Raw genomic sequence first — 104,337 nt, 5'->3', positions numbered from 1 at the left:
TGCAAACAAATTCCTGCCGCGGGGTGGAGCAGCCCGGTAGCTCGTCAGGCTCATAACCTGAAGGCCGCAGGTTCAAATCCTGCCCCCGCAACCAATTCTGTCATAAATCAATTACCGTCCTGATTTGACCATCAGGGCTTTTTTGCGTTTCTGACCACGGCGGCGGAAACTGGACCCTCTGCGAGGCCCCGTCCGCTGTCATCCTCTCGGATGCCACCGGCGAGGCGATGCGGGTTGGCGACACCCACTCACCCCGGTTTGAAAGCCGACGGTGCTTGATGCCGTCTATTCCCCGTTGCGCAGATTTTCGATCCGGATCGGCGACAATCTCACATCTGACATCACTACGCGCGTGCCCTCTCCGGTCGGGGATTGCGCCCCGAGACCGATGCGGACCGGCCTTTGCCGGATGCCTGGTAGGGTGAAGACGCGCAGGAAGTGCCAATACCGTCCGTTTTCGGAGAAGTGGGCAGCGACGATTTTCCCGTCGCAATAAAGGCGAAGCCAGACATGGTCCCCATGATAGCTCGGGCCATCGGCGTCATCCGACGTTCCTCGGGTCACGACGCTGACGATCGTCGGCTTGCGGTTGGCGGAATATTCAAAGGCAACCTTCGCCCAGTTTTCCTCGTCGCATTGGATGAAGAGTGCACCAGCGTCATAGGGCGAGGCAAAGTCGACGGAAATTCTGGCAGAAAGAGAGAAGGCCTCGTGGGCGACCTCTTGTGTCAAGCGGATGACATTCGACAGGCGCGAGCCGTCCGACGGGTTGAAGAACCAATCCGTTTTGCCATCGGCAATAAGCTCGACAGTATCGTGACTGATCTCGGTGCGGCCATGCTGGCTGCCTTCCAGAAGCAGTGTCTCGAGCTTCATGTGTTTGTTCCTTCATTCTTCATCTGAGAACTGTCTGGTTGATCCAGAATCAGCCGCTCCATCAGGATTTTCAGGTCCCGAGCGACGGCATAGCTGTTGTCCTGATGCTGGCGCCTGCAGAAGAGCTCGCAGCTCCACCAGCCCGTATATCCGGTGGCCTTAACTGCATCGACCCAGCTTTTTAGATCGAGAGTGCCGCTTCCTGTGGGGACATCGCGCAAAGCGGCTTCATTCGGGATGCCGCCCAGATAGGGCAGGGAATCGCATAGATGCACGCCGTAGATGAGATTCTTGTCCAGCCGGGCGATCCGATCAGGGGTGTCGCCTGCGGTATAGGCATGCCAGAAATCGACGACCAGGCGAACGTTGTCACGCCCGCATCTGTCGATGACGCGCAACTGCGCGTCCATGCTGTTCAGCGGGGTCCAGGATAGAGCCTCGAGATAGACGATGAGCCCATGGTCTGCGGCAATATCGGCGACAGCACCGAGGTTCGCGGCGGTCAGGGTCGTCTGTTCCTCTTCGGGCAAGTCGATGAGACCCCGGTAGAGCTGCGGATAGCACCTGGCCGCTCCAGGCTCGAAAGCGCGTAGATCCAGAGGACCGGTAATCGCCTCGATCCCTCTCGCTCCCGCAGAGACCGCCAATTGACAGAGTTCTTCTGCCTCGCGCAGCATGTCGCCCCGACGCTTGCCCTGTCGTTCCAGATCGATCAGGAAGCCGATGCCGGGCACGCAGAGATCCGCGAGACGGTCGCGCAGATCGGTTTTGCTGAAGCCGGCGTCGAGAAAGGCGGCAATCTTGGCTCCGGAGCTTTCGAGGCCATCGAAGCCGAGGCTGCGTGCGATATCGATGTCGATGGCCAGCGTATTCCACCGCGAAGCCATCGAATGAAAGATCAACTGATTGGGTTTGGTTTCCATGTCTTGGAGGTCTCGGCTGTTGCAGGTGTGGGGGGGACGCCTTCACATGGTGATGGTGCGGCGTTTTCTGTCCGACGCCGCAAGCGCTTCGACCGTTCGCAGGGCCATGATGCAATCCTCGCCGCGGCATAACCACGGCGTGGGCTTGTGGATCGATGCGACAAAGCCTTCGACGGTGGTGCAATGGGCGTCCCGGTCTCTAACGGGGATCAGCTCGTTGCGTGCACCAAGGCGCCGCACCAGCGTGCCCGATGCTTTGCCGTTAAGGGTGCCGTGGGCGATCAACGCGCCCTGATCGCCGGCGAGCATGACCATGCTATCGAACTCGGCCGTGGTGACGCTCTCATAAGCCTGGAAAACGACATCACCGGCTAGGCGCATCGCATAGGCCATCTGCTGCCGGCGGCCGTCGCCGGGCGTTGTCGGCAGGGCAGAAACCTCGATTGGGTCCCGGCCCGTCAGGAAGCGGGCGAGATCGACGTCCTGCACGGACATGTCGAGAAGCAGGTCGGCGGGTTCTTCCAATGCCTCGCTTCTGCGGTTCGGCGACTGAGACGGTGCGCCGCGCATGATCAGGAGCGAGCGCAAGGCACCGATCTCGCCCTCGATCACCAGTCTGCCCATGGTTTGATGGATGTTGGAGGCACGTAGCGGTTGGTTCATGGCGAGGGCCACGCCCGAATGCGCGCAGCGCTCGACGAGAGCCCGCACAACGCGGCTCGTATCGGCAAGCGGGCCGTCGCACAGAACGTGCTTACCGGCTGCCGCTGCGGCCGAAACATAGTGTCCTCGTCGGCTACGGGCCGCACTGACATAGACGAAGCTCACTGCCGGATCGCTCAGCGCCTGCTGCGCCTCGGTCGACGTTCTCGGAATGCCCAGGTCTTCCGAGAAGGACTTGGCATAATCGTTGTTCCGGCTGACGACCCACAATGGTTCATGGCCAACCGAGCGGATTGCCGAAACCATATGTTCGGTGGCGATCGTGCCGGTTCCCATCACAGACCAGCCCGCTATTTGCATTGAATTCACAGCCAGAACCTCTTTCAGCCCGCGGTCAGGAGAGAGTGGCGGGGTTCAGGCCGGACCACAATTTCGCAGGCCGTTGAAGTCATTCTCACTATGACGTAGAATCTGCGTCAGGTCGCGTCAGATTGGGAGAGCAAGTGGTGGAACATCTGGGCAGGGATGGCGGCGCTCTTGCAGCCAATCTGAGGACATTGTGCGACCGGCACGGGTCCGTGGCAGCCGTCTGCCGCAAGATCAATGTTAACCGGCAGCAATTCAATAAATATCTGTCGGGTGCGCATGTTCCTTCCGCCACCAATTTGCGCATCATCGCCAATTATTTCGGCCTGAGCGTAGCGATACTTTTCACGGATCCGGATGAATTCCGCACGCTTGTCGATGGAAACTTTTTCCATGCCATGGCCACGGCTCGCCAGCTGCCGGAGTTCTCCCGCTTCGTCTCCAGCATGATCGTCGAAAACAATGCCGATCATAACGATATTGTCGGTGTTTATGATCGCTATCAGTTTTCTTCGATCTATAAGGGCTTCGTCCTTAAATCCGCCTTCTGTATCTATAGAAACAAGGAATTTCTTCAACATTATTATGTGGAGAGGTTTCCGAGCTTCGACGATCCGTCCAAGATCGAATATGTCTTCAAATATTACGGTTTCTGCTTCCCAGTTGCCGACCGTCTGTTCACCGCCGATTTCGAAGGCATTCAGTCCAATGAAATGACGTTCGGCGTCTACGCCCAGGTGAAACGCAACTCGAAGAAGTTCATGTTCGGCATTGCGAGCGGCGTTGCGGCGAATGTCTTTCGCCAGCCTTATTCGACCAAGGTTGCGCTGCATTATCGCGGGCCCGGCCTGCTGCGCCGCGAGCATCTGAAGGCCCTTACCGTCATGGATCGCAATGATCCGGCGATTCCGCGTGAGGCGCTTCAATATCTCGGCGATGGATCGGACATGATCCAGATGAGTTGAAGTTGCCTATCGCCGTTCGACGCTCAGGGGTGGAGTTCGATGGCGAGCCAGATGCTGTCTGTCTCGGCGTAATAGCGATGCCACGGATAGGTCCATTGATTAGGGCCGGTGACGCGGCAGAACGGATCGTGCGAATAGCCGATCGGCATCACGACGTCCTCGTAGATCGTCGACGGATCACGCTCCTTGAATTTCTGCATACGGCCGATGCCGTGGATCTGCGTGTGGGTCTCGAGAAAGGGATGCTCGTTGTGGATGAAGCAGTCCGTATCGCCCGGTGACCACCACAGGTTCAGCTTCAAGGTGAAATCCTGTGCGACCTGTGCGGCCGCTAACTCGTTGGTGAAGACGCGGGGATCGACGGTTACGCGGCCGACCTCATCCTGTGCCGAGATGAAGAGCGGCGTGTCGCGCGGAAAACTGCGAATGCGGTTGCCGAGCCAGTCCCAGCCACGGAACATGCAGCCGCCCAGATTTGTCGGCCTGACCACCTTGATGAGAACAGCGCGGTTGGCCGACCGGATGCAGCCGCCCTTGAGCCAGGTCGACTTCCAGGCCGGCACGATGGCAGGGTGATCGTCCCCTGTCACCATGGCAGAAGGGCTGATATTGACGACGACGGCGTCCGAGACTTCGTAGTCGGCCACATTCTCCACCAGCTTGGCGATGATGAAATCATCGGCAAAGGCCAGGTCTCTCGTCTGGTTCTGCATGGCGCAGTCTCTCCTCGTCCATGACGTCTTGCCTTGCAGAAAGCCACACCGCGCGCGTGCACAAAATTGCGCGCATCGATTTTATTCGACGCATTATGAAGCAAACAGAGGTGCTTGTTGCGAAGGGAGAGGGCACGATCGAGGTACTTTTCGGCGGGGGCCGCCGCCATTGCTGGCGGGCAAGACAGGTGCCCGTCCTGGCAATGACGAGAGGGACCCCAGCCGCCATCACCATAAGCGAGCGACGCAAAGCGAACCCAGCTACGCGTCATCCTGCGTCAGTGAATCGTTGCCTGCGAACTTGTAAGCATTGCTGCTCCGCCAAAGAATAAGCCATCGTTGGAGGGCAGGGTGTTTGCAGACAACCCTCCAGCTCGAAATCACAACGAGCAGTGAGGGATGGTCCAATGAAGTTGACGGGCGGGCAGGTTGTTGCCAGGGCGCTGAAGGAGTATGGCGTAAGCTATGTGGCCGGTGTGCCCGGCCATGGTATCTGGTCCTTGTTCGACGCCTTTCTGGAGGAAGGTTCGCAGCTTCCCTTCATCCAGGTCATGCATGAGCAGAGTGCCGTCCACATGGCCGACGGTTATTTCCGGGCCAGCGGTCGCCCGATGGCATGCTCGACCTCGGTCGGCCCAGGTGCCGCCAACACCATCATCGGCCTGGCGACGGCCTATTGCGACTCCACCTCGCTGTTCTATGTCTCGGGTTCGCCGCAGACCTATATGCATGGTCATGGCACCATGCAGGAATTGGAGCGCCAGCAGGACAACGCCTTTGCCCGCATCACCGAGCAGGTCACCAAGCGCGCCTGGCAGGCCCATTCCGTTCAGGTGCTGCCGAGCATCATGCACCGCGCCTTCAATGCCATGCTGACCGGCCGGCCCGGTCCTGTCCATGTCGAAGTGCCGATGGACGTGCAGGTCGAAGCGGCCGAGGTGACCATCCATCCCTTGGACAAGCGCCTGCCGATCGGCATCGCCTATCCCGACCCCAAAGCGATCGAGGCTGCCGTCAAGCTGCTATTGACGGCCGAGCGGCCGGTGATCGTCGCCGGTGGCGGCGCCATTACCGCCAATGCGTCGGCTGAATTGACGCGCTTGGCCGAAAAGCTTGGCGCGGCCGTTTCCATCACCTGGAACGGCAAGGGCGCCATTTCGGAAGACCACGCTCTGTTCATCGGCGCCGTTGGCCAGACCGGCACGACCTGCGGCAACGCGATCACGGCCTCCGCCGACGTCGTCGTCTCCGTCGGCTGCCGCTTCACCGACTGGTCGGCCTCCTCCTATGCCAAGGGCGTGTCTTTTTCGATCCCGTCGGCAAAGCTGATCCATATCGATCTCGATCCGCGCGAGATCGGCAAGAATTACGAGACAGAAGTCGGGATCGTCGCCGATGCGAGGGTCACGCTCGAGGCGCTCCTGTCGCTGATCTCCGAGGCCGAGTCGTCCAGGATGCTGGCGCGCCGCGAAACATTCCTGGCCGATGTGCAGAAGGCCAAGGCCGACTGGGAGGCGCAGGTTGCTCCGCGCATCAACAGCCGCGAAACCCCCTTTACCTCCCAGCGTCCGCTGGCCGCCTTGCGCAAGGTTCTCGATCGCAACGGCGTCGTCGTGGTCGGTTCGGGTAATACGCAGGGCTCGGTCAAGCAGAGCTTCCCGGTCTATGAACCGCGCACGCATCTGACATCCGGATCGTATTCGCCGATGGGTTGGGCGGTACCGGCCGCACTCGGCGCCAAGCTCGCCTGTCCCGACCGCCAGGTCGTGGCGATCGTCGGCGATGGCGATTTCATGATGTCCCTGCCGGAAATGGGGACGGCGGTGATGAACGGTATCAACACTGTCTTCCTCGTGCTCAACAACAGTGGCTACATGTCGATCCGCGGCGGACAACGGAAATTCATGGGCCGCCATGTCGCCTCTGAATTCAATCACCATTCCGGCAATGGCGAGCCTTATTCCGCGGATATCGCCGCCTCGGCCCGCGCTTTCGGCCTGCAGGCCTGGAAGGTCGAGAAGGACGAAGATCTGGAAAGCAGCCTGAAGGCGGCGCTGGAATGCGGCGGACCGGCCCTGGTCGAGGTCATCGTGTCGCGCGATGCGGCGGGGCCCTTTGCCACGGGCTGGTGGGATTTTCCCTCGCCGGCCTATTACGAGAAAGAACAGGCCGCCTATGCCGAGATGCGTGCCCGTGAACAGCATCTCTAGATGACCCGGGGGGCGTAGCACCCCCGATTCCATCCTCTCTCATCCCTTTGCAGTGCGGAACGCCTCGTTTCCGCAAACCAAGGTTCATTGCCATGATACGGCACATCAAAACGGCGCAAGCCACCGTCGCCGGAGAGACCGACGGCGGCATCACAGAGGCCGTGCAGGCACTGCTTGCCCAGGTGGAAGCCGGCGGCGACGCGGCCGTCCGCGACCTTTCCATCCGGTTCGACAAGTTCGACCGAGTCTCCTACCGCCTTACCAAGACGGAAATCGACAGCTGCATCAATGCGCTGAGCCGGCGCGAACGCGAGGATCTCGATTTCGCGCAGGACCAGATCCGCACCTTTGCGCAGGCCCAGAAAGATGCCCTGAAGGACCTGGAAGTCGAGACGCTTCCGGGGGTTGTTCTCGGTCATCGCAACATACCGATCGAGAATGTCGGCTGTTATGTCCCGGGCGGCAAATATCCGCTGCTGGCCTCGGCGCATATGACGGTGCTGACTGCACGGGTTGCCGGCTGCGAACGGATCGTCACGTGTGCCCCTCCGTTCCAGGGCAAGATCTCCGCCAAGATCGTGGCAGCGCAGGCGCTGGCCGGCGCGGACGAAATCTACTGCCTCGGCGGCGTTCAGGCCATTGCGGCGATGGCCTATGGTACGGAGACGATCGACCGGGTCGATATGCTGGCCGGGCCCGGCAATGCCTATGTCGCCGAGGCAAAACGCCTGTTGTTCGGCAAGGTCGGGATCGACCTCTTCGCCGGTCCCACCGAGACCCTGGTCATCGCCGATGACAGTGTCGACGGCGAACTGGTGGCGACCGATCTCCTGGGCCAGGCCGAGCACGGCGTCAATTCGCCGGCTGTTCTGATCACCAATTCCGAAAATCTGGCGCGGGATACGCTGGCCGAGATCGAGCGCCTGCTGAAGATCCTGCCGACGGCGGCAATTGCCGCAAAGGCTTGGGAAGATTTCGGCGAGATCATCCTGTGCGACACGCTCGAGGAGATGGTCGCGCAGGCCGATTTCGTGGCGTCCGAACATGTCCAGGTCATGACCCGCGACTCCGAATACTTCCTGAACAATATGAAGAATTATGGTGCGCTGTTCCTCGGTGCCCGGACCAACGTTGCCTTCGGCGACAAGGTCATCGGCACCAATCACACGCTGCCGACCAACAAGGCCGCTCGCTATACAGGGGGCCTATGGGTTGGCAAGTTCCTGAAGACTTGCACCTATCAACGCATCGAAACCGATGAGGCGTCCGCTCTGATCGGCGCCTATGGCTCACGGCTGTGCCTGATGGAAGGTTTTGCCGGCCATGCCGAGCAGGCCAACATCCGTGTCCGCCGCTATGGCGGGCGCAACGTGCCTTACGCGGCCGCGGTCGAGCCGGCCGACATCTAGCCGAAGGCGGATCCGACAGACGCAGAAGCCAGCGGATCTGCCGACTTGTCTCGACTTTAAAAATGAAAAAAGGGGAACTGACATGAAATGGACCACGCTTCTCGCTGCTTCGATTTTGCTCATACCGGCCGCCGCCATGGCGCAGAGTAAGGGCACCGTCGAGGGCATTCATCATTGGGTGTCCGAGAGCGAGGTGAAGGCCCTCAAGGTCATCACCGACAAGCTCGCCTCCAAGGGATATCAGTGGCAGGACAGTGCTGTGGGAGGTCTGTCCGGGGCCAATGCCCTGCAGGCGCTTCGTACGCGCCTGGCCGCAGGCAATCCGCCGGCGACCATGCAGTTTCTCGGATATGAGGGGCTCGATTGGGCCAAGGAGGGCGTGCTCCGCTCGCTTAACGACCTCTATACCAAGAATGGCTGGGACAAGGCGCTCGCCCCTCAATTGCTGGCCTTCGTGAAGAGCGGAGACGACTATATTTCGCTGCCGATCAATATGCATCGCCAGAACTGGGTCTGGGCGAACAAGGCTGTCTTCGACAAGGCCGGCATCTCCGAACCCAAGAGCTGGGACGAACTGATCGGTTCCGGGGACAAGCTCAAGAAAGCGGGCGTGATACCGCTCGCCATCGGCGATGAGCCTTGGCAGATTCTCGAGGTGTTCGAAGCCATTCTCGTCGATGTCAACGGCCCCGATTTCTATAAGAAGGCCGTTATCGATCTCGATGAGGGAGCTCTTTCCAGCGACAAGATGGTCGACGCCTTCGATAAACTGCGCAAGGTTCGTGGGCTCGTCGATGACGGCTTTACCGGTCGGGACTGGGCCGTCGCTACCGGTATGGTCGCCAGCGGCAAGGCCGCGATGCAGGTCATGGGCGATTGGGCCAAGGGCGAGTTTCTGGCCAAGGGTATGAAGCCCGGCGTCGATTTCCTTTGCTTTCCGACACCGACCGCCACCCCAAACTACAAGTTCGTCATCGACGCGTTCGGTCTCTTCAAGATAAACGACGCCAAGACAACCGAAGGGCAGGACGCTTGGGCAGAGTCCATCATGGATCCCGAAGTTCAAAAGAACTTTAACAAAATCAAAGGTTCCATCCCGGCACGGTCTGATGTGTCGGTTGATGACTTCGATGCTTGCGCCCAGCGCAGCTTCGCCGATCGCAAAGCCTCCGTCGAGAACGGCACCATGCTCGGCGGTCTAACCGAAGGATTTGCCGCGCAGCCTCAGTTCACTGGTGTTTTCAGTGACGTCGTCAGCAAGTTTTTCGTCTCCGACATGTCATCGAAAGATGCCGTCCAGGCGCTCGTGTCCGGGATCAACAACGCGCGCTAACGCCAATCAATCCGCCGACAGCGGGCCTGTTGGCGGTTGTCAAATTGGCGTATTCGCGGGAACAGCGGGAGCGCGGACTTATGCGCAGCACGATTTCGTTGAAAGACCGATTTACTTTATGGCTCCCTAGGTTGGTACTTTCTCCCAGCCTGGTCGTCGTTTTCGTCGGGGTTTATCTCTTTATTGTGTGGACGGGCTGGATCTCTCTCTCCTCGTCCCAGATGGTCCCCCGATATGACTTTGTCGGCCTTGAGCAATATCTGCGCCTTTGGTCTACCCCGCGTTGGGAAACCGCGGTCGCCAATCTGTTCATCTTCACCATCTTGTTCCTGGCCATCACGATCGCTATCGGCCTGCTGATCGCCATCCTGCTCGATCAGAGTATCCGCGCCGAAGGGGTCTTGCGCGCCGTCTATCTCTATCCGATGGCACTGTCCTTCATCGTGACGGGGACGGCCTGGAAATGGATCCTCAATCCGGATCTGGGAATTCAGAAGGTCGTCAACGGGTTGGGTTGGACCAGCTTTGTCTTCGACTGGATCACGCGGCCCGAATACGCAATCTACTGCGTGGTTATCGCCGCTGTCTGGCAGTCGACCGGCTTTGCGATGGCGATCTTCCTCGCCGGCCTTCGCGGCATCGACAATTCGATCATCAAGGCCGCACAGATCGAAGGCGCAAGCCTGCCACGCACCTATGTGAGCATCATCATCCCGATGCTGCGGCCGGCCTTTCTGAGCGTGATCGTTCTGCTCAGCTACATCTCGATCAAGAGCTTCGACCTCGTGCTGGCTCTGACCAATGGCGGACCTGGAAGCGCGACGGAAATGCCGTCGACCTTCATGTTCTCGGCCACGTTTCGCCGCAACCAGATGGGCGTGGGCGCCGCCAGTGCCATGATGATGCTGATGACGGTCGCCGCCATCATCGTCCCTTACCTCTATTCGGAATTAAGGGAGAACCGCAATGAGCACTGAGGTTGCGGCAATGAGCACTGAAGCTGCATCGGCGCGCCGCTCGCACAGGCTTGGACGGCTGTTCATCTACGGATCCCTGCTGGCACTCGCGACCTTTTATCTGATGCCGCTGTGGGTCATGATCGTGACATCATTGAAGTCGCTGGACGAAATCTATGCCGGCTCCTTCATCGGTCCACCGCAGGTGCTGACCTTCGAGGCCTGGCAGAAGGCTTGGGGGCAGGCATGCATAGGCACAGCCTGCAACGGGCTACGCCCCTATTTCGTAAACTCACTGCTGATGGTGATCCCGGCGGTGGTCCTCTCGACGGGCATCGGGGCCATCAACGGCTATATCCTGACCAAATGGCGCTTCCGAGGATCGAATTTCGTCTTCGGCATGTTGCTGTTCGGCTGCTTCCTGCCGTTCCAGGCTGTCATCCTGCCCATGGCGCAGGTGCTCGGCAAATTGGGGTTGTCGGGCAGCATTCCAGGATTGGTTCTGGTCCATACCGTCTATGGCATCAGCTTCACGACCCTGTTCTTCCGGAATTATTTCATCACCATCCCGGATGAACTGACGCGAGCGGCGCAGATCGACGGCGCTGGCTTCTTCCGCATCTTCTTTTCAGTGATGCTGCCGACGGCGCTTCCCATCATGGTGGTGTCCTGTATCTGGCAGTTCACTCAGATCTGGAACGATTTCCTGTTCGGCGTGTCCTTCACCGCTGGGCAATCCTCCCCCATCACGGTGGCACTCAACAACATCGTCAACGTGACCATGGGGCGCAAGCAATACAATGTCGACATGGCCGCCGCCATGATCGCCGCCCTGCCAACCCTGATCGTCTATGTCGCCGCCGGACGCTTTTTCGTCCGCGGCTTGACCGCCGGCGCCGTGAAAGGCTGAGCCCATGTCCACGCTTGAAATCGACCGTGTCCGCAAGTCCTACAGCAACCTCGCCGTCCTGAAGGAGGTCTCGATCTCCATCGACACCGGAGACTTTCTCGTGCTGCTCGGTCCGTCCGGCTGCGGCAAGTCCACGCTCCTGAACATGATCGCGGGACTCGAAACCATCACGGGCGGCGAGATCCGGATCGCCGGGAAGGTCGTCAACGATCTCTCCCCCAAAGATCGCGACATCGCCATGGTGTTCCAGTCTTACGCGCTCTATCCGACGATGTCGGTGCGGCAGAACATCGAGTTCGGCATGAAGATCCGCGGCGTGGCGCCGGCCGAACGTGAGACCGCGGTCAAGGCTGCGGCCGATATGCTGCAGATCACCCATCTCCTCGAGCGCAAGCCCTCGCAGCTTTCCGGCGGCCAGCGCCAGCGCGTCGCCATGGGGCGCGCCATCGTGCGCCAGCCCAAGCTGTTCTTGTTTGACGAGCCGCTCTCCAATCTCGATGCCAAGCTGCGCGTCGACATGCGCACGGAGATCAAGCGCCTCCACGCGCGGCTCGGCACGACGATCGTCTATGTCACCCACGACCAGATCGAGGCCATGACCCTGGCGACCCGCGTGGCGGTCATGAAGGATGGCGTGGTGCAGCATCTCGACGAACCGCAGGCGGTCTATGACCGTCCGGCCAATGTCTATGTGGCGCGCTTCGTCGGGTCACCCGCCATGAACATCATTCCAGCCGTGCTCGAGATCCAGGGGGCGACTGCGAACGTCGTCTTCGAGATTGCCAACCGGCCGGCTGCCCGCATCTCGGGTATTGCCATCTCGGAAGAGGCGGCCCGGAAATATGGCGGCCGAAGAGTCCTTGTCGGCATCCGCCCGGAGAACTTTGCCGCCGCCGACGAGGCACGTGCGAACCTTGTGATCGATGTCGACGTCGTGGAACCAACCGGACCGGACACGCTGGTGGTGTTCCAGCTCGGCGGCGCCGAGGTCACCGCCCGCCTGCCACCGAAGCAGGCGTTCCCCGGACGCGAAGCCCATCTCAGCGTCGATACCTCACGCGTCGTCCTATTCGACGCCGATACCGAAACCCGCATCGACTGAGGCCGGCTTTCATGACAATTGCGGCAGATATCGTCATCGTTGGTTCGGGCATCGGAGGAGCATCGCTGGCTCACAGCCTCGCGCCCTCCGGCCTCCGTATCGTCATTCTCGAAAGAGGGGGCTATCTCAAGGACGCGCCGCAGGCGCGCGACGACATCGCGATTTTCCAGCAGGGTTACTATCGCTCATCGGAGGAATGGCTGGGTACGGATGGTCAGAGCTTCCTGCCAGGCAATTATTACTATGTCGGCGGCAATTCGAAGTTCTTCGGCGCGGTGATGTATCGCTATCGCCGCCAGGACTTCGCGCCGCGAGCGCATATGGGTGGCGCTTCGCCGGGCTGGCCCATCGCCTACGAAGACCTGGCGCCGTGGTATGACCGGGCCGAAGCGCTCTTCCGGGTGCGAGGCTCCGCCGAGCAGGATCCGACGGAGCCTCGGCATGCGCATGCCTATGGCTATCCACCGGTTCCAGACGAGCCGGCGATCGCAGCCATTCGCCGGCGGCTGGAAGGCGCAGGTGTGCATCCTTCTGCGCTTCCTCTTGCGATCGATCTCGATGCCTGGCTGGAGCGGGCGCGGACGGGCTGGGATGCCTTTCCCAATACCGGGCTGGGCAAGATCGACGCCGAGGTAGGCCCTCTGGCGAGCGCGCTAGCCCATCCCAGTGTCAGCCTGGTGACGGGCGCCAACGTCTCGCGCCTGGAGACGGACGAAAGCGGTCGCAAGGTCGTGGCTGCGGTCTATGTGAAGGATGGCGTCGAGCAGCGCCTTTCGGCCGGATCGTTCGCCATTGCTGCCGGCGCCGTGCAATCGGCGGCGCTGCTGTTACGTTCTGCCAACCAGGCGCATCCGAACGGGCTTGCCAATGGCTCGGACCAGCTCGGGCGCAACTTCATGAACCACAATACCACGGCGATGCTCGCCATCGATCCGTTCAAGCCGAATGACTGCGTCTATCAGAAGACCATCGCCTTCAATGATTTCTACAACGAGGACAATGAGTACGGTTTCCCGCTCGGCAACGTCCAGCTGCTCGGTCGCATCACCGGCAATATTCTGAAGGCCAATTTCCCGGGGCCGGCGCCGGGTTGGTTCACCAAGCTCCTCGCGCGTTATGCCTATGGCTGGTTCCTGACGAGCGAGGATCTTCCCAATCCCGAAAGCCGCGTCACGGTGCGTGACGGACGCATCGTCATGCATTGGGTGCGTTCGAACATGCCCGCTCACGAGGCACTGATCGCCAAGACCCGGGCGGTCATGCGCGAGGCGGGATTTCCGATCGTTCTCAGCCACACATTCGGCCGTAAGACGACGTCACACCAATGCGGTACGGCGCGCCTCGGCGACGATCCGCACACCTCCGTCGTCGATCCGGATTGCCGCAGCCATGATGTGAATAATCTTTACATTACAGATGCTTCCGTCCTGCCGACTTCGGCTGCCGTCAACCCTGCCTTGACCATTGCCGCACTGGCGCTCAAGGCGGGGGCATCCATTCTCGACAGACGCGATAGGATAGCTTGACATGGGATCGGCTCGCTTCGGCATCCTGGCATCTCAGTCGGCGGATGTCCGGACGTTCGACTATATCGTCGTCGGCGGCGGCTCCACCGGCTGCGTCGTCGCCTCCCGCCTGTCGGAAGACCCGGATGTGGACATCCTGCTTCTGGAAGAAGGGCCGCGCGACCGCAACCCGTACATCCATATTCCCGGTGCCTATTACAAGACGGCGCAAGGCTCGTTGCTCAAGCGGATCGCCTGGGAGCCGACATCGGAGCAGGGACAGCCGCAAAACCCGACCATGGTGCAGGCACGGGTGCTGGGCGGCGGCAGTTCCGTCAATGCCATGATCTATATCCGGGGTGTTCCGGGCGATTATGAGCAGTGGGCTGCCATGGGTGCGACGGGCTGGGGCTATGCCGACGTGCTGCCCTATTTCAAGCGCGCCGAGGACAACAACCGGTTCTGCAACCAGGTGCACGGTGTGGGTGGCCCGCTCGGTGTCTCCGACATCGACCATATCCATCCGCTGACGCGCGCCTGGCTCCAGGCTTGCCAGCAGGCGGGGCTCCCCTATAATCCCGACTTCAATTCGGGCGATCCGACGGGATGCGGATTTTATCAGATCACTGCCCGCAACGGACGGCGCAGTTCTGCCGCCACCGCCTATATCGGGCCCGCCCGCCGGCGTCGCAACCTTCAGATCCGGACGGAAACGGCCGTGACGCGCGTGATCATCGAGAGAGGCCGCGCGGTCGGTGTCGAATGCATCCAGGGCGCCACCCGATGCGTCTACAAGGCACGCCGGGAGGTCATCCTCTCAAGCGGTGCGATAGCCACGCCCAAGCTTCTGATGCTGTCGGGCATCGGTCCGGCCGCGCAGCTCTCGCGCCATGGCATCCACATTCATGCCGACCTGACGGGCGTTGGCCAAAATCTCCAGGACCACATCGAGATTTCGCTGATTTATCAGCTCAACGGTCCGCACAGCTATGACAAATACAAAAAACTGCACTGGAAGGCCCTGGCGGGCTTGAACTATGCCCTGTTCCGCCATGGACCGGCCGCTTCCAACCTCATTGAAGGCGGCGCCTTCTGGTGGGGCGACAAGAGCCAGGCGACGCCGGACATCCAATATTTCATGGTCGTCGGCGCCGGCATCGAGGAAGGCGTCGACGCGGTGCCCGGCGGCAATGGCTGCACCGTCAATCTCGGTCAGATCCGGCCTCGCTCGAGAGGGGAGGTGACGCTCGCCAGCGCCGATTTCGCCGACAACCCGCGGGTCACGCCGCGTTATTTCTCCGATCCCTATGATCTCGACGCCCTCACGGATGGGACGATGGCCGCTCTCGACATCATGTCACAACCGGCCATCGCGAAGTATCTGGCGGCCAGGCACACGCCGTCACGCCAATTGACGGCGCGGGCCGATATCAGAGCCTTCTGCCAGCAAGAGGCCCATGCGGCGCTCCATCCTGCGGGAACCTGCCGTATGGGCGGGGATGAAATGGCTGTCGTCGACCCGCAACTGCGGGTCCGAGGAATCGAGGGATTGCGGGTCGCCGACGCTTCAATCATGCCGACCTTGATATCCGGCAATCCGAATGCGGTTTGCATCATGATCGGCGAGCGCGCCGCTGATATTTTGCGCGATCAGCAGTAGACGTCGTCGCTGGGCCAGGCTCAGGATTGAGCGCTGATGGCACCCCAGCCCAAGTGCTAGCTTCCTACGATTCGGGAGGCGAAGGTGTCGCTCAAGATTGAAGGCCGGGAAGCTCAGCAAGAAAAGGTGTTCTTTGTCGAAATCGGCTGAAGCTTAATCGCCTCAATCGTAGTTTATCGAGCGAAATCGTGATTACTACCGCTGTGGCGTACTTGCGGCGTAAGAATTGGTTGCGGTTCCTGCAACCAATTCTGCCATAAATCAATAATCGTCCTGATCTGACCGTCAGGACGGTTTTTGCGTTTGCGCCGAAGCTGCCGTTGAATCCTTGAAAGCATCGTCAAAGCCCTGAAGTGGACACAGAGTACTCGAGCCAACGATAGTGCCTTATTCGGCGGCAATCGCTGCGTGCGAGCCTATTCGCTCGCCCGCGGAAGTCTGCGAATGGAAGTCAATCGCAGTCGGCTTGATCCGGAACCACGCAGCATAGAGCGCTGGGAGGAACAGCAAAATGAGCACCGTGCCCGCCGCCGTGCCGCCGATCAGCGTGAAGGCCATTGATCCCCAGAAGACGGAATGCGTGAGGGGAATGAACGCCAGCACGGCTGCGAGTGCGGTTAGGATCACTGGTCTTGTGCGCTGCACCGTGGCCTCGATAACAGCGTGATAATCGTCGAGGCCAGCTGCCCGGTTCTCTTTGATCTGCTCGGTCAGGATCAGCGTGTTGCGCATCAGGATGCCCGCCAGCCCTATCAGCCCCAGGATCGCATTGAATCCAAAAGGTTGATTGAACGCCAGCAACATAGGCACGACACCTACAAGCCCGAGCGGTGCGGTCAACAACACCATGGCCATCATCGAGAAGGATCGCACCTGCAGCATGATGACAATCAACGTGGCGGCGATCATGACCGGGAAGACCCTGCCCAAGGCAACATTGGCCTTGGCAGCTTCCTCGATCGATCCGCCCATCTCGATGCGGTAGCCCGCCGGGAGTGACGCGATCAGCGGTTGAAGGGCCGACATGATGTGCTTGGATACCTCCGGAGGCTGGGTCGCCTCATTGATGTCGCAACGGATCGTAATGAGAGGCGTACGGTCGCGGCGTTTCAGGATCGGCTCTTCCAGACGGATTTCAGAGTGTCCGATCTGGCCAAGCGGGATCTGCCGGCCGTCCCGGCTCATCAATGAGAAATCCTGAAGGCGTGTCGGATCCAGGCGCTCGCCGCCGGAGCTACGCGCCACAATAGGGACATTGCGTATATCCTCGCGAACCTGGGTAACGGGGATGCCGGTGAGGAGGAACTGCAACTGCTGGCTCACCTCCGCCGGCGAGAGACCAATGAGGTTCAGACGATCCTGATCGGGAACAAAGCGAAGCACGGGCGTGCGATTGCCCCAGTCACGGTTAGCCTGCCTGACGTCCGGCACACTGCGCATGATATCGAGGGCTTTCTGCGAGATGCCGTACAGTTGTGCAGGATCGGGTCCCGTCACCCGGAATTCGACCGGAAACGGGGTGTAAGGTCCGAAGACGAGCTGAGTGACACGCACATAGGCTTCGGGCGCCAGGCCTTGCGACAAGGCCGCTCGGAGCCGATGCTTCAAAACCTCACGCGCTTCAGCGTCTGGGGTCAGGACGACGATCTTTGCAAAGGCCGGGTCGGGCAGTTCGGGCGCCATCGCAAAGAAGAAACGCGGCGCGCCTTGCCCGACATAGCTTGTGACGATCTTGGCCTCGGGCTGGCTGTCCAGCCACTTCTCCAACTTTTTGACCGTGGCCGTCGTCGTCTCGATGCTCGTGCCTTCGGGCAGGCGTACCTCCACCAGCACTTCGGGACGATCGGATGTCGGGAAGAATTGCTGTTTGATGGCCCCCATGCCGACAACCGAGAGAGCGAAGGCAATACCAACGATGGCGCTGGTGACGAATTTGTGGCGCACGGCAAATGTGATGAGGCGCCGCAAGCGCCGATAGTTCGGCGTATCGTAGATCGCGTGATGTCCGCCTTCGATCGGCTTGAACGCCGGAAGCATCTTGACGCCGAGATAAGGGGTGAAGACGACGGCGATGATCCAGGAGACAATAAGGGCGAAGCCAACAACCCAGAAGATGTTGCCGGCGTATTCCCCCGCCGTGGATCGGGCAAATCCCACCGGCAGGAAACCAGCGATGGTCACCAGTGTCCCGGAGAGCATGGGTGCAGCAGTGTGGCTCCAGGCATAAGCCGCCGCCTTGATGCGATCCATGCCCTCTTCCATTTTCACCACCATGACTTCGATGGCGATGATCGCGTCGTCCACCAACAGGCCAAGTGCAAGGATCAGTGCGCCCAAGGTGATGCGGTCGAAGAACCGGCCGGTTTCCAGCATGATAAGGAAGACAACAGCAAGCGTGAGCGGCACGGCAGCCGCCACGACGATGCCAACGCGCCAGCCGAGGCTGAGCAGGCTCACCAGCAGCACCACGCCGAGGGCCATCGCGAACTTCAGCATGAATTCGTCAACTGCCGAGGAGATGTTGACAGCCTGGTCGGTAACCTTTTCAAGCGTCAGCCCAAGCGGCATCGCCTGGGCGATTGCTGCGGACTTCGCCTCGAGCGCCTTGCCGAGCTCTAGTCCGTTCCATCCCTCCTGCATGACTGCGGAGAGCATGATGGTGGGTTCGCCCTGACGTCGGATAATGTAGGTGGGTGGGTCTTCGTATCCGCGGCGGACGTCGGCGATGTCGGAAAGCTTCAACGTTCGCCCTGCAGCAACGATCGGTGTATCGGCAATCGTCTTGACGCTGTCGTAGGCCCCATTGACCCTAATGAAAACCTGCGGACCCTGGGTATCGATGGAGCCCGCTGGAGTGACAGTGTTCTGTCGCTGCAAGGCAGTGACGATATCTTGGGCCGATACACCCAGAGTTGCCAGTTTGGGATAGGAGAACTCGACAAATATCTGCTCGGGGCGCTCACCAATGATGTTGATCTTCTTCACGCCGGGAACATGCAGGAGTTCCTGGCGGATGGTCTCGGCCTGCCTGGCCAGTTCGCGCATCGGAAGGCCTTTGGCCTTGAGCGCATAAAGGGCGAAACTCACGTCCGAATATTCGTCGTTGACGAACGGGCCGAGGGCGCCGGGCGGCAGATTGCGAGCCTCGTCTCCCAACTTCTTGCGGGCCTGATAGAATTCCTCCTGCACGATGGACGGAGGTGTGCTGTCCTTCAGTGTTACCGTCATATAGGCATAGCCGGGCCGCGTCGTCGTCTCGACACGGTCGTACCAGGTCAATTCCTGAAGCCGCTTCTCCAGCGGTTCGGCGACGAGGTCCTGCATCTCGCGCGCCGTGGCGCCGGGCCATGCGGTCGTGACGGTCAGTGTCTTGATGGTGAAATTGGGATCCTCCGCCCGTCCGAGCATGACGAAGGCATATGCGCCCGCAGCCACCAGCAGGAGAATGAAGAACAGGGTAACAGCCCGTTCACGCACTGCGATCGCGGAAAGATTGAACGACATCACCGGCTCCCGCTCTCAGACACGGTCTTGACGCGTGCGCCTTCCTGGAGGAGATGAGCCCCGAGGGAGACAACGGAGTCTCCCTCGTTCAGCCCGGAGATCATGGCCGTTTCGCTGCTCATGCGAACAAGGTGTATAGGGCGGAAATGCACAGTCGAGGTGGCTGGATCGAGTATCCAGACGCCGGTCTTGCTGCCGTCATCAAGCACGGCTCCGAGAGGAATCTGGCGCTGCGGCTGGTCCGCTTGGCTTGTGACTCGAATGGTAACTGTTGCACCGAGCGGAGCTGTCGCGGCTTTGCCATCGAGCACATAGCGAGCCTCGTAAGTGCGGGTCTGCGGATCGGCAGAATCCGACAACTGGCGCAGATGCGCCGTGTAGGGATGTTCGTCGCTTCCAAAAAGAGTCGCCTCGGCTACAGAACCGATCGTAGGCCGCATCGTCTCGGGAAGGGCCACCACTGCTTCGCGAGGCCCGGCCACGGCAAGCCGAACGACAGGCTGGCCCGCGGAGACAACTTGACCTGGCTCCCCGAGTGTCTCGACGACCGTTCCATCTGCATCTGCGACCAGGACGGAATAGGTCGCCTCGTTTTCTGCAACCTTGGCATCCGCCTCGGCCGCGGCAACTTGTGCCTGGGCGGTATCGAGGGCCGCCTTGGCCTGGTCATAACGTTGCGGGGTCGCTGCCAGTCCGCTCTTCACCAATGTTGCATATCGCTTCTCGTCTGCGCTCGCCTGAACCAAGGCAGCCCGTGCTGCGGCAACAGCGTTGCGCCTTGCCGTCACTGCGAGGCGAAGATCCGTTTCGTCGATCCGCATCAACGGTTGGCCGCCCTTCACCTGTTCACCCGTATTAACCAGGCGTTCCAGGATTTTGCCGGGAACGCGAAAGCCGAGATTGCTCTGCACCCTGGCCCCGATGAGGCCGGTGAAGCTGCGCTCGTTTTCGACCGCGTTGCCTGCCCGTATCACTCTGACCAAAGGCGGTTCCTGTCTGGGGTCGCTTTCAGCCGAAGCTTCGTGGGGCCGCGCCAAAAGCACAACGAACCCGGCCACGCCCAATGCTGCGACCAGTGCACCTGCCCCAACCAGAACGGGCTTCAGTTTCATGTCCGTGGCCTCTTTGAAAGATAGATTGCGTTCGACCTCTATATCTGATATAGATTACGAATGCAATCTAAATACGAGGATCAGTGATGCGGGTAAGTCGCGTTCAGGCCGAGGAAAACCGCCAAGCCGTGATCAATGTGTCGGGCCGCCTTTTTCGCGAGCACGGCTTTGACGGCATCGGGCTCAAGGACTTGATGAAGGGAGCTGGCCTGACCCAGGGCGCCTTTTACAAGCAGTTTACGTCGAAGGAGGATCTGGCGGCGCAGGCCTCCAAACGAGCGATGGAAAGCGCTGGGCAAAGATGGGCCGCCGCAGTTGCGGCAAATCCTGACGATCCGCTTGGCGCAGTGCTGGGCTTCTATCTCAGCATGGAGCACAGCCAGGAGAAGATGGACGGCTGTCCGATTGCGGCGCTGGGCTCTGATGCAGCAAGACAGGGCACAAGCGTGAAGGACTCGTTCGAAGCCGGAATTAAGACGCATCTTGAGGCGCTCGGCAGCATGCTTCCCGGGCCGGACGGCGAGCCAACGAACGGCAAGGCAATGGCCATTCTTTCGACAATGCTTGGCGCATTGACGCTATCGCGCGTGGTGAACGACCCTGAGCTTGCGCAGAGTTTTCTGACTTCGGCTGCGCATCATATCCGTGAGACCGTCGCAACCTGAACTTGTGAGAACGTGTGGAATGTTGTCCCCTTGATGGGTGGTTATCGCGTTGAATCGTAGACCCTCTGATGTGCTTCGGGATGCCCCTTCCGATTAAGCGGAGGGGGCCGGGGATGACGGGCGTGGAGACGAGAGCGCGGATCCGTTTTGAGCATTTTCAAAACGGCAAGGGGATCAAGCGTATCGCCCGGGAGCTCGGGATCGCACGCGATACGGTGCGCAAGGTGTTGCATTCTGGCGCGACGTCATTCAGCTACAAACGAGAGGTGCAGCCGCAGCGCAAGCTTGGACTCTGGGTCGATGTGCTGAGAGGCATATTGGAAGCCGAGGCGAAGCTTCCGCGCCGTGAACGCCGCTCGACGATCCGGCTTTTCGAAGAACTGCGTGGCCGGGGTTATGAAGGCGCGCATGACAGCATCCATCGCTTTACAAAAGCCTGGCGGCTCGAACATGCGTCGACGCCAACGTCCGTTTAAGAAAGCCCGGCATCACGAGCCGTCAGTCGGCTTCCGGCCCCGAAGCGATCGGCCGCAGCCGCTCTCAGCTCAGATGCTGGATTTTCGATTGGCGGATGTTCCCAACGTCTGGGGAGGGACGGCACAGACTTATCCTCCCGGAATTGCCTTCGAAAGAAATAGACACTCCGTGTGCCTGTGAGCGCGCCGCCAGATCCTCGATCATCTCGGTTGCCATAGCCGCAGGTGCGCGAACAGGCACGATGCGCTCATGATAGTTCCGGGCTTCCAGCTTCTCGCCGCCGATCACGATGGGTTGGAGATCGATCGACCGGAGACGGGCGTTGGCGTCGAAACGGCATGTCGCGACGACGCTTTTCCAAACCTCCGGCGCGCTCCAGACCACCTCGCCTTCATTGAGGTGGAAGAGAAAATTGCCGAGCCCATAGAAGATCGGCGCACCCCGATGGATTTCGACGGGCTGCAGGACCGGAGCGCCGTGGCTGACGAACACGCCGGCACCCGCATCAACGCAGGCGCGGGCAAACGCCTGGACCCATTCCGGGACCTCGCGCCAACTCGGCTCCCAGTGATGATGATGGAGGTAGGCTATGACGAAGGCACCCTCTGCGGCCGCCTTGTGGATCGCCGACAAATGGATCGCCAGGCTGGCCGTGTCTACCACGATCCTGCGCTTGTTTTCGTTCGCCCTGCGAAAGATCGTGCCATAGAAATCGATGTCGTCGGCGGAGTGCAGCTGAGGTGGATCGTGGGGTTGGGCATAGTTGCTCCGTTCCATGGAACTGCTCTGGAACGCCTCCTGAATGCCGCTCAGTGTTTCAAAGCGCGGCGGGTCCACCTCGAATATTCTTGAAACCTCAAGTCCGTTGACACCGGGGCGTGCCGGTCGTTGGTCCGTTGCGTCAGCGGCATACATCGTCGCCGGCCCAGGCCCTGCATCCATTGCCACGAGTGCCACCGACCTCTTGCCGAAGGTCTTGAGGCCGGGCTGCCGCGCTTGCGACAAATCGGTGCCGATGCCGGCATGAAGGAAGTCCCTGGCCACAACCTCTTCGAGGGTGGACAGAATGCCGGGCGGGCCAAGGTCGAAGGCATGGTTGTTCGAAAGCGCCAGGGCATTGAAGCCGATGTCCTTCAAGGCGTCCAGGACCGTGGGCTCCGAACAACCAAAGTAGTTTCCCTTCATCGGCCATCCGCCATGACGACCGAACACCGTGGTCTCGAAGTTCGTGAAGGCGATGTCGGCCCGCTGGATCAACGCCTTGATCGCCGCAAACCCTTCGTCGGCAACCTGGCGAACATCATGATGAATCAGGGATTGCCCGGTGAGGACGAGCGTGAACGGCGAAGACATGATAGAGTTCCTTGGAAATGAATTCAGAAAATGGGGCAGGCCTGTCGGCGAGAGGGAGTCGTTACTTTCCGGTCTGCGGAGAAATATCGATCCCGAACCACTTCAGACTGATCCTGCCGAGCGACCCGTCCTTGGTGCTTGCCTCAATGGCTTTGTTGAAGGCCTGCGCGAGATCCGCGTCCTCCTTGCGAAGGCCGATCCCGACACCAGGACCCCAGGTGCCCCCGGAAAGCTGGGGCCCAAAGAAGTCGACGGCCTTTCCTTCCGGCGTTTCCAGGAACTGCTTCCAGACGAGATAGTCTCCCAAACCGCCGTCGATGCGCTCGGACGTGAGATCGAGCTTCAGATTTTCCTGGCTGTCATAGCTGCGCACCTGCGCGATATCGCCGAAGAGTTCCCGGACGACGGCCTCGGAATTCGAGGATCGAAGCACGCCGAGCGTCTTGCCCGTCAGGCTTTCCCTCAGCTTGTCGATGAGCGCCTTCTTTTTCGCGTCGATGTCCGTTAGATCAAGCTTGGCCTTGGTATCGCCGGGCGGCAGACCAAGGTCGCGGCGCATGACGATCTGGTTTGGCCCCACCGCATAGGGAACGGAGAAAGCGATCGATTTCTTGCGCTTTTCCGTGATCGACATGCCGGCGATGATCGCATCGTATTTCTTGACCAGAAGGCCGGGGATGATGCCGTCCCAATCCTGGGCGACGAAGGTGCATTGCAGTTTCATGCGGGCGCAGAGTTCATTGCCCACATCGATGTCGAACCCGACAAGCGCACCGTTCGCGTCAATATAGTCCCAGGGCGGCGAAGCGCCTTCCGAAGCGATGGTGACCGCCTTGCTTTCCTCGGCACGGACAACGCTGCTGGCGAGCAGGGTTGCCAGAACGGCCAAAGCCAGATGTCGTTTCATGGTATTCCCCTTCTTCTTGGTTCGGTTCTTGATTATTCGCTGAGGTGTATTCGCTGCAGGTTCTCGCGGAGGCCGCAGGCGGCGCCCGTTTCGTCCGTGTCCCAGGCGGATGCGAGGTCCTGCAGCGTGATGCGCTCGGCACCCGCGGCGCCGAGCAGGATCGCCTCATCCCCGAGCTCGGCTTCGGGAATATCGGTGACGTCCACGCGAAGGTGCTCGAGATGGACAGGGGGGATGACGGGAGCACGCCGTCCCCTGACCAGCACTGCGGCCTCGGCGCCGGGATGTCGCGGCACCCCGTGTCCCCAGCCGATGCCCAGCACCGCAAGGCGCATGGCTCCATGGTATCCTGGCAGGTCCGGCGGCGCGCCCATGCTGTGGTCGCTCGTCTTGAGGGCGACGATGCGGGCTTTGATCGCCGACAGGGCAGGACGAATTGGCAACGCTCGGCGACCCGCACAGGCGCCGGTCAGTCCGAAAAGGAGAGCGCCGGGATCGACCGCATCCATGTCGAATTCGGGATGGCGAAGCAGGCTTTCGCTGCTCGACACCATGACCTTAGCGGGACGCTGGCCTGTCGCCTCGAGCTCCTCGAGAAGAGGTGTGAGGCGCGCAACCTGCTCTTGCGCCGAGGCGCCAGCCTGGCCGAATTCGCTGAGATGGGCATAAAGACCCTCGACCACGATATTGGCCTGCGACGTGCACAGATCGATCAGGCGCCGAAGGCCCGAGGGAGCCACGCCTGCGCGCCAGAAACCCAGATCCACCTTCACGAAAATCTTCAGGGGCACGCCGGTCGACAGCCAACCACGCAGATCCTCCTCACCGGAAATCGAAATCGTCAGATCGAGCTCCCGGACAAGCTCGATGGCATCCGGGCCAATGCCCGGATACATCAGGATAGGCTTTCGCGGCGCCGCCTTTCGTACCGCCAGGGCATCGGCGATCGACACGACGCCGAAGGCATCGACGCCTGCTGCGGACAGGAGGCAGGCCACCTCTTCCGCCCCGCATCCATAGGCATCCTGCTTGAGACAGGCGATGATTTTCGTGTTCGGTCCGATCGCCGCCCGGATGGCGCGGTAGTTGGAGGCAATCGCCGACAGATCGATCTCGCGCCAGGCGGTCTCGCCGAGCTGAAGCGGACTTTGGTGAGACCTATTGTTCATGGGCCACCTGCGCGAGGGCGACCCGGCTTGGTTCGGACTTGGCCCGCGGTTCACCGTTCAATCGCGTTTCCAGCAGGTGGAAAGCACCGGTCAGCACGAATGTCAGGCCAAGATAGAGCAAGCCGGCGGCGATGAAGATCTCGTAGGGCGCGAAGGTCTCTGCAACCAGCTTTCGCGACAGCCCTGTGATTTCGAGGAGGGTTACCGTGCTGGCGAGCGAAGTCGCCTTTACCAGGCTGATGATTTCATTGGCGTAGGAGGGAAGCACGCTTCGGAAGGCGATCGGAAAGATGATCCGGCGCTTGATCTGCAAGGGCGACATGCCGATCGCTTGTGCCGCCTCGATCATGCCAGTGGCTACGGCCTGGATCCCGCCGCGAAAGATCTCCGTCGTGTAGGCGGCGCCATTGAGCGAGAAGGCAAGCAGGCAGCACCAGAAAGGATCGCGCAGCAGAACCCACAGGACGCTCGTGCGGATGAGGCCGATCTGGCCGAGGCCGTAATAGACGATGAAGAGTTGGACGAGCAGCGGCGTGCCACGAAAGACATAGGTGTAGGCAAGTACCGGCAGCGACAGCCAGCGCCGCGACGACGCGCGCATGAAGGCCAGGGGCACCGAGAGGATGAGGCCTGCCAGGAGCGACGCGAATGTCAGGAGAAGCGTCAGCGGAATGCCGCCGGCGAGCGTGACAGTGCTGGTGAGGAGGAGTGCGATATCCATGGTGGAACGCCTCACCGCCCGGAAACGGCGAAACGCCGTTCGAGCAGGTTGAAGATCACCAGTGCGAGGCTGGTGAGCGTGAGATAAAGGGCGGAAGCGGCCAGATAGAAGGTCAGCGGAGCCCGCAACGAGCCCGCGCCGATGGCGGCGACCCGCATGATATCCGTCAGCCCGACGATCGAGATCAGCGAGGTCTCCTTCACCAGGGAGATCCATTGGTTCGCAAGCGCCGGCAGGGCGATGCGCAGCATCTGCGGCAGGGTGACGAGCAGCCAGGTCTGCCAGGGATGCAACCCGAGCGAGCGGGCTGCCTCGATCTGTCCCTGCGGTATGCTGAGCACAGCGCCTCGGAAAATCTCCGCCGTGTAGGCGCCGAAGACGACGGTGAGGGAAACGACGCCCGCCAGGAACGCATTGACCTCGACATAGCGGCCGAAGAAGGCGCTGATGGCGACCGTACCCCCGAAATAGATCAACAGGATGATGATCAGTTCGGGCACGCCGCGGATGATGGTGGTGTAGAAGCCGATGGCGAGGCTCACGGCCTTCCACCGAGACAGGCGCCCGGCTGCGGCGAGCAAACCGAGCGCCATGCCGAGCACGCCGCTGACAAGCGCCAGCATTACGGTCGTCTTCAGCCCGTTGGCGAATTGCACGGCAAATCCGTCCATGCGCGAAACCCCTTTATCGATGGGAGGCAAGAAAGCTGCGAAGCCGGCTGGAAGCAGGTGTGGCGAAGAATTCCGACGGGGGGCGTTCTTCCTCGATCCGCCCCTGGTGCATGAAGGCGACCCGTGTTGAAATCTCTCTTGCGAAAGCGAGCTCGTGAGTGACGATCACCATCATGCGTCCTTCCTTCGCCAACGCCGTCATGACGCGAAGGACCTCGCCGACCAGCTCCGGATCGAGCGCCGAGGTCGGCTCATCGAAGAGCAATATGCTCGGCTCCATGGCGAGCGCGCGAGCGATCGCGACGCGTTGCTGCTGGCCGCCGGAGAGATGGCGGGGATAGGCATCCGCCTTGTCGGAAAGTCCGACCTTGGCGAGGTAATGATGCCCGCGATCGGCGGCCGCATCGCACTGGATCCCTTTGACGAGGACGGGACCTTCCGTGACATTCTCAAGCGCTGTCTTGTGGGGCCAGAGATTGAAGTTCTGAAACACCATGCCCATCGAGGCCCGAATGCGCCGGACCTGCCGATGGTCGGTGACGCAGGGGTGGCCGCCCTGCCGCGATGCAGCTCGGATCGCCAGCTTCTCGCCGTCGACCCAGATATCGCCCCGGTCGGGAACCGTCAGGAGATTGAGGCAGCGCAGAAGCGTGCTCTTGCCCGAGCCGCTGCTACCAAGGATCGAGAGAATTTCGCCGGGTCGAACGTCGAGATCAACACCACGGAGGACAGCGTGGCCGCCCAGCCGTTTTTCGATCCGCTCCGCACGGATGCCGTGCTGGATAGCCTGATGAAACATGGGACTGCTCCGCATCAGGCACTCCGCGCCGGAGCAGGCTGCTTGGTGTCGATACGGGCAACGGGGACTGTTGGACGCGGCGAGGCCTTTGCTGCGCGCATGGGAGCGGCACCACCCTTTCGATGTGTGTTGTCGATGCGTGGGGCGCTTTTTTGTTCCGATGGCGCCGAGTGCCTTCCGAACCGCGTCCTGACCCCAGAATTGCCTGCGCGCTCGCCGAGATCAATTTATAAGCCGAATTATTTTTCGATAAGCTCAGCTAATATGGCTTGCTGTCATCATAACGAGAATAGCCAATTGTAGGTCGTAATGGGCGGTCGATCTGGCGTGATCGGTATGATGATATAAGTTGAGCTTTATCCCGAAGGCGACAATCGGAAGCCTACGAAAGTTTCATTATGGTGGAAATCTCAAAGACGGGCGTCACGCTCCGCCAACTTCAGATCCTGCGCGAGGTTGTCAGATCGGGCTCGGAGCGCAGCGCCGCCAAGGCACTCGAAATCACCCAGCCTGCCGTCAGCCAGCAAGTTCGGATCCTGGAGAGCCTGCTCGGCGTGCAATTATTCGTGCGCGACAAAGGGCGGCTTGTTCCGACTGCCCATACGATGGCCCTTTTTCGCGATACCGACGCTACCTTCGTCCAGATCGAAAGGGTCGCTAAAACGGTTGCATCCTTGAAGGGCGTTGATAGCGACACGATCAGCATCGCGGCACCGCATATCTTCACGCTTCGTCTGCTTCCCGAGGCTTTCCGCAAGCTGCGCTCACGCCAGTCGATGGCGGGAATGGTGCTCAAATCGGGCACCTACCCTGAGGTGGCCGAGCATGTTCTGAAGGGACGGGCCGACCTTGGAATTGCTCGGCTGCCTTTGGACGGGAACGTCTTCGACTGGTGCCCGGCAACGACTGCGACCAATGTCTATATTTGCCCCCGCGGTCACCGGTTCACCCACAAGGACATCATCAGGCCTGAAGATCTCGTGGGGGAGCCGCTCGCGGATGTCGAACCAGGGATGCAGTCCCATCTCATGAATGAGAACGCCATGCGATATATGGGGGCGGAACCGCATCTGGCGATACAGGTCGACGTCATAGGCCAGGAGGTGAGTTTTGTTGCCGCAGGTCTTGCTATCTCGAGCAGCAATACCTTTGCCGCCAGCCAGTTCGCGTCCTTCCCGGTCGAAGTCCGCCCCTTCGAGCCGAGTGCCCTCTATCACTATGTCATATTCTGGCAAAAGGGGCGGAGACTCGGAACGCTGCTCCAAGACGCGATTAAGGTGCTGGTGGAGTGCGCGCAGGCCGATGTTGAGAATTGTGTTTAGATGGGGTATTCGGCTGTCTGGGCCCCTCGTTTTCCCCATTGAGGTGCTGCGCTTCGAGCTGATGATAATCGCGGTCTGTTTTGGAGCAGCCACAAGCATCAGGTGGAGAAGCGCAGCATGTCATATTATGTTGGCCTGGACGTCTCGGTCAAAGAGACCTCGGTTTGTATCGTGAACGAAGCCGGCAAGATTTGCCGTGAGACCAAGATTCCGAGCTATCCCGACGATTTGGTGCGGTTGCTCAATGATCCTGCGATGCCAGCGACTCGCATCGGACTTGAAGCAGGACCGCTGTCACAGTGGCTGTTCAGCGGGATGGCGGCAGCCGAGCTACCGGTGGTTTGCATCGAGACACGGCACACGAAGGCCTACCTGAAGGCACAGGTGAATAAGAGCGATCGCAACGACGCCCGTGGCATTGCCCAGATGATGCGGGTCAACTTGTTCCGGCCCGTGCATGTGAAGACGCTCACCAGCCAGAAACGCCGAGCTTTGCTGACCGCGCGCAAGCTGTTGCAGGAAAAGGCAGTGGCAATCGAGAACGATATTCGTGGGCTGCTGCGCAACTTCGGGCTTAAGGTCGGCATTGTGGGTGTAATCAAGTTCGGCGACCGAATCCGTGAACTTGTCGATGGCATCTCCGACTTGGCCGAGATCATGGAACCTCTGCTGGCAGCTCGTCAGAAACTGCGCGAACAGTTCATGGTTTTGCAGGGAAAATTATTGTCGCTTGTGAAGCATGACCCTGTTTGCAGACGATTGATGACCGTGCCTGGCGTGGGTCCCGTTGTTGCGTTGGCTTTCAAAGCCACGGTCGACATTCCGGCACGCTTCAGGAATTCGAAGGCTGTGGGTCCTTCCCTCGGTTTGACGCCACGGCTGCATCAATCAGGGGAAGACTATCGAGTCGGACGTGTTTCACTGTGCGGCGACGCCATGATGCGGACGCTGCTTTATGAGGCCGCACAAGTCTTGCTGACCGTCGTGAAGAAGTGGTCATGGTTGAAAGCGTGGGCGATGAATATTGCCAAACGCCGTGGCCGACAAAGGGCTACAGTCGCCCTTGCACGCAGATTGGCGGTCATCATGCACAGGATATGGATTGATGGCAGCGAGTTCCGTTGGGCTCGAGAAGATACGTCAGCGGTGATGTAGCTGATTCATCGACGAACAGAACGCAGCGACCAATAACGGAATCCGCCTTGGGGTGGATAGATGTCCTTCGCGGGACGGAGGATGGGGAAGAGCGTGCCGGGACTCGTGTCGACCATGGCAACATGGTGAGAACGCTGTTTAGATTGCTCCCTTCATTCCAACTGATCCCATCCTGGGATGGCCAAAAGCGCCGATCCCGAAGAGAAGCGAGGCCCCGCGAATGGCATCGAAACCCCTTGGATGAGGGAGCTCGAAAGCGCTTGACTTCAACACGCCGAATAGAGAAGTCCCGCCATCTGATGGAGCGGCGTGCACACGCTCGCAAATTTGGTTCGGCCGGATCAAATCGCCCGTGCGCGGGAGATGCGTGCAAAGGAGCTTATGGCGGCTGGCAAATTCCTTCGCCGCCGGATGCGCAAGCTCGGACTTTCTGGTGATGCGATCGTTGATGAAGGCGCACATCGACGATGCGATCGGGAAAGCGCTTGCGTGTGAGATCTGCATTCCCTCGCCTTCAGAGGCGGAGCGGCGGCGCTAATACAAGGCGAATCCGTTGAAATTCGAGAGCGGTCAACCTGCTCTCATGTTCGGCACATCCTGTTCCAACTGACACAGTCGGTGTGCGTCCTTGATGTCTGAGCGTGCCGAGCGGATATTGACATAATTGCCCCAGCGTCCGGGCGGCTTTCACATCGTAACCGCTGTCAGCGAATTCCGGCGCGGAAGACGCCCTTTGGGAGCGTGCACAAGTCAATTGCGCAACATCTCTCCGCGATGGTCGAGGAGAAAGCTGTTAATCAATATGTCTGCGTGCTCGCTGGACAGCCCGGAATTTGCACAGCGGGTCTGGATGGGACAATGTCGCCGCTCGCCGAGTAGGAATACTCGTCCGTCGAGGCAACGACTCTGAAGTCGATGCCGGACCGCTGATTTCCTACAATGAGCCAGCCGAGGTCGAAGCGCACATCACCAATGCAAACCGAGGGTGCTGGTGCAGCCTATGCCGTGTCGCCGATGGGCCGCAGGGCAAGCGCGCAAATCGCGGAAAATATGGCCATGAAAGCCATATAGGCTGCAATTGGAACTGTGGTGCCGGCATATTCCGCAAGCAGCATTGTCGCAATGAGCGGTGAAAGGCCGCCACCGAGGATCGGACCGATCTGCTGCACAAGGGAAAGACCACTGTAGCGGATACGAGCAGGAAACAGCTCGGAAAAGAATGCGCCCTGGGCCCCAAATACCGAGCCATGTCCGATAGCCAGGCCAAGAGCGATGGCCAGCCAGATCATGGTTGTGCTGGCGTTGTCGAGCATGGTGAAGAAGACGAAGGCCAGGGTAGCCTGAAACAAAAGGCCGGCTATGTAGACAGTGCGGCGGCCTACGCGATCGGAAAGTGCGCCGAACAGGGGTAGCGTCAGGCATTCGAGGGCACATCCTACGAGTACGCCATTGAGGATGGTCTGGCGAGGAAGGCCGAGCGTATTGACGCAATAGGTGATGGCGAACACGGCATAGATATTGAACAGGCCACTTTCGGCGATTTTGGCGCCGATGCCGAGGATTACATTGAAACGATAGTCGCGAACGGCCTCCACGACGGGGAGGGCGGCCGTCTCCCCCTGTTCCTGGATTCTCTTGAAAGCGGGCGTTTCGGAGATCTGAAAGCGGATGAAGAGGCCGAGGCCGACCAGGACGATGCTGAACAGGAACGGTAGGCGCCAGCCCCAGGAAAGGAAGCTTTCCTCGCTCATCTGCGTCGAGAGGACGCCGAGCAAGGCAATGGGAATCAGGAAGCCTGCGGGGACGCCGATATGGACCAGCGAACTGTAGAATCCGCGGCGCTCGGGCGGGGCATGTTCGACGGTCATGACCATGCCGCCCCCATACTCACCGCCGATCCCGATCCCCTGGGCCAGGCGCAGGACGAGCAGACTGATTGGAGCCCATATCCCGATGGTCTCGTAAGACGGGACCAGGCCGATCAGGAAAGTGCCGGCGCCCATGATGATCATCGTCAACAGGAGCGCCGTCTTGCGGCCGATGCGATCGCCGAAATGACCGAACAGGATGCCGCCGATCGGGCGCGCGCAATAACCGACGAAGAAGGTAGCAAAAGCCGCCAGCGTTCCAACCAAGGCGTTGTCGCTTGGGAAGAATATCTTGTTGAAGACAAGGGCGGTTGCGGTCGCGTAGAGCGTAAAATCGTAATACTCGATCGTATTGCCTACCGCGCTGGCCAGCGCGACCTTGCGCATGTCTCTCGCCTTGGTTGCGTGCGAAAAGGCCGCTTGGCCCTCGGCTCGAGAATAGTTCGTCGGGAGTGGTGTCGTCATTGCTTCCTCGCCATTGGTTTTTATTGTTTTGGCCGCGTCGGAGACCATCCCCGATAAGGAGCCTGTCACGCGTGCGGCCGGCCGCTGTGACAAAAGGGCGATTTCTCGGACCCGAATTGCGCACGGGAGCATCCCGGACCTGCAGCACGCGGTGGCATGGTGCAGATCCGGGACGGCCTTTCAAACGGACGCTCTTCTAATCTCGCGGTCGGAAAGCGGGCGCTACGCGCAGCGCCCGCCTTTGTTTAGGCTTCCTCGTAGCGAAGGACGTTCTGGAGCTCGCGCTTGATGTTCTCGAGCTGGGCCGGCGTGGTTTCTGGCATCGGCATGCGCGGCAATCCGGCCTCCGTGCCTTGCAAGGCGATCGAGGTCTTGATGTTGGCGGGTAGGTTGTCGGCGTAGATCGCGTTCCAGAAGCGCAGGAGCGCCTCGTGGATCTCGCGGGCACGGTTGTGCTCGCCGCGCTGGACGGCATTCCAGAGCGCGATGCATACACCGGGAACAGCGGCCGGATTGGCGGCGATCGTGCCATGACAGCCGAGCGCGAACGAAGGATAGAGCAGGGCGTCCACCGCGGTGTAGACCTTGCAGCCATCGGGGACGCCGATCATCAGGTCGGCCATCGCCTTGAGGTCCCCTGCGCTCTGCTTGACGGCTTGGACGCCCGGCAACTCCTTCATGAGGCGGATGAGCAGCGACGGACTCAGATAGTTCCACGGCACCACGTTGTAGATGATGACAGGCACATCCGTTGCCGAAGTCAGGGTCTTGAAATGCTCGAAGGTGGCGTTGTCATCCGGCTTGAAGACATAATGGACGGGTGTCACCTGCAGGCCCTGGATCGACAGGTGCGAAATGGCCTGGGCGCGGCGGACGGCCTCGCGGGTGGAATTGGCGATGATGCCGGCCAGGACCGGGATCTTCCCGTCGACTTCTTCCACCGTGATTTCCATCAGGCGGACGAATTCCTCGAAGGTGAGCGTATGGCCTTCACCGGAGCTGCCGCCGACGCAGACGCCATGGACCTTCTTCTTCAGATTGAATTTCACGATGTTGCGAAAAGCGGCTTCATCGATGTCACCGGATTTCGTGAAGGGGGTGACGATGGGAGGAATGATCCCCGTGACTTTGTCGAGATTCATAAGGTGAGTTCCTGTTTGACCAGAGGTTGGCCGTCGAACGGCCGATGCATCAGGGCGCACGCCAGGGATCGCTCCAGATGGAGGCGCCATGAAATTCGATTCAGTTGGGTGTTCGGGCAGGGCGCTTGCGCTGCCCGAAGTTTCACAGACTTGTGGCGAGCGCCTCCATCCAGATCGCGACAGCCGCCGCGCCACCATCCTGGGTTCCACGGGCTCGCTCGCCCAAATAGCTGGCACGCCCGAGCTTGGCCGTCATGTCCGCGGTCTTGCGGGCTCCGTCATTCGCCGCCCTGGCCGCCTCTCGCCAGACCTGCGCCGGCGAGACGCTGTCCCCAAGTGACTGGACCGTCTGGAGGGCGGGATAGAGCGCATCCAACATGGTCCGATCGCCCTGCCTTGCTCCGCCGATCTCGCTGATTGCGGCAATTGCAATCGCCAGGGCTTCTCGGAAATCATCGGGAGAGAATCGATTGGCCTGCGCCAGATGGCGGCCGGCCCGCGTCAGAGCAATCGCGTAGAAGGGGCCGGAACTTCCGGCGATGGCGCGGCGCAAGGTGTTGCCGATAGCGACCATCGCGTTGGCCGGATTGATCCAGGCGCCTTCCGGCAGTGCACGAATGGCTTGTGCGCCACGGACCATGCTTGCGCCCAGGTCGCCGTCGCCGGCCTTGCTGTCGAGATCCGTCAGGTGGGCTTCCTCCGCCTCGAGTGCATCGGCGACGGCCAAGCCGAGGCGACGCAGCTCTCGTGGGTCGAAGTGACCTGCCTCGCCCAAGGGAGCCTCTGCATCCGTGGAGGCGGGAGCGGCAATCAGATGAGGAAAACCCGTCGTCTCGCCACCGCGTGGCCAAGCCGTGGCAGCGGTGGTGGCATCCAGCCGCTCGACGTCGCCCGGGCGCATGTCGAGAAGCGAGATCGAGCAGCCCGGCATTTCTATGGCCGTGAGGAAATTGCCGGACCAGGCTCTTTCTATGCCGATGCCCCGAGACTGCAAAGTGGCGAGGGCTCGTCGGGTCATGATGGCCAGTTCCATGGGCGGCGTTGCGCCGAGGCCGTTGACAAGCAGGGCTACCCGAGCCCCTGCCTCGAGTGACATGTCGCGGACGAGCTGATTGACGATACGATCGGTGATGGCGTCGGCAGGCAGCAATCCGACGCGCTCGACGCCCTTTTCGCCGTGGATGCCAAGGCCGAGTTCGATCTCGTCCTCGCCCAGCGTAAAGCCGGCCTTGCCGGCGGCAGGAACGATGCATGATCCGAGCGCAACGCCCATCGTGCCGATGCGGGAGGCCGCCGACCGGGCGATATCGGCGACTTCCGCCAGGCCCTTGCCTTCGGCGGCGGCAGCGCCTGCGATCTTGTGGACCAGGACTGTGCCGGCGATGCCACGGCGGCGTTCACGGGCGACGATGTCGGACAGGGCAACATCGTCGGCGACCACGACGAGCTCCGTCGGGATGCCCTCGATGGCGGCAAGCTCGCCGGCAAGGCCGAAGTTCAGGCGGTCGCCGGTGTAGTTCTTCACGATAAGAAGGGCGCCGGCGGGGCCGGCCGTGGCGCGGATCGCAGCGAGGACCGCGTCGACGCTCGGGGAAGTGAAAACCTCGCCCGTCACCGCCGCCGTCAGCATGCCGGGCCCGACATAGCCGGCATGGGCTGGTTCATGCCCCGCACCCCCTCCCGATATCAGGGCCACCGGTCGACCGGCCGAAGCCGGCAGGTCGGCGCGGATCACGACATTCTCACTGTCCAGCAGGGCAAGGCCCGGTGAGAGGGCGACGATGCCTTCCAACATCTCCCTGACGACATCGGCCGGTCTGTTGATGAGCTTCTTCAAGATCGTTTCTCCTCGCTATTGGTCTTGAAGGAACCGCGCCAGCCTTTGTGCCCCCTCCTCGATGAGGGCAGGATCGACGGCAAAGCAGACTCGCAGGAAGGATTCTCCACCCGGACCGAAAGCGGATCCGGGAGCAACCCCGACACTCGCTTCCTTCAGGATCCGGCGTGCCATGTCGTAGCCGCTGTTCATCCCATGGACGGCAAAAAAGAAGTAAAATGTTCCTTCGGGCCAGAAGACGCGAACATTGGGAAGCTTATCGAGGATGGAGCAGATGATTTCCCGTCCCCTGGCCGATCGTTCGACCAAAGATTTGATGAAGTCATCCCCATCATCGAGGGCCGCGATGGCGGCATGCTGGCTGAAGGTCGAGACGCTGGTGGTGTTGTACTGGCTCAGATTGTCGAAAATCGTCGTCATGCCTTCTGGATAGACCAGCCAGCCAATCCGCCAGCCCGTCATGCACCAGTTCTTCGAAAAGGTATTGGTGACGATCAACCGATCGCTCGGCTCGGTGATCTGCAGGAAGGACGGAGCCAATCCGTCGCCATAGGTGAAATGGGCATAGACCTCGTCGGAAACGATCCAGAGGCCTCTGTCCCGCGCGAAATCACGGACAGCCAGCATCTGTTCGCGGGGCATGATCCAACCCGTCGGGTTGGAGGGGGAATTAATGGCGATTGCACGGGTCTTCGACGTTACCGCAGCGAAGAGATCGTCGAGCTCCAGTTTGAAGCCACCCCCTTCCACGGTGCGATAGGGCACCGGAACAACTTTTCCCCCCAGAATGCCGATGATCTCGATCAGGTTTGGCCAGGCTGGAACCGGAACGACCACCTCGTCACCCGGGCTCAAAATGGCCTGCATCGCCTGCATGATGGCCTGGACACCGCCGGCGGTGACGCTGAAGCGCCCCGCGCCGACATCGATCCCGAAGTGACGCTTGTGATAGCGATCGAGCGCTTCACGCAGCGCAGGCACGCCTGTTGAATAGGTGTATCGCGTGTGACCGGCGGCAAGGGCCGCAACAGCGGCTTCCCGGACAAACGCCGGCGTCGGAAGATCACCCTCACCAATCCACAGCTTGATGACGTTGGGATCCTCACGCGCGAGATCGGCGATATCGCAGATCTGGTTGAGCTCGATCCTGCTAATCCGTGTTGGGGTGCCCGATGCCGGCCATTCGGCCGCCCGATAGTTCATAACGTCTCTCCTTGAGCAGCGCTTGGGTACAGCTGCGCATTGCGCTCAGCTCGGTGCCGCGAGGCAGCCGGGGCCAATTTCAAAATCCTTTGTGGGTGCAGTGCGTCGATCGTCGCGACCTTGGGCGCTCAATCTTCACGGCTTCGCTGTATCGTCGGCGCCCTCCCACCCAGCGCGTGGTTTAATTTGTAATTCCGCATTGCGGAATATGATTTGAGTTCATCTTCACTTAAATAAATATATTATGATCAGTCAACATGCGTATTGAATTTTGTTTCATTTTATGTGGTTATCAGGTTGCAAACATATAATATTCCGCAATGCGGAACAAATGGAGCGGGAGCTGGAAATGAAGAAACTCGCCTTGATCGCGGCGGTCGCCATGTTGGCCGTAACAAGTCAGGCATCGGCGGCAGATGATCCCAAAGGCGCGATCGGGGCGATCCTCGAAGCAAAGAAAATCGTCATCATGAACGATCTGTCGGCGGCGCCCTGGCAGTTTCGTGACGCGAATGGGAATGCCGCCGGCTTCTCGATCGACCTTGACCGCATGATCGCCGCCAAGCTCGGCGTCGACCTGCAACTGAGAAACGTCGAGTGGGCGGGCTTGATCCCCGGTTTGCTGACGCGCAAATCAGACATTCTGGCGACCAGCATGACGGTGACGCCGAAGCGGGCCGAGCAGATTCTTTTCACCAAGGAGAGTTGGTATTCCACGGGGGTCGTCGCGATCGTACGGCCCGAGGCTGAAAATGTGTCCTGGGAGGATCTCAATCAGTCGGGCAAGAGGATCGCGGTCAAGGCCGGCACGAGTGCGGTCGACATCGCCAAGCAGTTCTTCGCCAAGGCCGAAATTCAAAGCTATCCCAACGACACCGACACGTATCAGGCTCTGAAGACTAACCGTGTCGATGCAGCGCTCAACGATCTCGCCGTATTAGGGGTCGTTCGTAAAGAGTATGGCTTCGTCTCCTCCAAAACGCCGCGCGAACTGATCAGCCAGGATAATTGGGCCTTTGCGGTTCGCCCGAAGGATGTCGCCACTCAGCAATATCTGGATGCCTTCCTGTCGGAGATTAAAAAGGACGGACGGCTCGAGGCACTGCGCGCTTATTGGGTCGATAGCGAGGCCTGGAAGAAGGACTTCCTGGAGAAGAACAGCAGCGTGTCCGAGGAGAGAAAGAAGCTCGTCGATAAACTCGGGATCGGCGCCTATGTGCCGGAAAGCGGCAGCGGCAACCGCATGACTCTCCAATAGGGCTCATCGTCGATCGGGCGCCCGTTAGCACGCAGGACGGGCGCCTGTCGCCGCTTTTCGATCAAGGAGGGAGAAAGCCGCCATGGCGTTTTTTGAGGCGCATGATGTCAATCTGCATTTCAAGAGCTTCCACGCACTGCGTGGCATCTCCGTCTCATTCGAGAAGTCTGATGTGCTGGTCATCTGCGGTCCATCGGGCTCCGGCAAGAGCACGTTCATTCGCGCCATCAACAAGTTGGCTGGACCGCTGTCGTCGGGCCGTTTCCTGCTGGAGGGCCAGGATCTTGGGAGCATGCCACGCCGCGATCTCTATCGCAGGGTCGGCATGGTGTTCCAGCGCTTCAACCTGTTTCAGCATCTGACCGTCCTGGACAATATCGCCCTGCCGCAGAGGCGCGTTCTCCGGCGCTCCCGCAAGGATGCCATCGAACGTGCCATGGGGCTCCTGAAGCGTGTCGGCCTGAGCGACAAGGCCGCTCGCTACCCCGCTCAACTGTCGGGTGGCCAGCAACAACGTGTCGCCATCTGCCGCGCGCTCGCGATGGAGCCCGAGTTGTTGCTGTTCGATGAGCCTACCTCCGCGCTCGATCCGGAAATGGTCGGCGAAGTGCTGCAGGTCATGAAAGACCTGGCGGCAGCGGGGATGACCATGGTCGTCGTGACCCACGAGATGGGGTTCGCCAAGGAACTCGCCACCGAGATCGTCTTTCTCGATGGCGGCCAGATGGTTGAGAAGGCCCCGCCCTCGGCGTTCTTCAGCCAACCTAGGCAGGAACGGACCCGCATGTTCCTCGACCAAATCCTTCGTCACTAGGCCGGGGTAAACATGATCTCCAACGCATATGACCTATTCTGGCAGTACCGTGATGTTTATCTGACCGGAATTCGCAACGCTCTTTCGGCTGCCGCATTCGGATTGGTGCTGGCGCTTGTAATAGGGGTGTTGGCCGGTATTGCCCGCTACAGCTCGCGCGGCCTGCTTCGGGGCGTGGTTGCCATCTATGTCTCGCTGGTGCGCAACACACCGCTGCTGGTGCAGGTCTACTTCATCTACTTCGGCTTGCCCGCAATTGGCATAACCCTGTCTGCTTTTTCTACGGGTGTTCTCGCCCTGACGTTCAATTCGGGCGCCTACATTGCCGAAATGGTACGCGGGGGGCTGAACGCCATTCCAAGAGGCCAAACGGAGGCCGCGCTCGCGCTTGGACTGCGCCGGCGCATAGTGCTGTACCGGGTCCTCCTGCCGCAGGCAGCGCCGACGATCCTGCCGGCGATCACGGGGCAATTCGTGCAACTGGTCAAGGATACCTCCCTGCTCTTCACGATCGCCGTTCTTGAAATCACGAAAGCGGCCGACGACGTCGGCAACGACAGCTATCAGTTCCTGCCGGCCTATCTCGTGAGCTGCGTGATCTATATCGCCCTGTGCGTCGTGCTGAACCTCCTGTCGGACGTCTACGAAAGCCGCGCCGGCTTCTCCAAGTACAAAAGGGCATGATTCATGAGCAATGTCCTTTCCGTTGCGCTCGATGCGTTTCAGCTCATCCTGACAGGGCTGCCGATCGTTCTGTTCCTGGCATTCGCCGCATTTTTACCGGCACTCGGCCTTGGCATTGCCGGAGGGCTCCTTGCCTCCTCCCCTCTCGCGATCGTGCGGTTTTTGATCGGCGTCTATGTCTACCTGTTCCGCAGCACGCCGTTCCTGATGTTCATTTTTCTGGTTTACTACGGGCTACCGGAATTCGGCCTCGATATTGGCCCTGTCACGACCGCCATTATCGCTCTTTCGTTGTCTCACGGTGCCTACATGACAGAGATCGTCCGAGGCGGTTTGCTGGGGTTGGACAAAGGCCAGAACGAAGCGTCGGTGGCTCTCGGGTTCAGTCTATTCCAGCGCCTGCGGGACATTACGCTGCCGCAGGCGCTGATGGCGATCATCCCCTCGCTCCTTGGCCAGATTATCCTGATCATCAAGGACACCTCGCTGGTCTCCGTCGTAGGGATCAGCGAGATTGCAAGGCTCGCCAAAGAGGTGGTCATCCGCACCAACCAGCCCTTCATCGTTTTTACCATTCTGGCTCTCACCTACTTCGTCGTCTGCTTCTCCCTGGAGTTCGTTGCACGAAAGTTGGAAGAAAAGGTAAGACGGATCACATCAGGGCATTAAAAGTGAGATAAAGACATGGATGTGCACGCAATATTCCAGGAAGCTCTCAGCCCCGAAACTTCAACGGCTTCGGAAAGCCGGGATGCGGGTGCCAAGTCGCTGCGCAAGATGGCTCTCGTCCTCGACGCCTTTTCCCGCAGTCGGCCGAGTATGACCATTGCTGACCTTTCGGAAGCCACCGGTCTGCCCAAGACCACGATCCACCGTATCGTCACCTCGCTCCGGGAGGTCGGTTTGCTCGATCAGGACGGGCGGCGCCAGGGATACCGGCTCGGCCTGAAGATGTTCCATTATGGCAGCAGTGTCCTGGCCAGCCTCGATACGCCCACGCGTGCCCATCCTCACATCGCCAAGCTTCAGCAACTGACCGGCGAGATCATTCACTTCCATATTTTCGACGGGCATCAGATGGTCTGCGTCGAGCGAGAACAGATGATCGCCTCGAGCATGACGACGCTGCAGGCCGCGCCGACCTATTGCACCAGCGTGGGCAAGGCGTTTCTGGCGTTTCAAGACGAAAGTCTCGTCAGGAAGATCGCCGGGGAGGGGCTGCACGGCTACACGGTTCGCACAATCACGCATCTCGACGATCTCCTGTCGGAATTGGCGCGCATCCGGGTGCAGGGCTTCGCCATCGACAACGAAGAAATCGAGGTGGGGGTGCGCTGCATCGGTGCCCCTGTTCGTGACTCCTCGGGCAGGGTGTTCGCGGCGGTCAGCGTCTCCGGTCCGGTCGATCGCATGCCGGATGGCCGTCTAGCAGGGTTGGCACCGGTGGTTATCCAAACTGCGAATGAGATTTCCCAAGCGCTTGCCGAGTAGCCCTGTGGAGGCGGCTAAGTAATATTCTGGGATCTCAACATTGGCAGGCCATTCCACTCGTCGGCGGTGACAGATCAGGCGTTGGCGAGAAGCGCCTCTACGAGCAATGGATCGCGAAGCGGCGAGGATGGGTATGATGCGCAGAAGTTGAAAGAGCATTTTGACTCTTGGATGAGTTCCCGCAGCACGCCGCCGTTGTAGAATTCCTGACTTCCACGGCGCACAACGACCTTGGTTTTCACCAGTCGCTGTGCATAGGCCCAGTCAACTCAGCTGTGAGGTGGGTGGTTCTAAGTCGTAGTATGTCGAGGGAAATCGCGTTTTCGGGCGCTGTGGCATGTCGCAGCGTCGGACTTGGTTGCGGGCCCCCGCAACCAATTCTGTCATAAGTCACTCGCCATCCAAGTCTAACGGCTCGGGTGGTGTTTTGCGTTCGGAATCTCCAACCCCGACGGAAGCATGCCCACATACGCAATGCCCCGTTGATGGTTCAGATAGTCTCGCTGGTTCGCTGTAAAGCGAGTTCCTCAGCCCAGCTATTCTCTCTCAAGGCTGAGGGCTATTTTTCTTGTGTCGTGGTCTCGTGGGCGTAGGTTCAAGTCCCAGTTCGATCAGCCGGCGTTCTGCCGCAAGAGAACAAATTGCTTTGAGGGCACTTGGATCCGTCAGGTGTGGGTCACGCAGTGCATGAAACGCAGCCTGGATGATCCGCTTGTTGTCCGATTTTGGATTCTTGTTGGCAACATAGGCAAAGAGTGGCGCGCTGTGCAGGCCGCTCGTGGCCCCGGCGACCAAGGCTTCATAGATCTTCTTCTTTGTTTCGCCCATGGTTTGACTCTCCACAATTGGCAGCCGTTTCAGTCGAACGATATCGTCGCTCCATGATAACTGAGCAACGTTGAATATCGCTGCTTGCAACAGCCGCCGCATTGATCCGCATCAATATAAAGTGGTGGAAGGCTAGATTCATTAGGAAAGCTGGAGGGGGTGATCAACCCCAAGGAATAAAGAGCGAAGCCAGATCGCGGGTCCGGAAACAAGCGTGAACGATGCTCTTCCGGCTTGCATCGATTTCACAGGCCCTACGCGGTCTTGTGGCAGGTAGTTCTTGTCGCCTTTGTCTGCTTGCTCGATTTGGTGTTCTATTTCGAAATTCGCCGAACTACTCTTTATCCAAAGTGTACGCTTTTTCTCTTGATGCCTGTCAATGCTCGGATCGGCGCTCAAGCTATATTAAGAGTTTGTCGGCAAGGAGCAAGGTTCGATGAGGTACTCGGCGGTCATGGTTTATGTCGATACTGGCGGCTACAATACTGCTCGCGTCGATCTTGCCTGCGAAGTCGCGCGACATTTCGAGGCCAGGCTTATCGGGGTGTCGGCAAGTGCCGCGCAACCGCGGGTCGTGCTACCCGAAAAGGGGCCGGCTACCATCAGCCTGGATATGAGCCCTTATCTCGACCACGCTGAAGCGGATCTGCGTTGCGCGAAGGACCTATTCCATCGTGTCGCGCAGGCCCATGAATGCCGCCTTGAATGGCGGAGCTCCATCGACAATCCAAACGATTTCGTGGCTAGCGAGGGGCGGGCCGCCGATATCATTCTGGCCGGTCGGATGGGGAACGACGTTTCGCCACATCATGCCATCGATCCTGCCAAGCTGATCGTCTACGCAGGACGCCCCGTGCTGGTGGTGCCGGCATCGGTCAAGACCAGTCTCCTCGGCTCGCATGCCGTGATTGCCTGGAAGGATTGCCGTGAGGCTCGCCGTGCCGTGCTCGATGCTTTACCCTTGTTGAGCAAATCGAAAAATGTGAGCGTCATCAATATCGTGGAAGGAGACCAACGTCTGACAGCACTGCAACAAACGAGCGACGTGGAGTGCTTTCTGGCGCATCACGGCATCATTTCTCGATCGGTGATCATTGAGGACGATGGGCGCTCAATTTCGAGGCGAATCACGGATTTTGCCAAGGCGCACCAAACCGGCCTCATCGTTATGGGGGCTCGGATTCATGCCCGCCTGCATGATTGGACGATAGGCGGGGAAACGCACGACATGCTTAAGAAATGCCCTATCTGCCTCTTGCTCAGCAATTGAAATTCTCTCCCGAAGTCCCTGGCCAATTCCGGTCGAATAGGGCTCGACCGCACTCCTCGAGTACCAGCGTGGTTCAGCCATACCGCTGCACCGGCTCCAGATGTGGCCAATACGGTCAACTCGCAAGAGGAGATATCAAAGCCCGAGTGACGATGCCCATGCTTTGCAGGCCGGTCCGGACCATCAGATTTTCCATACCCTCGAGCCGAAACGGCAGGATCACGTCCAACTTCCTCAGGGAATTCATCCCGATGAAGGAGACGGACGTGATCTTTCAGGAGGTCTAAGGCAAGATACTGGTATTGTGACTGTCGTCAGGCGACGCGCAGATTGTCTTCGACGCTGCGAACGCCGGCCGCTGACCACGCTGCGCGTTCGGCAACCTGCCGCTCATGCCACGCCTTGATCTTGCCGTCGAGGATCACCTTGTCGCCGATGACATTCACCTTGATCCCGTCGGCCTCGAACTCGGCATCCCGTTTGAGCGCGGCCAGGATCTTGGCCTCGACGTCTGGAACCTGCACGCGGGCCTTGACCTCAATGTTGTTGGTTATACCCAGTACACCGGAAAGCTTGCGAACTGCGCGATAGGCGGCTTCTCGCTGAAACTGCCAGTCGACGATGCCCGCGAGGGTGACCCAGCCCTTCTCGACCTTCACCTCGACGACGCCCTCGGGGACCATGGCGTCCCACGAGATGACAGAAACGGCCCTCGACGCGATCTGGTCGTCGGCTGTCTTCTTGTGATCCGGGTAGCGGACCTCGATTTCCTCGGCGATTGCACGAACGCCCTTGATGCGGCGCGCCAATGTTTCGGCCGCAATCTTCTCGGCGTAACTGCCGACATGGCCGCTTAGCGTGATGATACCGTTTTCGACTGCAACACCGATACGAGCTGCATCAATGCTTGGATCGAAGTCGAGGGCGTCGATGATCGATTGACGCAGGACCTTGTCATTCATCGTTTCTCTCCATTTTCATGTGTCGTGCGGAGTACCGGGGACAAGTGTACCGGAAGCCCGGGAAGCGGCGCCCACGCGGCGTTCTTGACTTCGATCGTCCGAGCGACGCTGGGTGAAGACCTGGACGCAGTCACTGGCAATGCGCGTTCGAGGATTTGGCCTCCATTGAACCTGGCGAGGTTGCCGGTACTTGAAGTTCATCACATGCTGGGAATGGGCACGTTGATTTCCATCAAGACGATTGGCACAGGAAGCAAATTCCGGTGCGAATACTTATTTGTTGATGCCTGCGAAGGTGTCCGGATTGCGGATATCGGCCCAGACTCCGCCTCGGATGTGAGTGTGCCGTCGAAGAAGGACCAGCCTCGACGACTTCCCGAAAGCAGGGAGCGGCAAACCTTAGTGGCTCAGCAGGCAGCATTTGGTTGAAGAATGCAGGAGGTCGCGGGTAACGCCGCCAAACATCCATTCCCTTGCCCGAGCATGGCCATAGCCTCCGGCAACGATCAAGTCGGCATGCTGCCGCTCGGCATGGACAAGAATGGTCTCGCAAACCGTGCCGTCGACCGTTTCGAGAACCTGTGCATGTGTTTCGACGTCGTGAAGCCTGAGGAACTCCGCGACGGCATCGACGCGCCGCGCAGCGTTGTCCCGGCCGCTTTCTTCCACGACTTCGACGATGCTGACACGCGATGCTTCCCGTAGAAATGGAAGGGCGTCAATGACAGCCCTGCGAGCCTCGCGCGTGTTGCTCCAGGCCACGAGGACATGGTCCGCCGCCAATTGCGACAGGCTGGGTGGCACGATCAGAACCGGTCGGCCGCAGCGCAACACGACCTCTGCCGGATCCAGCGCCAGGTGCGGCAGATTGGGCGGGTTGTGGCGGCGCTGTCCCACAACGATCAGATCGGCCCTGGCACTTTCATGATACAGCGCGTCGGCCGGAAACTGCATGCTGGTCTGCCATTCCAAGTCCTCGCGATTGGAAATCGCGGCATCCCTGAACCGAGGCTCCAGATCCTCGTCGCCATACCAAGGCAGGACCGGGCGGCTAATGGCGGGATCGTGGCCGAGAGAAACCGGCTTCACCTGTTCCCTCGCCGCAAGATCGATTGCGGGTACGCAACCAATGCCAATGAGTTTGGCGTTGAACCGCGAAGCCAGCGTTGCCGCGAGTTTGGTCCTTTCGTCACTTTCCTTGTTATCCTGCACATGGACCAGCATGCTGGTATAGGTCATGTTTCCGCTCCGCGTATGGGATGAAAAAGTCATTGTTGCCCAAAGGGATAGCGGATCCGTGGCAGATGTCGTTGATCTTGCGCAAAGGACCTATGAACCGATGGCGAAGAAGAGTACCGGGATCTTGCTCTATCGGTTGAAAGGCGACGACCGCGACATCGAAATTCTTCTCGTTCATCCCGGAGGGCCGTTCTGGGCGAAACGAGATGAACAGGCCTGGTCGATCCCCAAAGGGGAATACGATGTCGGCGAGGATGCTTACGGCGCTGCCTTGCGTGAGTTTGAGGAAGAACTCGGGATGCCATGCCCCCAGGCTGTGCCGATCGACTTGGGTGAAATCCATTACTCCAGCGGCAAGCGCATCGTTGCCTGGGCGGTGGCAGGTGATTTTGATCCCGGCGAACTGCGCAGCAATATGTTCGAGATGGAGTGGCCGCCTCGCAGTCGGCGCCTCATGCAGTTTCCCGAGGTGGACAAGGCGCAGTGGTTCGCGATGGCGGAGGGACGTAGCAAGATCCTGCCTGCTCAGCGGCCTTTCCTCGAACGATTGGCAGAGCAACTCGGGCATGACCGCCACTCTGCGCCGAGGTGACCGCGTTTTTTCAGATCGATGTCTCGAAGGAATGAATCGTCGAGACAGGTCTGTCAGGCCGGCCGGTTCATGGCCGGCGATGCCGGTCGCAAGGCCCGCAGAGCGTTGAGCACGACGGCGAGATCAATCGCCTCCTGAAGAAAGGCGCCAGCTACGGGATCGAGATACCCCAACGCAGCGCTTACCATGCCGACCAGCGAGAGCCCCATGCCGATCAGTACGCTCTGCAGGGCAATCCGACGCGTGCGGTGTGCGATGGCGAGGGCTTCTGCAACACGTTCGATCCTGTCGACCAGCACCACGACGTCGGCTGCCTGGGAGGCGGCGACGGCGCCTCTTGCCCCGAGCGCGGTGCCCACGTCGGCGGATGCGAGTGCGGGGGCATCGTTGATGCCATCTCCGATCATCATCGTGGGGGCGTGGCGCCTTTCCGCCGCTACGGCAGCCACCTTGTCCTGCGGCGTTGCGTCTGCGATGACATCGTCCAGCTTGAGCGACGTCGCCAGGGGTCGGGCGATGTCGGCGCGGTCGCCGGTCAGCAGGATGATGCGCTCGATTCCACTGGTACGAAATGCATCGAGGGTCGAATATGCATCGGGGCGCAGCTCGTCTTTGAACAGAACCCGGCCGACATAATGTCCGTTCGAGGAAACGTGGAGTGCAGCATGGCCCGTCGGCACCGATGAAGTCTTCTCGGCCCCAGCATCAGGCTCGACGAAATCCAGGCGTCCGATCCGGATGTGAGCTTCCTCGACAAATCCTTCCACGCCGTTTCCCGGGCTCTCATGGACTTCATCCGGTGGAATGAGGTCGATAGTGCGCCGGCGTGCTTCTTCGACCAGGGCCTGCGACATGACGTGATGAGAGGCCTGACCGACCGAGCCGGCCATGCGCAGGAGTTGCTCAACGCTCACGGATGGCTCGGGTTCGATCCGCGCGATCGACGGATAGCCGCGTGTCAACGTTCCTGTCTTGTCGAACAATACGGTGCGGATCCGGGCCAATGTCTCGAGTGTACCAGAGGTCTTGACCATTACGCCGCACTTGGCGCAGCGTGACATGCCGGCGACCAGGGCAACCGGCACGGCGAGGATGAGCGGACAAGGGGTGGCCACGACGAGGACTGCGAGTGCGCGGTGAGGAGAGTCCCAGATCCACCAAGCCAGCCCGGCCAACCCCAGGGTCAGAATGAGGAAACCGATGGCATAACGATCGGCCATCCGCGCCATGGGGGCCTTGGATTGACGGGCGCCCTCAACGAGGCGGAGGATTGTGGCGTATGTGCTCTCTCGTGCAGGCCTGGAAACCCGCAGATCGAAGGCGGCCCCCGCGTTCACGATTCCGCTCGAAAGGGCATCGCCGGCAAGCCGTCGCACCGGCATGGCTTCCCCGGTCAGGGCTGACTCGTCCAGGGTTGCATCAGGCCCGATGAGCAGGCCGTCGGTCGGCAGGACATCTCCGGGGCGCACCAGGATGCGATCGCCAGGCGATAGGGATTCGATCGGCACCGTTTGGAGACGATCACCTTGATAAAGCTGGGCGCTGCGAGCGACCCGGCTGAGCAGGGCCGTCATGGCCGAACTCGCGCGGCCCTGCGCGAATTGCTCCAGGGCCTGGCCGCCGGCAAACATCAAGGCGATGACGACGCCGGCCAGGGCTTCGCCGCCCCAGATGGCGCCCGCCATCGCCAGAGCCGCAATGATGTCCAGCCCGACATTCCCTCGCACCAGGCCGCGCAGGATGGTGATCGCAAGGACGATCAGAACCGGTACGGTGCCGGCCAGCCATAGGGTGTGCGCGACCTGCAAACGCTCCAGTAGGAAAGCAACCAATCCTGCTGGCAGCGCAGCCGCGGGAAGCGCCGCGAGCGCTGCGGAAGCCATCCGAGGCAGGTCGGGCTTTGTCGGCGGGGCAGACGCTTCCTTGGTATCTGCGGTGCGTCGTGCGGTTAAGGAGAGGTCGTGAACCATGGAGTGGCCTGCAGGCGAAGCCGGATCGAGGCATCGGAAAACAGCACCGGTTGCACTGAATGCCGGCTTTCGAATGTCTCCGTCAGTGAGCCATCAGGAGCGGAACATCGGTTTTCTCGACGAGTTCAACGGTTGTGCCGCCCATGATCCATTCTCTCAGGCGCGAATGCCCGTAAGCGCCGGCAACGATCAGATCCGCTGAGATGCGGTGCGCTTCCTGCAGGAGTGTACTCGTCACGTCCTCAGTAAGGGGAAGAACGTCCACCACCGTTTCCACACCATGCCGTACCAGATAGGTCGCAATATCCGCCAGACCCACATCCTCATCGAGGTCGGCTTTTTGCCTTTCCTCTTCGACGGTCACGACTTTGACAAGCGATGCCAGCCTGAGGAGCGGGAGCGCCTCCGCGACGGCCCTGCTGGCTTCCTTGGTATCGGTCCAGCCGATGAGCACGGTCCGGATCGGCTGCCTGGGTTGTTGTCCGGGCGGCGCCAGATAGACGCTCCGGCCACTTTCGAACAATATCGCTTCGATCAAATGCCTCCAATCGGTGTTTGCCTCGTCCTTGCGCGGGCAACTGCCGATGAACAGGTCGGTGGTTCGGACTTGCGTTGCCAGAAGGGAGGATAACCATCCCGCGGCATCCTCGATGCGCCGGATTTCGCTGGATACGGAAAGGCGCTCGAGGCGCGGTTGCAGCCGTTCGATCGCGGCAGTAGCGCGTTGCTGGATCTGGTCCACCATGTCCATGCTGACGCCCGTACCCATCTCGCCGGCATAAATTGAAATATCGGGCAAGAGGCTGGTGAAAAGGCCTGTGAGATGGCTGTCAAAAGTCGCTGCCAGCATTTCGGCATGGGAGAGGCGAACTTCGTCCTCCTCGCTGCCATCGAGGTGGACGGCAAGGGTCTTGTAATTGTCCGGGCGAACGGAGGCTTTGGCTTCCAGTGGCTGGGTCGAGGAAATGTCGGCTTTCATTGAACCCTCCTGATTACGGGAATCCACGCTCTCTGCGTGCCCCGAGCGGAATGATGCCAGCCTTGCTTCTTCGAGCTTTCATTGCGTTGATCTGGCTCAAGGGAAATATCCGGAGGTCAAATATCGCGGCTCGCAGCGCCAATCCGGTAGCTCCGGAAGCTGCAGAGCTTGCGCTGAATCAAAGCCGAGCCCGCGCTCCAGCCCTAAACAGGCAGGTGCACCAAGATTGACGCGTCTTGTCGATGTCGCTGGCGCCGATTGCTGGCCTTGGTCGGTGGTCCTCACGGGCTGTCAGGCCGACGGAGTCGTCGCACTCCGGGCGTTGTGGTTTGCGGTCGTCGAGGAAGAACCATGATCCAGTCCAAGCCGCAGGCCAAGGTCGCCATCAGGGTGCGCGATCTCGTGGTTGGTTTTGGGGACAGGATCGTTCTCGATCACGTCGACCTCGATATTTGTGAAGGCGAAATCATCGGTTTGATCGGGGCATCCGGCTCGGGCAAATCCGTCCTGTTGCGAAGCATCGTGGGGCTGGTGCCCAAGCGGGCCGGCAGCATTGAGATATTGGGACTCAATCTCGACGCGCTCGATGCCGAGGGGCGACGGGAGCTGGGCCTTCGATGCGGAATCATGTTTCAGCAGGGGGCCTTGTTCTCTTCCCTGACGGTGAGGGAGAACATCCAATTGCCGATGCGCGAGTTTCTCGATCTTTCCGACCACCTGATGGATGAACTCGCCATGTACAAATTGAAGATGGTGGGGTTGCCGGTGGATGCGGCCGACAAATACCCTGCTCAACTCTCCGGTGGTATGGCAAAGCGCGTCGCGCTGGCTCGAGCTCTGGCTCTCGATCCAGAAATCGTCTTTCTGGACGAGCCTACTTCGGGTCTCGATCCGATCGGAGCGGGCGATTTCGACGCATTGGTCTCCGTTCTGCATCACACCATGAAGCTGACGACCTTCATGGTAACCCATGACCTGGACAGCTTGCGCAATGTGTGCAGCCGGATTGTAGCGATGGCGAAGAGCAGGATTGTCGCCAGCGGCGGTTTGGAGGCGATGCTCCTCTCTCAAGATCCCTGGGTCAAAGCCTATTTTCATGGGGCGCGTGGCCAGGCGGCTTTTGGCTGACCTCTTGGCGCCAATGCCTGGACAGGCGAGAGGCCTTTCATCGAACGCCGCATCGTACTGCCGGTGACGGCCTATCAATCATCCGTGCAGGGGGCTCGCCTATGTCTGGTGCACATTTGCAGATGGAAAGCCCAGGCCATGCCGTTGAATCCGGCCGAGGCAACGTCGATGAGGACGGGGGTATGCCACGCAGTCTGTATCGCTTCATCTGGCAAGTGAGCGGTGCCCATCAGTTGTGGATCACGGTTCTGTCGATCCTTTTGTTCGTGGTCGGCACTTCCTCCCTCGAGGTGCAAAGGCGGGTCGTCAACGATGCGCTTCGCGGCGGGATCTATCGCCCTATCCTCATGCTGGCCGGCCTTTATTTGGGCATCAGCATCGCGGAAGGCTTGGTGAAGCTCTGCCTCAACATCTATAGGAACTGGGTGGGGGAGAGGGCTGTCCGGGCATTGCGCCAATCGGTGTTTGTGACGGGAGAGGGCGGTACGATCGCGCCGGTACCGGATCTGACCGAAGGCATTCAGCTTTCAATTGTTCTGGAGGAGGCGGATCCGCTCGGCGGATTCGTGGGGGAGGCCTTTTCCGAGCCCGTTTTGCAGGCTGGAGTCCTGATCTCCGTCGTTGGATATCTCCTCTATCTGCAGCCATTGATGGCGCTCCTCGTCGTGTTTGTTTTCTTTCCGCAGATCGGTTTCGTGCCGCTCATGCAGAACGCCATCAACCGGCGGGTGCAGACGAGGGTAGGTCTGCTGCGTGAAATGAGCGGCGAAATCGTGGGTGCCCGAGGGGCGATTGACGGCGACGGCCGTCAGCATACGCGCATCCATGCGGTATTCATGCAGAACATGGCCATCTACAAGCTCAAGTTCTCCATGAACTTTCTGATGAACCTGATGACCCAGCTCGGGGTGACGGCGATCCTGGCGCTGGGGGGCTATTTCGTCGTTGTCGGTAAAATCGAGATAGGCACTGTGGTCGCCTTCCTCTCGGGGCTGAGCAGGATCAACGATCCTTGGGGCGATCTGGTCACCTGGTATCGGGATCTGCAGGCGACGCGGGTCAAATATCGTCTCCTGTGCGAAGCCCAGCAGCTGGGAGCGATCGCGGGAGAGGTTGGGGAATGAAAGCTGCAGTGAGCCTGGCCGAACAGAGCAGCGGATCGCTTTCGCCGACCTGATGCGGTCCTGGCTTTCCTCACGCGTGCAGTGTTTCAGACCGGTGGCCCGACTGTGCGGTCGCAGTGTCTCACTGAGCCGCCAGGAGTGCCTTGCGAAAACGTATGCTCGCGACCAGAAAGAAAACGCTGCCGATTGCAGTCAACGCCGCAAGCTGGGGCCAGATGATGGAAAGGTCGGCGCCTCGATAGAGGATGGCCTGGGACAGGCTGACAAAGTGGGGTGAGGGCGTGAACTGCATGACCGTCTGGAGCCATTCGGGCATGCTCTCCATCGGCGTGGTACTCCCCGACAGGAGGTTCATGACGATGAGGATCGGCATTACCAGCAACCCGAATTGCGCCATCGAGGTGGAGACCGTGGAAATCAGGATACCCAGCGCGGTAACCGAGAACAGGTAGACAATGCTCGATCCCACGAACAGGCCAAGGGAACCTGCGACCGGAACGCCCAGAAGGCGCTCGACGACGATCAGAAGCGAAAGGCTGGCTGCGACGACGATGACAAGCCCGTTGGCCCAGATCTTGGCCATCATGATCTCGAAGGGGGTGACGGGCATCACGAGCAGGTGCTCGATCGTGCCGTGTTCCCTTTCGCGGATCAGCGCGGCGCCCGTGAGGATGACCGCCAGCATCGTGACATTGTTGATCACCTGCATCACGGCCGTGAACCAGGCCGATTGCAGGTTGGGATTGAACTTGGCTCGGACCACCAGGTCGATCGGGGTCGGATTGTCGGTGCCGGGGAGGGCCTTGCGTGCTTCCTCGTAGATGATGCTCTGAATGTAGGAGGCACCGTTCCCAGCCTGGGACATCGCCGTCGCGTCGATGTTGAGCTGGACCGACGGGTGACGCCCGGCGAGGGCATCCTGCTCGAAATTCGGGGGTATTTCGACGACGAAGACGAAGCGTCCGGCATTCATGGTGCGATCGACATCTTCGGCATTGATGAGAACCGGCTCTTCGAAGAAGGGCTTAAGCAGGGCATCGCGCAGACGAAAAGACAGCGAGGAGCGGTCTTCATCGACCACTGCGACCGAGGCATTCTTCACCTCGAAGGTCGCGCCGGTGGCAACCGTGTAGACGGCAAAGGTGAAGGTGTAGAGGATAAGGGCAACCAGGACGGGATCAGCCTTCAAGCTGAAGAGTTCCTTGATACCGAGCCGCCATATCGTGGTGAAACGGCCCATGTCAGGCTCCCCTTTTGCGTAGCGCGAGCACGGAGGCTGCGATGAAGGCCAAGCCGAAAAGCAAGAGGACGGCGAGATTGGGCCAGAGGTCTCCAAGGCCCAGTCCCTTGGCGAACACGCCGACACTGACGGGCTGGTACCAAGCGGCCGGAAAGGCAAGACCCATCAGGCGGCCCCCGCCGGACAGGGAGGAGACAGGCACGAGCAGGCCGGAGAAGTTGACGGCGGGAATGATCGCAATGATGGCGGTGGCGAAGATGGCTGCAACCTGGCTGCGCACGAAACTGGACACGAACAGGCCGAAGCCGGTGGTGGCCAGCACATAGGCAAAGGACGCCGCCAGCAAAGTGGGAAGCGACCCGCGCAGGGGGACCTGAAAGAGATGGACAGCCTGCAAGATCAAGGTCAGGCAGCTGATGAAGGCGATTGCGACATAGGGCAATTGCTTGCCCAGAAGGAATTCGAGCTTGGTGACGGGGGTCGACTGGAAATTGGCGATCGATCCGGTTTCTTTTTCCTTGACGATGCCCAAGGCCGTCATCACCGCGGGGATGAGCACCAGGATCAACACGATCACGCTCGGAACGATGGCATTGGCGCTCCGGAATGCCTGGTTGTAACGAAAACGCGTTTCGATCCCGATCGGGTAGGCAGGGGCCGCCCGCCCTCTTTGCCGCTTTGCGGCATCGGTGAGGTAGGTCGTTGCCAATCCCGTGACATAGCCGCGAGTGGTTTCTGCGCGGAAGGGCATGGCCCCATCCAGCCAGATACCGACTTGCGGGGTGAGCTGGCGCATCAGGTCCCTGCCGAATCCGGATGGGAGCTCGATCGCCAGCTTCAGCTCTCCGCTCTGCATCCGGGTTTCGAGTTCCTCGGCCGATCGGATGGTGGGCTGCTGGGCGAAGTAACGGGAACCTTCGAAGCTCTCGAGCAATTGCCGGCTCTGCGCGGACTGGTCCTGATCGAAAGCCGCATAGGGGATTTTCTCCACGTCGAAGGAAATGCCATATCCGAAAGTGAGCAGGAGCAGGACCGGGCCTATCAGGGCGAAGGCGAGGCGCAGAGGGTCGCGCACGATCTCCAGCGTCTCACGCCGGGCATAGGCCCATAGTCTACGCCCATCCAGCCGCCTTGGCCCGGCGGACGCCGCCTTGGCCGGAGCCACCGTCCGTGCCTTGCCGATCGAACTCGCCATGCCGGCCTGCTCTAGCACCTCGACGAAGGCGTCTTCCAGATTCGACTTGCCTCTGTCTGCCTTCAATTCCGACGGCGTTCCGACAGCAAGCACTTTGCCTTGATGCATGAAGGAGATGCGATCGCAGCGCTCGGCCTCGTTCATGAAATGCGTTGACAGGAAGATGGTGACGCCTTCCTCGCGCGAGAGCGACAGCAAGAAGCGCCAAAATCCATCACGCGCCACCGGATCCACCCCCGAGGTGGGCTCGTCCAAAATCAGGATTTCGGGGCGATGGATCACCGCCACGGCAAGTTGCAGGCGTTGGCGGATCCCGAGGGGCAGGCTTTCCGGACGGGTATCGGCGACGGTTTGCAGGTCGAAACGGGCCAGCATTTCGGCCACGCGTGGTTCGATGTCAGCACGCGCCAAGCCAAAGAGCTGCGCATGCAGGACGAGGTTCTGGCGAACCGTCAGTTCGCCATAAAGGGAGAAGGCCTGTGACATGTAGCCGACCCGGCGTCTGGTTTGCATGTCGCCGGCATCCAGAGGGTGACCGAACAGGCGCGCCTCGCCTTCGCTCGCGGGCAGAAGCCCGGTGAGCATCTTCATGGTGGTGCTTTTGCCGCTGCCATTCGAGCCCAGGAATCCGAAGATTTCGCCCTTTTCAATGCGGAAGCTGACATGATCGACGGCCGTAAAATCGCCGAAACGGCGTGTGAGGCCGGAAGCCTCGATCGCTGGCGGGCCGTCTGCCGGGCCAGCGGGGCGCGGGGGGATCGTCAGCTCGGCCTTGTCGCCGGCGTCGGGCAACAAAGCGACGAAGGCGGCCTCCAGGCTGGAAGCATTTGCCTGTCGCTTGATGTCGTTTGGCGAGCCTTGCGCGATCACACGCCCTTCATCCAGGGCCGCAAGCCAGTCGAAATGTTCGGCCTCGTCCATATAGGCGGTTGCCACCAGAACACTCAGATTGGGGCTGTCTTCCCGAAGGCGTTCGATCAGACGCCAGAACTGCCGCCGCGACAATGGATCGATCCCGGTCGTCGGCTCATCCAGGATGATCAGATCGGGGTCGTGGATCAGGGCGGAGCAAATACCGAGTTTCTGCTTCATGCCGCCGGATAGTTTGGCTGCCGGCCGGTCGCGAAATGCCGACAGGCCCGTCACCTCCAGCAATTGTGCAATGCGAGCAATGCGATCGTTCGAACTCTGGCCGAAAAGCCGGCCGAAGAAGTCGAGGTTCTCGGCCACGCTCAAGGTCGGGTAGAGGTTGCGGCCGAGGCCCTGGGGCATATAGGCAATGCGCGAGCGATTGAGGCGTAATTGTTCGGTGGAGCGAACATCGCCTCCCAGAACCAGGATCTCGCCTTGCTGGGGCCGCGTGACCCCCGCCACCAGGCCAAGCAGGGTCGATTTGCCGACCCCATCAGGACCAATCAGGCCGGCCATGCAGCCGGCAGGTATGGCCAGAGAAACGCGGCTGAGGGCGTCATGCCGCCCATAGCGATGGACGACATCGCGCAACTCGATGACAGGCTCGGTCATTGCGGCAGCTTCACCAGCAGCCGGTCCGGCCAAGCCGAGGTCTGGCTGGTCCGCACATAGGCGACGCCACGCACGCCCGTCTTAACCCGGGCTTCGTATTGCTTCAAAAGTGTCGGTGCGATCTTCAGCTTGACGCGGAACATCAGTTTTTCCCGTTCGTCGGCCGTTTCGACCGCCTTGGGGGTGAACTGAGCATCCGTGGCAACGAAACTCACGGTGGCCGGCACGACATAATCCGGGGCCGCGTCGAGGATGATGCGCGCTTCATCGCCCAGAGCCAGGCGTCCCGCGGCTCGCGAGGGCAGGAAGATAGTCATGTAGACGTCCGACAGGTCGAGGAGAGTGACGACCGGAGCTCCGGCTGCGACGACCTCTCCCGACTGGACGAGCTTGTATTCGATGCGGCCACGTCGTGGCGCGGTCAGGACGGCGTCGTCGACGAGCGAACTGACGCGGGCAACCTCTGCCCGGGCGGCATCTGCCGCCGCGTTGGCTTCGTCGAGATTGGCGATGCCGGCCTTCCTTGCTGCCTCCGCGACATTGAGCTGGCTGCGCCTCAGGTCCAATTGCTGCGTCGTGCCGTAGCCTCGCGCAGCAAGGGTGGAGGCGCGGTCGAGTTCCTGATGGGCGAGGACGAGCTCGCTTTCACGCTGTGCCAGTGCCGCTTCGGCTTCGGCGATGGTCTTTTCGGCTCGCCGGACCTGAGCCTGCGTGCCGGCAAGCTGTGCCTGCAGGTCGGAGACATCCATGCGGGCAACGACCGAACCTGCCTCGACGGTTTGTCCTTCCTCGACAAGGACCTGTGCCACGCGCCCAGCGAATTTGGCTGCGACCAATACGTGTTCGGCTTCGATGCGCCCGTTCGAGGAGGCGATGTCGGTGGGCAAGGCGGCCTTGCCAGTCCCGTTCCACAGGCTGCGCAGACGGTCGGCGATATTGGAGGTTTGGTCGGCAGCCGAGGACAGGCCGCTTATGGTGCATCCGGCGGCCACAACAGCGGCGAAAACACAAAGGCGAAGAGGCTGGCGCAACGAAGGTGCTCCCGAATGAATTGTGCGCCGGCGGGCGCCTATCCATCTTCGTTACCTTCAGTCGGGCGGCACCCGGTTGATGCAGATCAAACGCTGGTCGTTTGCATGCGAACTGCTCGGGCGGCCTTCCTTTTCGGCTCAGTGCAAGGATGTTTCCTCGTCATCGGAAGCCGGAGGCGAAACCGATCGGCAGGGATGGCCGCGCTCGGACGGCATCAAGGCACCAGGACCGCCGCGCCCTGAAAGCGCCCCGCCCGCAGATCCGCAAGTGCTTCGTTCGCCTGCTCCAAAGCGTAGGTGGTGACCGTTGTCTGGATGCCGACCTTCGGCACGATCTCCAGGAATGTCTCGGCGTCGGCCCGTGTCAGGTTGGCGACTGAAAGAAGCTGCCGCTCTTCCCACAGAATGCGATACGGAAATTGCGGTATGTCGCTCATATGAATGCCGCCGCAAACGACCTTACCGCCCTTGCGGACAGCGCGCAGCGCCTGAGGCACGAGCGCGCCGACAGGAGCAAAGATGATGGCAGCGTCCAGGGGCTGAGCCGGAAGCTCGTCGGATCCGCCGGCCCAGGCCACGCCTAGCGACAAGGCAAGCTTCTGGGCATTGTGGTCGCCCGGCTGCGTGAAGGCGAAAATGTCCCGGCCCTGCCAGCGGGCTACCTGGGCGAGGATATGGGCAGCAGCTCCGAAACCATAGAGGCCGAGGCGTTGAGCGTCGCCGGTCATACGCAGGCAACGCCAGCCGATCAGGCCAGCGCACATCAAGGGAGCCGTGGCTACAGGATCCTCACATCGGGGCAAAGGAAAGACGAAGGCCGCATCCGCCAGGACATGGGTGGCAAATCCCCCATCGCGCGAATAGCCGGTGAAGGCGGGCTCATCGCACAAATTCTCATGACCGGACATGCAATAGGGACAGTGGCCGCATGTATGTCCGAGCCAGGCAATGCCCACGCGTGTCCCGGCTTCCAGCCCTGTCACGCCCCTGCCGATACGGTCGATGGTTCCGACGATTTCGTGTCCGGGAACGATCGGCGTTCTCGGGTTGGGCAGTTCACCGTCGACCACATGCAGATCCGTCCTGCAGACGGCACAAGCCTCGACCTTCACCCGGATTTCGCCGAAGGAAGGCATCGGGTCGGGACGGACCTCCATTCGGAGCGGTTGTCCTGTCTGATGAAGCACCATGGCCTTCATGGCATCGTCCATGATCGCGTTGCCGGATATGTATCCGAGTGGAGACTTTGATCGGCGCCACCGAGCATGGGCAATCGGCTGCGGATTGCACGATGGTGTTGGCCGGTAGGCCATGGTCGCTGCTGCCCGGTTCCCCGAGCTTTATTCCAGATCATACTTGCCCTGCAGCGGCAGGATGGCGTTCAGCGCTTTCTGCCAGGTCGACACGCCTCCTGGATCAGGCTCGATATCCGCGACGGTCCATGGGTGTCGCGCGGAATGTTCACCAGGGCGCGTCGGTTTGATGGCCACCGATTGTGTCGCATGCAGACCGGCCACCTTGCGGATCTCCTGCAGGCACAGCTGCTCCAATCGCACTGCGGGCAACTTTTGCCGTGCCATGCTGGTTGCCTCTCCTGTTTCGGATGGATGCCATGTAGTCGCCCGGCTCATTCGGCCGCCGGCAATCCGATCGGCATGATGTCGGGTTCCCGTCGCATCCAATCATTCAATTGGGTGACCAGTTCGGCGTAGGGGATGCTGAGCGTCAGGCCGTGTCGTTCTCCGAACGAGACATAGGACGTCCCGTCGCCGTCGAGGCTGACATATTTCACCTGGTCGGGATTTATGGCGTATCGCCCCCCGTCGGATGTCACTTCGATCAAACCGCTACTCACCGCGCGCTCTCCGGAAATGCCTGTTCAAGCCTCTGTCGCGACATGGGAAGGCGGATGACGATATCCCGCTTGCCACTTTCCGACGGTCTCCCATGACCGGGGGCACAAAGGTAACCCTCGGATCTCGTTCACCATGGATGCCTTCGACGAAACCAGCGTTGATCTGCATCAAGTCGGCGCACCGAGGTGGCGTGTCGAGATAAAGACGCTTCCCGGCCTCGGTCAGCCCGGCTTGCTTTGATCTGCCGCAAGAAAAGTGTTCCGATGGAGGTCTAGGTTCCTCGGGTGTTTGAAAAACAGGGCAAGAGCGACATGTCGGAGGCTTCCTCCTCGGATCCGAAGAATTTTCCCCGCCTCAGCTTCTTCGGCGCCACACAGACCGTAACCGGGTCGTGCTTCCTCATCGAGACGCCCAAGGCCAAGATTTTGGTGGATTGCGGTCTGTTCCAAGGCTCCAAGACCGAGAAGGAACTCAATTATCGCCCGTTTCCCTTCGATGCCTCCAGCATTGGTGCGGTTCTTCTGACCCATGCCCACATCGATCATAGCGGCCTGTTGCCCAAGCTCATGCGAGAGGGCTTTACGGGGTCGATCTTCGCGACGGCGGCCACCTTCGACCTGTGCTCGGTCATGCTGCCGGATTCGGGCCATATCCAGGAGACGGAGGTCCAGCAACTCAATATGCGCAACCGGCGCCGTGGCCTGCCGACCGTTACCCCGATCTACACCGTGGAGGATGCCACTGCCACGCTGGCGCTCTTCAGGCCCGTTGCCTTCAAGACCTGGCTTCGCGTTGCCAGCGGGATTAGGGCTCGCTTCTGGAACGCCGGCCATTTGCTGGGCTCGGCTTCGATCGAGGTCGAGATCACCGATGACGTCGGCAAGCTCATGCGACTGCTGTTTTCCGGCGACCTTGGACCCGGCCATAAATTGTTGCAGGCCGATGCCGAAGCCCCCGCAGGTTTCGACTATGTCGTCTGCGAGTCGACCTATGGAGATACGGATCGCACCGATGCCTCGACAGAAAAACGACGGCACCTGCTGAGCCGCGAGGTCAAGGAGGCCGCGCGCTCGAACGGGGCCTTGCTGATTCCGTCCTTCGCCGTCGAACGAACGCAGGAACTGCTGGTCGATCTGGTCAGCTTGATGAATGCGAATGAAGTGCCGAGGGCACCGATCTTCATCGATTCACCCCTTGCGACCGTGGCCAGCGGCGTGTTCGCGAAATATGTCAGCCAGATGCCGAGTGGCGAGGCCCTGACGTCGGCCCTGCATGCCCCTAACGTTCATTTCACGGAGAGTGTGGAGCAGAGCAAGGCCATTTCCCGGTTCCGCAACTTCCACATCGTCATTGCCGCCAGTGGCATGTGCGAGGCGGGGCGCATCCGTCACCACCTCCGCAATTGGCTGTGGCGGGAAGAGGCGACGGTCCTGCTCGTGGGTTACCAGGCCCAGGGTACGCTCGGCCGCCTCCTTCTCGATGGCACCTCCCGCGTGCGGCTGATGGGCGAGGAGGTGGAGGTCCGCGCCCGCATCCGCTCCATCGACCTGTATTCCGGCCATGCCGATGCAGGAGAACTGCTGTCGTGGCTGTTGGCGCGGCTGCCTGTCGCGGGCAACGTCTTTCTGACCCATGGCGAGCGTGAGGCCATCGCCGCGTTCAAGAACAGCCTGGCGAGTACCCAGCCCGGCTTGTCCGTAGTGGTGCCATCGATCGATGAGGTCTTCTTGCTGGATGGCGGAATGGGGCAACGCCTCGACCGGCATTCCCCGCCACGCATCGCGCCGGAGAATGCCGGGCGGCTCGACTGGAACAACGAATTGTCCAAGCTCCTGTTGGACATCAGCCAGACCACGGCGCAGGCTGCGGACGAACGTGCCAGGCGCGTGATTATCCGCCGCTTGCGCAGGGCATTGGCAAATGAGGACGCCCCGTCTTAGGGCATCCTCGACCGTTTCAGCATCCAGCGGTTCAAGCCGGCCCAAGGTCCATGGAAACCAGGGCCAGCGTGGAATCGCCGGGCACCGGCGCGACGCTGAAGCCCATGTTGCGCTCCAGTTCAATGGCGTCGTAGTTGGCCCGGCTCTCGAGGGACTCGATCCGCCGCATGCCGCGGCGCCGCGCCTGCTCGGCCACGAAGCTCAGCAATTCCCAGCCAATTCCCCGATTTCGGTAGTCGGCGTGGACGCTGACGGCGACCTCGCCGCGCTGGCCATCGTCGCTGCGGACCAGCATTGCAGTGGCAACGGCCATATTGCTGGCCTGATCGAAGGCAAGAAAGGTCTCGACGTGATCGTGGTCGGCATTCGCCATCCTGCTTATCCATTCCGGGCCGACCTCGCTGATGGCCGAGAGAAAGCGGAACCGTAAATCTTCCTTGCGCAGGTGATGAAACAAGTCGCTTAGGACGGGGGCGTCGTCAGGCGTGACAGGCCTGACCCTGATGACAAGTCCCGTCCGCGTTTTCAGTTCCTTGATCGGTTCGTTCATGTCGGCCCTCCCTGGCGACAACTGAATAGTCCGCCATTCTTTTCTCAGTTCTCGCTCCGCCTGTCCTTGAGGACGATCAAATCGCGCGATGGATTCGAGCCCAGAAGCGGAGTTCGATCATCGAGGAAAAGGGGGCTGCGCCTTGCTTGCTGCGGCTGGCACGGGTCCCATGCGAATGGCAGGCTTCAGCGGCCTTCTGATCGCCAAGGGCTTCAGCAGTTCGACACAAACAAGATAGAGGATGACGATACCCGCCGTGGCCAGGAGCAAACCGGGAGGTGGTGCGACGAAGCCAAACCAGGGGCCTAGCGGCGTGAAGGGCACGATGAGCGCGACCAGCAGGGCGGACAGGGACGAAGCCGCCAGCACCGGACTTGGTCGATTGCGCCATGGGCATCCAGCGGTGCGGATCAGGAAGATCACCAGGATCTGCGTGGCCATCGATTCCAGGAACCAGATGGTCCGGAATTCGTCGGGGGCGGCATGGAAGATCGCCAGCAAGACAGCGAAGGTCAGAAAATCGAACAGGGAGGATAAGGGACCCATGATGGCGGCAAAACGCATCAGCCCGCCCATGTCCCAGATTTGGGGCTCGGCGATTGCCTCGCGGCGGACCTGGTCGAAGGGAATGCCGATTTCCGACAGGTCATAAAGCAGGTTGTTCAACAGAATTTGGGTCGGCAACATGGGAAGGAATGGGAGCAACATGGATGCCAGTGCCATGGAGAGCATGTTGCCGAAATTCGAACTGGCACCCATGCGAACATATTTGAGGATGTTCGCAAACGTTCGTCGTCCCTCTTCCACGCCGGCGGCGACAACCTCGAGATCGGAAGCCAGCAGGATCATGTCCGCGGCAGCCTGGGCGACTCCGGTGGCTCCCTCGACCGACAGGCCGATATCGGCGACTTTCAGGGCGGGCGCATCGTTTATGCCGTCGCCGAGATAGCCGACGACCGCCTGCGATTGTTGCAACGCCTTGATGATACGAGACTTTTGGTCGGGCGTCAGTCTAGCAAAGGCATCGACCGACCGAACTTGCACCGCCAGAGCCTGGTCGTCGAGTTTGGCAATATCGCTTCCGGATAGAACCGTCTGTCCTTTGAGGCCGACCAATCCGGCCAATCTTCGCACGACAAGCGGATCATCCCCGGAGAGGATCTTGAGGTGCACACCGATCTTCGCAAGATGGGCGATGGCGGGGCCGGCGGTCGGCTTGGGAGGATCGGCAAAAGCACAAAATCCTTCCAATGTCAGGTTCTGCTCATCCGTTTCGGTGATTTCCTGCCGTTGCTCCGACCAGGGCTGCGTGGCTACTGCGATGCTGCGCAGGCCCTCCTGCGCCATGCCATGCAAGATTTCCAGTGCCTTCGTCCGCACTTCCGTTGTCAGGGGCAGGGTCTGTGCCCCGTCTTTCATATGCGAACACAAGCCAAGGACAGCCTCCGGTGCGCCTTTGGCGATGAGCATCGGGCCATCCGGCCCTTTCGCAAGGACCGAACCCAGCCTGCGCGTATAGTCGAAGGGGCGACGCCCCATGAGAGTCCAGGAAACGGAGGGCTCTTGTTCGGCGGCGGTCAAGGCGGCATCGAGCGATCCTCGGTCGCCACCCAGATCTGCTGCGACCGCCGCCAGGCTGGCTGGACGCCCCGTCTGCAAGCCATGGACGTCGATGCTCCTGGCAAGCGTGATCTGGGCCGAGGTCAAGGTGCCCGTCTTGTCGGTGCACAGGACGGTCATGGCCCCGAGATCGTGAATGGCCGCAAGTCGCTTGACGATGACCTTGCGGCGCGCCATCCGGATCGCTCCGCGCGAAAGCGTCACCGTGGTGATCATCGGCAGCAATTCGGGAGTGAGCCCGACGGCGAGTGCGACGGCAAACAGAAGGGAATCGAGCGGCGGGCGGCCGAACAACACGCGAGCGGCCAAAACCAGCACGACCAGGGCCAAGGTCAAGCGAGCGATCACCAGGCCGAATTCGCGCAGGTCACGCTGGAAGGGAGAAGGGGCGCTCGCTTCCCCCAGCATGCTGGCGGCAGCGCCGAAGATGGTTGCTCTCCCGGTCGCGATCACCAGCGCAATCGCCTCGCCCGTTTGCGCAACGGCACCGCGAAACACTGCGTTCGAGGCATCCGCCGGATTGGCAGAACTGACCCTACCCGGGGACTTCTCGACCGGATAGGGCTCCCCGGTCAGCGCTGCCTCGGCCGCAGTGAAGGCCGTACTTTCCATGACGAGAGCATCGGCAGGAATGACATCGCCGGCGCGGATGCGGATGATGTCGCCGGGCACGACCCTCTCGACGGCAATCTGCCTGAAGCTGCCATCGCGCTTGACCTCGGCCTTGAGGGCGACGGAGCGGCGGAGGGCCTCGGCTGCCCGTGTCGCGTGCCCCTCCTGAAAAGTATCCAGCCCGATGGAGATTGCCAGGATTGCGACGATGATGGCCCCGCCAATGGCATCGCCGGTCGCGATGGAGACGAGACCGGCACCAAACAGAATGAGAGAAAGCGGTTCCAGCAGCCGGCGCAGGATCGCGTGCAGCGCCGTCTCGCGCTGGCCCCTCCTATCGGCATTGAGACCGAACCTCGCCAGCCTTTTTTCTGCCTCGCTCGAAGTCAGGCCGTAGTCGTTGCAACCCAGCGTTCGGAGCCAGTCATCCGGGGAGTGCTCCCAGAACACAGCGGCTTCGCCTTGTGAATGCTTGGCTTGCGAATGCTGGGGTGATGCTGTCGATGGCATGGCGCGGCTCCGTCAGGAAGAAGGCGTTCCAGTGACGGGCCCGCTTGCGGTTTCCCGGATAGGCAAGTCGGAAGAGGTCGCTTGCTCTGCGCTGATCCCGTGTACCTTTTCGTCGTCGGCCTCGATTTCGAGGCCGAGCCCGGCAGGATCCGTTCTTCGGCAGCCCGACCCGCTGGTGGAAAAGCCGGGATTGCTGGTGAGCAGCATGCCGATCATCGAGCGAACCTTCCCTTGGCCGCCAGTTTGGCGAGTGCGATCGAGGCGAGGCGGACGTCGACAGAGTCCGATCTGCTGGTGAGGATGATGGGAACGCGGGCGCCGAGAACGAGGCCTGCAGCGCCGGCTCCTCCGAGGTAGATGAACTGCTTGGCCAGCATGTTCCCCGCTTCGAGGTCGGGCGCGACCAGAATGTCCGCTTGTCCCGCGACCGGGGAGACGATGCCCTTCATGCGGGCTGCAGCGAGATCGACGGCGTTATCAAAGGCAAGCGGGCCGTCGACCTTGGCACCGGTGATCTGTCCCCGCGCCGCCATGACGCTGAGGGCTGCGGCGTCCAATGTCGCGGGCATGGCGGCATTCACCGTCTCGACCGCCGCGAGAACAGCCACCTTCGGTTCGTCGATGCCGAGCACATGCAACAGATCGATGGCATTCTGACAGATATCGCGCTTGTGCTCGAGGGTGGGAGCGATGTTGATGGCCGCGTTGGTGACAACCACCAGCCTGGCATAGGCCGGTATGTTCAAGACATACACGTGGCTGATGCGCCTCTGTGTGCGCAGGCCGGATTGAGGCGCGACCACGGCGGCCAGCAACTCGTCGGTATGGAGGCTACCCTTCATCAAGGCTGCGGCATGGCCGCTGGCGGCCAGGGCGACCGCTCGCTGGGCGGCGGCATGGCTGTGTTCGGTGGCCTCGATGCGTATGCCCTCCAGGCTCAAGCCAGCTTGTTCGGCCACGGCCCGGATCTTGGTGTCCGGGCCAACCAGAATGGGTTCGATCAGGCCTTCGGCGCGGGCTTCGAGTGCGGCCTGGATGGCCTCAGGCTGGCATGGATGAACCACGGCTGTGGTGAGTGGTGGCAAAGCGCGGGCTGCTCGCAGAAAGGGAGTGAACCGGTGTTTGCACTGGGATGGTGCCTTCGACAGCGGCGCGGATCGACCCGCCAGTCTTCCAGATGGTGCGATAACGATGGTGGTGCCGGCGAGCACTTCGCTGCCTGCCTGGTCGAGGCAACGCGTCTCGAAAGTGACGGAGCGGTCCGCGGGGTTTTTCGCCCGCACGGTTATGGTGGCCGTTATCGTGTCGCCCGCCGATATCGGGCGGCGGAACTCGAGCGTCTGGTTGCGGTAGAGCGTGCCGGGTCCGGGCAATTGGGTACCCAGGACTGCCGAGATCAGATTGGCTGCCCACATGCCGTGGGCGATAGAGGGGCCAAGGGCATCGCCAGCCGCACAGTCGGGATCGAGATCTCCCGGGCCGAGGTTGCCCGATGCCAGGGCGAGAAGCCCGATATCGTCATTGCTGACGGTCCGCGTAAGGCTGGCGGAGTTCCCGATTGCCAATTCGTCGAAGAGGTGGTTGACCAGCGGAGGCGTGGAAATGATCTCGTTCATGGTTGCAGCACATGGGTTCCAGGCACATCGTCGAGGGCCCGGAACCTGCCGATGAACCTGGCCGAGCGGTCGCGCCAGGATTGAGCTCCTGCGACCGGCAGGACGACTCTAATTGAGACTCCTCAGGGGGCCTTGATACGGATCAAGGAGGCGCCGCATGCCGGGGCACCGGTGCTGGCACGGTTAGGGCAGTGAGACCCAGTGGTCGCCTTCTTTGTGATATTTGGTTTTGACCGCTGCCCAGGCGACGCGGTGGGCCATTCCCTCACGGCGGCGCGCATTGCACCGACCATAGCCGTCCCAGGCATGGTTGAAAGCCGCGCGATAGATTTCTTGCGCGTGATGAGGCAGCCTTGCACGTAATATCGGTGGCAGATCGTCGATTGTCGGATAGGGCATGGTTCATTCCTGTCAATCAGGAGAGCGCTTTACCGCCGCCGCGAAGCCTTGTAGGCAACAAGGACGGTGAGGCACATTCCGAGCAGGAGCATCGCCAGCCATGCCAGCATTTTGAGATCATTGGTAAATTGGTCAACGAGGGCCTCGATCATATTGGCCTCCTGGCCTTGAGCGGTAGCTCTGTCGAACGCAGCATCCGGTTGACCTGGGTGCGCGAAGCCGGCTGTGTCGAGCCTATTGGCGATGATGCTACCTTGCTGGCGCAGGACTTTCCGCCAATGGACCCTGCGGGAACGTAGTAGTGGTGCGCGGCCACGCCAGCCTGAATATTCTCAACGATCGTTGTCACGCCTCTCTCCCGACAGATCTTCTCTGCACTTTGGAGGCTGTCGGAAGGGATGGCGTTGATCCATCGCAAATGAATATCTCCGTCCGCGCGGCCTTGGCATCCGCTTGCACCTGACCGAATTGTTCAAGGCTGTGCGGTGTGTCGCTCTCCGGGCCGTTCGGCTGTTCGCATGGTCGGTACGAGATGGAGGACTCTCGCGAACAGATGGTCGTGCCCTTCGCTACGGCCGATGTGGATGACACTGCTCTGTTTCAGGTCTTCGTGGAGAATTTGCAGGAAGCGCCGATGTGTTTCTCCCGTCACGGAGTCGAGCACCTCGTCCATGACGATCCAGGCCGGCCTGTGCAGAATAAGACGCGCGAAGGCGAGTGCCTGCTGTTCGTCTTCGTTGAGCTGGCGATCCCAGCGCCCTTGTTCGTCAAGCGCGATCGCGAGCCCTTTCAGACCGACCCTGTCGAGAGCCGTCTCATAGGACCTCGTCTCAAAAGATTGGGCCGGAACGGGGTAGGCGAGGGCTTCGCGCAAATTCCCGGGAGGCAGGTAGGGGGTACGAGGCATATACATGATCACCTCTCCCTTCGGACGCACGATCCTGCCCGATCCCCATGACCAAAGTCCCGCCAGGGCGCGGAAGAGCAGGGTCTTGCCGCTGCGCCGCTCTCCGATAATCGCCACCTTCTCGCCGGCCTCGATGGTCGCGCTTTCCTCCCGCAGTTGCGTGCTTCCGTCGGGAACGAAGACGCAGAGGCGATCCAGGCGGTAATGTCCCGGTTCGCCTTCGGCCAATTGAATCCGGTCGACGCCATCTCGCTCGCTGTCGTCTTGCGCTGCTGCCCGCCGAAAGGTTGAGACCCGCAGTAACGTCGCACGCCAATCCGCGATCACGCTGAAATTGTCGACAAACCAGCGTAGCGAGGATTGGACCTGGTTGAACGCGCCGACTGTCACCATCAGGCCACCGAATGACAGGGAGCCGGAAAAATACGCCGGTGCTGCCACCCCGACCGGGATGACCAGTGCAGTCCAGCCATAGCCGGCGGTGATCCAAGTGAGCTTCGTCTGCCTCCATGCCAATCTTCTCATGGCGGCTAGGACTTCGGCCAGATCGATCGTTATCCGGCGTTTCTCGTCGGGCTCGCCGTTAGCAAGGGTGATCGCATCGATGTGCTCGCTAACGCGCATCAGGCCATAGCGCAGATCCGCTTCTCGACTATAACGTTCGGCATTCAGGCCGACCAGCGGCCGCCCCACCAGATAGCTTAGCATGGAGGCCGAGCCGGCATAGAAAACCGCGGCCCATACGAGGTAGCCGGGCACGGCCAAGGTCGCCGCTCCCAGGTGGAAGACGAAGCCGTTCGACAATGCCCATAAAACGCTGACAAAGCTGGAAAGCAGCACAGAAGCCTGCAGCAAACCGATGCCCAGGTCTGTCGAGAGTTCCGTCAGGTGGCGCGCATCCTCATGCATGCGCTGGTCGGGGTTGATGCCGATCGGGCGCGTGGAGAGTCGAAAAGCACGTCCGGGGTTCAACCATTGCTCGACAAGGTCATGAACGAGGCCCTCGCGCAGCTTGATTTTTATCGATTGATTTAACCAGGCTTGCGCAACGTTCATCACAAGCAAAGCAATAGCAATTTGCGCAAAGCGAAAGAGCTGATTGACGAACTCCTGCCAGTCCTTTCGCGCCAGGGCATCATAGAAGGGCTGGTTCCACTCGTTGAGCTTGATCTGGCCATAGGTGGTCAGGGCGATGACCACCACAATCGCGAAAGTCAGTGCGGCAAAGTTTGTCCGGATCGGTGATACCCAGAATGCACGCAGCATCACGCCAAGCTCGGGCATCAAGGCTGCCTGCGCGTCGTCGACAGGCTTGAGGGCGGCTTCACCGGTTGCGACGGCCATGGGTAACACCTCCAGGACAGCCAGGAAATCGTCCGCTCACATTGTGCTGATCATGGGAACACGATTTTGGCGGGGCGTCCCTTGATCTTGCTCAAGGAAGGTGGCTGTCGCGACGACAATGTTGCAAACTCTTCAGATAGCGGTTTTCCGTCTGGAGCTGTCTTCACTTCTGGGAAGTGCACCATGTCGAAGGCCATCACTCCGAGTGCTCTGCGCTGCCGGTAATGGGAGCGGAAGTATCTGGCTAACCACCTGAGCCTGTGCAGCGTTTCAACCAACAAAAGCAGGAATTCTTAGAGCGGAATGCAGTCGACTTGCCGCCCATGTCGTAATCCGTCGTGTGAAATCGCGGTTTCGAGCAGTGTAGCGTACAATGGCGTACGCCTTGGTTGCGGTCCCCCGCAACCAATTCTGTCATAAATCACTAACCGTCCTGGTTTGATCACCTGGGCGGTTTTTGCGTTGGAAGTCCTGAATTTTAGGGACCGTAGTGAGCGGATTTCAGGAGCATACCCGGACTTGCCGGGCGCGTCACGGTTCCAAATACCGACATGACAGCGTTTTGTGCCCACCGTTGGCCAACTTGAAAGATGAGCGCTGGGGCCACCCAAAACGAGCGTTATGGCAGGTCACGCATTCGAAATTCGTCCAGCGCATCTCGATTGATCTCGATGCCGAGGCCATGGCCGTGCGGTATCGCGACGACTCCGTCCTTGTGCTCCAACGGAGTCGCGACGATAGCCTGCCTGAAAGGATTATGGGTCCGGTCGAACTCCAGGATCGGCTCCCGCGGCCTGCTGCGCATGGGGTCTGGCGTAAGGGCCGCCAGGAATTGCAACGCAGCTGCGATCTGGACCGCCGTGCCCCAGACATGGGGAACGACGCGCACGCCATAAAGGCTGGCGAGATCCATCACGCGGCGGGCTTCGCTGAAGCCACCGACGCCGCCAATATCCGGCTGAATGATGTCGACGGCATGGCTTTCGAGGGCTTCACGCATGCCCCATCTGGTGTGCCAGGTTTCGCCGGCAGCAACGGGGATGGACTGGCCGGTGCGAACTGCGCGGTAAGCGTCGAGTTGCTCGGGTGGTACGGGCTCTTCGAACCAATCGATATCGAAGGCTTTGGCTCGTTGCCCAAAGGAAATGGCATCGACGCTGTCGTAGCCATGATTGGCATCGACCATGAGCCGCATCCTGTCGCCGACCGTTTTCCGGACGGCCTCAATGACGCGAAGATCCTCCTCAAGATCGAAACCGATCTTGATCTTGGTCGCGTGGAAGCCTTCGCGCAGATAGTTCTCAACTTCCGCGCAATTGTCTTCGATCCGATCGACGCCGTCCCGTTTGAACGAGCCCGTCGCATAGGCCTTGACTTCGTCGCGAAAACGCCCGCCCAGCAGAATGGAGATGGGTTGGCGGAGAACCTTACCCTTGATGTCCCACAGGGCGACGTCGATGCCGGACAGGGCCGTTGCCGTGAGGCCGCGCTGTCCCTGATCGCGCAAGGCGTTGTAGAGCGTCGCCCATATCCTCTCGGTTTCCAGAGGATTCTGGCCGAGCAGCCAAGGTGTGTAGGCTTTGACGATGGCGGCATTCGGCAGGGCAGGGCCGAGGCATTCGCCCCATCCGGTGGTGCCGTCACTACAGATGATCTCAACGAGGAGATGCATTCTCCTGTCGAAACGCATCGAAGCGCTTTCGAACGCTGTCGGCAGCCGATAGTCGAGGAGGTGAGTCTTGACGCGCTCGACTTTCAGCATCTTTGCAGCTTTCCGATCAGGAATGTCGGCATGATATCGGCCAAGATCCGGCGACCAAGCAGGATGGTTCTAGAGAATAATATAGAAGCCATCCATAGGGTCCCCACCTCGATTTTCTTCGAGGTCCGTCGCATATTGGAGGATATATCGTATCGCGCTTTGAATGAGAAACATCGTTCAATACCTCGCATGGGATGAAGGGTTGCCAGATCTGTCTCGATTGTTTCGTAGCGTCTTGCTGAATACTCCAGTCGAATTGGAGCAAAGCTTATTAACCCCGCCGGGTGCTGTCAAATTGATGGGCTTGCCACGCCGCACATCCGGTTCAGCGCGAAGACCTGTGGGGGCTGTACCCCTGCAAGTCAGGAATGCCGCTATCTACAGAGTTACCTTGAGCTCCGGCAGGGCGGTGTAGAGATCCGCCACTAGGCCGTAGTCGGCGACCTGGAAGATCGGGGCCTCTTCGTCCTTGTTGATGGCGACTATGACCTTGCTGTCCTTCATGCCGGCCAGATGCTGGATGGCGCCGGAGATGCCGACGGCGATGTAGAGGTCGGGCGCAACCACCTTGCCGGTCTGGCCGACCTGCCAGTCGTTGGGGGCATAGCCCGCATCGACCGCGGCGCGCGAGGCCCCCATGGCGGCACCGAGCTTGTCGGCCACCGGTTCGATATAGGTGGCGAAGTTCTCGCGGTTGGCCATGGCCCGCCCGCCCGAGATGATGATCTTGGCCGAGGCCAGTTCCGGACGGTCGGACTTGGCCAGTTCCTCGCCCTTGAAGGTCGACAGGCCCGGATCGGCCGCGGCCGCGGCCGGTTCCACCACCGCCGAACCGCCTTCGCCGGTGGCGGCAAAGGAGGCGGTGCGCACGGTGATCACCTTCTTGGCGTCGGCCGAGGTCACGGTCTGGATGGCGTTGCCGGCATAGATCGGCCGCTCGAACGTATCGGGCGAGACGACCTTGACGATGTCGGAGATCTGCATGACGTCGAGCAAGGCGGCGACGCGCGGCAGCACGTTCTTCCAGGCCGCCGTCGAGGGCGCCACGATGGCGTCGTAGGAACCGGCCAGGCTGACGATCAGGGCCGCCGTCGGCTCGGCCAGGCGATGCTCATAGGCGGCATCGGCGACGAGCACCTTTTCGACGCCCTGGAGCTTGGCGGCGGACTCGGCGGCAGCCTGAGTGTTGGCGCCGGCCACCAGCACATGCACCGGGCCGCCGAGCTCGAGGGCCGCGGTGAGGGCACGGTTGGTGACGTCCTTGAGGCCGGTGGCGTCGATCTCGGCGATGAGAAGAGTGGTCATGATATCAATCCTCCTGCGCTCAGATGACGCCGGCTTCGTTCTTGAGCTTGTCGACCAGCTCGGCCACCGAGGCGACCTTCTTGCCGGCCTGGCGGGCCGGCGGCTCCACCGTCTTCACCACGGTCAGGCGCGGCGCGATGTCGACGCCCAGCGCCTCGGGGCTGGTCTCGTCGATCGGCTTCTTCTTGGCCTTCATGATGTTGGGCAGCGAAGCATAGCGCGGCTCGTTGAGGCGCAGATCCGTGGTGATGATTGCCGGCAGGTTGAGCGCAACCGTCTGCAGGCCGCCATCGACCTCTCTGACAACGTCGATCTTGTCGCCGCCGACCTCGAGCTTGGAGGCAAAGGTGCCCTGCGGCCAGCCCAGCAGCGCCGCCAGCATCTGGCCGGTGGCGTTCATGTCGTCGTCGATGGCCTGCTTGCCCAGGATGACCAGGCCCGGGTTCTCGTTACCGATCACCGCCTTGAGCAGCTTGGCCACCGCCAGAGGCTCGACGGTGGCGTCGGTCTTGACCAGGATGCCGCGGTCGGCGCCCATGGCCAGGCCCGAGCGCAGCGTCTCGGCCGCCTGGGCCGGACCGATCGAAACCACCACCACTTCGCTCGCCTTGCCGGCTTCCTTCAGACGCAGCGCTTCCTCCACGCCGATCTCGTCGAAGGGGTTCATCGACATCTTCACATTGTTGAGATCGACACCAGACCCATCGGCCTTCACGCGGATCTTCACATTGTAGTCGACCACCCGCTTCACGGGCACGAGAACTTTCATGGGGCTTCTCCTTCAGTGGCGGTGCCCTTTGCGGTCACCTGCCATCCTGCGACTTTGGAACGTCGGCGCCGTCAGATGACGGCTTCTTCGAGGAAGGGCTCATTGGCCGGAACGCGTTCGTAGCGGAACGGCGTCAGGTCCAGTGTCTGGAAGGCACCGTGAATGATCAGTTCCGACACGGCCCGCCCCACGGCCGGCGATTGTTGCAGGCCATGCCCCGAGAAGCCGTTGGCGAACATGAAATTCGAGATCTGAGGATGGAAGCCGACGATGCCGTTATGGTCGAGCGTGTTGTACTCGTAATGGCCCGTCCAGAATTGCTGCACCTTCAACGCGTCGAAGGCTGGTATCCGGTGGTAGAGCGCCGGCCAGATATAGTCGTCGAACTCCTCCATGTCGGTCTCGAAATCCTCGTAGTCCCTGGCGATTTCCTTTTGCGGCGTGTTGCCGGTGAGGAAGAGCTCGCCTTCCGGGCGCACGAAGGTGCCCGTGAGGTCGATGACATTGGGCATGCGGCCGGGGATCGGCGTGGCGCTGGCGAAGACGAAGCTGTAGCGCTTGCGGGGCTCCACCGGGATCGAGAGACCCGCCATTGCCGCGACCTGCTGGGCGCGCGGGCCGGCGGCATTCACCAACGTACCGCAGGAGACCGTCTCGCCGGTCGACAGTCGGACGGCTACGACACGATTGTCCTTGAGGTCCAGGCCGATCACGGCGTTGTCGATATATTCGACGCCGCTGCCCCGGGCCGCGCGGCGAAAGCCGTTCAGCAGTCCCATGGAATCGAACCAGCCCTCGTCGCGCGATCCCCAGGCGCCGCCGCCGAGATCCTCGACATTGAGCCAGGGAAAGCGGTCCTTCAGCGGGCCCGGTTCGAGGAAGACGGTGCCGGCGCCGAGGCTGCGCTGCAGCTCCACGCGCGCCTTGGCGGCTTCGACGCCTTCGGGGGTGCAGCAATAGAGATAGCCATGCTCCTTGAAGCCGAGATCCGGTGCCGGCTCGCCCTGGAAGAAGGGCGCCATACGCTGCGGGAAATCGCGAATGATCTCGATGCCGAACTGGCTGATCTTCACATTGATCGGATTGGAATATTGTTGGCGGATGGCACTGGTCGAAAGGGCTGTCGAGGAGAACTCGTAGCTGCTGTCGCGTTCCACCACCAGGATCGAGGCCGTCTCACCGAGGGTCTGGCTGAGCCAATAGGCCGTTGAGGAGCCGACGGCGGCGCCTCCCACGATGACGATGTCGTAGGAACGACGTGAAGGTGCCTTGTAGGGCGGGATGGCCATGGCGAATGTTCTCGTCAGGAGTTGAAGGAAGCGACCAGCGCATCGGAGCCGCGGGCGAGGAGGCCGAGGTCGGAGCCGACGGCGACCATGGTGAACCCGTCGGCCAGATAGCGGTCCGCATCAGCCTTGACGGGCGCCAGGATACCGCTGGCCTTTCCAGCCTTGCGGGCGGCCTGGTGAACTGAAGCGATCGCTTTCTGAACCTCCGGCGCATTCGGATTGCCCATGAAGCCCATATTGGTGGAGAGGTCGCCGGGGCCGACGAACAGCACGTCGACCCCCTCGATTGCGGCAATCTCCGCCGCATTGGCGACACCGGTCTCGCATTCGATCTGCACGGCGAGAAGCTGATGGGTCCGGGCGTTGGCGTGATAGTCCTTGATGCGTCCGAAAGCATTGGCGCGATGCCCGACCGAGAAGCCGCGATGGCCGCCCGGAGCGTAGGTCATCGCCGCGACGATCGCCTGGGCCTGCGTCGGTGTGCGTACATTGGGGATCATCAGGCTGCGGGCGCCGATATCCATGGCTTGCTTGATGAGATTGCTGTCGTCGGATGGCAGGCGGACAACGCCTTCGCAGGTAAAGCCGCCCAGCACCTGAAGCTGCGCCATCAGGCTGCGCAGATGGTTGGGGCTGTGCTCGCCATCGATGAGCAGCCAGCCGGCGCCCGAGCCCGCGACGATCTCGGTGGTCAAGGCGGAAGCCAGGGAGCACCACACGCCGATATGGGCCTTGTCAGCCTGGGCAGCCGCCTTCAAGGGGTTGGGACGTTCGAGCATGCAGCTAGCCTCCATCACGAAGAAGGTGTGTTGAAATTTGTATGATGTCATATATCATACGCTCAATCGACGCCGCAAGTCGCCTTCTGAAATTCGCAAGCCGCGTGAGGAAAACAGTGAAGATCGGTTTCATCGGATTGGGGGTCATGGGTGCCCCGATGGCACGCCATCTGGCCAAGGCCGGGCATGAGATAGTGACGGTGCTGAACCGTTCGCCGCTGCCGGCGGATCTCGCCGCGAAGGTCCTGGCGACGGCTTCGCAGGTGGCCGAGCAGTCGGACGTCGTCATAACGATGCTGCCCGATACGCCCGATGTCGAACGCGTGCTCCTCGGGCCGGACGGCGTTCTCGACGGCATCGCGCCGGGTGCCCTGGTGATCGATATGAGTTCGATCAGCCCCATCGCCACGGCGCGCTTTGCTGCCCGCTTCCGGGAAGCGGGCGCACATTATCTCGACGCGCCGGTCTCCGGCGGCGAGGTCGGCGCGAAGGCGGCCAGCCTGACGATCATGGTTGGCGGCCCCAGGCAGGATTTCGAACGGGCGCTGCCTCTGTTCGAGACGCTCGGCAAGAATATCACGCTGATCGGCGAGGCCAATGGCGCCGGCCAGACCTGCAAGATCGCCAACCAGATCATCGTCGCCCTCAATATCGAGGCTGTGGCCGAGGCCCTGGTTTTCGCCAGCAAGGCCGGCTGCGATCCGGTGCAGGTGCGCACGGCACTGTTGGGGGGCTTTGCCGCCTCGCGCGTCCTCGAAGTGCATGGAGAGCGCATGACGACGCGGGCCTTCGCGCCGGGTTTCCGCATCCGGCTCCACCAGAAGGATCTCGGGCTGGCGCTTGAAAGCGCCCGCTCCCTCGGTGTGTCGCTGCCCAACACGGCATCGACCCAGGAACTCATGAATGCCTGCACCGCCATGGAGGGCGGGGCGGAAGCCGATCATTCCTCACTGGTGCGGGCGCTTGAAATGCTCAGCGGCCACACCCTGACAAATTTGAAGGAAACCAATTGATGCGCGGAACCGGTAAAGCCGATGTCTTCGTCATGCTCGCCCACCCCGTCGGGCATGCCAAGAGCCCTGGCATCTTCAACGAGGTCTTCGAACAGAAGGGCCTCGACAGCCTGATGGCGCCGCTCACCTGCCGACCCGAGGATTTCGAGACCTTTTGGGCCGGCCTCACCGCCGCCGAGAATATCCGCGGCGTCATCATCTCGGTGCCCTACAAGGTCACCGTCTTCCATAAATGCGCGGCGGCGCATGACCGTGCCGCCCGCGTCCAGAGCGCCAATTCGGTGCGCCGCCAGGCGGATGGCAGCTGGTATGCGGATAATTTCGACGGCGTCGGCTTCATCGACGCCCTGGTCGCCGGCGGCCATCGCCTCGCCGGACGCCGTGTGCTCCAGGTCGGCGCCGGCGGCGCCGGGGCCTCGCTGGCTTATTGCCTTGCGGAAGCAGGGGCGGCGGAGATCCGCCTCAACGATGTCGATGCCAACCGGGCCGAACAGCTCGCCAGGCTCGTGGCGCAGAAATTCCCGGCCTGCCGCATCGCTGTCGGTGAAGCCGATCCGAGCGGCATGGATATGGCGGTCAACGCCACGCCGGTCGGCATGCACGAAGGCGATCCCCTGCCGCTCGACGTCAGCAAGCTGACCCCGGAGACGCTGGTGGTCGATATCATCATGGAACCGGCCGAGACGGCATTGCTGCGCGCGGCCCGCGAGCGCGGCTGTACCGTGCAGCCGGGCCGCCCGATGATGGATTTCCAGGTTCGCGCCATGTCCGAATTCTTCGACATTGATCGCAAGGAGCGCAGCAATGGCTGAGGTGAAGAGCGCCGTGGTCATCGGCGGTACCTCGGGCATCGGCCGCGCCATCGCGCTGCGCTTTGCCGAAGAAGGCTACAAGGTCGCCGTGGCAGGGCGCGACGAGGTGCGTGGCGCGGATACCGCCCGGGCCTGCGAGGCCGCCGGCTCTCCCGCCGCCCGCTTCCTGGCCGTCGATGTCGGCGATGCCGCCTCGGTCGATGCGCTGGCGCAAGCGGTCAGCGAGGCCTTCGGCGTGCCGCAGGTGGTGGTCAACTGCGCCGGCATCCTGCAGAGCGGCAAGCGCGTGCTCGACCAGGATCTCGAGGAGGACGAGAGGCTCTGGCGCATCAATTATCGCGGCACGTTGCTGGGTTGCCAGACCTTCGGCCGCCTGATGGCGCAGGCGGGCAGGGGGGCGATCCTGAATGTCGGCTCGCTCGCATCCTTCGCGCCGCTTTCGCTTCCCGCCTATACGCCCGGTAAGCATGCCATCCTCGCCCTGACGCAGATCCTGGCGGCGGAGCTGGGACCGAAGGGCATCCGGGTGAATGCCGTGGCGCCGGGCTACACCCTGTCGGACGGCCTGAAGGCCAAGATCGCCAATGGCGAGCGCAATCCCGAGGCGATCCAGGCGACGACGGCGCTGCGCCGTTTCGTCGAGCCGCGCGACGTAGCCGAAGCCGCGCTCTTCCTGTGTTCCGAGCGCGCCGCCTCGATCACGGGCGTGACCCTGCCGGTCGACGCCGGATGGCTCGTCCAGGCTCCCTATGCCCAATATCTGCAGGGCAATCCCATTCGCCAGCCCGCCGGCCAATCCTGAGGACATCATGAGCGCTATCAGCCGCTTCGACTTCGATACCCGCATCCATCATGGCGTGATCCACAACGGTACCCTCTACCTGACCGGGCAGGTGGCGCGGCCAGGCCAGTCCGCCGCCGACCAGATGCGCGAAGTACTGGACAAGATCGATACCCTCCTGGCGAAGGCGGGCACCGACAAGACCCGCATCCTGCATGTGCAGATGTGGCTGGACGACATCCGCGACTTCGACGAAGTCAATTCGGTGTGGGACGACTGGATGCCGAAGGAGCATGCGCCAGCCCGCTCCTCGGGCGAGGGACGAATGGCCAAGCCCGGCATGCTGGTGGAGCTCATCGTGACCGCGGCAGTCTGAAGCCCGTTCAAATGCATCATGCTCGCCGTGATCTGGACGGGTCGAAGCAGGGAGTTAGGGCCAATATGCGTTCAGTCACGAACGCACTTGCCCGAGAGCAAAGCGCGCTCGCACGCGACCGCTTGTTTGCTCTAACTCTTTGTTCCGACGTGTCTTTGCGATTCTCGGTGATTCCGAGAAATCACAAAACGCTTTAGGGTATTGCGGACGGGCATGGCATCGTTCATCTGGCAGGGATGGCACGAGAAGGCATGGAATGACGAAACGAAAACCGCTGTCGACCATTGTCGCTGATAGCCTGGTCGAGAAGATCCGGGCGGGGCAATTGCTGCCCGGCGCCCAATTGCCCACCGAGGCCGAGTTGTGCGCCGAATATGAGGTCAGCCGTACGGTGGTGCGGGAGGCGGTGGCGCGGTTGAGGTCGGAGGGGCTTCTCGTTCCCCATCAGGGACGCGGCATCTTCGTGGGAGAACAGCCGGCGGTCCGCAATTTCTCGATACCCGACGAGGCGTTGAAGACCTTGCCGGAGACCATCGCGCTTCTCGAATTGCGGCTGAGCGTGGAGGTGGAGGCGGCCGGTCTGTGCGCGGAGCGTTGCACACCTGCCGAGGCTGCGGAAATCCGCAGGCTCATGGAGGAATTCGACGCCCAGCAGGAAGATCCGGCGGCGATCAACATCCACTACGATTATGATTTTCACCTGGCCATCGCCAAGGCGACCAGGAACGAGCTCATGCATGCGTTCCTCATCTATCTGAAGCCGAAGATCGTCCCGCGCTACCAGCTCGGCTATGTCGTCGCGGCCTCGCTCAAGGATCGCTATTACGCCCGCATTCACAAGGAGCACAATGCCGTCGTCGAGGCGATCGAGCGGGGAGATGGCCGGGCAGCCCGCCGGGCCATGCGCAAGCATCTGCATGCCAGCCTCGAAAGGGTGCGGGAGCTCGCCTCCTCCTCCGGCGTCGGCGGCGAGCGCGAGGGAGGCGAGGGGGCAGCGGCGCTGCTGGCAGACGAATTCGGGCGGTCCCTCGCCACGGGCAAATGAGATTTGGCCGCCGTGTCGGTGGCCGCAGGAAACTCTCGATTGCGAAAGCGGGATTTTGGGCCGGTAGGCGTCGATCGGCGCTGCCAGCCCCCTGGATGAGGGAGCCATGCAGGGCGCCGCGTCCGATTTAGCGGCGACCATCATGGTTCGAGGGCATTCCATCTCGCCGGCACCAGATCGGGAAATAGAAAATTTATCTTTCCTATTTCCCGATTTTCTTGGTTTCCCCCGAAATCCTAAAGCGACAAACTCGCCTGACGGGAATGGGAACAAACCACGTGACCACAGCTCTCATCACAGGCGCGACAAGTGGAATCGGCAGGGCCATGGCCCTCGCCCTCAGCGAAGCCGGCTATGAAATCTATGCCCTGGGGCGGAACGAGGCGGCGCTGGAAAGCCTGCGGGCGGAACGCCCCGGCATCACGCCCATCGCCGTCGATGTCACGGACCGGGAAGCCATGGAAGCGGTCGTTTCCGGCCTCCATGTCGATGTCCTGATCAACAATGCCGGCATGATGCCGCCGCTCGGCAATTTCGCCGACATGAAGATGGCGGATATCGATACCGCGCTGGAAGTCAATCTGAGTGCCGCCATCGCGCTGACCCGCCTGGTCGTGCCGCAGATGCGCGAGAGAGGCGCGGGCCATATCCTCTTCACGGGTTCTTCTGCAGCGCACGCTGCTTTCGCCAATATCGCCGTCTATTCGGCTGCCAAAGCCGCCATTTCGGGCTTTGCCGCCTCGCTGCGCGTGGACCTCTCCCAATACGGCATCCGGGTGACCGAGATCGTGCCGGGCCGCGTGGAGACGCAGCTCTACAAGGACATCCTCGACGCCAAGGCGCGAGCCGCCATGTATGCGGGCAATGTCGCCGTTCAGCCCGAGGACGTGGCGAAGATGGTGGTTGCCCTTCTCTCGCTGCCGGCCTGGGCCGACGTCACCCGCTTCGACATCATGCCGACTCGGCCGACCTCGGCGAGCGGAAGCAAATAAGGAAATCGGTCATGAAAGATCTTTCCCTGGTCATCGTCGGTGGGGGTTCCGGCCTGGGGGCGTTGCTGGCCCGCATGGCCGTCGAGGCTGGCGTCGCCAAGGTCGGTATCATCGACATCAACCGCGAAGCCGCCGAGGCGGCGCTCGAGCCGGCCCGCGCCAAGGGACTGCCCACCGCCGTCGCCACCTGCGACATCCAGGTCGGGCCGGAATGCCACAAGGCTTTCGAGGCCATCGCCGCAAAGCTCGGTCGCATCGACACCCTGATCAATTGCGCGGCGATCTATCCCCGCCGGCCGCTGCTGGAGATCACCGATGCCGAATGGGATGCTTCCAACGGCATCAACATCAAGGGCACCTACCACATGATGGTAGCGGCCGTCGGCCACATGCAGGCCCAGGAGCCCGGGCAGGATCACGTTCGCGGCCGCATCGTGAACCTCACCTCCGTCGATGCCTTCAAGGCCCATCCCCAGAATGCCCATTATGCCGCCACCAAGGCGGCCGTGGTGAGCCTCACCCGCTCCTTCGCCCATCATGTCGCCAAGGACGGGATCCTGGTGAACTCGGTGGCGCCCGCCGGCATGGCGACCGAGCGCGCCAAAGCTCTCGGCTTCCTCGAGGAGCTGGCGAAGGCCAGCCCGCTCGGCCGCGGCGCGCTGCCTTCGGAAATCGCGGAATGGGTCCTGATGACCGCCGGTCCCAAGAACACCTACATGACCGGTGAAAACGTGATCGTTTCGGGCGGTTACATCTATGCCTGATCGGCGCCGGCAGAGGCGCCGGCGCTCCGTCGATGGCTCGATTTTTGCAGTCTCGATTCCTGCAGTGGAGTACCAACGATCCGGGAGAAGGCCTGACCATGAGTGAGAAGCTGCGCCTACCGCCGCTGAATGCCTTGCGGGTCTTTCACGCGGTCGTGCGGCACAAGAGCTTTCGACAGGCAGCGGACGAACTATTGGTGACGCCGCAGGCTGTCGGGCAGCAGATCAAGGTTCTGGAAGACACGTTGCAGGTCACCTTGTTCGAGCGCAAGGGGCGGGCAATCGAGCTTACGGAATCGGCAATCCTGCTTTCTCACTACGTCAAAGCCGGTTTTGAGGAATTCGCGGAAGGGGTTCGGCGCGTTACGAAGTCCACCTATCGCGATCGCATCAACCTCAATGCCAGTCCCTATTTCGCCACCCATTATCTTCTGCCGCGGCTTGCCTTGTTCCGGCAGATCCTGCCGGGTGCCGACCTCCGTTTGACGACCATGGTCGATCTGCCGGACTTCGGACGCGACGACATCGACATGACGGTGCAATGGGGCTACGGCGGCTGGCCTGATTTCGAGACGACCCTGCTGGTGCCCGACCCCAAGATCATCTGCTGCACGCCGGCGATCGGGCAGCAGATCAGCTCGGCGCAGGACCTGACCCGGTTCACGCTCCTCGACACCGTCAAGTCGAAGCGGCTGTGGCCCGATATCCTCAGGCATCTCAAGGTCGAGCAGACGGACAGCGACCGCAGCATCGGCTTCGACGATGCAGCGACGATGAGGCGGGCAACGCTGCAGGGCATCGGTGTGGGCCTGGTGTCGGTCATCGATGCCGCAGAAGATCTGCGCTCTGGCGCACTGGTGGCCCCGATGGGGCAGGACGCGCTGGAGGACATGCCTTCGGACGAGGTTCCGGGTTTCTATCTGGTCGTGCCGAAGGGGCATTTGCGCGCCAAGGCGGTGGCGGCGCTGCACCGTTGGCTCACGCAACAGGATTGGCTGAATGACCTGATGGCCTCGCCCCTGCCCAAGCCTATTCCGCTCTCCGATTGACGGGAGCCGAATGTTTCGGACCTCGCGCTCAGCAGGCGAGGCCCCAACAACAAGAAAAGTCAATCACCACAGGAGAACGAAGATGAAAGCAATGAAGCGGGGAGCCACGGCCGTGGCTCTCATGGGTATCCTTTTATCCGGCGCCGCCCACGCCGCCGGTGGCAAGACCCTGGATACCGTGAAGGCGAGGGGCGTTTTGCAATGTACCGGCCATGACGGTTCTTATCTCGGTTTTGCCGAGGTGGACGACAAGGGCAACTGGAAGGGTCTGGACATTGATCTTTGCCGGGCCCTGGCCACGGCCGTGTTCGGCGATCCGGCCAAGCTGAAGATCGTGCCGATCAGCTGGGCGCAGCGTTGGCCGTCGCTGCAATCGGGCGAGGTCGATATCGTCATCAAGGCATCGGGTGCCACCCTGAGCCGCAACACGGATCTGGGCCTGCAATTCACCAATTCCTACTATCTCGGCACCACCAAGGTCATGGCTCACAAGGAGCTCGGCCTGAAGTCCCTGAAGGACGCACAGGGCGGCACGATCTGCATTCCCGCCGGCACCACGCAGGAACAGCAGGTCGCGGCCTATACCGCCAAACTCGGCATCAAGCTGGAGCCTGTCCTGATCGAGAAGACCGAAGAGCTCGAGCAGGCCTATTTCTCCGGCCGCTGCGATCTCTATGCGCAGTGGGGACCGGTGCTCGCCATCGCGCGCGCCGCCAAGGGCAAGGTCGAGGATCACATCATCCTGCCGGACGAGCTCGCGGTCGAGCCCGAAGTGATGATCACCCGCCAGAACGACGACAACTGGACCAATATCGCGAACTGGATGCTCAGCGCTCTCGTCTTCGCCGAACAGGAAGGCATCACCTCCAAGAACGTCGACGACATCCGCGCCAAGCCGACCTCACCCCAGGTCGCGAAGTTCCTCGGCGTTGCCCCGGGTATGGGCAAGGGTCTCGGCCTCTCCGATGACTGGGCCTACAACGTCATCAAGAAAGTCGGCAACTACGGCGAGATCTTCGACCGCGACCTTGGCAAGGACTCGCCCTACAAGATGGACCGCGGCCTCACCAATCTGTGGAACAATGGCGGCGTCCTGTTCCCGATGGTGATCGACTGAACCTCGGCAGCCTCCGCCCGGCTTCGGTCGGGCGGCGCACGGCCCGTTTCATGAAAGGTTGGTCGATGGGTAGCCTCCTGCGAAATCAGAAGGTGCGTAACGCACTGTTGCAACTCCTGTTTGTCGGTTCCCTTGCCGTTGTCGTCGTTGCCGGCATACTGACGGCCTGGCAGAATTTGACTGCGCAAGGCCTGTCTTTCGGCTTCGACTTTCTGTTCAGGTCCACGGGTTGGGACCTCAACTTCTCGCTGCTTCCGGTGACGGCGAACGATCCCTATTGGTGGTATTTCCTGTGCGGCATCCTGAACACCCTGTTCCTTGGTGTCAGTGGCCTGATCCTGGCGACCATCGTCGGTGGGATCGTCGGATTCGCCCGGACTTCTTCGAACGAAACCGCTCAACTTCTCGGCCGCACCTATGTTGATATATTCCGCAATATCCCTCTGATTTTGCAGGTCTTTTTCTGGTATGCGATCATTACTCACCTACCGGTGCCGAGAAATGCCTATCGGGCAGGCGATGTCTTCCTGACCAGCCGTGGCCTCTATGTCCCGATACCCAATGTCGGTGGCGCGCTCCTCGCGGCGATCATCCTGGCGCTGGTGGCGGCATGCGTTCTGCCGATCTGGATCGGACGGACGAAATATCTTCGTCGTCCCCAGGGCTCCCGGCTCGATCTGCAATGGGCGGCCGCCGGTGCTGCCCTCCTGTGCGCGCTCGCCATCCTGCTCCTCGGCCGTCCCGCCGATGGGCCCGTGTTGAACTATCCCGTCCTGCAAGGCCTGAACCTGCGGGGCGGGCTGAGGATCTCTCCCGAATTCACCGCACTGGTCATCGCTATCGCGATCTATGGCGGGTCCTACATCGCGGAGATCGTCCGCGGTGGCTTCAAGGCGGTCGGAAAAGGGCAGGTCGAGGCCGCGCAGTCCCTGGGGCTGCGTCCGTGGCAGACCTTCTCCAGGGTCCGGTTCCCACTGGCCCTGCGGGCCATGCTGCCGATCCTCGCCAATCAGTATGTCTGGCTGATGAAGGCGACGACCATGGGGATCGCCGTGGGCTTCACCGATTTCTTCATGATCGTGGCTCTCGCCATCAACCACTCCGGCCGGACGCTGGAATCCATCGGAATACTCATGGCGGGCTTCCTGGCCATCAACCTTTCGCTGGCCGCCGTCTTCAACCGTATCAACCGCGCGATCGCCCTCAAGGGCAATCAGCTGAGGGGATAGGCATGACGACTCTCGATCTGCCTGCCCCCGGCAGGATCAACACCGCGCGCCGCCGGTTTTTCAGCACGCCTCTCCAGGCGATCGTCACGATCACTTGCCTCGCGCTGATGGCGCTGATCGTCTGGAAACTGTTGAACTGGGCGATCCTCTCCGCTGTCTTCGATGCCAGCCGCGGGCCCAAGGCCTGCCAGGCGGCGGCAGGTGCCTGCTGGTCCGTCATTGCGGCGCGCTGGCGCATCATTCTCTTCGGCCTCTATCCCTATGAGGAACAATGGCGCTCGGCCCTGGCTTGCGTCATCGTGGTGGTCATGACCGTCCTGAGCTGTCTGCCGTCCTGCTGGACGGGCAGGCGCATTGCCCTGATCTGGACGTTGGGAACAGCCCTTTTCTACGTGCTGATGAAAGGCGGCGTCTTCGGCCTACCCTATGAGGGCGAGGAGGTCTGGGGCGGACTCGCACTGACCCTCTTTATCTTCGTGACGACCTGCCTAATCGGCTTTCCGCTGGCGATGTGCTTGGCCCTGCTGCGTCGGTCGGAACTGCCTTGGATCTCGAGAACGACAGGGATCATCATCGACGCCGTGCGTTCGCTTCCCCTGATCTCCATCCTGTTCACATTCGCTGTCGTCCTGCCCTTCGCCTTGCCGGGCTGGCTTCAGGGAGACAAGCTCTACCGGGTCATCGTCGGTTCGGCGCTCTTCTTTTCGGCCTATCAGGCCGAGATCATCCGGGGTGGCATGCAGGGTGTGCCCAAGGGCCAGGAAGAGGCGGCAATGGCGCTTGGCCTGAATTATTGGCAGCGCATCAGCCGGATCGTCATGCCGCAGGCCATGCGCAACGCGCTGCCGGCCACGATCAACCAGTTCGTGATTTCATTCAAGGAAACCTCGCTGGTCGTCATCGTCGGCTTCTTCGAAGTGCTGGCCTCGGGCAACGCCGCCTACGGCACCGGCGATTGGCGCTTCGCCTATGTCGAAGTCTACGTCTTCATCGCCCTGATCTATTTCGTCTTCGTCTTCAGTCTGTCTCGCTATGGCGCCTATCTCGAGCGCCGGATGGCGATTGGCGAACGCTAGAGCAAAGTGCGATTTCTCCGAATTGCCCTTCCTCTCTAACTCTTTGTTTTGACGCGCTTTCTTAATCGAAAAGTCTATCAACTTTTCTGGAAAACGCTCTAGGGAGCTCCAAATGCCCGAATCCAATGCCACGTCCAGCACCGGCAGCGCCGTCGAGATCACGGGGATGAACAAGTTCTACGGCAATTTCCACGCTTTGAGGGACATCAACCTTACGGTTCGGCGCGGCGAGAAGATCGTCGTGTGTGGTCCCTCGGGGTCCGGAAAGTCGACGATGATCCGCTGCATCAATCGCCTGGAGCAGCACAATTCGGGCGATATCGTCGTCCTGGGCACCGAGTTGAACGACGATATCGGCAATATCGACGAGATCCGCCGCGAAGTCGGCATGGTGTTCCAGCACTTCAACCTGTTCCCGCATATGACCGTGCTCGAGAACTGCGTGCTCGCGCCGATGTTGGTGCGCAAGACCCCGCGCGCCGAGGCCGAAGCAACAGCGCTACGCTATCTCCAGAAGGTGCGGATCCCCGAACAGGCAAGCAAATATCCCGGACAGCTCTCGGGCGGGCAGCAGCAGCGCGTCGCGATCGCGCGTGCGCTCTGCATGCAACCCCAGATCATGCTGTTCGATGAGCCGACCTCGGCGCTCGATCCCGAGATGATCTCGGAAGTACTGGATGTCATGGTCACGCTGGCATCCGAAGGCATGACGATGATCTGTGTGACGCATGAGATGGGCTTTGCGCGCCGTGTCGCGGATCGGGTGATCTTCATGGATGCCGGGGAGATCGTCGAACAGGCACCCCCCGAGGAATTCTTCACCTCTTCGGGGAACGAGCGCACCCGCCAGTTCCTCTCCCAGGTCATCGGCCACTGAGTGGCTCGGCACGGGTGAAGCCCATCTCCTTATCCATTCGAGGCTCGACGCATGCTTGACCTCCATGACAGATTGTCGGGGCTGCTCGGCAGCAAAGGCTGGCTTTCGCAAGCCGATGCCGCTCCCTACCAGCGTGACTGGCTGGATCGCTTCGGCGTCGCGCCGCTCGGTGTTGCTCGGCCTGCCGACACGCAGGAGGTCGCCGAGGTCGTCAAGGCATGCCGCGCAGCCGGTGTCAGCATCGTGCCGCAGGGAGGCAATACCGGCCTTTGTGGAGGCGCCGTCGCCCATGGGCAGGACACCGTCATCCTGTCGCTGTCGCGCATGACTCATATCGAACCGCCCGAAGCGGAGAGCGGATCGATACGGGTCGGTGCCGGCGTGGTGCTGTCCGCACTGCACGAGGTGGTGGAACGCCACGGGTTGATCTTCCCACTGCATCTGGGCGCGGAAGGCAGCGCGAGAATCGGTGGACTGATCGGGACGAATGCCGGTGGCAGCCAGGCCTTTCGTTATGGCCTGATGCAGGATCTGGTTCTCGGCCTCGAAGTGGTGCTGCCGGATGGAGAAATCTGGAACGGCCTGCGCTCGGTCCTCAAGGACAATGCCGGCTATCAGCTCCGCAAGCTCTTCGCGGGGTCAGAGGGCACGCTCGGGGTGATCACGCGGGCGGTGCTCCGATTGTTTCCCGCCCCGCGGACCCGCGTGACCGCCTTGTTGGCGCTGCCGAGCCATGAGGCCGCGATGGCCTTCGGCGCCCTGGTGCGAAGAGAGGCGGCCGAATTCACCTCGGCGCTCGAATTCTTCTCGGATTTCGGCGTATCGCTGGCCCTGAAGCATGTCGCGGGACTGGCCTTTCCGCTGGAAAGCCGCGACGCTGCCTATGTGCTCGTCGAGCTGACGGCCGGGTCGGCGCTGGTACCGCTCGACGACATCCTGGCCTCTCTGCTGGAGCAGGGCATGGCCCAAGGGCTGGTCAGCGACGGCGCCCTGGCGATGTCGGAGGCGCAGCGGGCGCATTTCTGGCGGTTGCGGGAGGAGCAGCCCGAGGGCCAGCGCCTGGAAGGGCAGCAGGTCAAGAACGACATCTGCGTGCCGCCGGGCAAGATCGCAGCCTTTATCGCGGCCGGCGGCCAGATTTGTCAGGAGATTCTTCCGGGCGCCCGGGTGAACCCTTTCGGCCATCTCGCCGACGGCAATATCCACTACAACATTTCCCCTCCCGAAGGAGGGGAAATGGCGGCCGACAGCATCCCCGCGCTCGTGCAGGCGCTCGCCTCCCTGGCAACCGGCATGGACGGCAGCTTCGCGGCGGAGCATGGCCTCGGCCGTTCGAAAGTCGCCCTGGCGGACAATTCGAGGCATTCGACGGAACGCGCACTGATGCTTGCGCTGAAGCAGGCGCTCGACCCTGCCGGCATCATGAATCCGGGCGTGGTCGTGGCCTCCACTTGGCAAAGAAGAACTTTCCAAATGCCGGGCATTTCTTGATTTCGCTTCGGGCCGTCTGAAGGCACGGTCTTGGGACAGGACGTGGTCAGGGCGACGCGATACGGGCCCTCGGGGCGAGGCGACATCGTGGCACCCAACAGGCCATCCAGGAAAGGAAATTTGGATATGACGCGCAACGGGGGCGGGCTGCTGGTCGATTGCCTTGTGTCGCTGGGAGCGACCAAGAGCTTCGGCGTTCCCGGCGAAAGCTACCTGGCGGTTCTGGATGCGCTGCACGATCAGGTCGGCAAGTTCGATTATGTGCTGTGCCGCAACGAGGGCGGCGCCGCGTTCATGGCTGCCGCGTATGGCAAGCTGACCGGCACCCCCGGGATCTGCTTCGTCACCCGGGGCCCGGGCGCTACCAATGCCAGCATCGGTGTACATACCGCCATGCAGGACAGCGTGCCGATGATCCTGTTCGTCGGACAGGTTGGGCGGGATATGAAGGGCCGCGAGGCCTTCCAGGAACTCGACTATCGGGCCGTGTTCGGCACGCTTGCCAAATGGGCCGTCGAGATCGACGAGGTCTCGCGGATTCCGGAGGTTCTCGCGCGGGCATGGGCGACTGCGCTGACGGGACGGCCTGGTCCGGTGGTCATCGCGCTGCCTGAGGACATGCTGACCGCGCTGACGGATGCGCAGCCGATCAGCCGGCCTGTGCCGATCTTCGAGCCAACTCCCGATGCCACCGCTCTGGCAGCGACGCGCGCGCTCATCGCAGACTCGCGAAGGCCTCTGGTCCTGATCGGCGGCGCCAACTGGAATGCGGACGGCCGCGCGGCCCTACAGTCCTTCGCCGAGGCTTCGGACATCCCGGTCGTCTGCGCCTTCCGCTACCAGGACCAGTTCGACAACGGCTCTCCGGTGTTCGTGGGCGAGGCCGGCGTCGGCATGGCGCCCCACGTCAAGGAACTGATCCGCGACGCCGATGTCATCGTCGCTGTCAATGTGCGTTTCGGCGAGATGACGACGGATGGGTATTCGCTGCTGTCCGTGCCGAAGCCGGCCCAGAAGCTCGTGCATGTGCACGCCTCGGACCGCGAGATCGGCAAGATCTACATCCCCTCCATCGGCATTCAAGCCGGCCCCAATGCGTTCGTCCGAGCACTGAACCCGGTGAAGGGGGATTGGGGCGCATGGCGGGAACAAGCGCGCATGAAATATGAGGCGACCTTCGACGCCCCGCCGCAGCCCGGCCCTGTTGACATGGTCGAGGTGAGCGCCTGGCTGCGCGACAATCTGCCGGAGGATGTCATCCTCACAAATGGTGCCGGCAATTTCACCGTCTGGCCCAACAAATTCTTCAAGTTCGGTCCCAGGGCCCGCCTGCTGGCACCGCAATCGGGCGCGATGGGCTATGGCCTGCCGGCGGCGATTGCGGCCAAGGTGGCTGTTCCCTTCCGCACCGTCGTCTGCTTCGCCGGTGATGGCGACTTCCAGATGAACTGCCAGGAACTCGGCACAGCGATGCAGGCCGGGGCGCAGCCCATCGTCCTGATCGTCAACAATGGCATCTACGGCACCATTCGCGCCCATCAGGAGCGCACCTATCCGGCGCGCGTCTCAGGCACCACGCTCGAGAACCCTGATTTCGTCGAGCTGGCGAGGGCTTACGGTTTCCATGCCGAAAGGGTGAGTGCCACGCGCGACTTCCCGGCCGCCTTCGGCCGCGCCCTGAAATCGACGACCGGTGCGGTACTCGACATCGTGGTGTCGCCGGAAGCCCTGACGCCGCGCCAAACCCTCTCACAGATGCGCGCCGTCGCGCTCGCTTCGCAAAAGGTCAAAGCATGAATACGGCCAGGCAAGATATCCGTGTCGGCGCCGATATCGGTGGTACCTTCACCGACATCGCGCTCGACCTGCGAGGCAGGATTTTCTCCACCAAAGTCCTGACGAATTATGCGGCGCCCGAGCAGGCGATCCTCGACGGCATCGAGATCGTGACGCGGAACGCGGGCATTTCCGCATCCGAGATCGGCATCGTCATCCATGGCACGACCCTCGCGACCAACGCCCTGATCGAGCGGCGCGGCGCCAAGACGGCCCTGATCACGACCGAGGGATTCCGCGACGTGATCGAGATGCGTACGGAAAACCGCTTCGAGCAGTACGATCTCAATCTGCGCCTGCCGACGCCGCTGATCCCGCGCGAACATCGTTACGCCGTCAAGGGCCGCATCGGCGCTGAAGGGCAGGAACTGCAGCCCCTGGACGAGGTCGCCATGGAGGAGATCGCCGAAGCCATTGCCGGCGGCGGGTTCGGCGCGGTGGCGATTGGCTTCATTCATTCCTATGCGAACCCCTCGCATGAACGCCGCGCCCGCGAGATTCTCGCCGCCAAGCTCGACCTGCCGATCTCGATCAGCGCCGAGGTCTCGCCCCAGATGCGCGAGTTCGAGCGCTTCAACACGGTCTGTGCCAACGCCTATGTGCGGCCGCAGATGGCTGATTATCTCGCGCGCCTCCAGACCCGCTTGAAGGACATGGGCGCAAACTGCCCCGTCTTCATGATCCATTCCGGCGGCGGGCTGATTTCGGTCGAGACAGCCTCGGAGTTCCCGGTCCGCCTCGTCGAGTCGGGGCCTGCGGGTGGCGCGATCTTCGCAGCCGATATCGCCAGGCGCTTTGGCCTCAACCACGTCGTCTCCTACGACATGGGCGGCACGACCGCGAAGATCTGCCTCATCGAGGACTTCACGCCGCGTACCGCGCGCACCTTCGAAGTCGCGCGGACCTACCGCTTCTGCAAGGGCTCCGGCATGCCCATCTCGATCCCGGTGATCGAGATGATCGAGATCGGCGCCGGCGGCGGCTCAATCGCCTGGGTCGATGCGATGGGACGTATCCAGACCGGCCCGGAAAGCGCCGGCTCGGAACCGGGGCCGGCCTGCTACGGGCGCGGCGGCAAGCGTCCCGCCATCACCGATGCCGACTTGGTGCTGGGCAAGCTCGACCCCGACAATTTCGCCGGCGGCGCGATCAGGCTCGACATGGCGGCCTCGAAACAGGCGATCGCGCGGGATGTGGGGGAACGGCTCTCCCTTGAAGCGACCGCAGCGGCTTTCGGCATCTGCGAGGTCGTGGACGAGAACATGGCTAACGCCGCCCGCGTCCACGCGGTCGAGAACGGCAAGAACATTTCCGACAATTTGATGATCGCCTTCGGGGGGGCGGCACCGCTCCATACGGCCCGGCTGTGCGAGAAACTGAACATCGACCAGTGCCTGGTGCCGCAGGGGGCCGGCGTCGGCTCCGCCATAGGCTTCCTCAAAGCTCCGTTCGGCTATGAGGCACTGGCCTCCCGCCTGACGCGCCTTTCCCGCTTCGACGTGACGGAGGCCAACGCCCTTCTCGCCGAGCTCCGCAAATCCGCAGAAGGCTTCGTGCGGGCGGGGACCGACGGTAAGATCCTCTGCGAGGTCACGGCCTTCATGCGCTATGCGGGGCAGGGCTGGGAGATTCCGGTGCCGGTACCTGACACGCATCTCGGCAGCGATGCCGGACGCCTTCTAGAGAACCTGTTCCTCGACAACTACCAGCGCTTCTTCGGCCGTGCCATCGACGGATTGGATGGCCTCGAGATCGAGATCGTCACCTGGTCGGTCAAGGCGACCGACCAGCGGCCGGCGTCCCGGCAGCATACGCTGACCCTGGGCACCCGAAGCGTTGCACCGGCCGCGAAGCGCGAGGTCTTCGATCCTGCGGCCGGCGCACTGCAGACTTACGCCATCATCGAGCGGGAAACGCTTCAGGCCGGCGACCGCGTCAGCGGTCCTGCGGTCCTGGTCGAACGCGAGACCTCGACGGTCGTGACCTCACCTTTCGATGCCGTCATCCAGAGCGACGGTTCGATCCTTCTCGTTCGCAAAGGCAGTCAGCCATGAGCAACATTGCCGAGATCCGCATGCAGGTGATGTGGAACCGCTTGATCTCCGTCGTCGAGGAGCAGGCCCTGACACTCTTGCGTACGGCCTTTTCCACCTCGGTGCGTGAATCGGGAGACTTGTCGGCCGGTGTCTTCGACCCACGGGGCAAGATGCTGGCGCAGGCGGTCACGGGTACGCCGGGCCATGTCAACACCATGGCGGAAGCCGTGCTCCATTTCATGAACGAGATCCCTCGCGAGAACATGTTCGAGGGGGATACCTACGTCACCAACGATCCCTGGCTGGGCACCGGCCATCTGCATGACATCACCATGGTGTCGCCGTCCTTTCGCAATGGCGAACTCGTCGCCTTCTTCGCCTGCACGGCGCATGTGGTCGATGTCGGTGGCCGAGGCTTTGGTGCAGACGGCAAGTCCGTCTACGAAGAGGGCATCCAGATCCCGATCATGAAGTTCGCCGAGAAGGGCAAGGTCAACGCCGACCTCGTCAGGATCCTGCGTGTGAACGTGCGCGAACCGAACCAGGTCGTGGGCGATTTCTACTCGCTCGCGGCCTGCAATGAAGTCGGCCACCGCCGCCTCGTCGCCATGATGGACGAGATCGGCCTGCCCTCGCTCGACGCACTCGGCGATTTCATCTTCTCGCGTACGCGCAATGCCATGATGGAGCGCATCGAGGCGTTGCCGAAGGGGAGCTGGTCCAACGAACTGGTCACGGACGGCTATGACGAGCCGGTCAAGCTGGCGGCGACGGTTTCCGTGCGCGACGACCATGTCGATGTCGACTTCACCGGCACCGATGCGATGAGCCGGTGGGGGATCAACTGCCCGATCATCTACAGCAAGGCCTATGCCTGCTATGCGCTCAAATGCGTGGTGGCGCCGGACATCCCGAACAATGCGGCCTCGCTGGACTTCTTCACGGTAACCTCGCCGGTCAACATCCTGAACGCGGTGAGGCCGGCGCCAGTGGCGCTCAGGCACATCTTCGGCCATATGGTGCCGGATCTGGTACTGGGTGCCCTGGCCCAGGCTCTGCCCGGGAAGATCCTCGCCGAGGGAGCAGGCGCGCTCTGGAACATCCACATTTCCGTGCGCCCTGTCGTTCGTGGCGAGGGGCGCAAGGCCGAAGTGCTGATGTTCAATTCCGGCGGCATGGGCGCCCGGCCCGATCTCGACGGGCTGTCGGCGACCGCTTTCCCCTCGGGCGTGCACACCATGCCGATCGAGGCGACCGAGCACACCGGTCCCATCGTGATCTGGCGCAAGGAGCTGCGGCCCGGCTCGGGCGGCGACGGCGAGCTGCGTGGCGGGCTTGGCCAGATCATCGAGATCCAGGCCATCGACGGACACGAGTTCGATTTCTCCGCGATGTTCGATCGCGTTCGTCATCCGCCAAGGGGACGCAATGGCGGTGAGGACGGCAAGCCCGGCAGCGTGCGCCTCGATGACGGCACGGCACTGAAGCCGAAGGGCTGGCAGCATGTCCCGGCGGGCCGCCGGCTGATCCTGGAGCTGCCGGGGGGAGGGGGCTATGGAGATCCCTCCAGACGCAGCCCGGATGCCAGGGCGCAAGACAGATCCAAGGGATATGTGCTGGAGAGCGGCAAGTGAGCTACATTTCATCCCGATTGTCAGTCGTCAAACCCTCCGCCTCGATGGCGGCTTCGCAGGCCGCCAAGGCTCTCAGGGCAAAGGGGGTCGATGTCATCGACCTCGGTCTCGGCGAACCCGATTTTCCGACGCCGGCCCACATCATCGACGCCGCCTATGCCGCAGCCAGGGCAGGCCAGACCCTCTATACCGGGGCGAACGGCACGCCGGAGGTGCGGGCAGCGATTGCCGGCAAGTTCAAGCGCGAGAACGGGCTGGACTATGGTGCCGATGACATCGTCGTGGCCAATGGCGCCAAGCAGATCATCTTCAATGCGTTGATGGCGACGCTGGAGACGGGCGACGAGGCAATCCTGCCGGCGCCCTATTTCGTGTCCTATCCGGAGATGGTGAAGCTTCTCGGCGGCACGCCGGTCATCGTCGAGTGCCCGGAGACGACCGGCTTCCGGCTGACGCCGGAGCTGCTTGAGCGGGCGATCACCCCGAGGACCAAATGGTTGTTCCTGAACATGCCGGGAAATCCCTCCGGTGCGGTCTATTCGACGGACGAGCTCAGGGCGCTGGGGGCCGTGCTGGCCCGCTACCCGCAGGTGCTCGTCCTTTCCGACGAGATCTACGAGCACATCCTCTTCGATAATCGCCAATTCGTGTCTTTCGGCGTGGCCTGTCCCGAGCTCAGGGAGCGCAGCCTGATCGTCAATGGCGTGTCGAAGGCCTACGCCATGACCGGCTGGCGGGTCGGCTACGCGGCCGGTCCGGCACCGCTCGTCAAGGCGATGGGCACGATCCAGAGCCAGTCGGTGACGTCGGTCTGCTCGATTGCGCAGGCCGCCACGATCGCCGCACTGAATGGCCCGCAGGAAGAGGTCTCTCGTTTCCGCAAGGCCTTCGAAGCCCGGCGCAATCTGGTGGTCGAGGGCATCCGGCAGGTCAACGGCTTGTCGCTGTCCCCGCCCGAGGGCGCCTTCTACGCCTATATCGGCTGCGTGAGCCTGATCGGCCGCCGAACGCCGAAGGGCGAGGTCCTGGCCGACGATGCCGCGGTGGCCTCCTATCTCCTGAACGAGGGGCGCGTGGCCTCGGTGCCTGGCGCCGCCTACGGTCTGTCACCCTATTTTCGCATCTCCACCGCCACAAGCGAGGAAGTGCTGTCGGAAGCGATCGCGCGGATCAAAGCCGCCGTCGGTCAAGTGGAGTAAGTCATGCCCCCTTACAAGCGTATCCTGATCACCGGCGCTGCCGGCCGACTGGGGAGCCATTTGCGTACGGGTCTCGCGCCGCTGGCTGAGAAGATCCGGCTGGCGGGGCGTCATCCTTTCGAGAACCTGGCTCCGAACGAGGAAGAGGCAGTATTCGATCTGTCCGACATGGAAGCGACGATCGCCGCCACCGAGGACTGCGACGCGATCGTCCATTTCGGTGGTGCATCTCTCGAAAGTCCTTGGCAGACGATCCTGGATTCGAGTATTCGCGGCTCCTATCATATCTATGAAGGCGCCCGGAAACACGGCACCAGACGTGTGATCTACGCCTCATCCGTGCATGCGATCGGCTTTCACGAAATCGAATCCCACATCGGTGTCGACGCGCCTGTGCGGCCCGACAGCCTCTACGGCGTGTCGAAGAACTTCGTCGAAAGCCTCAGCCGGCTTTACTGGGACAAGTTCGGCATCGAGACGGCCTGCTTGCGGATCTTCTCGTCCTTTCCGGAACCGACGGACCGGCGCATGCTCTGGTCCTATCTCTCCTTCGCCGACTGCGTGCGCCTGGTGGAAGCGTCTTTGACCGCGCCGCGCGTTGGGCACACCATCTCGTTCGGGATTTCGGATAACACGGTCAAGATGGTCGACAACAGCGGCGCCGACCATCTCGGCTTCGTGCCGCTCGACAATTCCGAAAGCTTCCGCGCGAGTGTGGAGGCCAGGACTCCCGTCCCCGATCCGAAGGCGCCATCGGTCAAGTTTTTGGGGGGATGGTTCTGCGAACTCGGCCATCCCGACGACGAGAAGAAATAAGCTTCCCGCCAAAGCAGCCAAAGAGCGATGCCGCGAACGTCATGACATCGTTCTCTTTCTTGTGCTCTGAAGCGGCACGCGGCACCGGTGTCGATCCGTATTCGCAGTTCCCATGGTGGTTTTGAAGTGAGCCGTTTGGACAATCACCTACATCATAATCTCGCAGGAAACCGCGATTTCGGACACTATGGCGTGCCAGAGCGTAAAGCTTAGTTGCGTTCCCCCGCAACCAAATATAACCGAATACACAACAAGCCCCGCGTGTGCCTCGCTCCGCGGGGTCTTTGCTTGTAAAACACAAAACACGACCGCCGCAGCCCGGTGGCCTGAATAGTGGCTGCCACGGGAGAGGGCCTTCCATGCTGCACGCGCGAGCAAGCGCACACAATGGCGTTCTTGGGCTTGAAACATGGCATCCCCGTCCGGTATTGACTGCTACGGAGCTGAATTGGGGGTGCAATGAGTGTTGGCCTGATCGCCCTTCTCGACGATGTCGCGGCCTTGGCAAAAGTTGCCGCCGCCTCGCTGGACGACATCGCAGGCCAGGCGGCCAAGGCAGGTGCCAAGGCAGCCGGCGTCGTGATTGACGATGCGGCCGTCACGCCGCGCTACGTCACCGGCTTTGCGGCCAAGCGCGAGTTGCCGATCATCGGCAAGATCGCCGCCGGCTCGCTCAAGAACAAGCTTCTGATCCTGTTGCCGGCCTCGCTTGCGCTCAGCCTGTTTGCGCCGCAGGCGATCACGCCCCTGCTGATGATTGGCGGAGTCTATCTTTGCTATGAGGGCGTGGAGAAGATCTACGAACTTGTCGTGCCGCACGCAGCCCATCAGCATGAAGCGGAGCTCGCTTCGATCAATCCCAATGCGCAATCCTTCGAGGACCAGAAAGTCGCGAGCGCGATCAAGACGGATTTCATCCTGTCCGCCGAAATCATGGCCATCACGCTCGGCTCCGTTCCCGACAGTAGCTTCGTGGCGCAGGCCGTCATCCTGGCCGTGGTCGGTATCGGGATCACGGCCGCGGTTTATGGCGTGGTTGCCCTTATCGTGAAGGCCGATGATCTCGGTGTGGCGATGGCGAAGGCGACTTCTCCTTCGCCAATGGGCCGGCTGCTGCGCGGAATGGGTCGCGCTCTCGTCGTCGGCATGCCCCATTTCCTCAAGGTGCTGGGCCTGATCGGCATCGCGGCGATGATCTGGGTCGGTGGCGGCATCATCCTGCATGGCTTCGAGGCTTATGGCTTGGGTGCTGTCAGCCACTTCCTCCACGAGACCGCCGAAGCGGCGGCACACAGCCTGCCGGCGGCCGGCGGAGTGGTATCATGGCTGGTCCAGGCGGCGGGCTCCGGACTGGCAGGCATTGGCGTGGGATTGGTGACCATTCCGGTGATCAGCTATGTCGTCACGCCGATCTGGCGCCGGCTTAAGCCAAAGCCCCGCAGCGCCTGATCTCGAGGGTACATCCCGTCCACGCGACCTTTCAGATCTTTCCGATATTGTCCTGCCGGAGGGCGTTACAGGTGCTCGTCGATCGCCGGGGGGGCATAGAGCCCGTTCTTATGCAGGCGGGTGGCATTGCCCGAAAGGTCGTGATAGGTGAACGCGCCCTGCGCGAAGTAATGGCAGACCATTGCCTTGCGGGAAAGCTTGAGATCCTTGCGAGGCGAGCCGCCATGCAGCAGGTCGGCATGCCAGAACAAGACGTCCCCGGCCTTGGCGAGGAAGTATTTCGGCTCGAGGCCCAACATATCGATGTAGTGGCGGATGGTCGGTTCGTAGCGTGAGCTGTAGACGCCCATATTTTCCTTGAAGGCTCGGGGCGGGATGCCGAGTTCCCCGCTGAGCAGGGGAGGTACGAGCTTGTGGCTGCGCGGATAATATTCCAGAGGCCCGCAATCGGTGCCGACATCCTCGAATGCTATCCAGCTGGCCAGCATATAGCCGAGCGGATAGGTCGTCATGTGGATGGTGTCGGAATGTGGGCTCTGCCAGCTGCCCTTATGTCCCATGATGGTCTGGAACGGCAGGGTCTTGCGCCCGAACAGCACGTCGGAAATTCTCAATATCCCGGGGTGTTGCTGCAGCTCGCGCAGGATTGGCACCGGGATGTGAGGGTCAAGCGTACGGCCGGGATGGATATCCTCGGGGCCTCGGCTTTCGGCAGGGGCGGTTATCGTCCCCTCGGCGATCGCTTTTTCATAGGCCGTCCAGACGCGATCGAGGAGTTCCGCTTCGATCAGGCCGGGCGCGACGTAGTAACCCTCGAATATCCATTGCTTGCACATCGCGGCTTCGTCATCGCTGAGCTCGCCGGCGGCATGGCGACGTTCGACCTCCAGCAGCGCGTTGGGCCGGTCGAGCCAGCAGGCCGGACCGCTGATGGGGAAAGCATCGCCGCGAAACTCCTCGACGGCTTCGAGATCGACCGGCCTTTCCGCGATATAGGCTTCCCGGAATTTTCGCTCGAGCACCAGGGGACTTTCCTTTTGGCGCTCGTTCTTCTTCGCCTTGGTCTTGATGCCCCGACGGATGAAATTCGCTAGCCCCAACACGTTGTCTTACCTTTCAGCCTGCTGAACCGTTCGCCGGGCGAAGACGGAAAATGACGGACCGTTGACGTGCTGGGGATCGTCATGGGCAATGCGCAGGTCGTCGAACCCCAGAGCCCCGAGAACTACAAGAAGGTCTTCCTTCTCCATCCAGTAATGTCGATTGACCGGGCCGCCGCAATATGCCGATTTCTTCCAGGCGCCATAATAACTGCGCTCGTGCAATTTGACATTCCTGCCGTGAAACGCGACTTCGTGGCAAAGCTCTTTATAGGGGGGCTTCTGCGACTTGAACGGGACGCGCCTGAGATCTTCGGGTGGCATGGCTGTTTCGTCGAAATAATGCGTCCAGAAATATATCGCGTCGGTCCTTGCCGCCAGCAGTTCGAGCAATCGCAGCGGCTCTTCCATATGATAGAGGACGCCGCAGGCCACGATGAGGTCGTAGGGCGGGTCCTTTCGCTCCAGCCATTTGACGAAGTCGCCAAGGTGAAAACGGGCGCGTTGCAGACCGAAGATCTCCTTGGCGATCAGGCAGCGCAAGAACGCTTTCTTATTGGCTTCCACCGCGTCGAGGACCTCCGGCCCGTGCCTGTCCAGCATCATCGAATGGGACCCTTCCAGGGGACCCAATTCGAGAATGCGCCGGCCTGCGACGGGCCCGAATTGCTCAATGGCCCAATGGATCCTGCCGTCCTCATGCATATGGGCCGGCCCCGCCTGGATGCCCAATTCCGACGGGAAGGCGTGATTCCATCCCGGGATCAAGTCGACTGCATTCTGCGGCGAAGGCTCGGAGAAAACATATCCATCGGTCAAATGGAATTCTTCGATATCTTCTTTCGATTTTGCCGCTCGTACACGGCGAAAAATCTGCTGAAGTGGATTGGCCATTTCTTCCTACGCTATAGAAGCATTCCTTCCCAAGTTGTCCGTTTGGGTCTGGCTGTCAATCATATCCGCAGTAAATTTTACGTCGCTTATCCAGTCGGTTCAGTGAGTTATGCGGTTTCGCCAACTTGCATGGCCGAGAAAGCGATCTGTCCGTTGTATTTCAGGACACATCGGCATGGCGTGCCCATTTGTGCAGATGATCGACCAGCGCCCGCAGCTTCGCCGGCTGGCGCTGGCGTCGTGGGTAATAGAGATAGAAGCCGGCAAAGGGTGGCCCGAACGTTTCGAGCAGCGGCATCAGTTCGCCGCGATCGAGATAGCTGCGAAAAGTGTCGTAGACGCCGAAGGTGATGCCGGCACCGGCGCGGGCCAGCCGGATCATGGTGGCCATGTCGTTGGTCGTCACCTTGGGCTCGACGGCGATCTCGAAGTCACGGCCGTTCTCGGTGAATTCCCAGCGATAGGGGGCGAGGTCGGGTCGGGCGCGCCAGCCGATGCAGTCATGGGCCAGGAGGTCGCGCGGATGCTGCGGGGTGCCGCAGCGGGCAAGATAGTCGGGCGAGGCCACAGCCAATTGGCGCTGTTCGCCCGAAACGGGGATGGCGATCATATCCTGTTCGATCACCTCGCCCAGCCGCACCCCGGCATCGAAACCGGCCTGCACGATGTCGTCTTCCTCGTCCGTCACCGTGAGGTCGAGACGGATGCCGGGATGGGCCTGCAGGAACCCCGTCAGGGCGGCGCCGGACAGGAAGGTCTCGGCGATCGAGGAGACACTGATCCGGAGCGTGCCGGTTGGGCGTCCACGTTCGTCTTGAACTGCCCGCAGCGCCGTCTTCACCTCTGACAATGCCGGACTGACGGTCCGATAGAACTGTTCGCCCGCCTCGGTCAGGCGCACGCTGCGCGTGGTGCGCTGCACGAGCGCGACGCCGAGGCGATCCTCCAGGCGCTGCAGGCCCTGGCTGACGGCGGAGCGGGTGACGCCCAGTCGCTCGGCGGCGAGGCGGAAACTGCCGGCCTCCGCCACGGCGGCAAAGGTGGACATGCCTTCGAACACATCGGTCATTGGTTAGATAATCTAACCAAGTCATTTCAGATTGGCAACTCGATCGCGCCAATTCGTCGGTCTAGGGTGCGTTCCAGCGGGGCCGATGGTCGGCCCCGTGCGAAATGGGAACCGGACGCGAGGAGGATGGCCATGGTGCATTGCAATGTCGCCACGCAGATCGCGGCCCATGCGGTGGTCGTGACCCTGCTGACGGGAGCGAACCCGGCGCTGGCCTCGAATGCGCCGTCTCCCGGCCAGGATCAGATCATGACAAATGAGGCGAACATGGCTGAACACCCCTATGTGGGGATGTGGGTCACGGAAGACGGCCATATCCGGCAGGAATTGCTGGCGAACGGGCGCTATGACGAAGCGCGCGGCAGCCGCAGGAGTGCCTATCGCGGCCGCTACGAGGTCCGCGGCGCGCACATCGATTATTGGGACGACACCGGCTTCACCGCAGATGGCGAATTCGTCGACCGCGACACGCTGCATCACGGCGGCATGGTGTTTCGGCGCCGCTAAGCGGCTGCCGGGTTGGAACTCTGCGCTCCGGCCGAAAGAGAGGATACCGACATGACAAAGCAAACACCGGTCTGGTTCATCACGGGGGCCTCCTCAGGCCTCGGCCAGGCATTGGCACAGGCCGTTCTCGCCAGAGGATGGCGGGCGGTCCTGGCAGCGCGGCGGCTGGAAGCGCTGGCCGAACCTGCCGCCGCGCATGGCGAGCGCGCTCTCGCCGTCAAACTCGACGTGACGGATCCCGGCGCGGTGGAGAAGGCCGTGGCGGCGGCCGAGGCTCGCTTCGGGCGCATCGACGTCGCCGTCAACAATGCCGGCTATGGCTATCTGGCGGCGATCGAGGAGGGCGAGGACGCGGCAATCCGGGCCCAGTTCGAAACCAATGTCTTCGGGCTGATCGGCGTCACCAAGCGGATCTTGCCCGGCATGCGGGCGCGCCGGAGCGGGCATATCGTCAATATCTCGTCCCTGGGCGGCCTCGTGGCCTTTGCGGCGACCGGCTATTACCACGCCACCAAATTCGCGGTGGAAGCCCTGTCGGAATCGCTTGCCCAGGAGGTCGCGCCGCTCGGCATCAAGGTGACGATCGTCGAGCCCGGGGCCTTCCGCACCGATTGGGCTGGCCGCTCCATGGTGGAGGCGCCCACCGTCATCGCCGATTATGCCGAGACCGCCGGCAGGCGCCGCGGGCAGACCCGCGCCGTTTCCGGGCGGCAGCCCGGCGATCCCGCCCGCGCCGCGCTTGCCATCATCAAGGCGGTCGAAGCGCCGGAACCGCCGCTGCGCCTGCTGCTCGGGGCGCCGGCCTTGCGCATCGCCCGCCAAAGGCTGGAGGCGCTGAGCTTCAATTTCGAGACCTGGGCCGAGACCACGCTGAGCGCCGATTTTCCCGAGCCGGCGGAGGCCTGATGCCGCGCCTCGGCGCGAACACCTCAACAAGGAACATATGAGATGAGTGCAATTGCAGGAAAAGTCGTGGCCATCACCGGCGCGAGCAGCGGCATCGGCGAAGCCAGCGCCAGGGTGCTGGCGGTGGCGGGTGCCCGCGTGGTGATCGGCGCGCGCCGTACCGACAGGCTGGAGAGCCTCGCTGCGGCGATCACGGCCGCAGGCGGCGAGGTGAGGGTGCGCCCGCTCGACGTGACGTCGCAGGCCGAGGTCGCCGCCTTTGCCGGCTTCGCGCGCCAGGCTTTCGGACGGCTCGACGTGATGGTCAACAATGCCGGGGTGATGCCGCTCTCCCCGCTGGCGGCACTGCGCGTGGCGGAATGGGACCGCATGATCGACGTCAACATCAAGGGCGTGCTGTACGGTATCGCTGCGGCGCTGCCGATCATGGAGGAGCAGGGCAACGGGCAGATCGTCAATGTCTCCTCGATCGGTGGCCATCGCGTCTCGCCCACCGCCGCGGTCTATTGTGCCACCAAATTTGCCGTGCGCGCCATTTCGGACGGGCTGCGCCAGGAGACGGATCGCATCCGTGTCACGGTGATCTCGCCGGGCACCACCACCTCCGAGCTTGCCGACTCGATCGGCGATCCCACCGCGCGGGAGGCGATGAAGGCGTTCCGGGCCGTTACCATCAGCCCGGAGGCCGTGGCCGCTGCGCTGGCCTATGCCATCGGCCAGCCCGATGACGTCGATGTCAGCGAGATCGTGGTACGGCCGACGGCGAGCCCGCATTGAAGAAGTTTTTCATTTGCCGGCTATTGAACCTGGCTATTTTGCAGTCTTCACATAGCGCCGCAACTGCTCCAGGCTGAGTGCGCCGAAATAGACGTCATGGCCGATCACGAAGCCGGGCGTGCCCTGGAGTTGGAACAGGCGGGCGGCGACATCGTTTCTGGCCAGCATGGCGGCGATCTCGGGACCTCGCGCGGCAAGATCCTTGTCGAGCCTGATGAGATCGACGCCGGCCTTGCCGGCCGCCTCGCGCACGGCGTCCTTGTCCATGGTGCGCGGCAGGGCGAAGAGGGCGGCATGCACTGCGCCATATTTGCCCTGCCAATTGGCGGCGAGCGCCACCCTGGCGGCATAGACCGAGGCTTCCCCGAAGATCGGCCATTCCTTGATCACCAGCCGGATGTCCTTGTTTTCGCGCAGGAGGACGTCGAGACGCGACTGCATCACCCGGCAATAGGGACAGCGATAATCGGTGAACTCGATGATGGTGACCTTGCCCTTGGGATTGCCGAGCACGGGGGAAGAAGGATCGGTGATGATGTCGTTCACGTCGATATCGGCAGAGGCCGCGCGGGCGCCGCCCGGCGACGGAGCGAGGCTGAGGAGGCCGATGACGAGGAAGAGGAAGGCCGCGAGAAGCGGGGGCGAGATACGCCGAGATGCCATGATAAGTCCTTGCGATCGCAACGCGCGTCCATACGCGCCTTGCCTTGGCGGGCGCCATGCCCGGGCAGTCCGATTCGACGGACTGCCGGTACTGTCCATGCCACCAACCTCGCACGCAAATCACAGTTTCTAGTGGGGGAATCGCATTCGCGTGACAGCGGCTCTGTGCAAGATCCCCTTGGCACTGTGAACGGGCGGAGGACGCGCTATTCGAACCAAAGCTTGTGCATGGCCTGCAGGAACTCCCGGTCATTGACAGGGTAGCCGGATGCGGAGCCGATGAGGGAGTCGATGCCGCAGTAAGGGCAGAGCGCCGTTCCCTCCTCGTCGTCGATCCATTCCTCGATCTTGGCAACCGTGAAGGTTTGGCAGCAATAGAAACAGCCACAACTCGCGCTCTTTTCCAGCTCTTGCCGATGATTGGTTGTCTGACGGTGAGCTCGCTCGAGCATTTCTCTTGAATATGCCATCTTGGCATCTTCGTGGCGCAAGCCGTGATTGGCAACCTCTCCCCTCGATGAAACCGGCTGTACGGCCCATGCCACCAGCGTCGTGCGCAAATCACAAATGCACCAATGGGAATGGCATTTGCGTGAACCGGTGCCCACCTATGCTTCCCCGATCATGAAGCGCGACAATGCGGCAAAATCGTCCTCACCCCGGCCGGCCGCGAGCGCCCGCCGGAACAGGCTGTCCTGGCCGAGGACGACGCCGAGGTCGATCTTACGGGCCTGCATCACCACCAGCAAATGTTCGAAGGCGTGGTGATGGGTGGCGATCGAGGCGAAGCTCTGCTCGTCGCTGGCCAGGCGCCCGGTCTCATTGCGCTTGATCAGGTCGGCGACCTGGCCGTCGATCACCGGCACCAAGGTCTGCCAGAGCCGGCCCAGCATGCCGAGCGCCACCCCCTCGGCCTGGCACACGGCAATGGCGTTCAGCGTGCCGAACAGCGCACCCCACATCAGGCCGAGCAGGGCGCTGTCGAGTGCATTGGCGAGGCCGGCATCCTCCCCGACATGCTGGACATTGCCGCCGAGGGCGAGGAATACCGGCTTGTTCGCCTCGAAGGCCTGGCCGGAGCCGGCGAACAGGATGGTGCCGGCCTCGGTGCCGATGAAATCGGGCGTCGCCATGATGGCGCCGTCGAGATAGGCGGCGCCCTGCGCGGCGGCCCAGCCTCCCGCCTCGCGTGCGCCCTGGGGCGTGCCGGAGGTGAGTTCGACCACGAGCTTGCCGTCGAGGGCCCGGGCGACGCTTGCCTCGCGCAGCAGCGCGGCGGTGGCGTCATAATCGCTGACATTCACGATGACGACCGCCCCCGCCGCCACGGCTTCGGCCACGGAGGGCGCGACGACCGCACCGAGGGCGGCAAGCGGCCCGGTCTTGGCCGGGGTGCGGTTCCACACCGTCACCTCGTGGCCGGCGCCCAGCAGGGCGCGCGCCAATGCCGATCCCATGCGTCCCGTTCCCAGCACCGCGATTGCAAGCTTCATGTCGACACTCCATATCCACCGGCGCGGGCTGACGAATGCCTGCCGCGCCTCTCGTCGTCCTCGGGCAGATGGAGCTGGCGTGGCGGCGCTCAATACGCACGCCCACGTAAGTGGTTACGGGGTGGTAAGGGCTGGCGAAGGAGAGGGGCATGACGGATACGGCGAATGATTGCGGCTTTGCGGCGGCGATCCGCATGCTCGAAGGCAAATGGAAGCTCGACATCCTGTGCGAGCTCCACACCGGCGCCCGCCGCTTCGGCCGGCTGCGCCGGGCCATTCCGACGATCAGCGAGAAGATGCTGGCCCAAAAGCTGCGCGAATTGGAGGCCGACAGCCTCATCCACCGCAAGGTCTATGAGCAGATGCCGGCCAAGGTCGTCTATTCCCTGAGCGAGCGCGGCGCCGGCCTCATCGCCAGCAGCGCTGCCCTTTGCCGCTGGGGCGAGCAGCTTGGCCTCAGCGAGCCGGTGCCGGCTGCCTGCGCCGTGCCGTCGCTGCGAGCCTGATCCTTCGATTGGCCAGGCTCGCGATGACGAGCCTGGCTTTCTATCCTGAAAGCCTAGAGCATGTCCTGCGATCGATGAATCGATTGTGATGTGACAGGTGGCTTGTGAGCTGATTCAACATCTGCCTTGTGGGAGAGGTTGATGATGGGAAGAGCCCTGAGCGGAGATCTACGGTCACGGGTCCTGAAGGCCTCGGCAGAAGGCATGTCGGCGCGTCGGGCTGCAGCGCGGTTCGGTGTCGGCGTTTCGAGTGCGATCCGCTGGATAGCACGAGCGAAGGTAGGCGAGTTGGCGCCTCGACGGCCTGGCCGTAGCCGCTCCTCCAGCCTCGATGTGCATGAAGCCTTCATCGTCGGGCTGATCGAGGAACGTAAGGACATCACGCTCAACGAGATGGTGCGGCGGCTGGAGACCGAGCAATCGGTCGGGATCAGCCGCAGTGCCCTGAGCGCCTGGCTTCGTGGCCATGGCTGGACGTTCAAAAAAAGTCCGCACATGCACTGGAGCAGGATCGGCCCGACATCCTGAAACGCCGCCAGGCTTGGTTCGACGGTCAACTCGATCTCGATCCGGCAAGGCTCGTGTTCATCGATGAGACGGGGCTGTCGACGAAGATGGCGCGCTTGCGTGGAAGAGCGCCCCGTGGTGAGCGTTGCCGGGCGGGCGTTCCCCACGGTCATTGGAAAACGACCACTTTCACCGGCGCCCTGCGGTTGACCGGGATGACCGCGCCCTTCGTCTATGACGGCGCCATGAACGGCAACGCATTCCTTGCCTATGTCGAGCAGGTCCTGGTCCTGACCCTTGAGCCCGGCGACGTTGTCGTGATGGACAACCTGCCGGCCCACAAGACCGCCGGCGTGCGTAATGCGATCGAGACGGCAGGTGCGAGCCTGCTCTATCTGCCGCCCTACAGCCCCGACTTCAACCCAATTGAAAATGCGTTCTCCAAACTCAAGGCGCTGCTACGGGCAAAGGCCGAAAGGACCATCGATGCCCTATGGGAGGCAGTCGGCTCGATCATCCACCTCTTCAGCCCAGCCGAATGCGCGAACTACTTCCAGGCAGCGGGCTATGAACCAACTTAAACAAGATACGCTCTAGACGATGCGCGCCCGCCTCCGCCCATTGCCGCGCATGTCCGTCGGCTTTTGCGATCCGGGGTCGGATTCGGAACCCCGAAGGTCGGTACTAGGGCGGATTGCAAAGGTATATCGCGGCACTATGACGTAGGGGCGTGGCTATTGGGACTCGCGAACGTCGAAATCCCGGCTGGCAGACGATGAAGCGCCCGCTTCAACGGGGGAGGAACGATCGTTTTGTCGCGCGCAATGCTTCGTGGATCGGATTCCGGTGTCTTCTGGCCGGCGCTTATTATTGTCGTAGGCTTCGTATTATGGGGAACGCTCTTCCCCGCCAGCCTGACAAGTGTCGCCACGGCGACGCTCAACGGCATCATCCATGCCTTTGGCTGGAGCTTCGTCGTCTCGACGGCGTTCTTCCTGGTCTTCGCGGGCTTTCTGGCCTTCAGCCGTTTCGGCCGGATCAAGCTCGGCCATGACGACGAGAAGCCGGAATTCTCCACGGTCTCCTGGGTCTGCATGATGTTCAGCGTCGGCATGGGCATCGGCCTGATGTTCTGGGGCGTGGCCGAGCCCGTGTCGCATTTCGGCGCGCCGCCGCATGGGCTCGCCCAGCCGCAGTCGAAGGAAGCGGCGATCGTGGCGATGCAATATGCCTATTTCCATTGGGCCCTGCATCCCTGGGCGATCTATGCCGTCGTCGGGCTGGCGCTCGCCTATTTCAGCTATCGCCGCGATCTGCCGACGCTGATGTCCAGCGCCTTCCAGCCTTTGATCGGCGACAGGGTGCACGGGCCGATCGGCCGCACCATCGACGTGCTGGCGATCATCGCCACCCTGTTCGGTACTGCGACCTCGCTCGGCCTGGGCGCGCAGCAGATCAATTCCGGCATGAACTATCTGTGGGGCACCGGCGAATCCGCCGCCATCGCCCTCACCATCATCGCCGTGCTCTCGGTGCTCTTCATCCTCTCGGCGGTGTCCGGCGTCGGCAAGGGCATCCAGTTCCTCAGCAACATGAATATGGTGATCGCGGTGGTACTGCTGCTCTTCCTGGCAGCCTTCGGTCCCACCGTGTTCATTTTCGACACGCTGATCGAATCGCTCGGCTATTATCTCAGCGACCTCGTTTCGATGTCGTTCCGCACCGCCGCCTTCAGCGACGGCAAGTGGCTGGCCAACTGGACCATCTTCTACTGG

The 104,337-nt window shown here is 61.6% G+C and carries 94 protein-coding genes, 1 tRNA gene and 1 pseudogene (1 of these 96 only partly in view); 50 read left to right on the top strand and 46 right to left on the bottom strand.

The features are described 5' to 3' along the window. Window positions 1-17: 17 nt before the first annotated feature. Window positions 18-94, top strand: a tRNA-Met gene (locus ACIGJE_RS32855). 191 nt (window positions 95-285) lie between these two features. Here ACIGJE_RS32855 and ACIGJE_RS32850 read toward each other — a convergent pair. The 3 genes from ACIGJE_RS32850 to ACIGJE_RS32840 are packed head-to-tail and all read right to left on the bottom strand — an operon-like array spanning window position 286 to window position 2,798. Continuing rightward, window positions 286-876, bottom strand: a complete 591-nt coding sequence (locus ACIGJE_RS32850; RefSeq protein ID WP_440727768.1) for a DUF1349 domain-containing protein — start codon at window positions 874-876, stop codon at window positions 286-288. Beyond that, window positions 873-1,799 carry a sugar phosphate isomerase/epimerase family protein gene (locus ACIGJE_RS32845; RefSeq protein ID WP_367626397.1) on the bottom strand — a complete coding sequence of 309 codons (927 nt, stop codon included), beginning with the start codon at window positions 1,797-1,799 and terminating at the stop codon, window positions 873-875. The genes ACIGJE_RS32850 and ACIGJE_RS32845 overlap by 4 nt, the downstream gene beginning before the upstream one ends. A 42-nt stretch (window positions 1,800-1,841) precedes the next feature. Continuing rightward, the gene (locus tag ACIGJE_RS32840; protein WP_367626396.1) at window positions 1,842-2,798 is read right to left on the bottom strand and encodes a Gfo/Idh/MocA family protein; all 957 of its coding nucleotides are present in this window, start codon (window positions 2,796-2,798) and stop codon (window positions 1,842-1,844) included. 242 nt (window positions 2,799-3,040) lie between these two features. Between ACIGJE_RS32840 and ACIGJE_RS32835 the strand changes: the two genes are divergently transcribed. Further along, the gene (locus ACIGJE_RS32835) at window positions 3,041-3,793 is read left to right on the top strand and encodes a helix-turn-helix domain-containing protein (RefSeq protein WP_483680759.1); all 753 of its coding nucleotides are present in this window, start codon (window positions 3,041-3,043) and stop codon (window positions 3,791-3,793) included. A gap of 23 nt (window positions 3,794-3,816) precedes the next feature. On the opposite strand, the gene ACIGJE_RS32830 is transcribed toward ACIGJE_RS32835, so the two are convergent. After that, window positions 3,817-4,506, bottom strand: coding sequence for a hypothetical protein (locus ACIGJE_RS32830; RefSeq protein WP_367626394.1), 690 nt, complete (start codon window positions 4,504-4,506; stop codon window positions 3,817-3,819). A gap of 407 nt (window positions 4,507-4,913) precedes the next feature. Here ACIGJE_RS32830 and ACIGJE_RS32825 point away from each other — a divergent pair, with 407 nt between their 5' ends. The 8 genes from ACIGJE_RS32825 (at window position 4,914) to ACIGJE_RS32790 (ending at window position 15,591) form a co-directional block, all read left to right on the top strand. Then, window positions 4,914-6,716, top strand: coding sequence for a thiamine pyrophosphate-binding protein (locus ACIGJE_RS32825; protein WP_367626393.1), 1,803 nt, complete (start codon window positions 4,914-4,916; stop codon window positions 6,714-6,716). A gap of 92 nt (window positions 6,717-6,808) precedes the next feature. Continuing rightward, window positions 6,809-8,125, top strand: coding sequence for a histidinol dehydrogenase (gene hisD, locus ACIGJE_RS32820; RefSeq protein WP_367626392.1), 1,317 nt, complete (start codon window positions 6,809-6,811; stop codon window positions 8,123-8,125). 82 nt (window positions 8,126-8,207) lie between these two features. Further along, entirely contained in the window at window positions 8,208-9,458 is a 1,251-nt protein-coding gene (locus tag ACIGJE_RS32815) for an ABC transporter substrate-binding protein (protein ID WP_367626391.1), read from the top strand. A gap of 92 nt (window positions 9,459-9,550) precedes the next feature. Beyond that, window positions 9,551-10,435, top strand: a complete 885-nt coding sequence (locus tag ACIGJE_RS32810) for a carbohydrate ABC transporter permease (protein ID WP_483681218.1) — start codon at window positions 9,551-9,553, stop codon at window positions 10,433-10,435. A gap of 10 nt (window positions 10,436-10,445) precedes the next feature. Then, entirely contained in the window at window positions 10,446-11,324 is an 879-nt protein-coding gene (locus tag ACIGJE_RS32805; RefSeq protein WP_367626406.1) for a carbohydrate ABC transporter permease, read from the top strand. Window positions 11,325-11,328: 4 nt separating this feature from the next. After that, on the top strand, window positions 11,329-12,426 hold the full coding sequence (locus ACIGJE_RS32800; protein WP_149249142.1) for an ABC transporter ATP-binding protein: 1,098 nt from the start codon (window positions 11,329-11,331) through the stop codon (window positions 12,424-12,426). 11 nt (window positions 12,427-12,437) lie between these two features. Then, on the top strand, window positions 12,438-13,952 hold the full coding sequence (locus tag ACIGJE_RS32795; protein ID WP_483680757.1) for a GMC oxidoreductase: 1,515 nt from the start codon (window positions 12,438-12,440) through the stop codon (window positions 13,950-13,952). A gap of 1 nt (window position 13,953) precedes the next feature. Next, window positions 13,954-15,591, top strand: a complete 1,638-nt coding sequence (locus ACIGJE_RS32790) for a GMC family oxidoreductase (protein WP_367626388.1) — start codon at window positions 13,954-13,956, stop codon at window positions 15,589-15,591. A 387-nt stretch (window positions 15,592-15,978) separates the two neighbouring features. Here ACIGJE_RS32790 and ACIGJE_RS32785 read toward each other — a convergent pair whose 3' ends face one another. After that, window positions 15,979-19,095, bottom strand: coding sequence for an efflux RND transporter permease subunit (locus ACIGJE_RS32785; RefSeq protein WP_483680755.1), 3,117 nt, complete (start codon window positions 19,093-19,095; stop codon window positions 15,979-15,981). Then, window positions 19,095-20,207: an efflux RND transporter periplasmic adaptor subunit gene (locus tag ACIGJE_RS32780; protein ID WP_483680754.1), complete on the bottom strand. Its 1,113-nt coding sequence runs from the start codon at window positions 20,205-20,207 to the stop codon at window positions 19,095-19,097. The genes ACIGJE_RS32785 and ACIGJE_RS32780 overlap by 1 nt, the downstream gene beginning before the upstream one ends. Before the next feature lie 86 nt (window positions 20,208-20,293). On the opposite strand from ACIGJE_RS32780, the gene ACIGJE_RS32775 reads away from it, so the two are divergent. Together ACIGJE_RS32775 and ACIGJE_RS32770 are read left to right on the top strand one after the other, a co-directional pair. Beyond that, complete coding sequence (locus ACIGJE_RS32775) at window positions 20,294-20,872, top strand: TetR/AcrR family transcriptional regulator (RefSeq protein ID WP_367626385.1); 579 nt, start codon at window positions 20,294-20,296, stop codon at window positions 20,870-20,872. A 113-nt stretch (window positions 20,873-20,985) separates the two neighbouring features. Beyond that, a pseudogene (locus tag ACIGJE_RS32770) lies at window positions 20,986-21,336 on the top strand (IS21 family transposase); the annotation flags it as partial. A 76-nt stretch (window positions 21,337-21,412) separates the two neighbouring features. Here the strand turns inward: ACIGJE_RS32770 and ACIGJE_RS32765 are convergent. The 6 genes from ACIGJE_RS32765 to ACIGJE_RS32740 form a co-directional block, all read right to left on the bottom strand. After that, window positions 21,413-22,702 carry a CapA family protein gene (locus tag ACIGJE_RS32765; protein WP_483680752.1) on the bottom strand — a complete coding sequence of 430 codons (1,290 nt, stop codon included), beginning with the start codon at window positions 22,700-22,702 and terminating at the stop codon, window positions 21,413-21,415. Window positions 22,703-22,763: 61 nt separating this feature from the next. After that, on the bottom strand, window positions 22,764-23,609 hold the full coding sequence (locus ACIGJE_RS32760; protein ID WP_483680750.1) for a transporter substrate-binding domain-containing protein: 846 nt from the start codon (window positions 23,607-23,609) through the stop codon (window positions 22,764-22,766). A gap of 32 nt (window positions 23,610-23,641) precedes the next feature. Beyond that, window positions 23,642-24,778: an alanine racemase gene (gene alr / locus ACIGJE_RS32755; protein ID WP_483680748.1), complete on the bottom strand. Its 1,137-nt coding sequence runs from the start codon at window positions 24,776-24,778 to the stop codon at window positions 23,642-23,644. Then, window positions 24,768-25,499: an ABC transporter permease gene (locus ACIGJE_RS32750; RefSeq protein WP_367626381.1), complete on the bottom strand. Its 732-nt coding sequence runs from the start codon at window positions 25,497-25,499 to the stop codon at window positions 24,768-24,770. The genes alr and ACIGJE_RS32750 overlap by 11 nt, the downstream gene beginning before the upstream one ends. An 11-nt stretch (window positions 25,500-25,510) precedes the next feature. Beyond that, window positions 25,511-26,170 (bottom strand): ABC transporter permease, encoded by a 660-nt coding sequence (locus tag ACIGJE_RS32745; RefSeq protein WP_367626380.1) that lies wholly within the window; start codon window positions 26,168-26,170, stop codon window positions 25,511-25,513. A 13-nt stretch (window positions 26,171-26,183) separates the two neighbouring features. Further along, window positions 26,184-26,969, bottom strand: a complete 786-nt coding sequence (locus ACIGJE_RS32740; RefSeq protein ID WP_367626379.1) for an amino acid ABC transporter ATP-binding protein — start codon at window positions 26,967-26,969, stop codon at window positions 26,184-26,186. A gap of 398 nt (window positions 26,970-27,367) precedes the next feature. On the opposite strand from ACIGJE_RS32740, the gene ACIGJE_RS32735 reads away from it, so the two are divergent. After that, window positions 27,368-28,291: a LysR family transcriptional regulator gene (locus ACIGJE_RS32735; protein WP_367626378.1), complete on the top strand. Its 924-nt coding sequence runs from the start codon at window positions 27,368-27,370 to the stop codon at window positions 28,289-28,291. Between the two features lie 117 nt (window positions 28,292-28,408). Continuing rightward, window positions 28,409-29,446 carry an IS110 family RNA-guided transposase gene (locus ACIGJE_RS32730; protein ID WP_394315757.1) on the top strand — a complete coding sequence of 346 codons (1,038 nt, stop codon included), beginning with the start codon at window positions 28,409-28,411 and terminating at the stop codon, window positions 29,444-29,446. 138 nt (window positions 29,447-29,584) lie between these two features. Here the strand turns inward: ACIGJE_RS32730 and ACIGJE_RS32725 are convergent, their stop codons facing one another. The 5 genes from ACIGJE_RS32725 to ACIGJE_RS32705 form a co-directional block, all read right to left on the bottom strand. Beyond that, a complete protein-coding gene (locus ACIGJE_RS32725; RefSeq protein ID WP_483680746.1) occupies window positions 29,585-29,950 on the bottom strand; it encodes a hypothetical protein in 366 nt (121 codons plus the stop codon). A gap of 494 nt (window positions 29,951-30,444) precedes the next feature. Next, complete coding sequence (locus ACIGJE_RS32720) at window positions 30,445-31,827, bottom strand: MFS transporter (protein WP_483680744.1); 1,383 nt, start codon at window positions 31,825-31,827, stop codon at window positions 30,445-30,447. Between the two features lie 197 nt (window positions 31,828-32,024). Further along, a complete protein-coding gene (locus ACIGJE_RS32715) occupies window positions 32,025-32,921 on the bottom strand; it encodes a dihydrodipicolinate synthase family protein (RefSeq protein WP_483680742.1) in 897 nt (298 codons plus the stop codon). Window positions 32,922-33,063: 142 nt separating this feature from the next. After that, window positions 33,064-34,758, bottom strand: coding sequence for a dihydroxyacetone kinase family protein (locus ACIGJE_RS32710; RefSeq protein ID WP_483680741.1), 1,695 nt, complete (start codon window positions 34,756-34,758; stop codon window positions 33,064-33,066). 15 nt (window positions 34,759-34,773) lie between these two features. Next, entirely contained in the window at window positions 34,774-35,961 is a 1,188-nt protein-coding gene (locus tag ACIGJE_RS32705; protein ID WP_483680739.1) for a pyridoxal phosphate-dependent aminotransferase, read from the bottom strand. Between the two features lie 349 nt (window positions 35,962-36,310). On the opposite strand from ACIGJE_RS32705, the gene ACIGJE_RS32700 reads away from it, so the two are divergent. The 5 genes from ACIGJE_RS32700 to ACIGJE_RS32680 all read left to right on the top strand — a co-directional run bounded on the left by ACIGJE_RS32700 (window position 36,311) and on the right by ACIGJE_RS32680 (window position 40,208). After that, entirely contained in the window at window positions 36,311-37,219 is a 909-nt protein-coding gene (locus tag ACIGJE_RS32700; protein WP_367626373.1) for a substrate-binding periplasmic protein, read from the top strand. Between the two features lie 82 nt (window positions 37,220-37,301). Further along, on the top strand, window positions 37,302-38,033 hold the full coding sequence (locus ACIGJE_RS32695) for an amino acid ABC transporter ATP-binding protein (RefSeq protein WP_483680737.1): 732 nt from the start codon (window positions 37,302-37,304) through the stop codon (window positions 38,031-38,033). Window positions 38,034-38,045: 12 nt separating this feature from the next. Then, a complete protein-coding gene (locus ACIGJE_RS32690) occupies window positions 38,046-38,717 on the top strand; it encodes an amino acid ABC transporter permease (protein ID WP_483680735.1) in 672 nt (223 codons plus the stop codon). A gap of 3 nt (window positions 38,718-38,720) precedes the next feature. Next, window positions 38,721-39,386 carry an amino acid ABC transporter permease gene (locus tag ACIGJE_RS32685; protein WP_483680733.1) on the top strand — a complete coding sequence of 222 codons (666 nt, stop codon included), beginning with the start codon at window positions 38,721-38,723 and terminating at the stop codon, window positions 39,384-39,386. A gap of 108 nt (window positions 39,387-39,494) precedes the next feature. After that, window positions 39,495-40,208, top strand: coding sequence for an IclR family transcriptional regulator (locus ACIGJE_RS32680; protein ID WP_367626369.1), 714 nt, complete (start codon window positions 39,495-39,497; stop codon window positions 40,206-40,208). 546 nt (window positions 40,209-40,754) lie between these two features. On the opposite strand, the gene ACIGJE_RS32675 is transcribed toward ACIGJE_RS32680, so the two are convergent. Then, complete coding sequence (locus tag ACIGJE_RS32675) at window positions 40,755-41,138, bottom strand: hypothetical protein (RefSeq protein WP_483680731.1); 384 nt, start codon at window positions 41,136-41,138, stop codon at window positions 40,755-40,757. A gap of 352 nt (window positions 41,139-41,490) precedes the next feature. On the opposite strand from ACIGJE_RS32675, the gene ACIGJE_RS32670 reads away from it, so the two are divergent. Then, window positions 41,491-42,306, top strand: a complete 816-nt coding sequence (locus ACIGJE_RS32670) for a hypothetical protein (RefSeq protein ID WP_483680730.1) — start codon at window positions 41,491-41,493, stop codon at window positions 42,304-42,306. Between the two features lie 314 nt (window positions 42,307-42,620). On the opposite strand, the gene ACIGJE_RS32665 is transcribed toward ACIGJE_RS32670, so the two are convergent. Then, window positions 42,621-43,268 carry a BON domain-containing protein gene (locus ACIGJE_RS32665; RefSeq protein ID WP_483680729.1) on the bottom strand — a complete coding sequence of 216 codons (648 nt, stop codon included), beginning with the start codon at window positions 43,266-43,268 and terminating at the stop codon, window positions 42,621-42,623. A gap of 84 nt (window positions 43,269-43,352) precedes the next feature. On the opposite strand from ACIGJE_RS32665, the gene ACIGJE_RS32660 reads away from it, so the two are divergent. After that, on the top strand, window positions 43,353-43,697 hold the full coding sequence (locus ACIGJE_RS32660) for a hypothetical protein (RefSeq protein ID WP_483680727.1): 345 nt from the start codon (window positions 43,353-43,355) through the stop codon (window positions 43,695-43,697). Here the strand turns inward: ACIGJE_RS32660 and ACIGJE_RS32655 are convergent. Next, the gene (locus ACIGJE_RS32655; protein WP_483680725.1) at window positions 43,668-44,507 is read right to left on the bottom strand and encodes a universal stress protein; all 840 of its coding nucleotides are present in this window, start codon (window positions 44,505-44,507) and stop codon (window positions 43,668-43,670) included. The genes ACIGJE_RS32660 and ACIGJE_RS32655 overlap by 30 nt on opposite strands. A 100-nt stretch (window positions 44,508-44,607) precedes the next feature. Here ACIGJE_RS32655 and ACIGJE_RS32650 point away from each other — a divergent pair, with 100 nt between their 5' ends. Continuing rightward, a complete protein-coding gene (locus ACIGJE_RS32650) occupies window positions 44,608-45,099 on the top strand; it encodes an NUDIX hydrolase (protein WP_483681216.1) in 492 nt (163 codons plus the stop codon). Between the two features lie 53 nt (window positions 45,100-45,152). Here the strand turns inward: ACIGJE_RS32650 and ACIGJE_RS32645 are convergent, their stop codons facing one another. Beyond that, window positions 45,153-46,907, bottom strand: coding sequence for a heavy metal translocating P-type ATPase (locus ACIGJE_RS32645; RefSeq protein WP_483680724.1), 1,755 nt, complete (start codon window positions 46,905-46,907; stop codon window positions 45,153-45,155). A 244-nt stretch (window positions 46,908-47,151) separates the two neighbouring features. Further along, window positions 47,152-48,048: a universal stress protein gene (locus ACIGJE_RS32640; RefSeq protein WP_483680722.1), complete on the bottom strand. Its 897-nt coding sequence runs from the start codon at window positions 48,046-48,048 to the stop codon at window positions 47,152-47,154. Window positions 48,049-48,399: 351 nt separating this feature from the next. Between ACIGJE_RS32640 and ACIGJE_RS32635 the strand changes: the two genes are divergently transcribed. Together ACIGJE_RS32635 and ACIGJE_RS32630 are read left to right on the top strand one after the other, a co-directional pair. Continuing rightward, window positions 48,400-49,176 carry an ABC transporter ATP-binding protein gene (locus ACIGJE_RS32635; RefSeq protein WP_483680721.1) on the top strand — a complete coding sequence of 259 codons (777 nt, stop codon included), beginning with the start codon at window positions 48,400-48,402 and terminating at the stop codon, window positions 49,174-49,176. A gap of 101 nt (window positions 49,177-49,277) precedes the next feature. Beyond that, complete coding sequence (locus ACIGJE_RS32630) at window positions 49,278-50,300, top strand: ABC transporter ATP-binding protein (protein WP_483680719.1); 1,023 nt, start codon at window positions 49,278-49,280, stop codon at window positions 50,298-50,300. Between the two features lie 121 nt (window positions 50,301-50,421). On the opposite strand, the gene ACIGJE_RS32625 is transcribed toward ACIGJE_RS32630, so the two are convergent. The 6 genes from ACIGJE_RS32625 to ACIGJE_RS32600 all read right to left on the bottom strand — a co-directional run bounded on the left by ACIGJE_RS32625 (window position 50,422) and on the right by ACIGJE_RS32600 (window position 57,145). Next, window positions 50,422-51,540, bottom strand: coding sequence for an ABC transporter permease (locus ACIGJE_RS32625; protein ID WP_483680718.1), 1,119 nt, complete (start codon window positions 51,538-51,540; stop codon window positions 50,422-50,424). Between the two features lies 1 nt (window position 51,541). After that, on the bottom strand, window positions 51,542-54,259 hold the full coding sequence (gene rbbA / locus ACIGJE_RS32620; protein WP_483680716.1) for a ribosome-associated ATPase/putative transporter RbbA: 2,718 nt from the start codon (window positions 54,257-54,259) through the stop codon (window positions 51,542-51,544). Then, entirely contained in the window at window positions 54,256-55,290 is a 1,035-nt protein-coding gene (locus tag ACIGJE_RS32615; protein ID WP_483680714.1) for an HlyD family secretion protein, read from the bottom strand. The genes rbbA and ACIGJE_RS32615 overlap by 4 nt, the downstream gene beginning before the upstream one ends. 215 nt (window positions 55,291-55,505) lie before the next feature. After that, window positions 55,506-56,489, bottom strand: a complete 984-nt coding sequence (locus ACIGJE_RS32610) for a zinc-dependent alcohol dehydrogenase family protein (protein ID WP_483681215.1) — start codon at window positions 56,487-56,489, stop codon at window positions 55,506-55,508. Between the two features lie 141 nt (window positions 56,490-56,630). Next, window positions 56,631-56,870 carry a hypothetical protein gene (locus ACIGJE_RS32605; protein WP_311939369.1) on the bottom strand — a complete coding sequence of 80 codons (240 nt, stop codon included), beginning with the start codon at window positions 56,868-56,870 and terminating at the stop codon, window positions 56,631-56,633. Window positions 56,871-56,917: 47 nt separating this feature from the next. Beyond that, the gene (locus ACIGJE_RS32600) at window positions 56,918-57,145 is read right to left on the bottom strand and encodes a hypothetical protein (protein WP_149249230.1); all 228 of its coding nucleotides are present in this window, start codon (window positions 57,143-57,145) and stop codon (window positions 56,918-56,920) included. A 312-nt stretch (window positions 57,146-57,457) separates the two neighbouring features. On the opposite strand from ACIGJE_RS32600, the gene ACIGJE_RS32595 reads away from it, so the two are divergent. After that, window positions 57,458-59,086 carry an MBL fold metallo-hydrolase gene (locus ACIGJE_RS32595; protein ID WP_483680712.1) on the top strand — a complete coding sequence of 543 codons (1,629 nt, stop codon included), beginning with the start codon at window positions 57,458-57,460 and terminating at the stop codon, window positions 59,084-59,086. A gap of 31 nt (window positions 59,087-59,117) precedes the next feature. Here ACIGJE_RS32595 and ACIGJE_RS32590 read toward each other — a convergent pair whose 3' ends face one another. The 12 genes from ACIGJE_RS32590 to ACIGJE_RS32535 form a co-directional block, all read right to left on the bottom strand. Continuing rightward, window positions 59,118-59,636: an N-acetyltransferase family protein gene (locus ACIGJE_RS32590; RefSeq protein WP_483680710.1), complete on the bottom strand. Its 519-nt coding sequence runs from the start codon at window positions 59,634-59,636 to the stop codon at window positions 59,118-59,120. Between the two features lie 117 nt (window positions 59,637-59,753). Further along, window positions 59,754-62,378 (bottom strand): magnesium-translocating P-type ATPase, encoded by a 2,625-nt coding sequence (gene mgtA / locus ACIGJE_RS32585; RefSeq protein WP_483680708.1) that lies wholly within the window; start codon window positions 62,376-62,378, stop codon window positions 59,754-59,756. 12 nt (window positions 62,379-62,390) lie between these two features. Next, on the bottom strand, window positions 62,391-62,594 hold the full coding sequence (locus ACIGJE_RS32580) for a hypothetical protein (RefSeq protein ID WP_483680707.1): 204 nt from the start codon (window positions 62,592-62,594) through the stop codon (window positions 62,391-62,393). Next, window positions 62,591-63,994 carry a bifunctional enoyl-CoA hydratase/phosphate acetyltransferase gene (locus ACIGJE_RS32575; RefSeq protein WP_483680705.1) on the bottom strand — a complete coding sequence of 468 codons (1,404 nt, stop codon included), beginning with the start codon at window positions 63,992-63,994 and terminating at the stop codon, window positions 62,591-62,593. The genes ACIGJE_RS32580 and ACIGJE_RS32575 overlap by 4 nt, the downstream gene beginning before the upstream one ends. A gap of 183 nt (window positions 63,995-64,177) precedes the next feature. Continuing rightward, window positions 64,178-64,393 (bottom strand): ChaB family protein, encoded by a 216-nt coding sequence (locus ACIGJE_RS32570; RefSeq protein ID WP_311939351.1) that lies wholly within the window; start codon window positions 64,391-64,393, stop codon window positions 64,178-64,180. Window positions 64,394-64,422: 29 nt separating this feature from the next. Next, window positions 64,423-64,545: a hypothetical protein gene (locus ACIGJE_RS32565; protein ID WP_483680703.1), complete on the bottom strand. Its 123-nt coding sequence runs from the start codon at window positions 64,543-64,545 to the stop codon at window positions 64,423-64,425. Window positions 64,546-64,865: 320 nt separating this feature from the next. Continuing rightward, window positions 64,866-66,644, bottom strand: a complete 1,779-nt coding sequence (locus ACIGJE_RS32560; RefSeq protein ID WP_483680701.1) for an ABC transporter ATP-binding protein/permease — start codon at window positions 66,642-66,644, stop codon at window positions 64,866-64,868. Between the two features lie 619 nt (window positions 66,645-67,263). Next, on the bottom strand, window positions 67,264-68,406 hold the full coding sequence (locus ACIGJE_RS32555) for a mandelate racemase/muconate lactonizing enzyme family protein (protein WP_483680699.1): 1,143 nt from the start codon (window positions 68,404-68,406) through the stop codon (window positions 67,264-67,266). A 378-nt stretch (window positions 68,407-68,784) separates the two neighbouring features. Then, window positions 68,785-69,711, bottom strand: coding sequence for an electron transfer flavoprotein subunit alpha/FixB family protein (locus ACIGJE_RS32550; RefSeq protein ID WP_483680697.1), 927 nt, complete (start codon window positions 69,709-69,711; stop codon window positions 68,785-68,787). A 19-nt stretch (window positions 69,712-69,730) separates the two neighbouring features. Beyond that, window positions 69,731-70,480 carry an electron transfer flavoprotein subunit beta/FixA family protein gene (locus ACIGJE_RS32545; protein ID WP_394312453.1) on the bottom strand — a complete coding sequence of 250 codons (750 nt, stop codon included), beginning with the start codon at window positions 70,478-70,480 and terminating at the stop codon, window positions 69,731-69,733. Window positions 70,481-70,551: 71 nt separating this feature from the next. Then, window positions 70,552-71,769 carry an NAD(P)/FAD-dependent oxidoreductase gene (locus tag ACIGJE_RS32540; protein WP_483680695.1) on the bottom strand — a complete coding sequence of 406 codons (1,218 nt, stop codon included), beginning with the start codon at window positions 71,767-71,769 and terminating at the stop codon, window positions 70,552-70,554. Window positions 71,770-71,783: 14 nt separating this feature from the next. Further along, a complete protein-coding gene (locus tag ACIGJE_RS32535) occupies window positions 71,784-72,548 on the bottom strand; it encodes an HpcH/HpaI aldolase family protein (protein WP_483680693.1) in 765 nt (254 codons plus the stop codon). A 116-nt stretch (window positions 72,549-72,664) separates the two neighbouring features. Here ACIGJE_RS32535 and ACIGJE_RS32530 point away from each other — a divergent pair, with 116 nt between their 5' ends. The 19 genes from ACIGJE_RS32530 to ACIGJE_RS32440 all read left to right on the top strand — a co-directional run bounded on the left by ACIGJE_RS32530 (window position 72,665) and on the right by ACIGJE_RS32440 (window position 94,140). Beyond that, complete coding sequence (locus tag ACIGJE_RS32530; RefSeq protein ID WP_483680691.1) at window positions 72,665-73,561, top strand: 2-hydroxy-3-oxopropionate reductase; 897 nt, start codon at window positions 72,665-72,667, stop codon at window positions 73,559-73,561. Then, window positions 73,561-74,373, top strand: a complete 813-nt coding sequence (locus ACIGJE_RS32525) for a shikimate dehydrogenase family protein (protein WP_483680689.1) — start codon at window positions 73,561-73,563, stop codon at window positions 74,371-74,373. Before ACIGJE_RS32530 ends, ACIGJE_RS32525 begins: the two co-directional genes overlap by 1 nt. Continuing rightward, complete coding sequence (locus ACIGJE_RS32520; protein WP_483680687.1) at window positions 74,366-75,175, top strand: SDR family NAD(P)-dependent oxidoreductase; 810 nt, start codon at window positions 74,366-74,368, stop codon at window positions 75,173-75,175. The genes ACIGJE_RS32525 and ACIGJE_RS32520 overlap by 8 nt, the downstream gene beginning before the upstream one ends. A gap of 7 nt (window positions 75,176-75,182) precedes the next feature. Then, window positions 75,183-75,530: a RidA family protein gene (locus tag ACIGJE_RS32515; protein WP_483680685.1), complete on the top strand. Its 348-nt coding sequence runs from the start codon at window positions 75,183-75,185 to the stop codon at window positions 75,528-75,530. 256 nt (window positions 75,531-75,786) lie between these two features. Next, complete coding sequence (locus ACIGJE_RS32510) at window positions 75,787-76,575, top strand: FadR/GntR family transcriptional regulator (RefSeq protein ID WP_068290452.1); 789 nt, start codon at window positions 75,787-75,789, stop codon at window positions 76,573-76,575. Window positions 76,576-76,853: 278 nt separating this feature from the next. Beyond that, on the top strand, window positions 76,854-77,567 hold the full coding sequence (locus ACIGJE_RS32505) for an SDR family oxidoreductase (protein WP_156771578.1): 714 nt from the start codon (window positions 76,854-76,856) through the stop codon (window positions 77,565-77,567). An 11-nt stretch (window positions 77,568-77,578) separates the two neighbouring features. Beyond that, window positions 77,579-78,331, top strand: a complete 753-nt coding sequence (locus ACIGJE_RS32500; RefSeq protein ID WP_068290446.1) for an SDR family NAD(P)-dependent oxidoreductase — start codon at window positions 77,579-77,581, stop codon at window positions 78,329-78,331. Between the two features lie 98 nt (window positions 78,332-78,429). Continuing rightward, window positions 78,430-79,380, top strand: coding sequence for a LysR substrate-binding domain-containing protein (locus ACIGJE_RS32495; protein WP_068290441.1), 951 nt, complete (start codon window positions 78,430-78,432; stop codon window positions 79,378-79,380). Window positions 79,381-79,462: 82 nt separating this feature from the next. Then, a complete protein-coding gene (locus tag ACIGJE_RS32490; protein WP_082979837.1) occupies window positions 79,463-80,497 on the top strand; it encodes an amino acid ABC transporter substrate-binding protein in 1,035 nt (344 codons plus the stop codon). Window positions 80,498-80,589: 92 nt separating this feature from the next. Next, a complete protein-coding gene (locus tag ACIGJE_RS32485) occupies window positions 80,590-81,726 on the top strand; it encodes an ABC transporter permease subunit (protein WP_483680682.1) in 1,137 nt (378 codons plus the stop codon). A 2-nt stretch (window positions 81,727-81,728) separates the two neighbouring features. Next, a complete protein-coding gene (locus ACIGJE_RS32480) occupies window positions 81,729-82,802 on the top strand; it encodes an amino acid ABC transporter permease (protein ID WP_483680680.1) in 1,074 nt (357 codons plus the stop codon). 112 nt (window positions 82,803-82,914) lie between these two features. Next, a complete protein-coding gene (locus ACIGJE_RS32475) occupies window positions 82,915-83,679 on the top strand; it encodes an amino acid ABC transporter ATP-binding protein (RefSeq protein WP_483680678.1) in 765 nt (254 codons plus the stop codon). A 51-nt stretch (window positions 83,680-83,730) separates the two neighbouring features. Beyond that, a complete protein-coding gene (locus ACIGJE_RS32470; RefSeq protein WP_483680676.1) occupies window positions 83,731-85,170 on the top strand; it encodes an FAD-binding oxidoreductase in 1,440 nt (479 codons plus the stop codon). Between the two features lie 126 nt (window positions 85,171-85,296). Beyond that, window positions 85,297-86,967: a thiamine pyrophosphate-binding protein gene (locus ACIGJE_RS32465; protein ID WP_483680674.1), complete on the top strand. Its 1,671-nt coding sequence runs from the start codon at window positions 85,297-85,299 to the stop codon at window positions 86,965-86,967. After that, window positions 86,964-89,060 (top strand): hydantoinase/oxoprolinase family protein, encoded by a 2,097-nt coding sequence (locus ACIGJE_RS32460; protein WP_483680672.1) that lies wholly within the window; start codon window positions 86,964-86,966, stop codon window positions 89,058-89,060. Before ACIGJE_RS32465 ends, ACIGJE_RS32460 begins: the two co-directional genes overlap by 4 nt. Beyond that, window positions 89,057-90,676: a hydantoinase B/oxoprolinase family protein gene (locus ACIGJE_RS32455; protein WP_483680670.1), complete on the top strand. Its 1,620-nt coding sequence runs from the start codon at window positions 89,057-89,059 to the stop codon at window positions 90,674-90,676. The genes ACIGJE_RS32460 and ACIGJE_RS32455 overlap by 4 nt, the downstream gene beginning before the upstream one ends. Next, complete coding sequence (locus ACIGJE_RS32450; protein WP_483680668.1) at window positions 90,673-91,875, top strand: pyridoxal phosphate-dependent aminotransferase; 1,203 nt, start codon at window positions 90,673-90,675, stop codon at window positions 91,873-91,875. The genes ACIGJE_RS32455 and ACIGJE_RS32450 overlap by 4 nt, the downstream gene beginning before the upstream one ends. Window positions 91,876-91,878: 3 nt before the next feature. Beyond that, complete coding sequence (locus ACIGJE_RS32445; RefSeq protein ID WP_483680666.1) at window positions 91,879-92,691, top strand: NAD-dependent epimerase/dehydratase family protein; 813 nt, start codon at window positions 91,879-91,881, stop codon at window positions 92,689-92,691. A 459-nt stretch (window positions 92,692-93,150) separates the two neighbouring features. Then, a complete protein-coding gene (locus ACIGJE_RS32440) occupies window positions 93,151-94,140 on the top strand; it encodes a DUF808 domain-containing protein (RefSeq protein WP_367626915.1) in 990 nt (329 codons plus the stop codon). Between the two features lie 65 nt (window positions 94,141-94,205). On the opposite strand, the gene ACIGJE_RS32435 is transcribed toward ACIGJE_RS32440, so the two are convergent. From ACIGJE_RS32435 to ACIGJE_RS32425, 3 genes are all read right to left on the bottom strand, one after another. Further along, complete coding sequence (locus tag ACIGJE_RS32435) at window positions 94,206-95,243, bottom strand: phytanoyl-CoA dioxygenase family protein (protein ID WP_415087308.1); 1,038 nt, start codon at window positions 95,241-95,243, stop codon at window positions 94,206-94,208. A 6-nt stretch (window positions 95,244-95,249) separates the two neighbouring features. Then, window positions 95,250-96,134: a class I SAM-dependent methyltransferase gene (locus ACIGJE_RS32430; protein WP_415087309.1), complete on the bottom strand. Its 885-nt coding sequence runs from the start codon at window positions 96,132-96,134 to the stop codon at window positions 95,250-95,252. Between the two features lie 160 nt (window positions 96,135-96,294). Next, entirely contained in the window at window positions 96,295-97,203 is a 909-nt protein-coding gene (locus ACIGJE_RS32425) for a LysR family transcriptional regulator (RefSeq protein WP_415087310.1), read from the bottom strand. A 132-nt stretch (window positions 97,204-97,335) separates the two neighbouring features. Between ACIGJE_RS32425 and ACIGJE_RS32420 the strand changes: the two genes are divergently transcribed. Genes ACIGJE_RS32420 through ACIGJE_RS32410 form a run of 3 tightly spaced genes read left to right on the top strand, consistent with a single transcriptional unit; the run spans window position 97,336 to window position 99,393 of the window. Beyond that, on the top strand, window positions 97,336-97,710 hold the full coding sequence (locus tag ACIGJE_RS32420) for an Atu4866 domain-containing protein (protein ID WP_394315070.1): 375 nt from the start codon (window positions 97,336-97,338) through the stop codon (window positions 97,708-97,710). A gap of 51 nt (window positions 97,711-97,761) precedes the next feature. Next, complete coding sequence (locus ACIGJE_RS32415; RefSeq protein WP_483680663.1) at window positions 97,762-98,616, top strand: oxidoreductase; 855 nt, start codon at window positions 97,762-97,764, stop codon at window positions 98,614-98,616. A gap of 42 nt (window positions 98,617-98,658) precedes the next feature. After that, entirely contained in the window at window positions 98,659-99,393 is a 735-nt protein-coding gene (locus ACIGJE_RS32410; protein ID WP_415087312.1) for an SDR family oxidoreductase, read from the top strand. Between the two features lie 33 nt (window positions 99,394-99,426). On the opposite strand, the gene ACIGJE_RS32405 is transcribed toward ACIGJE_RS32410, so the two are convergent. The 3 genes from ACIGJE_RS32405 to ACIGJE_RS32395 all read right to left on the bottom strand — a co-directional run bounded on the left by ACIGJE_RS32405 (window position 99,427) and on the right by ACIGJE_RS32395 (window position 101,549). Then, window positions 99,427-100,056: a DsbA family protein gene (locus ACIGJE_RS32405; protein WP_415087313.1), complete on the bottom strand. Its 630-nt coding sequence runs from the start codon at window positions 100,054-100,056 to the stop codon at window positions 99,427-99,429. 206 nt (window positions 100,057-100,262) lie between these two features. Continuing rightward, window positions 100,263-100,664 carry a hypothetical protein gene (locus ACIGJE_RS32400; protein ID WP_311943004.1) on the bottom strand — a complete coding sequence of 134 codons (402 nt, stop codon included), beginning with the start codon at window positions 100,662-100,664 and terminating at the stop codon, window positions 100,263-100,265. Next, on the bottom strand, window positions 100,665-101,549 hold the full coding sequence (locus tag ACIGJE_RS32395; protein WP_415087315.1) for an NAD(P)-dependent oxidoreductase: 885 nt from the start codon (window positions 101,547-101,549) through the stop codon (window positions 100,665-100,667). A gap of 149 nt (window positions 101,550-101,698) precedes the next feature. Here ACIGJE_RS32395 and ACIGJE_RS32390 point away from each other — a divergent pair, with 149 nt between their 5' ends. The 3 genes from ACIGJE_RS32390 to ACIGJE_RS32380 all read left to right on the top strand — a co-directional run. Next, window positions 101,699-102,055 (top strand): winged helix-turn-helix transcriptional regulator, encoded by a 357-nt coding sequence (locus tag ACIGJE_RS32390; RefSeq protein ID WP_415087316.1) that lies wholly within the window; start codon window positions 101,699-101,701, stop codon window positions 102,053-102,055. A 144-nt stretch (window positions 102,056-102,199) separates the two neighbouring features. Next, window positions 102,200-103,143 (top strand): IS630 family transposase gene (locus ACIGJE_RS32385; protein ID WP_483680231.1). Its coding sequence is split into 2 segments (ribosomal slippage): window positions 102,200-102,533 and window positions 102,533-103,143, totalling 945 coding nucleotides; the frame shifts between segments, so codons are not numbered across the junction. Between the two features lie 243 nt (window positions 103,144-103,386). Continuing rightward, on the top strand, window positions 103,387-104,337 hold the 5' portion of the coding sequence (locus tag ACIGJE_RS32380) for a BCCT family transporter (RefSeq protein WP_394315108.1). The gene runs 585 nt beyond the window's last position; 951 of the gene's 1,536 nt are visible here — the first part of the coding sequence; the start codon lies at window positions 103,387-103,389; the stop codon falls past the right edge of the window.

Source organism: Labrys sp. E2SS-1L, assembly GCF_057073705.1.
This window is presented reverse-complemented; position numbering and strand designations above follow the sequence as displayed.

What these genes read in the sequence shown, in the direction of transcription:
- ACIGJE_RS32780 (WP_483680754.1), bottom strand. Translation starts at nt 20,207, where the DNA reads ATGAAACTGAAGCCCGTTCTGGTTGGGGCAGGTGCACTGGTCGCAGCA.
- ACIGJE_RS32550 (WP_483680697.1), bottom strand. Translation starts at nt 69,711, where the DNA reads ATGACCACTCTTCTCATCGCCGAGATCGACGCCACCGGCCTCAAGGAC.
- ACIGJE_RS32540 (WP_483680695.1), bottom strand. Translation starts at nt 71,769, where the DNA reads ATGGCCATCCCGCCCTACAAGGCACCTTCACGTCGTTCCTACGACATC.
- ACIGJE_RS32535 (WP_483680693.1), bottom strand. Translation starts at nt 72,548, where the DNA reads ATGCTCGAACGTCCCAACCCCTTGAAGGCGGCTGCCCAGGCTGACAAG.
- ACIGJE_RS32500 (WP_068290446.1), top strand. Translation starts at nt 77,579, where the DNA reads ATGAAAGATCTTTCCCTGGTCATCGTCGGTGGGGGTTCCGGCCTGGGG.
- ACIGJE_RS32730 (WP_394315757.1), top strand. Translation starts at nt 28,409, where the DNA reads ATGTCATATTATGTTGGCCTGGACGTCTCGGTCAAAGAGACCTCGGTT.
- ACIGJE_RS32685 (WP_483680733.1), top strand. Translation starts at nt 38,721, where the DNA reads ATGAGCAATGTCCTTTCCGTTGCGCTCGATGCGTTTCAGCTCATCCTG.
- ACIGJE_RS32405 (WP_415087313.1), bottom strand. Translation starts at nt 100,056, where the DNA reads ATGGCATCTCGGCGTATCTCGCCCCCGCTTCTCGCGGCCTTCCTCTTC.
- ACIGJE_RS32840 (WP_367626396.1), bottom strand. Translation starts at nt 2,798, where the DNA reads ATGGGAACCGGCACGATCGCCACCGAACATATGGTTTCGGCAATCCGC.
- ACIGJE_RS32565 (WP_483680703.1), bottom strand. Translation starts at nt 64,545, where the DNA reads ATGATCGAGGCCCTCGTTGACCAATTTACCAATGATCTCAAAATGCTG.
- ACIGJE_RS32410 (WP_415087312.1), top strand. Translation starts at nt 98,659, where the DNA reads ATGAGTGCAATTGCAGGAAAAGTCGTGGCCATCACCGGCGCGAGCAGC.
- ACIGJE_RS32775 (WP_367626385.1), top strand. Translation starts at nt 20,294, where the DNA reads ATGCGGGTAAGTCGCGTTCAGGCCGAGGAAAACCGCCAAGCCGTGATC.
- ACIGJE_RS32570 (WP_311939351.1), bottom strand. Translation starts at nt 64,393, where the DNA reads ATGCCCTATCCGACAATCGACGATCTGCCACCGATATTACGTGCAAGG.
- ACIGJE_RS32545 (WP_394312453.1), bottom strand. Translation starts at nt 70,480, where the DNA reads ATGAAAGTTCTCGTGCCCGTGAAGCGGGTGGTCGACTACAATGTGAAG.
- ACIGJE_RS32420 (WP_394315070.1), top strand. Translation starts at nt 97,336, where the DNA reads ATGGTGCATTGCAATGTCGCCACGCAGATCGCGGCCCATGCGGTGGTC.
- ACIGJE_RS32760 (WP_483680750.1), bottom strand. Translation starts at nt 23,609, where the DNA reads ATGAAACGACATCTGGCTTTGGCCGTTCTGGCAACCCTGCTCGCCAGC.
- ACIGJE_RS32740 (WP_367626379.1), bottom strand. Translation starts at nt 26,969, where the DNA reads ATGTTTCATCAGGCTATCCAGCACGGCATCCGTGCGGAGCGGATCGAA.
- ACIGJE_RS32830 (WP_367626394.1), bottom strand. Translation starts at nt 4,506, where the DNA reads ATGCAGAACCAGACGAGAGACCTGGCCTTTGCCGATGATTTCATCATC.
- ACIGJE_RS32695 (WP_483680737.1), top strand. Translation starts at nt 37,302, where the DNA reads ATGGCGTTTTTTGAGGCGCATGATGTCAATCTGCATTTCAAGAGCTTC.
- ACIGJE_RS32785 (WP_483680755.1), bottom strand. Translation starts at nt 19,095, where the DNA reads ATGTCGTTCAATCTTTCCGCGATCGCAGTGCGTGAACGGGCTGTTACC.
- ACIGJE_RS32440 (WP_367626915.1), top strand. Translation starts at nt 93,151, where the DNA reads ATGAGTGTTGGCCTGATCGCCCTTCTCGACGATGTCGCGGCCTTGGCA.
- ACIGJE_RS32390 (WP_415087316.1), top strand. Translation starts at nt 101,699, where the DNA reads ATGACGGATACGGCGAATGATTGCGGCTTTGCGGCGGCGATCCGCATG.
- ACIGJE_RS32415 (WP_483680663.1), top strand. Translation starts at nt 97,762, where the DNA reads ATGACAAAGCAAACACCGGTCTGGTTCATCACGGGGGCCTCCTCAGGC.
- ACIGJE_RS32750 (WP_367626381.1), bottom strand. Translation starts at nt 25,499, where the DNA reads ATGGATATCGCACTCCTCCTCACCAGCACTGTCACGCTCGCCGGCGGC.
- ACIGJE_RS32690 (WP_483680735.1), top strand. Translation starts at nt 38,046, where the DNA reads ATGATCTCCAACGCATATGACCTATTCTGGCAGTACCGTGATGTTTAT.
- ACIGJE_RS32845 (WP_367626397.1), bottom strand. Translation starts at nt 1,799, where the DNA reads ATGGAAACCAAACCCAATCAGTTGATCTTTCATTCGATGGCTTCGCGG.
- ACIGJE_RS32850 (WP_440727768.1), bottom strand. Translation starts at nt 876, where the DNA reads ATGAAGCTCGAGACACTGCTTCTGGAAGGCAGCCAGCATGGCCGCACC.
- ACIGJE_RS32715 (WP_483680742.1), bottom strand. Translation starts at nt 32,921, where the DNA reads ATGAATCTCGACAAAGTCACGGGGATCATTCCTCCCATCGTCACCCCC.
- ACIGJE_RS32745 (WP_367626380.1), bottom strand. Translation starts at nt 26,170, where the DNA reads ATGGACGGATTTGCCGTGCAATTCGCCAACGGGCTGAAGACGACCGTA.
- ACIGJE_RS32475 (WP_483680678.1), top strand. Translation starts at nt 82,915, where the DNA reads ATGCCCGAATCCAATGCCACGTCCAGCACCGGCAGCGCCGTCGAGATC.
- ACIGJE_RS32735 (WP_367626378.1), top strand. Translation starts at nt 27,368, where the DNA reads ATGGTGGAAATCTCAAAGACGGGCGTCACGCTCCGCCAACTTCAGATC.
- ACIGJE_RS32520 (WP_483680687.1), top strand. Translation starts at nt 74,366, where the DNA reads ATGGCTGAGGTGAAGAGCGCCGTGGTCATCGGCGGTACCTCGGGCATC.
- ACIGJE_RS32470 (WP_483680676.1), top strand. Translation starts at nt 83,731, where the DNA reads ATGCTTGACCTCCATGACAGATTGTCGGGGCTGCTCGGCAGCAAAGGC.
- ACIGJE_RS32605 (WP_311939369.1), bottom strand. Translation starts at nt 56,870, where the DNA reads ATGGCACGGCAAAAGTTGCCCGCAGTGCGATTGGAGCAGCTGTGCCTG.
- ACIGJE_RS32725 (WP_483680746.1), bottom strand. Translation starts at nt 29,950, where the DNA reads ATGCAGATCTCACACGCAAGCGCTTTCCCGATCGCATCGTCGATGTGC.
- ACIGJE_RS32560 (WP_483680701.1), bottom strand. Translation starts at nt 66,644, where the DNA reads ATGGCCGTCGCAACCGGTGAAGCCGCCCTCAAGCCTGTCGACGACGCG.
- alr (WP_483680748.1), bottom strand. Translation starts at nt 24,778, where the DNA reads ATGAACAATAGGTCTCACCAAAGTCCGCTTCAGCTCGGCGAGACCGCC.
- ACIGJE_RS32655 (WP_483680725.1), bottom strand. Translation starts at nt 44,507, where the DNA reads ATGACCTATACCAGCATGCTGGTCCATGTGCAGGATAACAAGGAAAGT.
- ACIGJE_RS32575 (WP_483680705.1), bottom strand. Translation starts at nt 63,994, where the DNA reads ATGAACGAGATCATTTCCACGCCTCCGCTGGTCAACCACCTCTTCGAC.
- ACIGJE_RS32640 (WP_483680722.1), bottom strand. Translation starts at nt 48,048, where the DNA reads ATGAAAGCCGACATTTCCTCGACCCAGCCACTGGAAGCCAAAGCCTCC.
- ACIGJE_RS32815 (WP_367626391.1), top strand. Translation starts at nt 8,208, where the DNA reads ATGAAATGGACCACGCTTCTCGCTGCTTCGATTTTGCTCATACCGGCC.
- ACIGJE_RS32665 (WP_483680729.1), bottom strand. Translation starts at nt 43,268, where the DNA reads ATGAATGACAAGGTCCTGCGTCAATCGATCATCGACGCCCTCGACTTC.
- ACIGJE_RS32525 (WP_483680689.1), top strand. Translation starts at nt 73,561, where the DNA reads ATGCGCGGAACCGGTAAAGCCGATGTCTTCGTCATGCTCGCCCACCCC.
- ACIGJE_RS32515 (WP_483680685.1), top strand. Translation starts at nt 75,183, where the DNA reads ATGAGCGCTATCAGCCGCTTCGACTTCGATACCCGCATCCATCATGGC.
- ACIGJE_RS32460 (WP_483680672.1), top strand. Translation starts at nt 86,964, where the DNA reads ATGAATACGGCCAGGCAAGATATCCGTGTCGGCGCCGATATCGGTGGT.
- ACIGJE_RS32635 (WP_483680721.1), top strand. Translation starts at nt 48,400, where the DNA reads ATGATCCAGTCCAAGCCGCAGGCCAAGGTCGCCATCAGGGTGCGCGAT.
- hisD (WP_367626392.1), top strand. Translation starts at nt 6,809, where the DNA reads ATGATACGGCACATCAAAACGGCGCAAGCCACCGTCGCCGGAGAGACC.
- ACIGJE_RS32495 (WP_068290441.1), top strand. Translation starts at nt 78,430, where the DNA reads ATGAGTGAGAAGCTGCGCCTACCGCCGCTGAATGCCTTGCGGGTCTTT.
- ACIGJE_RS32790 (WP_367626388.1), top strand. Translation starts at nt 13,954, where the DNA reads ATGGGATCGGCTCGCTTCGGCATCCTGGCATCTCAGTCGGCGGATGTC.
- ACIGJE_RS32480 (WP_483680680.1), top strand. Translation starts at nt 81,729, where the DNA reads ATGACGACTCTCGATCTGCCTGCCCCCGGCAGGATCAACACCGCGCGC.
- ACIGJE_RS32510 (WP_068290452.1), top strand. Translation starts at nt 75,787, where the DNA reads ATGACGAAACGAAAACCGCTGTCGACCATTGTCGCTGATAGCCTGGTC.
- ACIGJE_RS32430 (WP_415087309.1), bottom strand. Translation starts at nt 96,134, where the DNA reads ATGGCCAATCCACTTCAGCAGATTTTTCGCCGTGTACGAGCGGCAAAA.
- ACIGJE_RS32580 (WP_483680707.1), bottom strand. Translation starts at nt 62,594, where the DNA reads ATGATCGGCATGCTGCTCACCAGCAATCCCGGCTTTTCCACCAGCGGG.
- ACIGJE_RS32650 (WP_483681216.1), top strand. Translation starts at nt 44,608, where the DNA reads ATGGCGAAGAAGAGTACCGGGATCTTGCTCTATCGGTTGAAAGGCGAC.
- ACIGJE_RS32700 (WP_367626373.1), top strand. Translation starts at nt 36,311, where the DNA reads ATGAAGAAACTCGCCTTGATCGCGGCGGTCGCCATGTTGGCCGTAACA.
- ACIGJE_RS32610 (WP_483681215.1), bottom strand. Translation starts at nt 56,489, where the DNA reads ATGAAGGCCATGGTGCTTCATCAGACAGGACAACCGCTCCGAATGGAG.
- ACIGJE_RS32625 (WP_483680718.1), bottom strand. Translation starts at nt 51,540, where the DNA reads ATGGGCCGTTTCACCACGATATGGCGGCTCGGTATCAAGGAACTCTTC.
- ACIGJE_RS32445 (WP_483680666.1), top strand. Translation starts at nt 91,879, where the DNA reads ATGCCCCCTTACAAGCGTATCCTGATCACCGGCGCTGCCGGCCGACTG.
- ACIGJE_RS32555 (WP_483680699.1), bottom strand. Translation starts at nt 68,406, where the DNA reads ATGCTGAAAGTCGAGCGCGTCAAGACTCACCTCCTCGACTATCGGCTG.
- ACIGJE_RS32490 (WP_082979837.1), top strand. Translation starts at nt 79,463, where the DNA reads ATGAAAGCAATGAAGCGGGGAGCCACGGCCGTGGCTCTCATGGGTATC.
- ACIGJE_RS32455 (WP_483680670.1), top strand. Translation starts at nt 89,057, where the DNA reads ATGAGCAACATTGCCGAGATCCGCATGCAGGTGATGTGGAACCGCTTG.
- ACIGJE_RS32825 (WP_367626393.1), top strand. Translation starts at nt 4,914, where the DNA reads ATGAAGTTGACGGGCGGGCAGGTTGTTGCCAGGGCGCTGAAGGAGTAT.
- ACIGJE_RS32800 (WP_149249142.1), top strand. Translation starts at nt 11,329, where the DNA reads ATGTCCACGCTTGAAATCGACCGTGTCCGCAAGTCCTACAGCAACCTC.
- ACIGJE_RS32795 (WP_483680757.1), top strand. Translation starts at nt 12,438, where the DNA reads ATGACAATTGCGGCAGATATCGTCATCGTTGGTTCGGGCATCGGAGGA.
- ACIGJE_RS32395 (WP_415087315.1), bottom strand. Translation starts at nt 101,549, where the DNA reads ATGAAGCTTGCAATCGCGGTGCTGGGAACGGGACGCATGGGATCGGCA.
- ACIGJE_RS32705 (WP_483680739.1), bottom strand. Translation starts at nt 35,961, where the DNA reads ATGAACTATCGGGCGGCCGAATGGCCGGCATCGGGCACCCCAACACGG.
- ACIGJE_RS32670 (WP_483680730.1), top strand. Translation starts at nt 41,491, where the DNA reads ATGGTTTATGTCGATACTGGCGGCTACAATACTGCTCGCGTCGATCTT.
- ACIGJE_RS32630 (WP_483680719.1), top strand. Translation starts at nt 49,278, where the DNA reads ATGTCTGGTGCACATTTGCAGATGGAAAGCCCAGGCCATGCCGTTGAA.
- ACIGJE_RS32720 (WP_483680744.1), bottom strand. Translation starts at nt 31,827, where the DNA reads ATGGTCTCCGACGCGGCCAAAACAATAAAAACCAATGGCGAGGAAGCA.
- ACIGJE_RS32680 (WP_367626369.1), top strand. Translation starts at nt 39,495, where the DNA reads ATGGCTCTCGTCCTCGACGCCTTTTCCCGCAGTCGGCCGAGTATGACC.
- mgtA (WP_483680708.1), bottom strand. Translation starts at nt 62,378, where the DNA reads ATGCCATCGACAGCATCACCCCAGCATTCGCAAGCCAAGCATTCACAA.
- ACIGJE_RS32765 (WP_483680752.1), bottom strand. Translation starts at nt 22,702, where the DNA reads ATGTCTTCGCCGTTCACGCTCGTCCTCACCGGGCAATCCCTGATTCAT.
- ACIGJE_RS32805 (WP_367626406.1), top strand. Translation starts at nt 10,446, where the DNA reads ATGAGCACTGAAGCTGCATCGGCGCGCCGCTCGCACAGGCTTGGACGG.
- ACIGJE_RS32595 (WP_483680712.1), top strand. Translation starts at nt 57,458, where the DNA reads ATGTCGGAGGCTTCCTCCTCGGATCCGAAGAATTTTCCCCGCCTCAGC.
- rbbA (WP_483680716.1), bottom strand. Translation starts at nt 54,259, where the DNA reads ATGACCGAGCCTGTCATCGAGTTGCGCGATGTCGTCCATCGCTATGGG.
- ACIGJE_RS32465 (WP_483680674.1), top strand. Translation starts at nt 85,297, where the DNA reads ATGACGCGCAACGGGGGCGGGCTGCTGGTCGATTGCCTTGTGTCGCTG.
- ACIGJE_RS32590 (WP_483680710.1), bottom strand. Translation starts at nt 59,636, where the DNA reads ATGAACGAACCGATCAAGGAACTGAAAACGCGGACGGGACTTGTCATC.
- ACIGJE_RS32675 (WP_483680731.1), bottom strand. Translation starts at nt 41,138, where the DNA reads ATGCGGCGGCTGTTGCAAGCAGCGATATTCAACGTTGCTCAGTTATCA.
- ACIGJE_RS32425 (WP_415087310.1), bottom strand. Translation starts at nt 97,203, where the DNA reads ATGACCGATGTGTTCGAAGGCATGTCCACCTTTGCCGCCGTGGCGGAG.